Origin of the sequence: Klebsiella grimontii (genome assembly GCF_042137965.1) — a bacterium.
Lineage (GTDB): Bacteria > Pseudomonadota > Gammaproteobacteria > Enterobacterales > Enterobacteriaceae > Klebsiella > Klebsiella grimontii.
Genome location: NZ_CP169721.1, coordinates 1133526 through 1247788 on the forward strand (window position 1 = coordinate 1133526; position 114263 = coordinate 1247788).

Genomic DNA, 114263 nt, shown 5'->3' on the forward strand with positions numbered 1-114263 from the left:
AGGCTGGCAAAGAAAACCCAGCGCCAGCTCAGCGATTGCACCAGCGCTCCGCCGAGCGCCGGAGAGCACGCCGGCGCCAGCAGCCCAACCAGCATCACCGCGGCGGAAAGTTTCGCCCGTTCGTGAGGCTTGAACTGTTGCCAGGTTAACGCCTGTCCTAGTGGAATCAGCAGCCCGCCGCCCATCCCCTGCAGGGCGCGCCACATGACGAGGCTTATCAACGAGTCGGCCATCCCGGCAGCCAGCGCCCCGAGGCTAAACAAGCTAAGCGAAAGCAGGAATACCCGCCGGGCCCCAAACTGCTGGCTGAGCCAGGCGCTAAACGGCAGCACCAGGGTGAGCCCGGCAATATAGCCATTGCTGACCCACGCCAGCTCGCCCACCGACGCGTGTAGCGTCCGGCCCATCGCCGGAAAGGCGACGCTGGCGATAAACATATTGATTAAGTCGAGAAAGAAACCCAGCAGAAAAACGGTTGCGACCTTGCTGCGATACGTCATTGATGAAATCCCCCGTGAAGGCCGCTACTGTAAACCTCAGTATCAGGGCGAATAAACACGACATTCTGAGATATACTGTCGGAAATTTTTTGACAATGGGCGGCGCGATGCTGAACCTGCAACGGATGAACATGTTTGTGGCGGTAGTCGATAGCGGGAGTTTTACCGCAGCGGCGGCGGCTCTGGGGCAGACCAAGGCGGTGGTGAGTTTCAACGTCCGCCAGCTGGAGAACGAACTGGGGGTCACGCTGCTATTGCGATCGACCCGTCGCCTGACGCTTACCGAAGCTGGTTCGCTGTTCTATCATCGCGGGGTCGCGCTGCTGAAAGCGGCGGAAAACCTGCAGGACGACGTCCGGGGCAGCCACGTGGGGTTGAGCGGTGAGCTGCGGATCACGACGACGCCTGAATATGGCGCGCAGGTGATTATTCCGGCGCTGGCGGAGTTCAGCCTGCGGCATCCTGCGCTCCGCGTACGCCATGTTTCCTCTTCTCACCACGCGGATTTAATCTCCGAGCGGTTTGACGTGGCGATTCGTCTCGGCACGCTGGCGGATTCGCGCTACCGCGCGGCGCTGATATCACGCTTTGCCATCGTCCCGGTTGCAGCCCCGTCATGGCTGGCACAGCATCCTGTGAAGACGCTTGAAGATCTGGCGCAATCGGCGTGGATTATTCATGAACGTCTGACCGCGCCGCTCCGCTGGCAGCTTAGCGGGCCCCATGACGAGAGCATTGCCTTCGAGATTAAACCGGCGCCGCGGCTGTCGGCGGATAGCGCCAGCGCGCTGATGGCTTTTGCGCTGGCGGGCAGCGGCATCGCGCTGCTACCCGAGTGGCTGGTGGCCGCTGCGCTGGCGGATGGCGCACTGGCGAAGGTGATGCCGGAGTTTAGCTTTCCGCCCCAGGGGGTATACGCGGTTTACCCGGACGCGCAGCATATCCCTGCCAGAGTGCGGGCGTTTATTGATTTTTTACGCGAACGCGTGGGTTAACGCTGCTGTTCTTGCGCCATCAGCTTGTGGATGATTTGCGAAAACTGCTGGCGCTCCTCATCGCTCAGCCGACCTAAAAACTCTTCGTCGACGGCGTGACCCAGCGGCATTGAGCTTGCCAGTAGCGCTTCGCCTTCTGCGGTTAAATAGACAAACCGACGGCGTTTGTCCGCCGGGTCGTGTTCGCGACGAACCAGACCGCGGCTCTCCATTCGGCTCAGCATCTCCGCCAGCGTCGCTTTGGTGCTGACCGCCGCTTCCGTTAACGTCACCTGTTCAATGCCGGGATGCTCGGCAATGGAACGCATCACCGCATACTGCGGTTTGGTGAGGTCCGGCAGCTCAAGCTGCCAGCGGGCGGTGTGCTGCTGAAAAAGCTGGCGCAGCAGGTGGAACGCCTCGTTTTTTAACTCCATGACCACTCCATAAAAAAACCGTCGGTTCTATGATAGCCGTTCGGAGGGCGTTTGAGCATTTTTCCTGTTTTGATGAAAAATGCGGCCGTGTACGAACGAACTTGCAAGAAAAGCGTATCAAGCGTAGCTTTAATAAAAATGTTCGTACACGAACGATTTGTGAGGCGATGATGAAGCTAATAGTCGGGATGACCGGAGCGACGGGCGCTCCGCTGGGGGTTGCGCTACTGAAAGCGCTTCGTGAGATGCCGGAAGTGGAAACGCATCTGGTGATGTCAAAGTGGGCCAAAACCACCATTGAACTGGAAACGCCGTACAGCGCCCGTGACGTGGCGGCGCTGGCCGATTTCTCGCATAGCCCGGCGGATCAGGCCGCCATCATCTCATCAGGTTCATTTCGTACCGACGGCATGATCGTTATCCCCTGCAGTATGAAAACGCTGGCCGGTATCCGTGCCGGTTATGCCGAAGGGCTGGTTGGGCGGGCCGCGGACGTGGTGCTGAAAGAGGGGCGTAAGCTGGTGCTGGTACCGCGCGAAATGCCGTTGAGCACTATCCATCTGGAAAACATGCTGGCTCTGTCGCGCATGGGCGTGGCGATGGTGCCGCCCATGCCCGCCTATTACAACCATCCCAAAACCATTGAGGACGTCACTGACCACGTTGTCACGCGGGTGCTGGATCAGTTCGGTCTGGAGTATCACAAAGCGCGCCGCTGGAGCGGGTTACGGGCGGTAGAGAGTATTTCACAGGAGAATGAATAATGGCTTTTGATGATTTGCGCAGCTTTTTGCAGGCGCTGGACGACCAGGGGCAACTGCTGAAAATTAGCGAAGAAGTGAACGCGGAGCCGGATCTGGCCGCGGCGGCAAACGCCACCGGGCGCATCGGCGATGGCGCTCCCGCGCTGTGGTTTGACAATATTCGCGGTTTTACCGATGCGCGCGTGGCAATGAACACCATCGGCTCCTGGCAGAACCACGCTATCTCGCTGGGTCTGCCGCCGAATACGCCGGTGAAAAATCAGATCGACGAATTTATTCGTCGCTGGGATAAATTCCCGGTGACGCCGGAGCGGCGGGCAAACCCGGCGTGGGCGGAAAATACCGTCGACGGCGAGGCGATTAATCTGTTCGATATTCTGCCCCTGTTCCGTCTCAACGACGGCGACGGCGGCTTTTATCTCGACAAAGCCTGCGTGGTCTCTCGCGATCCTCTCGACCCGGACAATTTTGGCAAGCAAAACGTCGGCATTTACCGTATGGAGGTGAAGGGTAAACGTAAGCTCGGCCTGCAGCCGGTACCGATGCATGATATCGCTCTGCATCTGCACAAAGCGGAAGAGCGTGGTGAAGATCTGCCGATCGCCATTACCCTGGGAAACGATCCGATTATTACCCTGATGGGCGCTACGCCGCTGAAATACGATCAGTCGGAATATGAGATGGCCGGCGCGCTGCGCGAAAGTCCGTATCCTATCGCCACCGCGCCGCTGACCGGCTTTGACGTACCGTGGGGCTCAGAGGTGATCCTCGAAGGGGTGATTGAAAGCCGCAAGCGCGAAATCGAAGGCCCGTTCGGCGAATTTACCGGCCACTACTCCGGCGGCCGTAATATGACGGTGGTACGAATCGATAAAGTCTCTTACCGCAGCAAACCGATCTTCGAGTCTCTCTATCTCGGCATGCCGTGGACCGAGATCGACTATCTGATGGGCCCGGCCACCTGCGTGCCGCTGTATCAGCAGCTGAAGGCCGAGTTCCCCGAGGTACAGGCCGTCAACGCGATGTACACCCACGGCCTGTTGGCGATTATCTCCACCAAAAAACGCTACGGCGGCTTTGCCCGCGCGGTAGGCCTGCGGGCGATGACTACGCCGCATGGTCTGGGCTACGTGAAGATGGTGATCATGGTTGATGAGGACGTCGACCCGTTCAACCTGCCGCAGGTGATGTGGGCGCTGTCGTCGAAGGTCAACCCGGCCGGGGACCTGGTGCAGCTGCCGAATATGTCGGTACTGGAGCTCGATCCAGGCTCCAGCCCGGCGGGGATCACCGACAAACTGATTATCGACGCCACCACCCCGGTTGCGCCGGACCTTCGCGGCCACTACAGCCAGCCGGTACAGGATCTCCCTGAAACGAAAGCCTGGGCTGAAAAATTGACCGCCATGCTGGCTAACCGTAAATAAGGAGAAAAAGATGATTTGTCCACGCTGCGCCGATGAACATATTGAAGTGCTGGCAACATCGCCGGTAAAAGATGTCTGGACGGTATTTCAGTGCCAGCACTGTTTCTACACTTGGCGGAATACTGAACCGCTACGCCGCACCAGCCGCGAACATTATCCTGAAGCGTTCCGCATGACCCAGAAGGATATTGATGACGCACCGATGGTGCCGCATATTCCGCCGCTGCTGGCGGAGGATAAACGATAAAATAAACGGGCCCGCTCAGTCGGGCCTTTTTTATATTTAATGAATCAATGAGAAATCTGTAGCCATTAAATTTTTAAATATGAAAAAAGGTTAATAGAGCAGATACGTTTGCGAGCCAAATTCCAGTTTATAATAAAATCAACGGGTTTGATAAATTACCGATAAGCTTCGCGGCCGGGAAAATATAGAATAGCGGCGGGTGCTTGAGGCTATCTGGCTTTGAGCATTGACAAGGATTCAGATAGACGAAAGCCCCAGGAGATATTTCTATCAACTGAGGCTGACGAATGAACCTGAACAATTCAGATGTTAGTCTCTTCTTTGCAGGGAGGCAAGACATGCTAACAAAATATGCCCTTGTGGCAATCGTCGTACTGTGTATTACGGTACTGGGATTGACGCTTTTGGTGCGCAGCTCGCTATGCGAACTCAGTATTAAAGAGCGTAGTATGGAGTTTAAAGCTGTTCTCGCTTACGAATCGAAGAAATAGCATCAGCGCGGGGGCGACCCCGCGTATTGGTTGTCAGGATGCATTCTCTCGCACCCATTTTGCATTTGTTAAAACGGCAGCACCGCAGGGCGCTGCCGTTTTTCACGTTAAACGAGAACTACACCAGGCTCTTCAGGCGATAGATCCACTCCAGCGCCTGGCGCGGAGTCAGCGAATCCGGATCGAGATTCTCCAGCGCTTCAACCGCGGGCGAGGTCTCTTCCGGCGCGGAAAGCAGCGACATCTGGGTACCGTCCACCTGCGTGGCGGCAGCGCTCGGCGCGATGCTTTCCAGCTCGCGCAGCTTCTGCCGCGCGCGCTTGATCACCTCTTTCGGCACCCCGGCCAGCGCGGCAACGGCCAGGCCGTAGCTCTTACTGGCCGCGCCATCCTGCACGCTGTGCATAAAGGCGATGGTATCGCCGTGCTCCAGGGCATCAAGATGGACGTTGGCCACGCCTTCCATTTTCTCCGGCAGCTGGGTCAGCTCGAAGTAGTGGGTGGCAAACAGGGTCAGGGCTTTGATCTTATTCGCCAGATTTTCCGCGCAGGCCCACGCCAGCGACAGGCCATCGTAGGTCGAGGTGCCGCGGCCAATTTCATCCATCAGCACCAGGCTATGCTCGGTGGCGTTATGCAGAATATTAGCGGTTTCGGTCATCTCTACCATAAAGGTTGAGCGGCCGCTGGCCAGGTCATCCGCCGCGCCGACGCGGGTGAAAATACGATCGATAGGGCCGATGTCGACTTTTTCCGCCGGAACGTAGCTGCCGATATACGCCAGCAGGGCGATCAGCGCGGTTTGGCGCATATAGGTACTTTTACCGCCCATATTCGGACCGGTGATAATCAGCATTCTCCGCTGCGGGGCGAGATGCAGCGGGTTGGCGATAAACGGCTCTTTCAGCACCTGCTCAACCACCGGATGGCGGCCTTCGCTAATCCGAATGCCCGGCTTATCGCTAAAGGTCGGGCAGCAGTAGTTGAGGGTCTCCGCGCGCTCGGCGAGGTTCACCAGCACATCGAGCTCCGCCAGCGCGCTGGCGCTCTGCTGCAGGTCGCCAAGATGCGGCAGCAGCATATCGAAAAGCTCATCGTACAGCTGCTTTTCCAGCGCCAGCGCTTTCCCTTTGGAGGTCAGGACTTTGTCTTCATACTCCTTCAGCTCAGGAATAATATAGCGCTCGGCGTTTTTGAGGGTCTGGCGACGGACGTAGTGGATCGGCGCGTGCTGGCTCTGACCACGGCTAATCTGGATGTAGTAGCCGTGGACGGCGTTGTAGCCCACCTTCAGCGTATCCAGCCCCAGACGCTCGCGCTCGCGAACTTCCAGTCTGTCGAGGTAATCGGTAGCGCCATCGGCCAGGCCGCGCCACTCATCGAGTTCCGCGTGATAGCCGGGGGCGATAACCCCGCCGTCGCGAACCAATACCGGCGGCGCATCGATAATCGCCCGCTCCAGCAGTTCGCGCAGTTCGCTAAATTCCCCCATCTTTTCCCGGAGCCGCTGCACCGGCGCGCAGTCGACGTCGGCCAGCATGGCGCGCAGCGCCGGCAGCTGCTGGAAAGCGTGACGCATACGCGCTAAATCGCGAGGGCGGGCGGTGCGCAGCGCCAGGCGCGCCAGAATACGTTCGAGGTCGCCGACCTGACGCAGCACCGGCTGCAGCTCGGGGTAATGTTCCTGCAGCGCGCCGATGGTCTGCTGGCGCTCTACCAGCACGGTGGTGTCGCGCGCCGGCATATGCAGCCAGCGCTTCAGCATACGGCTGCCCATCGGGGTGACGGTGCAGTCGAGCACCGAGGCCAGCGTATTTTCAAAGCCGCCGGCCAGGTTCTGGGTTATCTCCAGATTGCGACGCGTGGCCGCATCCATAATGATGCTGTCCTGCTGGCGCTCCATCGTGATGGAGCGGATATGCGGCAATGACGTGCGCTGGGTGTCTTTGACGTACTGCAGCAGGCAGCCGGCGGCGCACAGGCCGCGCGGGGCGTTTTCAACGCCGAAACCAACCAAATCGCGCGTGCCGAATTGGAGATTGAGCTGCTGGCGCGCGGTGTCGATTTCAAATTCCCACAGCGGACGACGGCGCAGGCCGCGGCGCCCCTCAATAAGCGACGACTCGGCAAAATCCTCCGCATACAGCAGCTCGGCGGGGTTGGTGCGCTGGAGCTCGGCGGCCATCGTTTCGCGGTCGGCGGGCTCGCTCAGGCGAAAACGTCCGGAGCTGATATCAAGGGTGGCGTAGCCAAAACCTTTGCCGTCCTGCCAGATGGCGGCCAGCAGATTGTCCTGGCGTTCCTGCAGCAGCGCTTCATCGCTGATAGTGCCGGGCGTCACAATACGGACGACTTTGCGTTCAACCGGCCCTTTGGTGGTAGCCGGATCGCCAATCTGTTCGCAAATGGCCACCGACTCGCCCTGATTAACCAGTTTGGCCAGATAGTTCTCCACCGCGTGGTGCGGGATCCCGGCCATCGGAATCGGTTCGCCCGCGGAAGCGCCGCGCTTCGTCAGCGAGATATCCAGCAGCTGCGACGCGCGTTTCGCATCGTCGTAGAATAGTTCGTAGAAATCACCCATCCGGTAAAACAGCAGAATCTCCGGATGCTGGGCTTTCAGCTTGAGATACTGTTGCATCATGGGGGTGTGGGCGTCGAGATTCTCTAATGTACTCATCTGTTTTTGATGTCCATTTTCTTACGTTTTAACGCGTTAGCGGAGTTTATTGTTTTCATGACGTCGCGCTATTGCTCATCGGTTCCCGTGACATTGTGCATTTCTTTTCATTGACTCATAGGCCGCATGATAACGGAGTCTTCAGGTCAGGAAAACAAGAAGGCGCGACGGGCCCATGAATCGACTTCCCCCTCCTCTTAGCCGCTGCGTAATGTCCATTGCTCGGGCTGCTTTTGACTATCCTTATATCAGGAAAAGCTATTTGTTAATAAATTGTGATCTATGTTACAATTATTTTACTATGAATATCTGCCCACTATCATTTATTAATTACCTGACGCAATTTGTTTTTAGGATATATCTCAGTGATCTGCGAGTTAATTTCCTATGGTGGCATTGTTCGCGAGGTTAAATCTTTTTTTAATTCCTCTGTAAATGTATCTCTTTTTACCTAAAAAATGATTTGTTAGTATTTTTGTCGACCAGGGGATCTGGCTTTAATTAAATTATTAATATTAATTAATAGTCTAATTATTGAAACGGATTTTTCGGTGATGCGGAGGGCTGGAAATTGTTGGGTAAATAGACTTCGGCAATTTTATAGCTCCTTACTCTTTTAGGATAAAAATTTATAACGCAGGAATTTTCTATGAAACTGAATAAAGTTGCTATGGCTGTGGCATTAACTGCTGCTCTCGGCTCAATGTCTGCACTGGCTGATACCACGAATGGCCAGATTGAGCTTCAGGGTGAGCTGGTGAATACCGCTTGTGGTTTAGCTCCGTCGTCCAGCCCGGTAACCGTTGATTTTGGTCAGGTTCCAGTTTCCCTGCTGCAAGGCGGTGGTCAGGCAACTGAAACCAAAAACATCGAGCTGCAGTATTGCGATACCACTATTGCCAGCAGCGCCGTTGTTTCCTATACCCCGACTTCGGTTAACCCGAACGATCCTACTCTGGCTGCATTTACTTCTGGTACTGCATCCGGTGCAGGTATCGGCCTGAAAGACAGCGCTAGCCAGACTGTAACCTGGGGCGCGCAGACCACTCCGGTCACCCTGGTTGATGGTACTAACACCATTCCTTTCGTGGCGTTCCTGAAAGCGGAAGCGGCAGCGAGCGGTTCTACCACTACCGTAACCGCAGGTGCATTCCAGTCAACGATCAATTTCACCATCGATTATCAATAATCGATTTTGAATTATCGCTCGCGGGGAGAGATCTCTCTCCCCGCGATATTGGAGTAGGTGCCAGATAATATGGAATTCTGAGTATGGTTAAGGATACAGAGAAAAAGAGACTGATGGCGTTATTGGTATCGGGATTACTCTTTTCCGGACATGCTTCGAGTACTAGTTTTACGCCTGGCCAGCTGGCGCTTTCGGGGGAGCTAGTGGCTGCCGCATGCGATATTGACCCTAATTCGCGGGAGCTATGGGTAGATTTCGGTAACATTTCCGCTCGCGATATTAATAGCGATCAAGAAGGTAAGCTGATCCGGCCTTTTTTAGTACGCTTAATTGGCTGCACCTCTTTCGGCAGCGTAAATCAATCAACGCCAGGGGCTTATGCCACCATTACGTTTACCGGCAATGCTTCATCGCAGGACCCAACAGTATTAATTCCGGATGGTGAAGGAAAGGGATTTGGTATCCAGATTCGCGATCGCCATGGGGAAATTTTAACGTTTGGAGAACCTTCATCGGGATATCTCCTGAGTGATGAGAATAATACGCTGAAATTTACCGCTACGCTGGTGCCGGTTCAGCAGCATATTAAAGCCGGGGATTTTTACGCCGTCACTCGTTTTTTTATGGATTACAACTAGAAACAAGCCAGTGATTGCTGTTGGAGCTTGTTTGTCGCACACGATATTTTACTGAATGATTCGGGATGAATAGTCATGTCAGCAGAACAAAAAATAAAAATAATCCTCTCTCAGATGCTTTTTTTCTGCTGTACCTCTATGGCTTACGCCTCAACCGACGTGGAATTTAATACCGACGTACTGGATGCGGCCGATCGCGACAATATCGATTTAACCCGTTTCGCCACCGACAACTATGTCCCGCCGGGCGAGTACTTATTAGATATTAAAATAAATGGCCAGGCGGTCGGGCAGCAAAAGGTTCGCTATCTGGCTTCTAAAGACCAGAAGCATACCCAGGCCTGCATTAACGGCGAAATTCTTGCCAGATTGGCTTTGAAAGAGGACGCGCAGCAAAAGGTCGCACAGCCGTTTGCCGACTGCTATGACCTGCTGAGCCTTCCTGGCGCCACCCTCAGTAACTACGCCGGGGTGCTGGACATCACCGTCCCGCAGGCGTGGATGAAATACAACGATCCGAACTGGACGCCGCCGGAGCGCTGGGACCAGGGGATCGGCGGATTTTTGCTCGACTATAGCCTGACCGGGCAATATACCCGCCAGCTGGATATGCATGAAGATTACAGCACCCTGAGCGGATACGGTCAGACCGGGGTCAACCTCGGCGGCTGGCGCCTGCGCGGCGAATATCAGACCAGTTATTACAGCGCGACGCATCAATTTGATTTCGATATGAATCAGATCTACGCCTACCGCCCGCTGCCGATGATGGCGGCAAAGCTGACGGCGGGGGAGATCTATCTTGATTCTCAGGTCTTCGACACCGTGCGCTTTACCGGACTTAATCTCGCCAGCGATGAGCGTCAGCTGCCGCCAAACCTGCAGGGGTACGCGCCGGAAATTCGCGGTCTGGCCAAGACCAACGCCAAAGTGACGGTGAAGCAGAGCGGACGCATCATTTATGAAACGACGGTGCCCGCCGGACCGTTTAATATTCAGGATTTACGCAGCTCGGTGCGCGGTACGCTGGATGTGCAGGTGGAAGAGCAGGATGGCTCAATTTCGACTTTCCAGGTTAACACCGCCAATATTCCTTATCTTACGCGTCCCGGCTACGTGCGCTACAACGTGGCGATCGGCGCGCCGTCCCGCTATAGCCATAAAATTCAGGGACCCGGTTTCGCTTCCGGCGATTTCTCCTGGGGGATCACCAACGCCTGGTCGCTGTACGGCGGTTTACAAAGCGCAGGGGCCGAATATACCGCGGTCTCCGCCGGTATTGGCCGCGATCTCAGCGTACTTGGCGCCCTCTCGCTGGACGCTACGGAATCCTACAGTCAGCAGTCAAACCAGAAGCGGCTTAAAGGGACCTCGTTTAAGCTGAGCTATGCGAAAACGTTCGACGAATATAATAGTTCCATTACCTTCGCCGGATATCGCTTCTCGCAGGAGGACTTCCGCTCTTTCTCGCAATATCTCAACGAGCGCTATGAGGGTTACGACAGCCTTGGGCGTGAAAAAGAAGTTTATACCATCACCGGCAATAAAACGTTCTGGGCCGATGAGCCTGGTAAAGCGACCACGGTATTTTTGACCTACACCCATCAGAATTACTGGAACCGAAGCAGCCAGGATCGCTACGGCATCTCGCTAGGGCGCTCGTTTAACGTCGGTAATATTCGCGGGATCACCACCAATATTTCGGCCTACCGTTCGGATTACGAAGGGCGGAAAGACGACTCTATTGCTTTCTCGCTTTCCATTCCGGTTGGCGATAGTAAATGGAGCGGCCTCGACGTGCAGACCAATAACGGCAAAACCAGCCCGATGCTCTCCTATACCGACAGCAGCGACTACAACAACCTGTGGCGTCTGCGTGCCGGAGCGAGCCAGAGCGGCTATGCCAACGTCGACGGCTACTATCAGCGCCGCTCCCAGTACGCTGAAATCAACAGCAACGCCAGCTATCAGCAGGATCACTATCTCTCTCTGAGCAGCACCCTGCGCGGCGGCTTTACCGCGACCCGGCACGGGGCGGCGATCCACAACAGCGGCGCGACGCTCAATACGGCGCGCGTAATGGTGAACACCAACGGCATCGGCGACGTGCCGCTCAATGACGGTAAATCAAGAACCAATAATTTCGGCATCGCCGTTATTCCGGACATCGTGAGCTACAACAGCTTTGATACCCGGGTTGACGTTGATGCGATGTCGGAATCCATTGAACCGGCAAAAGCCATCAGCACCGCCACGCTGACCGAAGGCGCTATTGGTTATCAGACCTTTGGCATGGCGCAGGGCGAAAAAATGATGGGCATTATCCGCCTGGCTGACGGTACCTATCCGCCGTTCGGCGCCGAGGTTATCAACGGCGATGGCGTGAGCGTATCGATGATTATGGAAGGTGGGCAGGGATGGCTGGCAGGGGTGAATCCTCATGAGCTGCTAAGCGTAGTGTGGAGCGGGAAAAAGCAGTGTCAGATTGCCATCCCGCCGACCATAGAGCGTCGTTCGACAGCCGCGCTATTGCCGTGTAAATGACAGTGACAGTAATAAAAGGCCAAAAATGAGCATAACAAGCAACAAACTCTGCTGGATGGGCATTCTGATGCTGGCGGCGGTAAGCGGTACCGCGCAGGCGGGGGTTTCGCTGGATCGCACGCGTCTTATCATCACTGGTAAAGATAGCTCGGCGAGCGCCAATCTAACCAACACCAGCCCGGATATTCCGTTCCTGGCGCAATCGTGGGTGGAAGACAGCAAGGGCAACAAGATCACCTCTCCGCTGGTGGTTTTACCGCCTTTGCAGCGGATTAACGGCGGGCAAAAAGGGGTGGCGCGGGTCACAAAAACAGATGGTATCAACCAGCTGCCGCAGGACCGCGAAAGCCTGTTTTATTTAAGCGTGCGGGAAATTCCGCCTAAGCCAGATAAAGCGAACGTCCTGCAGCTGGCCATGCAGTCGCGGATTAAATTATTTTTCCGCCCGACCGCCATTATTCCCAAAAGCAAAAGCGAAATATGGCAGGACCAGGTCGTCTTTCAAAAGAGCGGCAATAAGATGACCGCGCAAAACCCGACGCCTTACTACATCACCATTATTAGCCTGTCCCGCGTTAAGGGTGAAAAAATCACTAAGTTCCCGGGAATTATGATTGCGCCGAAGTCCAGTCTGGAGTTCAGCGTGACCGATGGCGGCGTTAGAGAGTTTGCGATGATGTACGTGAATGATTATGGCGGACATCCAGAGCTGAAATACCGCTGTGAAGGAAACACCTGTAAAGCGCTGCCGCCATCGCAGCAAGGGTAATTAAAGAGGAACCTGATGATGAAAACGCGCCTATCGCTATTAGCACTGTTTGTATTCGGTATCAGTATGCCAGCGCTGGCCGACGCTGATATTCCTCTACAGCCGCAGCACTATAACCGGGATCATCAGGGGGAGGATGGCGGTAACGTGATATTCAATGGCTCTGTGTATGCCTCGCCTTGCGTGCTTGCCCCGCAAAGCCGCCTGCAGATTATTGAGATGGGCGAAATCAGCGCCCGGCGTTTTCACCAGGCGGGCGACCGTAGCCAGCCGGTGCTGGTTCGCGTTGAACTCAGGGATTGCCTGAAAGGCGCGTCGCAGGCGCGCGACAGCATCGCCTCACGGACGACGGGCAGCAGCAAGCATCTCTATACCACCGGCGAGCAGGCGGTTCAGCTCACCTTCATCGGCGAGTCGGATGAGCATAATCGCCAGCTGTTGCGCCTGACCGGCAGCATCTCAGGAGCCGGTATTCGCCTGCTGGATGTCAAAGAGCGGGCGCTGGATATTAATCAAACGCAGCCGCCGTTTATCGTGAAAACCGGCGACAGCAGCCTGACGTTTATTGCCGTGCTGGAATCGACCGGGCGAAACGTGACCGCAGGAAACTTTAGCGGCCTGCTGCGTTTAAAAATGGAGTATCTCTGATGGCGACGAGGGTTATCGGGCGGAAATCTTGTATCACGCTATTACTCTGCGGCGGCGTATTCACTCTCGACGCCAGCGCGGCGGTGGAAGGGGAAATTACGCCAGTTGGCGGACCTAAAATGTACAATATCGACGTCGCCAATCAGGATATTACCAACAATAGCATTGGGGCGACGATCCCTTATGTCTTTTCATTGGGCGGACAATATTCTGGTATCGCCAGCTGCACTATTCCTATGGAAAACGAGGCGATTTATTACTCTGCGACCGCTTCGCTGCTGCAGCAGGGAAGCACACCGGGGTATTTAAAACTTAATGATTATATGGATGTGAAAATTGAGATATATATCCGTGGCCAGCGCATGGAATATCTTCCGGTGCCTTTTAATAATGAGTCAAACCAGGCTCATCAAAATAAATGCGTACCGCCAACTACCCAGTTTAACAACTTTGAGTCCGGCGCTCAGGGGCGGGTAACGTTTATGATCACCAAGCCGATTGTCAACGGCGTTAACCTGCTGGGTACTGAAATTGCCAAGCTTTATGGTCGCCTTGGGAATTACAGCGCAGGGATGGGCAGCACTCCCATGTCGATTGTCTCGATTAATTCCGGGGTCATTACCGTTCCGGATAAATGTATTGTCAACTCAGGATCGCCGATCGTCGTTGATTTTAATACCATCCCCAGCGCGGGCTCGCTGCTTAACGGCAATAATTACAGCCAGTCCGTGCCGATTCAGGTGAAGTGCGAAGGGGGGAGTTTCGCCACCGGAAATTTAAATATTCGCCTGGGAATTCAGCAGGCCAATACCGCCAGTTTTAACAGCGACTATTTAGGCACCACCGGCGCCGTCGACCGCTCCAATCTTGGCATTATCCTGAAAGATTCCGGCGGCAATTTAGTCGCCGCGAATAAGTTTTATGACGTGCCGGGTTTTAATAACAATCAGGGAACCTGGAATTTGACCGCCGCGCCAATTGCCAATGCCGGAACTAACGTTCTCGAAGGGGATTTCCAGGCATCGGCCACCGTGGTCGCTGAGTTTCAGTAAGGGGACAGCATGCGTCAACTCATCGCATCAATGATACTCATAGGTTCGCTATCCGCAGCTGCTCCGGCGCATGCCATCGGAGAGCTGATCGGCGGCGATTTAAAATTCAAGGGAACCGTCATTTCCCACGGTTGCAGTATCGTGCCTTCGTCAAAAAACATCACCGTGGATTTTGGCCAGATTTCAACCCGCACGCTTTATGCGGAGGGAAAATCGCAGCCCAAAGCGTTTGTTATTGAACTCCAGGATTGCAGCACCGATGTTTTTAATTCCGTCACCGTGACCTTTAGCGGGACGGAAAATACCAATATGAGCGACCGTCTGGCGATTACGCCGGTCGCGCCTCAAACCGCCAGCGGTATTGGTATAGGTTTTGAAGAGAGTAACGGCACGGCGATTTTGCTCAATACGCCGACCACCGCCGTCGCTATTTCCGATGCCAACATGCAGTTAAATTTTAAAGCTTTTGTTGAAGGCGAACCGGACGCCTTGAGTAACAAAACCCTGGAAACCGGCGCCTTCCAGGCAACAGCGAATTATACCCTTAATTACCAGTAGAATAGATCAAGGATGATGATAAATGAGCCGTCGTTTCTTTCTCTACGATAAAAACATCTTTTTCGCGGAAGGCGTACGTTCAGTGGTTGACGATCTTGCCATGCATGAAGGTGACTGCGCGTTCACTAGGATCGACCATTTCTCTGAACTGATCAACACCCTGCGTCTGCCTAAACAGAAAGATGAACTGCGCTGGGTCCTCTGCGATGTCGACAGCTTGCCGGACGAGCGTTTTAACGCGCTTTACACCATTAAAGAGCACTACTGCCGGGAAAATCAGCAGCTGGTTATTTTATTAAGCGAGAATAATATTTCGTTATTCTTTGCGCTGCATTCACTTCTCCCGGAAGCAAGCTGGCTTTTGAAGAATGAGTCCCTGGATAACTTTTTTAAGTTCATCGAAGGTGCTGATTCTATGCCAGCGGAAAAAATATTTTTCAGTCGCTCTTTGATTAATTATACCCGGCAGAAATGGTTAGCCAGGGATTTTAATAATAGTATCTCCAGTGATGACTGGTGGTTAATGGAAGAAATATTCAAAGGGAAGTCATTATCACAAATTTCCTCTGAACAAAAAATAGATGTTCGTCGCCTGAGCCGCTGTAAACGGGGGCTAATGAAAAAGTTAAACGTTAAAAACAACGTAGAGCTGTTTAATATTTTCAAGTGCATCGTAGCTACCCCCTGCGTATAACAGCGGATAAATATGACATCAAAAGAATTACTGGCAGGTTACTTAGCCAGTAGGTAAGTGCAAGAAAAACATATTTCAATATAAATTGTTAAGGATCTAACAAATGCAAAAATTAAGTATGATTGAAGCATCAGCTATTATTGGCGGAACTTGCAAGGAAACTTGCACCAGCTCTTACGAGACCGTGGTGGTGGGCGGTGTTTCAACCTGTAAACAAGTGACTACCTGTACGGATAAGCACGGCAACTCAACCGTGACCATGAAAGATGCGTCCGACGGTATGTGCGTCGTGCCGAATCGCATCCGTCAGTAATTTCTGTTGTGGTATATGGAGGGGAAACCCTCCATATATTTCTCCGCCATATTCGCGAGCCTGGTATCAAATGAAGATAAAACCTATTACCGCTGTTGGCTATACGTTTCTGGTGGCGTTAATTTCGTCGCTGATTACCGTGCTGTGCTATCACGTTTTTGTATTTAATACGTTTGCATCGAACAGCAGCGAGCCTTCGGCCCTGCGGGAAATTGACAGCGCAATCGTTGCCAGTAGCCCAATAAAACATGACAGCAGCATTATTGAAGTGATGTCCTACGGCTGTCACTACTGCGCGTCGAACGAGGAAGATATCGAGAAATTCGCCGGCACATTGCCTGCGGAGAGTACCTTTGAAGTTATCCATATCACCGCCGAAAGAAACGGTCTGGCAATTTATGCGCCGGTTTTTGCCACCCTCGAAGTCATGGGGCTTGAGCGCCAGATGCGCGACCAGGCTTTCAACGCGGTAATGACCCGCGGTATCAATTTAGCCGACGATGAAGCGCTCAACGGCTGGCTGAAAAAGAACAATATTGATGTCGAAAAATACCATCAGGTACGCCAAAGCAAAGCCGTTACTGAACGCCTTGAATATATGGCGAAAATTACCGAACTCTATGACATAAACGCCACGCCGCTATTTATTGTGAATAAAAAATACGTGGTGGCGAAAGATCGCCAGTTTCCTGAATTTGCTGACTATATGCGCCAGCTGTTAACTCAGGACAAGGAGTAAGCGTGACGCGCTTTCTGATTGTCTGGAGCGTCTTCAGCGTAAGAAAATGGTCCGCGCAGCTGAGCTGGCGCAGTCGCCCGTTTACTGGCTACGGTCAAAAGGCGGTGCGTGGGATTATGCGTTTTACCCCTATGTCGCTGCTGTTGGCGGCGGCTCGGGCGTTGTGCCGGCTGCGGCTGTTGGGGCGACAATATCGCGGACGTACCGCCGTGGCGACGCAAAACTACCGCTGCCTGACGGGCGCCGATGGGCGAATTGACGCCGCATGGATAGCCATGCGCCGCCAGCTGCTGGAGATGGGCGCGACCTGGGGACAGCATCCGGCCACTTTGGCCCAGATGCAGGCGTGCACGCGAGCGCTTGATGCCGTAGTCGCTCCGCTGGCGGCGCAGAGAACGCCGGTTGTTCTCGCACCGCTGCACTGCGTGTCGGATATCCTTGCAGCGATGGTTGGAGCCAGGGTAACGCCGGGTAAAGCCAGCGTGGTGGTCTCTTCCAGCGCGGAAAGCTATACCGTCGCCAGCCGCAAAATGGGCGGCGTCGCGCTCTCTTATTGCTCCATCCATCAGGATAATACGTCGCTTGCCAGTGAGCTGATGGCGCTAATGAGCAACGTCTCGGAAGGGCGGGAAAATATGATTATTTTCCCCGATATTCCTGCCGACTATACCGTGCAGACCCATGAGGCGCAGTCCGGGAAAATAAGCTGTCGGCTATTTGGCCGCCCGGCGAAATTACATAGCGGCGTACAGCGTTTTTCCCGCATTGTCTCGGCAAAGGTGGTTTTTTATCACCTCTATTATCAGCAGGGGATCAAAATAAAAATCTTTTCCCCACTGACGCCAAAAGAGGTCGCGGCGAATCTGCCGTCGATGATTGAAAACACCCTGCGTGATTATCCGCAGGATTGGCTTTTATGGCATAGCCATTCGCTCTACTTTATTAATCACTGACGCATAATAATGAAAAAGATTATCCCTGATATGGTTTTCCAGGAAGAGACCAATGAGTGTGGCCTTTCCTGTATTGCGATGCTGGCGCAAACCCAGAATATTCAGTGTTCTCTTCCGGCATTGCGGGAAATTTTCCCGGCATCCGATCACGGGACTTCGTTAAGCGACTTATCTCTTATTCTGCAACAGATTGGCATCGCCACCGCGCCGGTGCTGTTCGATCACGAAGAACTCCATGCGCTGCCGTTTCCGTCCATTCTGCACTACGGCGCCAGCCACTATGTCCTGCTGGCCTGGCGCAAAGGGGATTACGTCTGCGTGATGAATCCGGCGATTGGCCAGCAGTGGCTGCCTTTCTCGGCGTTGAAAAAAGAGATTAGCGGCTACGCGCTGATCCTTGAAGAGTCTCCCGGCGTTATTGACCAGCAGGCGCCTGTTATTACCGGCGCACAGCAGGAGATGCCGCGGGCGATGAGCCTGAAGGAGACCGCGGCGGTGCCGGGCATTTATAAACTGATGCTCTTGACCTTCCTGGTGTCGCTCACGCTGTTTTTAATGCCGACGATGGTCAGCCGGGCGATCAATCAGGCTTTCTCTGACGTTCAGAATACGTCGTTTCCCTATTTGTGGTTCATCCTCGCTTTTGTCATTTCCACGCTGTTGGCGCTGGGCGTGAGGGTCATTAGCGAGCGTTTTATCCGCCGCTTTGTGCTGCTGAAGAGCGATATCGGTTTTTCCCGCTTGCTGAATAATCCGCTGCGTTTTTTTGAAAAACGCGCGCCGGGGGATGTGTTCAGCCGCTTTATCGCCTGGCAGGGCGGGATGCTGCAAAAAATCGAGCTTGATAACGGCCTCCGCTCGGACTGGATCATCTGCGTTATCGCTATCGGCATTATGTTCTGGATCTCACCGGTGCTGGCGCTGATTTCCGCCGTGGGCATTGTGGCGATGGGGCTGATTAGCGTCTGGGCCATCTTCCGCGACCGCTGGTATACGCAGCAGCTGCAGCTAAAAAGCGCGACGCTGAATGACTTTTTCATGGAAACCCTTCAGGGGGTATTAACCATTAAAACCGCCGGGCTGGAAACGCAGCGTAAAGCGCAGTTTGCCCGTTTGTCACACGACCTTTTCACCTGCCTTCAGCGGCAGAAAGTTTACCAGCAGGTAAAAGAAGGTCTGTATCAGCTCACCGGCAGCCTCGAGATGGTGGTCTTTATGCTGGTGGTGCTGCCGCTGGTGAGCGCAAAGCTTATCTCGCTGGGCGACTTTTTTGCCTATAGCTTTTTACGGCAGATTTTTACCTCCTACGTCACGCGGATATTCTATGCCGTGATCCGTAAATCGCAGCTGCACGTGATTGATACCCGCGCGCAGGGCCTGTTTACCCGTGAGGAACCTGCGACTCCTCAGTTATCTCCGCTGCGTGGGGAGGCGGTTCCACAGCTGGCGTTTGAGGCGGTGAGCTTTCATTATGCTCCGCAAAGCCCGGTGCTGAATGACGTTGATCTCCGGCTGGAACCCGGCGATCGGGTGGCGATTGTCGGCGATTCCGGCGCCGGAAAAAGTACCCTGCTACGGCTGATGACCGGGCTTTTTTCCGCACAGCATGGGCGCATTCTGCTGGACGGCGAAGAGGCGACCGCCCGACAGCTGGCCTCGCAGGTGTGGCTGCAGAGCCAGGAAGACATCCTGTTTAACGCCTCGGTGCTGCAAAACATCACCCTGTTTGATCCGTGGTATAGCGACAGCGATCGTGGGCGAGTAGAGGCGTTGGTCGATAAAATGGCGCTGGGGCCGGTGGTTCAGGCGCTGCCGGGAGGGATGGAAGCGCTGATCCGCGAGAGCCATTCGGCGCTCTCGTTAGGCCAGCGTCAGCGGCTGATGCTGGCGCGGGCGCTCTACAGTAACCGGCCTATTTTGCTCTGCGATGAACCGACTGCCAATCTTGATGACGAAACCGCGGAAACGGTGATCGCCGCGCTGTGCCAGCACTGTCGCGAACAAGGCAAAACGCTGATCGTGGTGACCCACAGTGCGCCCATTCTGCATCACTTCACGCGGGTATATCGTCTGGATGAAGGCGAGCTGCGCGATATCGCCCAAGGAGCGCTGGGCCAATGAGGCGACAATTTTTACGCCGCCGTAAAGCGTGGCTACTTGCGCTAGTCGCGATCCTGGCCACTATCGCCGCCGTTTTTTATCAGCGCTCGCTTCCGGCCCAGGCCGAGTCGCTCTACGCCGTTGCGCTCGAACGGGGGGATATCGAAAAAGTGGTGCTGGCGAGCGGGATTATTAAACCTGCCGTCCAGGTGAGCGTCGGCGCGCAGGTCAGCGGCCAGCTACGCAAGTTATACGTACGTCAGGGTGAGCGGGTGCGCAAAGGGCAGCTGCTCGCCGAAATCGACCCGACGCTGCAGCTTTCCGACTTACGCAACGCCACCGCGCAGCTGGCCAGCGCCAGAGCGCAAAAGCTGGCCTCCGAGGCCACCCTGGTGCAGTACCGCAAAGCGTTGGCGCGCGAGCGGGCGATGAATCGCGATGGCTCAGGGGTGAGCAGCGATCTTGAGCAGGCCCAGGCGCAGTATGCCGCACAGGTTCAGCAGATAGCGGTCAATGAGGCGCAGATAGTGCAGGCGGAAATGAGTGTGCAGTCCGCCAACGCCAACCTCGGCTATACCCGCATTCTCGCGCCCATGGATGGCGAAGTGCTGGGCATCGTCACCCGTGAAGGGCAAACCATCGTCTCCTCGCAAATCGCGCCGACCATTCTGGTGCTCGCCGATCTCGATAAAATGCAGGTCCAGACCCGCATTTCCGAAGCCGATATCCAGAAAATCCATCCGGGACAGCCGCTGTGGTTTTACGTTATTGCCGATCCGCAGACGCGTTACGAAGGGGAGCTTGGCTATGTCCAGCCCGCGCCGCAGGAGGCGCTGGAAGAGCAAAACGCCGGCGCTTCTGCCGGTAATCAGCAGAGTAGCGCCATTTACTATAACGGCACCTTTGAAGTGGATAACCGCCAGCGATTGCTGAAAACCTCGATGACCGCTCAGGTGTTTATCCGCATCGCGCAGGTAAAAGACGTGCTGCGCGTGCCGGTCGCCGCGCTGGGACGTTCGCTCGGCGATGAGCGTTACATTGTGATGGTACAAACGGCGAGCGGCAGCGAGGAGCGTACCGTCCGCATCGGGATTAACGATCGTCAGTATGCGCAGGTGCTGGAAGGATTGCGGCCCGGCGAGCGGGTGGTGATCCCCCAGGACGCGGGGTCTGTCTGATGGCTGAGCCGCTGATCGTGCTGCACAACGTCACGCGTCATTTTACCGCCGGGACGCAGATTATTCCGGTGCTGAAATCCGTCTCCCTGACCATTATGCCCGGCGAGATGGTGGCGATTATGGGCGCTTCCGGCTCGGGTAAATCGACGCTGATGAACATTATCGGCTGTCTGGATAAGCCCAGCAGCGGCGAGGTGTATATCAACGACATCGCCATTCATCAGGCTGATAGCGCGTCGCTGGCGGAGCTACGCAGCCGCTGGCTGGGGTTTATTTTTCAGCGCTACCACCTGATGCCTTATTTGACCGCGGAAGAGAATATTGCCATCCCCGCGCTCTATACCGCGATGCCCGCCGCTGAACGCCAGGCGCGCATTGCGCTGCTGGCAGAAAAGTTGGGCATTGATGGGCGCTTACAGCATAAACCCGCGCAGCTTTCCGGCGGCCAGCAGCAGCGGGTCAGCGTCTGTCGAGCGCTGATCAACGGCGCGCAAATTATTCTCGCCGATGAACCCACCGGAGCGCTGGATAGCGTCAGCGGCCGGGCGCTGATGGACGTTCTGCACCAGCTGAACGCCGACGGGCACACGGTGATCATCGTGACCCACGATCGCGAGGTGGCGCAGCAGGCGCAGCGGATCGTCGAGATCAGCGATGGGCAGGTAGTCGCCGACCACGCCTATAGCGCGCGGGATAATCGTGACGTCCAGCGGCTGCCCGCGGTAGAGGATAACGGCCGGGCTTCGCTATCGCGCAGTATCGGCGAGTCGGTGCGCATGGCCTGGCGCTCACTGCTGGGACATCGGATGCGCGCCTTTCTGTCGATGCTGGGGATCATCATCGGTATCTCGTCCGTGGTTTCTTCAATGGCGGTGGGGGAAGGCGCCCGGCAGAGCATCATGAACGAGATTGGTAAGCTCGGTAATACCACGTTGGAAATCCGCCCGGGTACCGGCTGGGGCAGCAAGCGTCCGGATATGGAGCGGGCGCTGTCGCTGGATGATATCGCCAGCCTCGGCAGGCAGCCCTGGGTACAGGGGGTATCGCCGATTGTTTCCAGCATGACCACCGCGGTACGTCAGGGCTTTGATTCCTCGATAATTCTCTCCGGCGTTTCCGCTGAGTACTTCTCACTGCAGGGGATGCGTTTTATTCAGGGCAACGGTTTTACCCACCGCGATGTCGAGGATCGCGAACCGGTGCTGGTACTGGATGAAACCAGCAGGGAGACGCTGTTTCCCGGCAATGAAGATCCGCTAGGCAAAATTGTGCAAATCGCCGGCGCGCCGTGGCGGGTAATCGGCATTGCCAGCAAGCCCGGGCCGAAGGTGGTCAGCGGATTTATGTCGGCGTGGATCCCCTATACCTCGCTACTGCAGCGGATTTCCGGCGATAAGCCGCTGGAGGCGCTGACGCTGCGCTTTCAGGAAACGCTGTCGCCGCAGGACGCGGCGCGCCGTGCGGAAAGGCACCTTATCCGCGAGCACGGCAAAAAAGATTTCTTTGTCCAGACCGATGAGCAGCTGGCCAAAGCGCTGCAAAAAACCTCCGACTCCATGTCGCTGCTGATCACCGCGATTGCCGCTATTTCATTGCTGGTCGGCGGCGTCGGGGTGATGAACATCATGCTGGTTTCGGTAACCGAACGTACCCATGAGATTGGCATCCGGCTTTCGGTCGGCGCGCGCCCCTCGGACATCATGCATCAGTTCTTAATTGAGGCGGTGATGATCTGCGCCCTCGGCGGACTAACGGGCGTTTTAGGATCCTGGGCCGCCGGTAACCTGTTCGCCCTGTTGACGCAGGAGTTTTCTATGGTCTTCACCTGGCTGCCGGTAGCGATGGCCTGCGGCTTTTCCGCCCTGATTGGCCTGACGTTTGGCTATTTCCCGGCGCGTCGTGCGGCGCGGCTAAACCCGACGGAGGCGCTGGCCCGCGAATGAGACCGCTGACTTTATTACCGTTCATTGTATTGCTAACGGGCTGCGGCAATTTGACCCGCAGCGACTATCAGCGCCCGCTGCTGTCGGTGCCGGAAAGCTGGCAGCGAACGGAGGGGCAAAGCAACGCGCTCGCGCCGGAGAACGCGCCGCGCTGGTGGGATCGTTTCGGCGACCAACGCCTGTCGCGGGTGGTGGGACAGGTGCTGGAAAGCAACAACGATCTGGCCGCTGCCGCCTTAACGCTTAAACAGGCGCGCCTTGCCGCCGGATTAACCCAGACCAATATCAGCCCCGACGCGACCCTGAGCGGCACCGGCAATAACTCAAAACCGCTAAACAGCGGCGGGTCGCAGGAGAGCTACAGCGCCTCACTGTCCCTGAGCTATGAGCTGGATCTGTGGGGCAAGCTGGCGCGGATCCGCGAACAGAGCGAATGGGAGGCGGTAGCCAGCGAACAGGATTACCGGGCGACGATCCTGTCGACGATTGATACCACCGCGCAGCTCTACTGGAACATTGCGCTGTTGAATCAGCAAATGGCTTACCAGGCAACGAGTCTCGATATCGCCAGGCAGACGCTGGCGCAGATTGAGTCCTGGCAGCGAGCGGGGAAAGTGGGCCTGCTCGATGTGCTGCAGGCGCGGCAGACGGTCATCAGCCGTCAGAATCAGCTGCTGAGCCTCAAGCAGCAGCGGGCTATCTCCCGCAACGCGCTGGCGCTGCTGCTCAACAGACCGCCAGCTCAGCACACCGATGAATCTGCCGCGCTGGATGTGCGTCAGCATATCGCCATTGCCAGCGCCACGCCGCTGGCCGCGCTCGCCAGCCGGCCGGACCTGCAGGCGGCGGAATCGCGGCTGCGCGCGGCGCTGGCGGGTTCCGATGCGGCGCGGCTGAGCTTCTATCCCACGCTGTCGCTGCAGGGAACGCTGAGCGCCGGGAGCCAGCTCTTTCACCAGTGGTTTAACGACCCGCTGCGCACCGTGGGCAGCAGCGTTTCCGCGCCCTTTATCCAGTGGAACACGGTACAGCTCACCGTGGAGCAGGCCAGCGTGAAGGTGCAGCAGGAGGCGGTTAACTTTCGCCGCACCGCCTATACCGCGCTGTCGGAGGTGGACAACGCGATGGAGAAGCGGCTTAACGCCGATGAGCAGCGCGAACGCCTGCTGCAATCGCTGCTGCTGGGCGAGCAGCGCCTGGCGCTCACCGAAAGCCGCTATCGGGCGGGCGCGGTGGACTACCAGACCCTGCTGAACGCGCAGGACGCGCTGCTCGACGTACAGAACAGCCTGGCGCAGAACCAGTACGACTATCTTTATGCCACTTTGCAGCTTTGGCTGGCGCAGGGAGGCAATAACCCGCAACAGAGGACTTCCCAGAATGAGTCACAGTAAACCCCCTTATCGCGTGGTGATAACCGGCTATGGCGCGGTGACTCCCCTTGGTGATAGCGCTGCCGAAAGCTGGCAGGCGATTATGGATTATCGACGCGGTTACCGCTATGTGGATCTCTCCGCTAACGGCATCCACACGCATTTTATCGGGCAGGTGGAGAATGAACCTAGCCTCAAGGGGGTGCCCGCCGCCATTCGTCGGCGTCTGCCGCGTCACGCTCGCCTGGCGCTGGCCGCCGCGCGGGAGGCGGTGGCGATGGCCTTTGCTGGCGAACCACCCAGCGATTCTCATGACCCGCTGAGGTGTGGCGCCATCATCGGCTCCGGCTGGGCAGGGTTGGATGAAAGCTATCTGGCGGTACCGGAATTTGAGAAAACGGGCGTCTCTTCGCCCTTCAGCTGCTTCTTTTCGATGCCGAACGTGACCACCGCGGCCTGTAGCCAGCTGTGGAATCTGCGCGGCTACCAGAACACTCCGGTCGCCGCCTGCGCCACCGGCACTATCGCCATTGGCGAGGCCTATGATGCGATTCGCTTTGGCCGCGCCAGCATGATGCTCGCCGGTGCCGGGGAGTCGTTAAACAGCGTTTGCGCTATCTGGAATATCGATGTGCTTGGCGCGCTGAGCCGGGAAACGTCATCGCCGGAGCGGGCCAGCTGCCCGTTCAGCCTGCAGCGCAGCGGATTTGTACTTTCAGAGGGCGGAGCGGTGCTGTGTCTGGAAGAGCGCGAGAGCGCCCTGGCGCGGGGCGCGACAATCCTCGCGGAGGTCACCGGCTACGCCAATTTTTCCGACGCGGTGGATTTTACCTCCCCGGCCGAAGACTGCGTGGCCCGCGAGCAAACTATCCGCTGGGCGCTGCGCGCCGCGGATCTCCAGCCCGCCGACCTCGACTATATCAACGCCCACGGTACCTCCACGCCGCTCAACGATATTAACGAAACGCGGTCGCTGAAAAAGGCGCTGGGCGACGAGGCGTATCGCATCCCGGTCTCCAGCACCAAAGCCTACTCCGGGCATCTGATCGCCGCCGCGGGGAGCTTCGAGACCATTGTTTGCCTGCAGGCGATGGCGGCGGGGATCATGCCGGCGACGGCGCATCTGACGCAGCCAGACCCGCAGTGCGATCTCGACTATATCGCCGAAGGGCATCGTCAGGGAGAGATCCGCCGGGCGCTAAATCTGAGTTTTGGTTTCGGCGGCGCGAACGCCGCGCTGGTACTGGAGAAGCACGGGTGAAGCGGCTGCGCTATACCCTTGCGGACGCCCGGCAGTGGGCGGCGTTTTCCGGCGACGATAACCCCATTCACTTCGACCTCGCGGCAGCGCGCGCGATGGGCGACGGCCGGCTGAGCGTCCACGGGATGCGCGCGCTGCTCGACGTGAAGCGCGACGTCCAGTCGCGGCTGACGAACCCGCTCACCGGTTCTGAACGCTACCTGAAATGCGTGGTTCGCCTGCGCAGGCCGCTATGGTGCGATAGCGACTGGCTGCTCACTCCCGGCGCCGCGAAAAATCGCGTCTTGTCCGCCGCGTCGGTCAGCAGCTCTCAGGATGATGAAGTCTGTTTGTCATGCCAGATGAGCCTCGCCGCCGGGCCGGAATCGCTAACGGGAAAACAGCCCAGCGAACTTGCACCAAAGACGCTGCTTGCGCTGCAATCCCATTTCAATAGCGCCTGGCCCGACCTGGCGCAGTGGCAGTTTCTTGACGCGCTGCTGTTCCGCCAGCTTATTAGCGATCCCGCGCTGCTGCGCCAGGCGAATATCGTGACTCTGCTCGGAGCGGGGGAAACCTCGTTGCAGCAAATTTTTACCCGCTATCCGGTGCTGCAAACCCACCAGGAGGTGGTGTTTGATGTTCATCTCGCGGGCAAAGCGACGCCGATCTGGCCCGAATCGCTATCGCTCTGGCTGCTGCCCTCGCTGGTGGTCGGCCAGGTTGAGCAGGGCGCGCTGGTGCGCATCGCGGCGGCGGCGCAGCTGGATAACCTGATAATGACCAATGTGGTCACGCTTAAAGTTGGCCCAATGACCAATTGATAATTAAGGATAATTTATGATTGCCTATGATGATGTTCTGCAAAAAGTATGTGAAATGATTTGCGACGCGAAAGACCTTGAGCCCGATGAGGTGGAGGAGAATACGCCGCTGGTTCGGCTGAAGTTGGATAGCCTCGACTACGTCGAACTGATGGTGCTGGCAAAGCGTGAATTCAACATTACCCTGGAAGCGGACTGGTTTATTCACAATCCAGGGATAACTCTTGGCGAACTCTGCCAGCACATCAGTAAAGAGTCAGGCAGCTAATATGGCACAAAAATGGATACTGATTACCGGAGGCAGCCGCGGCATCGGTCGGGCGCTGGTCACAGGTCTGGCGCAAAGCTGGAACGTGGTATTTACCGGACGCGATGAGGAGGCGATGAACGCCACCCTGGCGGAGTGTGAAAATTCAAGCTACCAAGTGCGGGGATACGCCTGCGACGGCAACGACGAATCGCGGGTGGCGCAGCTTGCGCAGACGCTGCTGGCCGAGCGGGGGGCGCCGGAAGCGATTATCCACAATGCCGGGATCGCTCGCGACGGCCTGCATATTCACCAGAACGCCGCGCTCTGGCGCGAGGTTTTGGACACCAATGTGATCTCAATGCTTAACTGGAACCGGGTGCTGCTGCCGGCGATGCTGATGCAGCGGCGCGGCTCCATCGTGATGATGTCGTCGGTCAGCGCGGTAAAGGGCAACGTCGGCCAGACGGCGTATGCCGCGAGTAAAGCGGCGATGAGCGGCATAGCGCGCTCGCTGGCGCTGGAGGTTGGGCGCTTCGGCATTCGCGTCAACTGCCTGGCGCCGGGCCTGATTCGCACGGAAATGCTCGAAGAGATACCCGCGCAAAAATTAAAAGAGATGCGCCAGGCGATACCGCTGCGCAGATTGGGCGAAACCCACGATGTGCTGCAGGCGGTGGCGTTTTTAATCGGTGAGGGGAGTCAATATATGACCGGGCAAACCCTGGTTCTGGACGGCGGATTGAGCGCCTGAGTCGTGCGATCAGGCCGGGTTAGCCTTTAAACAGAGTGAGTGAGTTGCGCAATGCGATTCACTAACTTTTTTATTTCGCCCGCGGTAGCACGGTGGATCTGAATAATCTGTGAAGAATATTGCGCAATCAGGGCCAGCATCAACGGGGGAATTTCCTTTCCCGGATTATTTTTAATTAACTGCGCCAGCGATTTCTCTTCCGCTTTTGGCCCATTGAGCGCATGGACCACCCGTCGGCTTACCGCGATAAGCATGGCTTCCGGTTGCAGAGTTTTATTATGCCATTGCGCCGACGCGGGATCATTTTGCATGACCAGCCACTCAGAAATATCATCAATACCTTCAATGGGATAAAAATAACGCTGGGCTTTATCCGATAAACCCACGCGCTTTGGCGGCGGGCTGTGATCCAGACAGGAAATATTATGCAGTAATCCGCCAATCTCTACTTTTAGCGCTTGCGTGGCGCTCATCTCCATTTTTGTTGCCAGATAACCGGCAATATGGCCGACGGCCGCGGAGTGCCAAGGCGTCTGCTGGCTGAACTGATCGATAATAAAAGAGACCAGCTCGGCAATGTCGCGAAGGTTGTGCAAAGAGAGTGTGTCGTTATGCACGCCGGAGATCGCTTTAATGTAATCGCGATAGTCGGTGGACGCCATGACCGACCAGAAATGGTCATCGGCGGAGAGGATTCGGAAGGCCTGAATATACTCTTGCTTATAGAGAATGGGGGCGCCGGCGGCGGCGATGTCGACCAGCTTTTTGCTTAATAATGGGATATGTTCGGTACGGTGCTGGCAATACAGAACATCCAGTCGGTCCGCAAAGAATAACAAATGGCTCTCTTCGGGCACCCGCTCGCCTTCACTATAATGCCCGAGACCGTTGCGCCAGTGGGTATGGTGATAGCGAACGATTTTGTTGAGCGGACGAAACAGCGGAATGCGGCTAAGTAATTCGCTGCCGATGAGCGCATGATGGTTATGTTCGTTATCAATATAGTTAAGCGGTTCAAGACGCGATTTTTCATTTAATCCTCCGACATCATGGATGAGCGCCGCCAGAATGGTTTTACGCCGCTGGGCCGCAGAAAAATTGACTAACTTAGCCAGATGCGATGCAATAAACGCCGTTCTGACATGGTGCAGATTGAGCCGGGGGTTAATCATATCAATGATATTCGCGATGCTGCCTAAGGTCGGTAGTAAATGTATCGTCATGATATCAGCATAATTAAAATTAATGAGATGAATCTCAATCAATGATTGTATTCTGACGCTGGCAACCATATTGTGGGAACGTTTGATTACCGAATAAAATAGTATCATCATTAACGTGATTGATATAGATGATTCGATCATTACTTTGGTTGCCAAAGAGATTTTGCCGGGCGATATTTTCAGGCGTATTGTCAGCGTGATGGCGAGTGATTTGCGAATCAATGATATAAAAGAGATGACTGGTCGCAGTGGTTCTTTTTAATGTGATAGCAATGGTGCGGGAGACAATGTATTTATCGCCATTGCTGGTGAGCAATCCCTCAAGACTGATTAAAAGACGGTTATTAGCAAGCTGAGCGGATAGCAAACCCTGTGAGCGGAGAATATTCTCATTTATATCCTCTGTGAGGTCGTACTGTGATTTACAGGAAAAGGTGTCATGGCTGCGGATATCTATATAGAGGAACGCAGCGACTACCAGCGTCAGGGCAGTGGCGAGGAATATTATAGCGTATTTACGCATTTTTTATTTCCTTATAGTAGTAACTGTGGCACTGCTGGTCCTTCATATCACATTTGAGGATGAATATATCCATATAAATACCTAAGCCTTGTGGCTGATTTAATTGTCGGTTGAAAAGGTAGATTTTCTTAGGCGTCGAACAATCAAGCCCAGAGGGGAACAGCTTTTTATTGCTGAGGATTTCGCGCGCGCGCTGAGCGCCAGAGCCATAAATAGTACATTTATCCTGGGTGAAAACTAACGTAGTAGGCTGTTTTTTATACATAAAAAAAGGTAAAAGCAGCAGCAAACCTATCAACGGCAGGATAAAAAAAATGGCCGCTTTGCGGTGCTGCCATAGTAAACTTCGCTGGGGAAGGTCGGCGGTAAGAACCGGCAGAGTGAAGGAGGATGAATAATCATTATCGCTGGTGATAATGACTTCCTCAGAAATCTTAAAGCCGATTCGCGGTACCGTAATAATCACATTTTTCTCAATGCCGAGATCGGCAAGACTACGCCGCAGCGTTGAGATGTATTGATTAAGATTGCTATTTGAGGGCCTGGCGCCATATTTTTCAAACACCGACTGAAAAATATCAACGCGAGAAATAATATCCCCTCGGTATTGTAACAGATTGGTTAGGAGGCGAGTGGAAGTCGCAGAGAGTTCAATACAATCACCGGTCAACAGATTGACCAGGGATGCTTCCTCAGTATCAAATGTAATAAATCCCTCTATATCGAACCGCATTTTTATCTCCGCACGGAATTAAAAATTCACTCTTTATATCAGGGTTTTTATCATAAAAAAAAGTGAATTTCAGATAAATGTACTGTTTAAGTTGAAATTTAAAGCTAATGTTGCCGTTTTCGTGGGGGCAATCCATACTGCCGGGTACTGAATGACAGAAGGAGCTGACTCATGAAGATTTCATTTTCATCCTGTACCCCACATTCAAATCAAAATTCTGTAACCGCAGTTGAGAGTTTGCGCTCATTGATGAGCTCAATGGGCATCAATAAATTCTCCGGGGTCGTCGTGCCAGAGCAGGAGTATATTCTTTATGTTTTAAAAGAACATGGACCTGAGGGGTTGCTTACTCGGGAATTAGCGGACAGGTGCGAAATGTCAATATATAAAGTCAGACATTTGCTACTGCCGTTGGAAAAGTATGGTCAGGTGAACAGAATAAAAGTTAATAAGCATCATAAATGGTATTTTTATAATAAAAATATTGACTAATAGTCATACTAACAAGAGGCTATGATGTTTGCAATAAATATAGATCTCTTAGGCGTTTTTTCTAATTTTTCATGAATTTTGAGAATTAATATCTCGCAAATAACAGAGAATATTCTTAATAATGAAAATTTCCCAGCTCTTAAAAAATCCCTTGCGCTATCCGTAGGGCGATAAGCAATTATCCATAATGACAGATAATTCTTATGCGATGTTTTTAAGCGGTGGCCAGCACCGGGGATAGCCGCTTTTGTTGAGTAAATGACCTTTTTTGTTAACTAGGTGTTAAATTTGCGGTATGCAATCTGCGACGGCGTACGTCGGGAGCGTACGGATAAGGCTGAGGGGTAAGCAACGGATGTGCAGAATAATCGCAGAGTGTGGTCATGAAATATTGACTTCGGCCGTACGACGCTATCCTGTTCATTTTTCGTCCCGGCATAAACGGCTTTTTTGCCATACGAACGAATACTGGCGGTAGAAGAAAAATAATGTGATCAACTTCAATAATATTTACCGTGAGTTAACGTTCTTCGCCAGCTTATATTGTGGTGAGGTTTAGCAATCTCATTAAATTTGCGGATGATGTCCAGTATGCTGGACAAACTTGATGACAACTGTGCGATGGGTTAATTAACTGCGATTGCGTGCAGGGCAATTAGGGCGTTATTTGATATTAAATAATAAAACGGCTACGTCAGTCACGTTACTGTAGGGCTAAATATTATGGTTATCAAACACTCAGATTGAGGGAAGCACGCATGGCTTACAGAATGATTTTAAACGAAACCTCTTATTTTGGCCCCGGCTCGATTAGCTGTATTGTCGATGAAGTCAAAAAACGCGGCTTCAAAAAAGCGCTGGTGGTCACTGATAAGGATCTGATCCGTTTTAACGTTGCGACAAAAGTCCTGGCTATTCTCGACGGAGCCGGGCTGCCTTACAGCATTTTTGATGACGTTGTTCCGAACCCCACCATTGAGGTTGTGCAGCAGGGCGTAGAGACGTTTAAGCAGTCGGGCGCCGATTACCTGATCGCCATCGGCGGCGGTTCACCGCAGGATACCTGTAAAGCGATAGGCATTATTATTAATAACCCCGAGTTCGCCGACGTTCGCAGTCTCGAAGGCGGGGCCGATACCAAAAACGCCGCCGTACCGATGATCGCGATCCCAACCACCGCCGGTACGGCGGCGGAAGTGACCATCAACTACGTGATTACCGATGTTCAGAACCGCCGCAAATTTGTTTGCTATGACCCGCACGATATCCCGCTGGTGGCGATTATTGACGCCGAAATGATGGCCAGCATGCCAGCCAGCCTGAAAGCGGCGACCGGCGTCGATGCGCTGACCCATGCGATCGAAGGTTACATAACCAAAGGCGCATGGGAACTCACCGATATGCTGCATCTGAAGGCCATTGAGGTGATTGGCCGCTCGCTGCGCGCTTCGGTACAGGGCGACGCGCAGGGCGCGGAAGGCATGGCGCTGGGGCAATATATTGCCGGGATGGGCTTCTCTAACGTTGGTCTGGGGCTGGTCCACGGTATGGCCCACCCGCTGGGCGCATTTTACGGTACGCCGCACGGCGTGGCTAACGCGGTGCTGTTGCCGCATATCATGGCCTATAACGCCGAATATACCGGCGAGAAGTATCGCGACATCGCGGTTGCGCTTGGTAACAAGTCGGCGGCAACGATGCCGATTGCCGAAGCGCGTCAGGCGGCGATAGAGGCGGTGGCGCAGCTGAATCGCGACGTTAATATTCCGGCGCGCCTGCGCGATGTCGGTATGAAAGAAGAGGATATTGACGCGCTTGCGGCGGCGGCGCTGGCGGACGTGTGCACCGGCGGCAACCCGCGTGATACCAATCTGGAGGAGATTAAAACGCTGTATCGGCAGATCTTCTAATTTAGCAATCGCAGCGAAGCCGGTAGCAATATCGGCTTCGCCGTTCAGAAAGTAACGTTTTGGTAGGCCACCGCCCGGCAGAATAATGTCATCGACTCACGGCGCCAGATAGACCTGCGGAACAGCCGTATCGGGATGTTCGCCCACGCTGACCTCCGCGCCGTACCAGCGGCTGACGATCGGCTGCTGAATCACCTCCTGCGGCGTGCCCTGCGCCACCAGTTTCCCCTGATGCAGCAGCAGAATCCGGTCTGCCCACAGCGCCGCGAGGTTCAGGTCGTGCAGTACGACGCAGACGTGCAGCCGGCTGCTGCGGGTCAGGCGTTTGAGCAGACGCAGCAGATGTTGCTGATAATAGAGATCCAGCGCCGAGGTAGGCTCATCGAGAAACAGCCAGCCCTCGGGCGCGCCATCGCGCCACAGCTGCGCCAGACAGCGGGCCAGCTGCACCCGCTGCTGTTCGCCGCCGGAGAGGGAAGGGTAGCGTCTCCCGGCCAGATGGTCGCAGCCGGTCTCCTTCATCACCCGGCGGATTATCTCCTCGTTTGGCGCGCCGCCCCACGGCGAGCGGCCCATGGCGATAACCGTTTCGATCGGCCAGTCGGCGTGCAGCTGGGTGCGCTGTAGCATCACCGCCCGGCGGCGGGAAAGCGCTTCTGCTGACCAGCTTTCCAGCGGGCGGCCTTCCACCAGTCGTTCGCCGGCGTCGGGGGTTAAAAAACCGGTCAACAGGCGCAGCAGGGTCGACTTACCGGCGCCGTTGGGGCCAATCAGCGCCGCCATCTCGCCGCCGCGGAGCTGGAGCGAGACATCGTTAACGATCTGCCGGTGACCCAGACGCAGCGTCAGCGAACGCGCGCTATAGCGATTATCCATGCGTCTCTTTCTCCTGACGAAAAATCAGCCACAGAAACCACGGCGCGCCAAGCACGCTGGTCAACAGCCCGACCGGCATCTCCGCGGGAGCGGCAACGGTGCGCGCCAGCGTGTCGGCCAGCAGCAGTAGAATCGCGCCGCACAGCAGCGAACCGGGAACCAGGCCGCGATGGTCCGGCCCCAGCCACATCCGCATCAAATGCGGCACGACCAGGCCGATAAAGCCGATAATGCCGCTGATGGCCACCGCCGACGCTACCAGCAATGCGCTGCACAGCAGCAGTAGACGCTGCAGGGCGCGAACGTTGACGCCGAGATAGTGCGCCTCTTCATCACCCAGTTGCAGCAGGTTAAGCCGCGAAGCCATCGCCCACACCACGAGGGAGGCCGGGATCATCAACGTGGCCGCCACCAGCAGCGTCGACCATTCCGCCTGCCCGAGGCTACCCATACCCCACAGCGAAAGCTGGCGCAGCTGAGTATCGTTGCTGATCCACGCCAGTACCCCGACCAGCGCGCCGCAGAGGGCGTTAATGGCGATGCCGACCAGCAGCAGGCGCGACAGCGAGGCGTCTCCCGCCCGGCTGAGGATAAAAATCACCACCATCACCGCCGTGCTGCCGATAAACGCCGCCAGCATCGGCGCGTACAGCGCCACGAGCGCCGGCAGCGACAGGGGCAGCACCAGCCAGCAGGCCACCGCCAGCGCCGCGCCGCCGCTGATCCCTAACAGTCCCGGATCGGCGAGGGGGTTGCGAAACAGCCCCTGCATCACGCAGCCGGAGAGCGCCAGCGCGGCGCCGACCAGCAGCGCCAGCAGCACTCGCGGCAGGCGAATGGTCAGCCAGATGTTCCTCAGGATCTCATCGCCGGCGGGCAGCAGGCTGGTCAACGGCAGGCGCATCGCGCCCAGGGTCGTGGCGAGCAGCGTCAGGACAATCAGCAGCAGCGTCATTAACCACAGATGACGGGCAGGGTAGGAGCGCATCAGGGCAACTGCTCCGCTTTTTGCCGCAGCGCGAGCACTTCCTGCGGGGTGCGCGGGCCAAAGCCGAGCAGGGCCATATCATCGATCACCAGTACCTGCTTATGGCGTCCCGCAGGCGTCTGCGCCAGCCCCGGCAGCTTCCAGAGCCCGGCTTCGCCGCCCATGCCTTTCAGCCCATCGGCGGAGATCACCACCAGGTCCGGTTTACTGGCGATAACGCCCTCCTGCGACATGCTGCGATAATGGTCGAAGCTCTGCATGGCATTCTGCAGCCCGGCCGCCCTGATTGCGCCATCCGCCGCGGTTTGTTTCCCGGCCACCATGGTATTCATGCCGCCGTGGCTGAGAATAAACAGCACCCGCTTGTTCACCGGCTGCGAAGGAATTTGCGCGATCTGCTGATGAACCTTCTGGCGCAGGGCGTTACCTTCGCTCTGCTTACCAAGGGCGTCGGCAATCACGGCAATTTTTGCCTCGATTGCCGGCAGGTCGTAGCCGCCCGGTACGTTGATCACCTTAACCTTATTCTCTTCAACCTTTTTCAGCACCAGCGAGGGCTGCGCCTGGGCGCTGGCCAGCACCAGCGTCGGGCGCAGGGAGAGGATCCCCTCGGCGTTCAGCTGGCGGATATAGCCCACATCCGGCAGGCTCTGCGCGGCGGCAGGCCAAGTGCTGGTGCTGTCTTTCGCCACCAGCTGCCGCTGGGCGTCGAGGGCGTAAATCACCTCCGTGACGTCGCCGCCGAGCGACACAATCCGCTCGGCGGCGGCGCTGGCCAACAGTGGAAACGCCGCAAGTAATATCAGCCAGCGCTTCATGCCAGTAGCCCTTCGGTGGTCAAACCATCGACCTGCGCACGCCACTGCGCCTGCTCCGGGTGGCCTTCGCTGCGTTGGCCGTACAGCTGTGCGATCTGCGTGCCGTCTTTGGCGAACAGCTCGACGCTGGTGACGTGGCCGTCGGAGGTCGGTTTGCGGGTCACCCAGATCTCATCCACGCTCTCCTCGCGCAGATGCAGGGTAAACGCGGCGTTGAAGATATTCAGCCAGCCGCGCATCGGGGCGACCTTTTCCAGCGCGCCAGTGAAGATCTGTACGCAGCCGCGGTTGCCAACGAAGATCATGATCTCGTTGCCATCCTGGCGGATGGTTTCCAGCAGCCCCGGCAGCGTCTGGGTGTCAATGCGGCAGGCGAGATCGTCGCTGACCAGGCGGAAAGCCTGCTGGCGCGACAGGTTATATTTTCTCAGCAGGCCGAAGAACTGGTGAACGTCGGTCATGGCGCGCCATTCGTTTTCCAGCGCCTCGCCGTCGGCGGCATCGGCATATTTCAGCGGATCGGCCGGGCGAATCGCCAGCGGGGCAGGCGATTGCTGCGTATGCGCGGCAATCAGCGCATCCCAGGCCGCCATGTCGGTATTTCCGGTGGTGTAAACCTTGAGCAGCGCGTCGCCGTGCGGATCGAAGAACTGAATGCTCTGGCGACCGTTGTCGCTCAGGTGAAAAGCGCTGGCCCACTGGCTGAGAAACAGGCGCAGGTCGAGGGCGCGCGGATTGAGCACCAGCCCGGCGTGGCCGCTCAGATGCTGATGGGTAAATTCGCCGACCTGCTCATGCACCGCATATTCGTTGCGGCAGATGCATTTGGTTTCCCCCACGGCTTCCAGCGCCGTCAGAATGGCGCGGGCGTCGTCCTGCAGACGTACGGCATCGTAGCCCTGGCGGGCTTCGGTCAGTTCGGCTTCGCTAATCCCCATTTCGGCGGCGATATCGCGGGCGTATTTCGCGGAAGATTGCGCTTTCGTGGCCAGATAGCGCTGCCACAGCGGGGTATGTTGCGGTTGGGTGTTGTGCATAATTCACATCCTTCTCTACGATGAGTTTCCCCGGCTCGCGGCCGGGGAGCAGGTTTCTTATTATTAGCCGGTCAGAAATCGACGTTAACGCCCAGCTGCCAGGTGCGGCCAGGCATCACCGCCAGCGCCCGGTCGTTGGCGTCCTGATTGGTGGACATTTCGATATTGCGGCTGCTCAGATAATCCCAGTATTTACGATCGGTAATGTTGTATACGCCGCCGTTGACGCGCACGTTCTTCGCGACCTGCCAGTACGCGGTCCAGTCCAGCATGCCGTAGCCCGGAACGCGCATATATTCGCTGGTCGAATCGGTAATCGCGGAGCCGGTATTGGTATAGCTTTCACGGCTGGTGGCGGTGGCGCGCTTGCCCTTAACAAAGGTGGCGGTCAGCGCGGTGCCGTACACTTTTGCCGGATCGTCCCACGCCACGCCGACGATGGCCTTCATTGGCGCGACGCTATCGAGGTCGACGTACTTATCGCCGCTGTAGCTCGATTTCGATTGCCCTTCGCTATAGCCGTAGGCGAGGGTGGCGCTCAGGCCGTTAACCTCTTCAAACCAGGTGCCAAAGTTGAATTTAGCGCTGATTTCGCCGCCGTAGATGTACGCTTTATCGCGGTTTTCCGCCTGGTAAATGGTGTAGATGTTCGACGGTACGTTAGTGAACTGCACCGGATTATTGGCGCGGGTGTAGCGGGTATAGGCGATAAAGTTTTTATAGGTGTTGTAGAACAGCGCGGTGCGCATAGTGATGCCTTCCGCCACTTCGCCCTTCATCCCCCACTCAACGTTATCGCTGGTTTCGGTTTTCAGATCGGTGTTGCCGATCAGCGCATACTGGGCGCGTCCGGCGTAGCTGGAGCCGAGGTTCCACGAACCGTACAGCTGGCTGGCGTTCGGGAACTGCGCGCCGCGCTGATACTGCAGATAAGTCATCAGGCGCGGGGTGATATCGTACTGCAAGACCAGCGACGGCAGCGCCTGGGTATCAGCGTTCTTACCGTACAGATTTGACACGTCGGAACCGGTCAGCACGCTGCTGTTGTTGGCCAGATCGGAGACGTTTTCCGGTTTGGTCGACTGATGCATCACGCGAATGCCCGGGATAACCGCAAAGTTATGCTCGTCGAGGTCGAAGTTAATTTTGTCCTGCAGGAAGCCGGCGACGATATAGCCGCGGCTGTCGGCGTCCGGCTGCATGATCTGGCTAAAGGCGCTCGGGGTTGGCGACTGGGTTAACGGGCGCTGGGTTTTCGTCGTGCTGGCGTTAAAACCGGCGCTCAAATCGTGGCGGCCTATTGATTTCGCCAGCGCGCTCTGAATGCCCCAGGTGTCGGTATCGTAGTCGGAGCTCACCGTTTGCATCGCGCGGGTGACGCTGTCCGGCATATATGTCCAATCATGGGCCTCGGTATGCTGGTAGTAGACCTTGGTCGATACGCTGTCGATATAGTCGTTCATCGGCGTCCAGTCGTCTTTCAGGCTCAGGCCCCAGCGGCGGGTCTGGCTGGTCTGGTTTGACGTGCCGATAACGCTGTTGCCGCTGGAGTCCCAGGCGTCATAATGCGTGTGGTTCGTTTTATGGTAATAATCGAAGGTGCTGGTGAGCTTATGTTCGTCATTCGGCTGCCAGATCCCCGAGGCCATAAAGGCGTTGGAGTGCCAGTTTGCCGGGTATGAATCAACGGTCCCGCTGTTGTTTTCCGTTTCCTGGCCGTCGCGACGGCTGTAGACGAAGATCCCGCGCAGGGTTTCATCGCCGCCGGCAACGGTGACGCCGTTGTGCCAGCTGCGATCGGATGAGTCGTAGCCGCTGCGGTAGCCGAAGGCGCTGGTTTTGCCCGGATGCAGGTAGTCATCCGCGGACTTCGGACGGAAAGAGACGTTGCCGCCGATGGCGCTGTTGGCGGTATCGGTTGAGGTCGCCCCGGACTGAATATCGATGCTGCCGTACATGTAGGGGTCAATGTAGTCGCGGCCCATACCGAACGTATTGAGGCCCGCGCGGCTGGCGTAGCTGCGCCCGGTGGCGTTCGGCTGGGCGATGCCGTCGACGTCGATCCCGACGCGGTTGCTCTCCATGCCGCGTATGTTGTAGCCGGTATAGCCGCCGCGGTCGAAGCCGCTTTTGCCGTTGCCGGAACCGCCGCTGGCGCCGGTGGCGCTAATGAGCGGCTCGTAGCGCATGATGGAGCCAAAGTCGTTGGCCCCTTTATCCTGCAGCTCCTGAGCGCTGATCGAATGTTCGCTGCCCGCTTTCAGCAACGGCGCCGGCGCGGTAACGGTCATCCGTTCCGAGCTGTCATCAGAAGATGCGCTGCTGGTGGTTTTCGCGGTGGTATCAGCCGCCCCGGCGGAAGTTTGATAAATTGCTGTAAGCAAAGAAGTCACCAGCAGGCTTTTCTTGAACCATGCTGTTGATTGAGTGGAGTTATACATAGTAGCCACGCCTTAATCATTATTAGTATTGGCTCACGCGTTACTTCCAGAGTGCAGGTGTGTCCGGTTATTCCGTTACTGGACGTTTTTTCTCCATGCTTATTGATTGCGAATGGTAATGATAGGTATTATCGTTTGCAACAAAATAATCATGTATTCCTCAATTAATCTGCAAGTTGTTTACAATTTGCCCTTTGACCGACAGCGAGACGCCGATGAGCCACAAAGCCGCGATTACCATTACCTACTGTTCGCAGTGCAACTGGATGCTGCGCGCCACGTGGATGGCCCAGGAACTGCTGCACAGCTTTAGCACCGACATCGCCTCGGTCACGCTGATTCCGGGAACCGGCGGGATCTTCGTGGTGGCCGTTGATGATGTGCAAATCTGGGAGCGCAAGCAGGATGGCGGTTTCCCCGACGCGGCGGAACTCAAGCGCCGGGTGCGCGACGTATGCTTCCCGGAAAAACCGCTGGGGCACGTGGATAAACCGGCATAATCCTCAGGGAGTATGGGGCTGCATCGCCCTCTATGAATGTGTATTATGAATGCATCTTTTCGGGGGGAACAGGCGATGGCGGGCAAACGTATTGCGCGGGAAAAAAAGACCATTAGCAGCATGATAACGCTCTACCAGCGCCGCTGCCCGGATGCCCGCGACGACGGCGAACACTATCAGGCGCTTAACGACTATGCCGACAAGCGGCTGGATAAATGCGTCTTTGGCGAAGAGAAGCCCGCCTGCAAGCAGTGCCCGGTGCACTGCTACCAGCCCGCGAAACGCGAAGAGATGAAGCGGATTATGCGCTGGGCGGGGCCGCGGATGCTCTGGCGGCACCCGATCCTGACGATTCGCCATCTGATCGATGACAAACGTCCGGTGCCGGAACTGCCGGAAAAGTACCGGCCCAAAAAATAGCGAATTTCCCCCGGAGGCGATGCTGCGCATCTGTCCGGGCTACGTCCTGGGGGAGAGGTAGCCCGGACAGGCGCAACGCGCCGCCTCCGGGAATAATGCCCGTCAAGGTAGCCCGGGTAAGGCGTCAGCCGCGACCCGGGGCCTCGCCGGAATGGGCTGTGGTTTGGCTATCGCGAACCGAGGTCCAGACAAACGCGATAACGAACAGAACGGTAAACAGCACCACGATGGTCGGCGCCGGGGCGCTGTCGAGATAAAACGACAGCCACACGCCGCCCAGCGAACAGCTTAACGCTATCGCCACCGCCAGCAGCAGGGCGCTGACAAAACGCCGCGTCAGCAGCAGCGCAATAGCCCCCGGCGCTATCAGCAGCGAAATCGACAAAATGATCCCCACCGCTTTCAGCGTCGCCACGATGGTCAGCGCAATCATGCACAGCAGCCCATAATGCAGCAGCCCGCAGCGCAATCCGCTGGCCTTCGCCTGCTGCGGGTCAAAGGCGTGCAGCAGAAAATCGCGCCACTTCAGGCCGATAATCAGCGCAATCGCCAGCGCGATCAGCGACGTTTGTACAATATCGCTGGCGGAAATACCCAGCATATCGCCAAACAGAATATGATCGAGATGCACCTCCGACTGAATCGACACGTACAGCACCAGGCCCGCGCCAAACATCCCGGAAAACACGATGCCCATGATCGTATCGCGCTTAATACGGCTGTTATCGTCGAGATAACCGGTGGCGATGGCGCAGAACAACCCGGCGATAAACGCGCCGATGGCGAAGGGGATACCGAGGATATACGCCACCACCACCCCCGGGAAAACCGCGTGGCTCATGGCGTCGCCCATCAGCGCCCAGCCTTTTAGCACCAAAAACACCGACAGCAGCGCGCAGGGGACGGCAACGATCGCCGCCACCAGCATGGCGTTGACCATAAAAGAGAACTGGAAAGGTTCAAGCAGCGCGCTCAGCATGAGGCCTCCCTGGCGCGACGACGGCTGGCGAGCAGGCCGTGCTTCGGCGCGAAAACGAACGCGGTTAAAAACAGTAGCGTCTGGGCGACGACGATAATTCCGCCGGTCGCCCCGTCCAGATAGTAGCTCAGCCAGGCGCCGAAAAAGCTGGTCAGGCTGCCAATCGCCACGGCGATGGCCAGCAGGCGCGGGAAGCGGTCGGTCAACAGCCAGGCGGTAGCGCCGGGCGTCACCACCAGGCAAATCACCAGAAACGCGCCGACGGTTTGCAGCGCCGCCACGGTACAGGCCGCCAGCAGGGTAAAGAACAGCAGCTTCAGCCCGCTGGTATTGAGGCCGATCGAGCGGGCGTGATTCTCATCGAAAAAGGTCACCATCAGGTCTTTCCACTTCAGCAGCAGAATCGCCATCGAAATAAAGCCAATGGCCGCCAGCTGGATAATATCCTCCGGGGCGATGGCCAGAATATTGCCGAGAATAATGGTCTGGATATTCACCGAGGTCGGGTTCAGCGACACCATAAACAGGCCGATACCGAAAAAAGAGGAGAAGATCAGGCCGATAATCGCGTCTTCCTTCAGCTTCGAACGCTGATTAAGAAACAGCATGCTGCCCGCCGCCAGCCCGCCGGAAAGAAACGCCCCCAGCGCGAAGGGCAGGCCGAGCATATAAGCGCCCGCCACGCCCGGCACGATAGAGTGGGAGAGGGCGTCGCCAATCAGCGACCAGCCCTTGAGCATCAGGTAGCAGGAGAGAAACGCGCACACTCCGCCCACCAGCGCCGACACCCACATCGCGTTCAGCATATATTGATAACCAAACGGCTCCAGCAGCCAGCTCATCTTTCGCCTCCCGCCGCCCGGCGGCTGATAAACGGCCGCTCATCGTCGGTAATAATCCGCTCTTCCGCGCCGCTCAGCACCACGTGGCGCAGCACGCCGCTAAACGCCAGTTCGAGGTTTTCGGCGGTAAAAGTGCTTTCCGTCGGGCCGCTGGCCAGCACGGTGCCTTTGACCATCACCGTGTAGTCGCAGAACTCGCTCACCGAGCCGAGGTTATGGGTGGAAACCAGCATGGTGCAGCCTTCGTCGCGCAGCTCCCGCAGCAGTTCGATGATGCGCGCTTCGGTCTGTACGTCGACGCCGGTGAAGGGCTCATCCAGCAGAATGACTTTCCCCTGCTGAGCGATAGCGCGGGCCAGAAACACGCGCTTTTTCTGCCCGCCGGAGAGTTCGCCGATCTGGCGCTGCCGGTACTCGCTCATGCCGACCCGCGCCAGGGCGGCATCGACAATCTCATGGTCGCGCGCTTTAGCCCGCCGCAGCCAGCCCATATGGCCGTAGCGCCCCATCATCACCACATCTTCCACCAGCACCGGGAAAGACCAGTCCACCTCTTCCGCCTGCGGAACGTAGGCGACAAGGTTCTGGCGCAGGGCGCGGTTAACCGGCTGGCCGAGGATCGCGATATCGCCCTTACCGACGCGCACAAAGCCCATCAGCGCTTTAAACAGCGTTGATTTGCCCGAACCGTTCACCCCAACCAGCGCGGCGATGGAACTGCGCGGCACGCGGAACGAGGCGTCGCGCAGGGCGGTATGACCGTTGCGATAGGTCACGCTGACGTTGTTGACCGCGAGGCCCGGCAGCTCGTTACTCATGCCTGTTTCCTTAGTCCGTCGTTGATGCCCTGGACGATGGTTTGGGTGGTGACGCGCAGCAGGTCGAGGTAGGTCGGCACCGGGCCATCGGCGGCGCTCAGGGAGTCGACGTACAGGACACCGCCGTAGTGGGCGCCTGCTTCTCTTGCCACCTGACGCGCCGGTTTATCGGAAATGGTGCTTTCGCTAAAGATAGTCGGGATATGCGCTTTCTTCATGGTGTCGATGGTTTTCCGCACCTGCTGCGGAGTGCCCTGCTGGTCGGCGTTGATCGGCCACAGATAGAGCTCCTGCAGGCCGTTATCGCGGGCCAGATAGGAGAACGCCCCCTCGCTGGTTACCAGCCAGCGCTTGTCCTGCGGCAGTTTCGCCAGTTCCGCCTTCAGCGGCGTCATGGTCTGGCGAATCTTCTCTTTGTAGGTCTCAGCGTTATGGCGATAGGCGTCGGCATTTTCAGGATCGTACTTCACCAGCGCGTCGCGAATGTTATCGACATAGATCAGCGCGTTGTCCGCCGACATCCACGCGTGCGGGTTGGGCTTACCGTTATACGGCCCCTCGCTGATGCCCATCGGCTGAATGCCGTTGCTGACCACCACTTCCGGCACGCCGTTCAGGTGCTGATAAAAGCGGGCGAACCACAGTTCAAGATTCAGTCCGTTGGCGAGGATCAGCTGCGCGCCCTGCGCGCGTTTGATATCGCCGGGCGTTGGCTGATATTCGTGGATCTCGGCTCCCGGTTTGGTGATGGAGCTGACGTCGGCGGCGTCGCCCGCGACGTTTTGCGCCATGTCGGCGATTACCGTGAAGGTGGTGATCACTTTAAATTTCTCTTTTGCCTGGACGGGGGCGACGGCCAACAGCGCCAGCGTGGCGGCAAACATCAGATGCTTCAGGGGTGGCAGGTGCAGCATAAGGTCCCTCACAACGTTGCGATTAATTAATCATCATTTATAGCCATTGCTATGTTATATAGCACACGCTATTTATAAATGAAAATAATTCTTATTTAGATGTGAGGCGAATGATTAGCGTGGGAACCAGCGGCGCGAGAGGAAAGGCCCGGCCACGCGGAAGGCCGGACGCTAGAATCAGGAGAGATCGGCCACCGACTGGCGCGGGATCAGGCGCCCCGCCAGCGTACGGCCTTCGGCGGAGAAGGTGGGGCGCTCGTCAATCAGGTTACGAATACGCTGCAGGCAGTTCTCCATCAGCTGCTCCAGCGGCCAGGAAATACAGGTGAGCGGCGGATTGAGCAGCGAGGCGAGGGGGGAATCCTCCAGGCTCAGCAGCGAGACCTCCTGCGGTACGGCAACGTTGAACTCGCGCAGCAGGCGCATCGCTTCGGCGGCGTAGCGGTCCCGTTTCACGATAATCACCGAGTATTTGCTGAAGCTGTTAATCAGCGTCAGCAGCGCCTGTTCAACGTTATCGTTGGCCGCCAGCATCAGCTGCCGGTTAAAAGGGATGGAGTAGTTTTGCAGAACGTTGCGATAGCCTTCGAGCATCTGGCGGCTGGCGTCATCGCTGTCGTTATCAACGAGCAGCGCGATATTGCGATGGCCCTTGCCGATCACGTAGCGGCAGGCGCTTTCGGTGGCGAAAGTGTAGTCGTAGCCCTGATTATTGACTCCGGCAATGCTGAAACGGTCAAAGGAGATCACGTTGCGCGGCGCCTCCGCCGGGACGGCGCCGAGCACCACCACCGCCACGCACTGGCGCTGTAAATCGTCAACCACCGCCGCCTGTTCCGCCGCATCCGTCACGTACTGAACAATCAGGTTTTTATTCAGCCCCTTTAGCGCTAATGAGAGCATCGGCAGCAGGCGCGCGCCGCTGCTGTCATCGTTCGCCGGGATCACCAGCCCCACGTGATTGGATGTCTGACTGGCGAGGTTTTGCGCGGCAAAGCTCGGGCGGTAGTTAAGTTCTTCTACCGCGCGCAGAACCGCTTCCCGGCTCTCTTCGCGCACGCCCCTGGTGCCGGTCAGCACGCGGGATACCGTCGCTCGGGAGACATTCGCTAATCTTGAAACATCATCAATGGTTGGCATGGCATTTTCTGTCTGAATATTTTCGCCTAGCTTAGCATACCTGCTGAAAAAAGTGTCTACCGCCGGCGGCCTTCAGCGCTGTCCAGAACCGGTAGCCAGGCCGCGCCGCGCACGCCGCTGGCGTCGCCGAAGCGGGCCTGTTTGATCTGCGTCCGGCAGCTATCGGAGAAGAGATACGGGACGATTGCCGACGGCAGCTGCTCATAGATTTGCCCGACGTTGGAGAGCCCGCCGCCCAGCACAATCACCTGCGGATCGAGGATATTGATTACCGACGCCAGGCTGCGGGCGAAAGCGTCGATAAAATGCCGCCAGTGGGCCAGCGCCTGGGGATCGCCGTTTTGCGCGGCGGCGATAATCGCCTCGGATCGCGCCTGCGCGCCGTAGCGGCGGGCAAAGCCGGTGCCGGAAATAAAGCTTTCGATGCAGTTCTCTTTTCCGCAGTAGCAGGGCTGCGCCGGGCCGTCGCGCTCGGGGCGGTAGCCCGGCAGGGGATTGTGTCCCCATTCGCCAGCGATGGCGTTAGGCCCGCTGAGCAGCCGTTGGTTCACCGCGACGCCGCCGCCGCAGCCTGTGCCGATGATGACGCCGAATACGGTCGTCGCCCCGGCGCCCGCGCCGTCCACCGCCTCAGAGAGGGTGAAGCAGTCGGCATCGTTCGCCATCCATACCGGTTGACCGAGCTCCCGCATCAGGTCGTGGCGTAGGTCGTGGCCGTTAAGCACCAGACAGTTACAGTTTTTAATCAGGCCGCTTTGCGGGTCGATAGCCCCCGGCAGGCCGATACCGAGGGTAAACGGACGCTCGCTCCAGGCGCGGACGCTCTCAATCAGTCCGAGCAGCTGCTGCATAAACGCGTCGTAGCTCTCTTTATGTGTCGGACGGCGCTGGCGATAGACGCATTCGCCCGCCGCGTTGAGCAGGACGGCTTCCATTTTGGTGCCGCCGATGTCTAAACCGAGATGTAGCATGGTTGTCCTTAATCGTGGTAGACGGTTTCCCGGGGCCAGCCGGTTTTCTCCGGGAGGATGCTACGCGTGCAGTCCAGGTAGCCCGGCTAAGCGCAGCGCGAGCCGGGAAGTCAGCCAGATGACATGAGAATTTACCGTTTTCCCGGGTCGCGGCGTAAACGCCTTACCCGGGCTACGTCATCTCCTCTCCCCTGGAGAGGAGGAACTCTACGCGTGCAGCGGTCGCGAGCGGTAAATGGCGATCAGTTCGCCGATCAGCTCTTTCGCCAGAATTGAGGTCATCAGATGATCCTGAGCGTGAACCATCACCAGGGTCATTTTGGTTTTACCCTCTCCCTCGTCGGCCTCAATCAGCTGGGTCTGCACCCGATGCGCCTCGCGGGCGAAATGCGCCGCTTCTTTCATTTTTTCGTCGGCGGCGGTGAAATCCCCCGCTTTAGCGCAGCTCAACGCTTCGTAGCACAGGCTACGCGACTGGCCGGCGTTGATGATGATACCCATCACCTGTTCTTCTAATTCCATGACAACCCTCTGAATAGTATGAATTATGCGGACTGCGGCGCGCTTTCGGCCTGGGCGGCCGCGTTAGCGTGCTCCTGCTCAAGCAGCTGTTTTTCGTAGGCTTTGAGGAACGGCAGGTACATCACCATCGCCGTCGCCATACAGATCAGGCACATGATCACCGGGCTAAAGCTCCAGTTCGCCGCCCATGAGGCGCCGATAGGGGCAGGCGTCGTCCACGGCGTCATCGACACCACGCGGCTCACCAGGTCCAGCTTCAGCGCAAAGTAGGCCAGGGTCGCGTTGATCATCGGCACCAGCACGAACGGCAGGAAGAATAGCGGGTTCATGATGATCGGCGCGCCAAACAGAATCGGCTCGTTGATGTTAAATACGCCCGGCACCACGCCCATCCGGCCAATCGTTCGCAGATGCACGGCCTTGCTGCGCAGCAGCATCAGCGCCAGCGGCAGGGTGGATCCGACGCCGCCGATCAGCAGGTAGTGATCCCAGAAGCCCTGGACGTAGATATGCGGGATCGCGGTGCCTGCGGCCATCGCCGCCTGGTTGATCGACAGGTTCGCCATCCAGAATGGATTCATGATCCCGGTGACGATCAGCGCCCCGTGGATCCCGGCAAACCACAGCACCTGGCACACCAGCACCGACAGCAGAATCGCCGGTAGGGTATCGGAAGCCGCCACCAGCGGTTTCACCAGCGACATGATCGCTTCCGGGATAATCATTCCCAGCTGCGCTTCGATAAACAGATTCAGCGGATGCAGCGTCAGCACGATCGCCAGCACCGGGATCAGAATTTCAAACGAGCGCGCTACGCCCGCCGGAACTTCAGGCGGCAGACGGATCGTAATGTTGTGCCGCTTGAGGAAGGCGTACAGTTCGGTGGAGTAAATTGCCACCAGAATCGCGGTAAAGATCCCCTGACCCGAGAAGTAGGCGGTGGAGATCTGGCCATCCTTCAGCGGCGCGGCCACCAGCAGAAACGACATCAGCGACAGCATCCCGGCGGTCAGCGAGTCCAGATTGTGGTGTTTCGCCAGGCTGGCGGCGATCCCGACGGCGATAAACAGCGTCATCACCCCCATGCTGAAGTTAAATGGCAGCATCAGCGCATCGCGATGATCGAGGGAAAATTGCAGCCAGGCGCGGGCAAAACCCCACGTCGTATCCGGAGAAAAAGGCGGGAAAATAAAGACCAGCAAAAACGAGCCGACGATCATAAAGGGCAGGGCGGTAATAAAACCGTCGCGGATGGAGGTAACGTATTTTTGCTGGCCGATCGCCCCCGCCATAGGGGTGATCTTCTGTTCAATCACGGCGATCAGCTTAGCGTACAGAGAGCTCATGATCTTTCCTTAGTTTTTGTTATCGATAAGGGAAAGCGCGAAATCCAGTACGGCGCCGCCTTTTTGCATGCCGTAATCCATCATGTTGATGGGTTCCACGCGGATCCCGTATTTATCCGCCTGTTTTTGCAGATCTTTCTGCATGTATTTCACCTGCGGCCCCAGCAGGACCACCTGGTAATGGCCGACCTGCCGATCGAATTCCGCGACGCCGAAGGCGTTGATCTCCACCGGTAGACCGCGCTGCTCGGCTTCGGCGATCATTTTTTTCACCAGCAGGCTGGTGGACATGCCCGCGGAACAGCACAACATTATCTTTTTCATATATCGCTCCTGATGAGATGGATGCGCCGACTATAGTCATAACGGATATAAAACGGAAAGCGCTTTCCAATTGTGGATTTATTTATTGTGACCACGATCACCTATGACGGGCTTTTACTTTACCCGGGAGTGCGCGATCATCCTGGCGACCAACCTATTCTGAAAGGCAGGATTATGAACATTCAGTTGATGAATGTTGCCGTCGACATCATCGAGCAGCGTCTGGCGCCGCTGGCCAACGTTCTGACACGCAATAACCACATCACGGCGATGCGTGACAGCTTTGCGCTGGCGATGCCGTTTGTGATTGTCGGAAGTTTGCTGGTGCCGATTTTGTTTCCGCCCGTTTCCATCGACGTCGCATCGTTTTTCGGCCAGTTCTATTTCCAGCTGCGTCCCATTCTGCTGCCGACTTTCGAACTGACCATCGGGCTGGTGGCGCTGATTGTGGCCTTCGGCGCCAGCGCCAGTCTTGCCAAGCAGTACCGGCTGCCGGAGCGGCTCTGCGGGCTGACCGGCTGCCTGGCGTTCTTGCTGCTTATCGGCTTTCGCGGCAACGGCGCGGCCAATCTTTATCTTGGCGGGATGGGGATTTTTACCGCGCTGATTTCAAGTACTTACTCCATTGAGATCGTGCGCTTCTTCTACAAAAAAGGCTGGTGCATCCGCCTGCCGGAAGAGGTGCCGGTGATGACCCGCAACGGCTTTCAACTGCTGATCCCGCTGCTGGTGGTGATGCTCTCCATCAGCGTCATCAACGCGCTGCTGTTGCAGAGCACCGGGCGCATTTTACCGGAGCTGATTAGCGAAGCGGTGCGGCCGCTGGTGGTGGCGTCCGACACCTTAACCGCGGTATTAATCTCTTTGTTTATCTGTAACCTGCTTTGGTTTGTCGGCATTCACGGGGCGCTGATTATCACCGGGATTATGAACCCATTCTGGATGACCTATCTGTTTGAAAACCAGCAGGCGCTGGCCGCCGGTTCCGCCACGCTGCCGCATATTTACCTGCAGGGATTCTGGGATTTTTACCTGCTGATCGGCGGCATCGGCTCCACCCTGCCGCTGGTGTTTATGGCGATGCGCAGCCGTTCGCGGCAGCTGAAAAGCGTGGGGAAAATTGGCTTGCTCCCCTCGCTGTTTAATATCAATGAGCCGATACTGTTTGGTTTTCCGATTATCATGAACCCGGTCTTTCTGCTGCCGTTTCTGTTTGTGCCGCTGATAAATGCCTGTATCGCCTGGTATTTAACCCAACTGGGGATTCTCGATCGGGCGGTGGCGATGCTGCCGTGGTCGATGCCGGCGCCGCTCGGCGCGGCGTGGTCAGCCAACGGCAGCTGGAAAAACTTATGCATGTGCCTGTTTGCCATTTTTAACGCCTGGATGCTCTATCGTCCGTTCTTCAAGGTCTACGAACGCCAGCTCGCCGACGCCGAACGCTAAGCTTTTCGCCTGCCTGCCACAGCCCGCCGCGCGCGGGCTTTTTTATTTCTGCCGGATTATGTGAACCTCATCACGAATATTCGCCCGCTCTCGTTAAAATTGTGAACTCATCCGGCAATTACGGAAAGCGCTTTCCGTTAATGGATGTGCATTTCCAATTTTGATCCGTAAATTTCCTCCCGTTCTCAGGCAGTGTTAATAAAAAAATAACCAAGGAATAAAAATGATCAGGCTAAATCATTCAATACCTCTGTCTTTACTCGCCCTCGCGGTGATGAGCGACTGCGCCATCGCCGATCCGAAGTACGATTTTATGCTCCACGGCTATATCCGTTCGGGGATCCTCGCCAACGCCGACGGCAACCGCGCCGACTCCGTTGGCCTGATGCCGGACGGCAAATGGCGTCTGGGCAACGAAGAGGATACCAAGATCGAACTGATCCCGACGGTGACGTTAACCTCGGACAGTGGCGTGGTGGCTAAAGTCCAGGCCAACATTACCCATCAGTCGAAATGCACCTCCGACTGGAACTGTCAGGATGACGACGGGCATGATGTGCAGTTCCGCGAAGGTTTCGCCGAACTGTCCAACCTCGACTTCGCGCCGGAAATGACCTTCTGGGCCGGTAAGCGCTACAGCAGCTCCAACACCTCCAGCCACCAGTTCGACTGGGAGTACATTCAGTACAACGGCACCGGCGGCGGCTTCGACAATATGGATCTTGGCTTCGCGCGCTTCGATGCCGGGGTTTACGCCTTCTCGCCAACCGACGAAACCAAAGCCTACCCGGTCGACAAAGGCGATCAGGGCTATCCGGATGACTACTCGCTCAACCTGTGGCTGAAAAAGATCGGCGGCACCGGCTTCGACCTTGAGCTGATTGGCCACCACATGAACCGCAATGAGAAGCACCCGACCTCGGCGGAAAAGGGCTACGGCGTGACCGGCGTCTACAACTTTGACGGTTTTTACGGCCTGACCGGCGGCTACTCTCGCGTGGTCTTCCAGTACGGGCGCGGCCTGGCGGCGGGGGACTCGCTGGGTAAAAACGGCTGGGGCTGGGCAAACCTCGACGATACCCAGTCCTGGCGCGTGGTGCTGGATAACATGGCCTCGCTCGGCGACTGGGAAATCTCCACGTTTGCCTACTATCAGAAAGACAAAAACTACCGCTGGTGGACGGAAGATGCCGACGGCTGGGGACGCACCAGCTGGGTGGCGGGGATCCGCCCGTACCAGCAGATCACCAAAAACTTCGCCATGCAGTACGAGCTGGGCTACGAATATCTCGACGATAAAAACTACAAAGGCGTGGACGGTAAAGGCAAAGGCGGCCTGACGAAAGTGACCATCGCGCCGACCCTGACATTTGATTCCGGCTTCTGGACCCGCCCGCAGCTGCGCTTCTTCGTCACTTACGCGAAGTGGGACAAAGGCGTGTCCGACGCGCTGGACGGCAACTATAACTGGGACACCAATACTATTTCCGCAGGCGGCTACTCGCGCAGCGGCGACACCGACACGCTGAACTTTGGCGTGCAGGCCGAAGTCTGGTTCTAAGGAGAGATAACGATGATTAAGCCGGTGACAAAACTGATGCTCGTCGCGCTGCTTTCGGCGCTGGGAAGCGCAGGCGCGATGGCCGCAGAGCGCTCGCACTTTGAACACTTTATTACCCGCGACGGCGCGACGCTAAAAGACGGCGACAAGGTTTTCCGCTTTGCGGGCATCCACGCGCCGGAGCTGCACCGTATCGAGGACGATGCGCGCGGTACCTGTAAGGCCGACACGCGCGGCTGGGGGCAATACTTCCGCTGGCCGACGGCGGAAGAGCAGGAAAACTGGATTAAGGCGATGGTGCAAACCGGCGCCAGGGCGCAGCGGGTATACGTGCTCTCGGTGCAGCAGACGTTTGACGAGGCCTGCGGTCGAGAAACCCATATTCTGGCCCCGGAAACCACCGACGGCATGCCGCGCCTGAACGAAAAGGCGATGCGGGTATACGACAACATGATCGCCGAGGCGGACAAACAGGGGCTGCGCCTGATCCTGCCGTTTATCGATCACTGGTGGTGGTGGGGCGGTCGCGAGCAGCTGGCGGCGTTCTACCACGAAAAGCCGGAGGATTTTTACCGTACCGACAGTAAAACCTTCAAGGCCTATCTTGACGTGATTCGCCAGGTTATCACCCGTACCAACAGCGTGACCGGTCGTCCTTATTTCGACGAAAAAGCGATTATGGCCTGGGAGACCGGCAACGAACTGGAAGACACCAACGCGGCGTTCCTTCAGCAGACCGCCGCGTGGATCAAAAAGTGGGCGCCGCATCAGCTGGTGGTCGATGGCACCTACAAGAAAATTAACGGGTTTGCGCTCAACGATCCTAATGTCGATATCGTCAGCAACCACTACTACACCAATGCCGATAACAACCATCCCGATCAGGTGAAAAAAGACCTGACGGCGGCAGCGGGTAAAAAAGTCTATATGGTGGGCGAATTCGGCCTGCTGGACGCGCAGCAGCTTAACGCCATTATGCAGTCGATCGTGCATAGCGAAGTCAACGGCGCGCAGGCGGCGGGCGGCTTGATTTGGGGCTTCCGCGGTCATCGTCACGATGGCGGTTTCTACTGGCATAAAGAGTCCACCGGCCACTACAGCTACCATCTGCCGGGCTTCCCGATGGAAGGTAAGGCCAATGAGGAAATGGAAGTGGTCGACCTGGTGCGGACCGCCGCGGCGCAGATGAACGGGCAGGAGAACGCGCCGCCGCTGCCGAAACCGGATGCGCCGACGCTGCGGGCGACGGATTCACCGTTTGCTATCAACTGGCTGGGGGCGGCGGTAGGGCGCGCTTATGATGTCGAGCGCGCTGATTCGGCATCCGGGCCGTGGAAAGTGGTGGGGCGCGATATTTCCGATGGCGTTAACGAGTGGAACCCGCAGACGATGGATCTGTTCCGCGATGACTATCGCAGTCTGCAACTGGGGAATACGTACTATTACCGCGTCATCGCTAAGAACGAGAGCGGCAGCTCAGCGCCTTCGAACGTGATTAGCGTGAAGCACACCCAGGCGAATCAGGCGCCGGTAGTCGCGCTGGCGGAGACGCTCACCACCAGCCAGGATCAGGGCGTGCAGCTGAGCGCGAGCTGGCGCGATGACGGGCTCCCGGACCGCGACGTAAAGGTGAACTGGAGCAACGGCGGCAGCGCGCAGGCTCATTTCTGCACGACGGATAAAGCCGAAACCCGCGCCTGGTTCAGCGCCCCCGGTGAATATGCGCTGACCTTTAGCGCCGATGACGGCCTGCTCAAAAGCAGCAAAACCGTAAAGGTCACGGTGACGGAAGCCGCCGGTAAAGTCCCCGCCGACTACTGCCGTTTTGGCGGTGGGGTATTGCACGTGACCGAGGGCAAGATTGAGGCGGCGAAAAGCGAGAAAGACGCGCTGACGATTGACGAAGACGGCTTCCTCGGGCCGTTCGCCAACGACGGCGATAAGGTGAGCTGGCAGGTTTCCGCGCCGTGGGCCGGCAAGTATCTGCTGCGGGTAACGTTCAGCGGCAAATGGGGCGGCAAGAAAAACTCGTTTATTGTCAACGGCGGCGCGCCAATCGCGGTTGAGTTCCCGCAGACCGATGAACAGGGCCAGCAGCAACTGGTGCCGGTCGAGCTGAAGGCCGGCGATAACCGCATCGACTTCGGTAAATTCGCCGGCGACTGGGGCTATATGTTTATCAAATCGATTGAAGTGGTTGCAGAGTAGTGCTTATTGGCTGCGCCCGTCGGGTGCGGCCTTTTTTAACTTACAGGAGGCGTTATGACCCGGTATCAGTTTCCGGAAGGCTTTTTTTGGGGCGCGGCGGCATCCGGTCCGCAAACGGAAGGCATCAGCAACAAGCCGCACCGTTCTATTTGGGACAGCTGGTTTGCCGAACAGCCGGAACGTTTTTATCAGCAGATTGGGCCGCAAACCGTTTGCGATACCTATCATCAGTATCCTCAGGACGTGGCGTTGATGAAGCGGACCGGATTCAACTCCTTTCGCACCTCGATTCAGTGGTCGCGGCTGATTGACGATTTCGAAACCGGCGCGCCCAATCCGGACGCGGTGCGTTTCTATCATGCCTACCTTGATGAGATGATCGAAAACGGCATTGAGCCGATGATTAACCTCTATCACTTTGATATGCCGGAAGCGCTGCAAAAGCAGTACGGCGGCTTTGAGTCGGCGCACGTGACGGATCTCTTCGCGCGTTTTGCCCGCACCGCCTTCGAGCTGTTTGGTCACAAAGTGAAATACTGGATCACCTTCAACGAGCCGATTGTGCCGGTTGAGGGCGGCTATCTGTACGACTTCCACTATCCCTGCAAGAAAGACGGCAGGCTGGCGGCGCAGGTGGCGTTTAACATTATGCTGGCCCACGCCAAAGCGGTGCGCGAGTTTCGCACGCTGGCGCTGGAGAGCGAGATTGGCGTGGTGCTGAACCTGACGCCCTCCTATACCCGTAACGACAGCGCTGAGGATAAAAAAGCGGCGTGGTATGCGGATCTGTTTTTCAACCGCAGCTTTCTCGATCCGCTGGTGAAGCATCAGTTCCCGAAAGAGCTGTGCGAAATTCTGGCCGCGCACGACTGCCTGCCGGAGGTGACAAAAGCCGACGTGGAGCTGATTAGCGGATCGCGCGTCGATTTTCTCGGCGTTAACTATTACGTTCCGCGGCGGGTCAAGGCACGCGAAAGCGACTATACGCTGGACTATTTCACCCCGGAGTTCTATTTCGAAAACTACGTGAATCCAGAAGGGCGCTTTAATCCTTATCGCGATAATAATGAGATTCTGCCGCAGGCGATTTATGACATTGCCGCCAATATTCGCGATAACTACGGCAATAAAAAGTGGTTCCTCGCGGAAATCGGCATCGCGATGGATATTGATTCGGAAGGCGAACCGGGCGAAGACGGGGTGATTGACGATTCGTTCCGCATCGGCCTGATGGAAGAGCATCTGGTGCAGCTGCATCGCGCGATAGCCGACGGCGCGAATTGTTTTGGCGTGCATCAGTGGACGTTTATCGATAACTGGTCGTGGATTAATTCGTTCAAGCGGCGCTACGGTTTTTGGCGGCTTAATCTGCAAACCGGAGAGCGGCAGATAAAGCGCAACGCGCTGTGGTTTGCCGAGCTGGCGACCAGCAACGGTTTTAGTTCTGATAAATAGCTCTGCAAAATCCCCCGGAGGCGGCGCTTGACGCGCCTGTCCGGGCTACCAAACCGCACGAACTTGTAGCCCGGACAGATGCGCAGCATCGCCTCCGGGAAGCCGTACCCACCGGTGCTACGAGGTCCCCGCCGTCTGCGGACAGGTAGCCCGGCTAAGGCGTCAGCCGCGAGCCGGGGATTATCGGCGCTATTTGTTCATTTCCGCCAGCGAAGCTATCCAGTTCATCGCCAGTTGCGGCCACTCGGCGGCGGGCAGGCCCCGGGTCCCGCGAATGCCAAATCCGTGTTTCCCCTCGGCGAACAGATGCAGCTCGGTCGGCACCTGATGCGCGCGCAGGGCGTTAAACATCACCAGCGCGTTATCCACCGGCACCGAAGGATCGTCTACCGCGTGGAAAATAAAGGTCGGCGGCGTCTGCGGCGTGACGTTCTGCTCCGGTGAATAACGATGCTGCCGCTCCGCCGTCGGCGTTTCGCCAATCAACGCCTTGCGCGATCCGGGATGGGCAATCGCCGGATCCATCGAAATCACCGGATAGCCGAGCACCGCGAAGTCCGGCCGCGCGCTCTGCTGGTCGATGGCATCCACGGCGGCGTAAGCCGGTTCGCTATAGCGGATCTCCAGGCTGGCCGCCACGTGCCCCCCGGCGGAAAAGCCCATAATGCCGATTTTATGCGGGTCGATATGCCACTCGGCGGCCCGCGCCCGCAGGGTACGCAGCGCGCGCTGCGCATCGGCCAGCGGCGCATCGCTGCCCTCCGCATGACCGTCCGCGGGCATCCGGTAGGTCATCACAAACAGGGTATAGCCCCGGGCGTTAAACACCGGGGCGAGATCGCTGCCCTCTTTATCCAGCACCACCCGCTGATAAGAGCCGCCCGGCGTCACCAGCAGCGCGATACCGTTGGGCTTCTCCGGCGCGTAAATGGTAATTGTCGGAGCGCGAACGCCGGTGACCGCGCGATCGGGCAGCGAGGGGTCTTTGCTGCGCTCCACCAGCGATTCACTCGCCGGGCTGTTTTTCGCGCCGGGCGCTTCACCGCCGGGCCAGACAGAAAAAGTGGGCAGAGAGGAAAATGCCGCCTGAGAAGAGAACAGCAAAGCGATGGCGGCGGCCAGAGGTAAACGCGTCATAAGCATCTCCATTAAGGAAAAGGCTTATTTATCATCGATGAGCGGCGGGTAACGCGAGTTGCTTCACAGAACGCTGTTTCATTAAAATCAAAATGAAACAGCGTTCTGAAGATACGCCTACTGCAGCTGGTCTTTATGAATGCCCAACCGTTTCATGCGCGAAAGCAAAGTGGTGCGCTTTAATCCCAGACGCTGGGCCGCGCCCTTCGGTCCGGCGACCACGCCGTTGCTCTCTTTCAGCACCCGGACAATCAGCTGGTATTCATCTTCGCCTTCCTCCGGCAGCACTTCTGCCGCCAGCGGCTGCGGCTCGATGTTCATTTCCGGCAAGGAGAGCTGCAGCACGCTGCCGCGGGTCAGCAGCACCGCGCGCTCAATGACGTTTTCCAGCTCACGCACGTTGCCCGGCCACTCCATGCGGCTGAGAAGGCGCAGCGTTTCCGCCGGAATGCTGTCGATATTGCGTCCCAGACGGCGGGCGATTTTAAAGGTGAAGGCCTTCACCAGCAGCGGAATATCGTCCGGCCGCTCGCGCAGCGGCGGCAGGTGGATCGGGAAGACGTTCAGCCGATAGTAGAGATCGCTGCGAAATTCGCGATCGGCGACCATCTGCTTAAGATCGCGGTTGGTCGCGGCGATCAGGCGCACGTCGGTGTGAATCAGCTTATTGCTGCCGAGACGCTCGAACTCCTGCTCCTGCAGGACGCGCAGCAGCTTCGGCTGCAGCTCCACCGGCATATCGCCCACTTCATCGAGAAACAGCGAGCTTTTGTCTGCCAGTTCGAAACGGCCGATACGCTGCGCGCTGGCGCCGGTGAAGGCGCCGCGCTCGTGGCCAAACAGGTCGCTTTCCAGCAGCCCGGCGGGCATCGCCGCGCAGTTCATTTTGACCATCCGCCGGCTATTGCGGCCGCTCAGATTATGAATAGCGCGGGCAATCAGCTCCTTACCGGTGCCGGTTTCGCCGAGGATCAGCACCGTGCTGTCGCTGTGCGCCACCATCTCCACCTGCTTGAGCACGCTGTTCATCGCCTCGCTGCGGCCAATGATTTCGCCAAACTCGCTCTCCACGTTGTTGAGCTGTTCGGTCAGGGCGAGGTTCTCATCGACCAGCCGCTCTTTCAGGCGCTGAATTTCGCGGTAGGCGAGAGCGTTGTCGATGGCGATCGAGACGCGCTCGGCGATTTGCCGCAGCAGCTTAAGATTGGTGGTGGTGAACACTTTCTCATCGCACTGCGCCAGCTTCAGCACCCCGAGCAGGGTATTGCCGGACATCAACGGCAGCAGGCACAGGGTCTGAATTTTGTTATCCCACATCTCGAAAAGCATTTTTTCGTACGGCGCCAGCGGGTCATGCTCGTGCAGATTGAGCAGCAGCATCTCTTTACTTTTGAAGACCCGCTCGGTCAGGGTGCCGGCTTCATCCACTTCGCTCTGGTCGTGCACCGGATGGCTGGCGTCGAGGTAGTGGGTGGAGTAGATGTTGAGCTTGCCTTTGCGGTTGCTGCGCAGCACTACGCTAATGGCATCGATGCGGAAGTAGCGGTGGATCTCTTTGGCCACTTCGCTGACCAGCTCGTCGATATCCAGCCGCGAGAGCACGGCGTTGGTGATCGCCACGAGGATGCGGAAGTTATCGCGCTCGTGGCACAGCAGGTCGTAATCGACGTTATTGCTGACCCGGCTCTGGATCTGCTCGGTCACCACGGCGACGATTTGCGTAAAAGTGTGCAGCCGCTGGTACTCTTTTTCAGTCCATGGCCGGTTGTCATCGCGGATGAATTCGCAGCCGCCGAAGATGCGGCCTTCCGCCGCCAGCGGCAGCAGGCAGTAATAGCCAAAGGTGGGATAGAGTCCGCTTCGGGCCAGCTGCGGCCAGGTCTCGGCAAAGGTGGCGCTATCGCAATGCAGCGCATCCGGTCGGGACAGCAGACGACGAACCGGGCCGTTGGCGAGGACGGTTTCATCTTCATAGCTCACCGGATGCCCGGCATCGTCGCAGGCGTGCCTTGTCGCGCGATGGTTGCCGGAATGCCACAGAATAATCGCCGCCCGGTCGGCGAGCGCGGACTGCTGCACCAGGCCGGTCAGCGTCTCGCTCAGCGCGGCCAGATCCGGCTGCTGTAATAAAATGCGGGTGATATCAAACAGACCCTGCTGCCCAAGATCGCCCATCGGTGTATACGACATTGCTTAAGTCCAAAAGCGCCGCAAAGCGGCGCAGAAGAAAGTGATGACACAAATAATAGTCTGTTTATAAAGCGGTTGTGACCGCCGTCCACCCATCCGCAGTTGCCCGCGGGTTTGGGCGGGATAATCATGCAGAGATCCTAATTTTTCCCCGGAGGCGATGCTGCGCATCTGTCCGGGCTACAGGTTCGTGCGATCCGGGTTAGGGTAGCCCGGACAGGCGCATCGCGCCGCCTCCGGGAAAGCTCCTGAATCTCGTTAACAAATTCTCGGCAGCGGCTCGGCGTGAGGAAGATCCAGCGTACGTTTGACGCCGTACAGGCCGATGGAGCGCACGCCCGCGCGCGCCACAACGTCGCCGATTATCGCCGCATCGCGGCCTAACGGATGAGACCGTAAATGCGCAAGTACGCTTTCCGCCGCTTCGCGGGCGACGGCGATCAACAGCTTGCCTTCGTTGGCAAAATTCAGCGCGTCCAGCCCCAGCAGCTCGCACACGCCGCGCACGGTCTCGTTCACCGGCAGCTTATTCTCATACAGCTCAATCCCGCAGCCGCTGGCGGCGGCGAACTCGTGGGCCACCGCGTTAACCCCGCCGCGGGTGGCATCGCGCAGGGCTTTCACGCCAGCGACGTCGCGCAGCGTCTGAATCAAGGGCGTCAGCACCGCGCAGTCGCTGGACAGCGCGCCGTCCAGCCCCATTTGCTCGCGCAGGTTGAGGATAGTCGCCCCGTGATCGCCAAGCGTACCGCTGACCAGCAGCACGTCGCCGGCGCTAATCTGCTGCGCCCCCCAGCGAATACCGGTGGGGATCACGCCGATCCCGGCGGTATTGATAAACAGCTTATCCGCCGCCCCGCGCGGCACCACTTTGGTATCGCCGGTGACAATGGCGATACCGGCCTCCCGGGCGGTCTGAGCCATGCTGTTCACCACCGCTTCGAGGGTGGCCATCTCCAGCCCCTCTTCGAGAATAAACCCGCAGGAGAGATAGCGCGGCAGCGCGCCGCTCACCGCCACATCGTTGGCCGTACCGCACACCGCCAGCTTGCCGATATTGCCGCCGGGAAAAAACAGCGGATCGATGACGTAGCTGTCGGTGGAGAAGGCGAGCCTGTCGCCCTGCGCGCTAAGCTGGGTGAGATCGAGACGCGCCTGATCCTCCTGCTCCGCCAGCCAGGGGTTGGCGAAAGCCTGCATAAACAGGTCGCCGATCAGCTGCTGCATCGCCTGACCGCCGCTACCGTGGGCTAACTGAACGCTTTTCATGCTTCGATTTCCTGACTGCGATATTGATACCAGGCGGCGCAGGCGCCTTCCGATGAGACCATCAGCGCGCCGAACGCGCTCTGCGGGTTGCAGGTCTTGCCGAACAGCGGGCACTGGTGCGGCTTACAGCGGCCGGTCAGCACCTCGCCGCAGCGGGCGCGCGGGTCGTCGCTGACCCGCTGCGGCGCCGGGCGGAAATGCGCCTCGGCGTCGAAACGCTGGTATGCCGCCGTCAGATGCACGCCGGAGTCGCTAATCACCCCCAGCCCGCGCCACTCGCTATCGCCGCTAAGGCAAAACACCTCGGCGATGGCCGACTGCGCCAGCGGATTGCCCTCATCGGGCACCACCCGGCGATACTGGTTCTCCACGTCGCTGTGCCGCGCTATTGTCTGCTCAACCAGCATCACCGCGCCTTGCAGTAGATCAAGCGGTTCGAATCCGGCCACCACTAAAGGACGATGATAGTCGCTGGCGATAAAGCCGTAGGCGTCGGTGCCAATCACCATGCTGACGTGACCGGGGGCGAGAAAAGCGTCGATACCGTTATCCGGCTGGTCGAGCAGGCTGCGCAGGGTCGGCAGCAGGGTGATGTGCTGGCAGAAAAAGTAGAAGTTGGCGACGCCGCGCTCGCGGGCCTGGCGCAGGGTCAGGGCGGTGGCGGGCATCGTCGTTTCAAAACCAAGGCCGAAGAACACCACTTCACGTTCGGGGTTCTGCTGCGCCAGCTTCAGGGCGTCCATCGGCGAATAGACGATGCGGACGTCGGCGCCGCGCGATTTCGCCTGCAGCAGCGAGCCGTTTTTTCCCGGCACGCGCATGGCGTCGCCAAAGGTGCAGAAAATCACCCCCGGACGGCTGGCGATATCGATACAGGCGTCGATGCGTCCCATCGGCAGCACGCACACCGGGCAGCCGGGGCCGTGAATAAACTCGATATTTTCCGGCAGCAGCTGGTCGAGGCCGAATTTAAAAATGGCGTGGGTATGGCCGCCGCACACTTCCATAATGCGCAGCGGACGGTCGGCGGTATGCGGCAGCAGGCGCGCCCGCTGCCGGAGATGCTCCACCAGCTGCATCACCTGTTCCGGCGCGCGGTATTCATCGACATAACGCATTTACCGCTCCTCGCCGTACAGCAGCGCGCCGACGTCCGGCTCGACTTCAAACATATTTTGCAGCGCTTCGAGGGTGTCGCGGGCTTCGGCTTCGTTGATTACGCTCATGGCGAAACCCACGTGGACCAGCACCCACTGGCCGAGACGCGGCTGACCGCGGTCGTCGACCGCGCCGACTAAGGTGAGATCGACTTCGCGCTGAATGCCGCACACTTCGACCTTCGCCAGATTGCCGTCAATGGCGCAGATTTGTCCGGGAATGCCTATGCACATTGCTGCGCCTCCAGCCAGCTGAGCCACTGGTCCATGCCTTCGCCGCTGGTGGCGGAGAGCAGGATGATGTCAATATCCGGGTTCACCTCGCGAGCGCAGGCCAGACATTTCTCCACGTCAAAGTTGAGATACGGCAGCAGGTCGACCTTGTTGAGCAGCATCAGGCTGGCGGCGGCGAACATATGCGGATACTTCAGCGGTTTGTCTTCGCCTTCGGTGACCGACAGCACCGCCACTTTATGGCGTTCGCCGAGGTCGAAGCTCGCCGGGCACACCAGGTTGCCGACGTTTTCGATAAACAGGATCCCGCGGTCATCCAGCGGCAGGCGCGGCGCGGCGTCGGCGATCATCTGCGCGTCGAGATGGCAGCCTTTACCGGTGTTGACCTGAATCGCCGGGGTGCCGGTGGCGCGGATGCGCGCGGCGTCGTTCACCGTTTGCTGATCGCCTTCAATCACCGCGCAGGCGGTTTTCGCTTTCAGCCGCAGCAGGGTTTCCGTCAGCAGGGTGGTTTTGCCGGAGCCCGGGCTGGAGACCAGGTTCAGCACCAGCTGGTTTTTAGCGGCGAAGCGCGCGCGGTTGCGGGCGGCCAGACGGTTGTTTTTATCCAGCACGTCGATTTCCACTTCCAGCATCCGCCGCTGGCTTTGGCCCGGCGCGTGGGTACCCGCCTCGCCGTGACCGTAGTGCAGGTCGCCCGCCGCCGAGTGGGTGGGGGAAAAGTTATCGGTTTTCACGCCGGTAATATTCATCATCTGGCGCGGGGCAGGCGCGAAGGGGGCGCTGCGAAACGCCGAATGCGGGTTATGCTCATCGCCTTCTATATAAAGGTTGCCTTCACCGCAGCCGCAGGTTGTACACATATGTCACTCCTGAGTTACTTCTATTCGCTGAATCTGTAAGCCGTCATCCGCCACAATTTGCAGCCGGTCGCTCTGACACTGCGGGCAGCGGCGCACGTGCTGCGAGATGAGATGCACGTACTGCTGGCAGGTTTCACACCAGCATTCAGCCTGTTGCTCGGCGATATGCAGCTCGCAGCCTTCCGCCAGCGTGCCGCGGCACACCAGCTCAAAGCAGAAGGTCAGCGCGCTGGCCTCCACGCAGGAAAACGCCCCGACCTTCAGCCACACGCCGGTGACCCGACGCGCGCCGGCCTGCTGCGCCTGCTGTTCGATAATTTCCAGCGCCCGCTGGCTAAGGGTGATTTCGTGCATGGTGCCTCCGTATCGCGATGGCCCTTTAATGCAATAACGATGCCAGGTCACAGGTAATGTCACGGAAATGTCGATGACGCGCGTCAGATATCGTCATCGACATGTCTTTCTGCCGTCCGGTATTTAATAAATTCATTTAAAATCAATAAATTAATTTTTGGCATGGAAAATGCTTAACCGGTGCATCTCATACAACGGGGGATCCGGGATGACTATTTGGGAATTAAGTGAAAAGGCGGACTACATCGCCGATCGTCACCGCCAGCATCAGGAGCAGTGGCACACCTATTGCAACTCCCTGGTACAGGGAATAACCCTGTCGAAAGCGCGTCTGCATCACGCCATGAGCTGCGCGCCGGATAAAGAACTGTGCTTCGTCCTGTTTGGCCATTTTCAGGTCTACGTCGCGCTGGCGGAAGGGTTTAACAGCCACACCATCGAGTATTACGTGGAAACCAAAAACGGCGACGACAGGCGTCTGATCGCCCAGGCCACGCTGGGCTCGGATGGCACTATCGATGGCCGGATCAGCAACCGCGACCGCGAGCAGGTTCTCGAGCACTATCTGGCGACTATCGCCAGCGTTTACGACCGTCTCTATGAGGCTATCGAACAAGACCAGCCGGTGGATTTAAGCCACCTGACGCTGGCCCGTTAATCGTCAGGTGTCGACAAGTGTCGAAGCTGACACCTGCGCAACCTGTTTTCGTCAAAAATGACTTTCACCCGAGGATGACCCGGTGAACCGTTTTGTAATTGCTGACTCCACCGTCTGTATCGGCTGTCGCACCTGCGAAGCCGCCTGCGCTGAGACTCACCGCCAGCATGGCCTGCAAGCCATGCCCCGGTTGCATTTAATGCGCAATGAAAAAGAATCCGCGCCGCAGATGTGCCACCACTGTGAAGATGCGCCCTGCGCCGCCGTCTGCCCGGTTAACGCCATTAATCGCGTTGATGGCGCGGTGCAGCTCAACGAGAGCCTGTGCGTAAGCTGCAAGCTGTGCGGCATCGCCTGTCCGTTCGGCGCCATTGAGTTTTCCGGCAGCCGTCCGCTGGATATACCGGCTAACGCCAATACCCCCATGGCCCCCGCCGCGCCGCCGGCGCCGGCCCGCGTCAGCACGCTGCTCGACTGGGTGCCGGGCGTGCGCGCTATCGCCGTTAAATGCGACCTGTGCCACTTCGACGAGCAGGGCCCGGCGTGCGTTCGTACCTGCCCGACTAACGCGCTGCTGCTGGTGGATATCCGCGATATCGCCCAGGCCAGCAAGCGTAAGCGGCAGCTGACTTTTAATACCGACCTCGGCGATCTGTCGCTGTTCCAGGCGCAACAAGGGGACGTGAAATGAGTGTGATTTCCTTAGTGAATCAGGCGGTGGCCTGGTACGCCGCCAGCGCGGTGCTGGCATTTCTGTTCGCCCTGCGCAAACCGCTGAGCGGGGCGATCGCCGGGATCGGCGGCGCGGTTGCCAGCGCGATGCTGGTGCTGGCGGGCGGAACGGCGCTGCTGATGCCGGAGCGCGTCAGCGGCGGTATGCTGCAGATGCTGCACCTGACCCTGCGCGTGGGCGGCGTCAACGCGCTGTGGCTGCTGGCGATCGGCCTGTCGGCGCTGCCGATTTCGCTGTTCAATATCGCCTGGCATCGCCACTCGCAGGTCAAAGCCAACGGCCTGCTGGTGAATCTGCTGCTGGCTGCCGCCGTCTGCGCGGTGGTGGTGACGAACTTCGGCGCGCTGGTGGTGATGGCGGAGATTATGGCCCTGTGCGCCGCGTTTCTTACCGGCTGCGCGCAGTCCGGCAAGCTGTGGTTTGCGCTAGGGCGTCTGGGTACGCTGCTGATGGCGTGGAGCTGCTGGCTGGTGTGGTCGTCCTACGGCACCCTTGAGCTGGCGCAGATTAACCAGCTGGCGCTGGCGGTACCGCAAAACGCGCTGCTGTGGCTGCCAGGCCTGATCGGCTTTGCGCTGCTGGCCGGGGTCATTCCGCTGCACGGCTGGGCACCGCAGGCTCACGCCGGCGCCAGCGCGCCGGCCGCCGCGCTGTTTTCCACGGTGGTGATGAAGGTCGGTCTCTACGGCATCCTGACGGTGTCGCTGGCCGGTAGCGTACCGCCGCTGTGGTGGGGCGTGATGCTGCTGGTGCTGGGGATGATCACCGCCTTCGTCGGCGGACTGTACGCCCTGATGGAGCACAATATTCAGCGCCTGCTGGCGTACCACACCCTGGAAAATATCGGCATTATCCTGCTCGGCCTCGGGGCGTTCGTCACCGGCGTGGCGACCCATAACCCGACCCTGATGGTGCTGGGTTTTATCGGCGGCATGTATCACCTGATCAACCACAGCCTGTTTAAAACCACCCTGTTCCTCGGCGCGGGGGCAGTGTGGTTCCGCACCGGCCATCGCGATATCGAAAAGCTCGGCGGCATCGGCAAGAAAATGCCGCTGATTTCGCTCTCCATGCTGGTGGGCCTGATGGCGATGGCCGCGCTGCCGCCGCTGAACGGTTTTGCCGGGGAGTGGGTGATCTATCAGTCCTTCTTCAAGCTGAGCACCGGCGACGCGTTTGTTGGCCGCCTGCTGGGGCCGCTGCTGGCGGTGGGCCTGGCGATTACCGGCGCCCTGGCGGTGATGTGTATGGCGAAAGTCTACGGCGTCACCTTCCTCGGCGCGCCGCGCAGTAAAGAGGCGGAAAACGCTACCTGCGCGCCGGGGCTGATGACTTTTAGCGTGGTGCTTTCTGCCGTTTGCTGCGTGATTGGCGGGGTTGCCGCGCCGTGGCTGCTGCCGCTGGTGAGCGGGGCGTTTCCGGTGCAGGCGGAGGTCTCCAGCGTGGTCTCCCAGCCGCTGATCGCCATTCTGCTGATTGCCTGCCCGCTGCTGCCGCTGCTGCTGATGATCCTCTTCAAGGGCGATCGCCTGCCAGCGCGCTCCCGCGGCGCGGCCTGGGTCTGCGGTTACGACCATGAAAAATCCATGGTGGTGACCGCCCACGGTTTCGCCATGCCGGTGAAAGAAGCCTTTGCGCCGATTCTCAAGCTGCGCCACTGGCTGAACCCGGTACGCCTGGTGCCCGGCTGGCAGAACGCTTCCGTGCCCGCGCTGTTTCGCGGCGTGGCGCTGGTGGAGCTGGCGGTACTGGTGGTGATTGTGATTTCCCGAGGAGCCTGAGAATGAGCGTATTAATTGCATTGTTGCAGGCGCTGGCGCTGTTCGCCGCCGCGCCGCTGTTGTCCGGGGTGACCCGCGTCGCCCGCGCGCGCCTGCATAACCGCCGCGGCCCGGGTGTGCTGCAGGAGTACCGGGATATCCTGAAGCTGCTGGGCCGTCAGAGCGTTGGCCCGGATGCTTCCGGCTGGGTCTTCCGCCTGACGCCGTACGTGATGGTCGGCGTGATGCTGACCATCGCCACCGCGCTGCCGGTGGTGACCGTTGACTCGCCGATGGCGGGGCTGGGGGACCTGATCACTCTGATCTACCTGTTCGCCATTGCCCGTTTCTTCTTCGCTATCTCCGGCCTTGATACCGGCAGTCCGTTTACCGCTATCGGGGCGAGCCGCGAAGCGATGCTCGGCGTGCTGGTCGAGCCTATCCTGCTGCTCGGCCTGTGGGTCGCGGCGCAGGTCGCCGGTTCCACCCATATCAGCAGCATCGCCGACACCATTTACCACTGGCCCACCGCCCGCACTCTTCCGCTGATTCTGGCGCTGTGCGCTTGCGCCTTCGCTACTTTTATCGAAATGGGCAAGCTGCCCTTCGACCTGGCGGAAGCGGAGCAGGAGCTTCAGGAAGGTCCGCTCTCGGAATACAGCGGCAGCGGCTTCGGCGTGCTGAAGTGGGGCATCAGCCTCAAGCAGTTGGTGGTCCTGCAGATGTTCGTCGGCGTATTTATCCCGTGGGGACAGATGACCAGCTTTAGCGTCGGCGGTCTGCTGCTGGCGCTGGTGGTTGCCGTCGTCAAGCTGGTGCTTGGCGTGCTGGTGATTGCGCTGTTCGAAAACAGCATGGCGCGTCTGCGCTTTTGCGCCACCTCCCGCGTCACCTGGGCCGGGTTTGGTTTTGCCTTTTTAGCCTTCGTCTCCTTGCTGGTGGCGTGATTTAAGAGAGTTTGAGCATGTCTGAAGAAAAAATCGGTCAACATTATCTCGCCGCGCTGCACCAAACCTTTCCGGGCGTGGTGCTGGATGAAGCCTGGCAGACCAAAGACCAGCTGACGGTCACGGTAAAGGTCAACTATCTGCCGGAAGTGGTCGAGTTCCTGTATTACAAGCAGGGCGGCTGGCTGTCGGTGCTGTTCGGCAATGACGAACGCAAGCTGAACGGTCATTACGCCGTCTATTACGTCTTGTCGATGGAGCAGGGCACGAAATGCTGGATCACCGTGCGCGTGGAGGTGGACGCCAACAAACCGGAATACCCGTCGGTGACGCCGCGCGTGCCTGCCGCCGTGTGGGGCGAGCGCGAAGTGCGCGATATGTACGGCCTGGTGCCGGTGGGGCTGCCGGACGAGCGCCGGCTGGTGCTGCCGGACGACTGGCCGGATGAACTCTATCCGCTGCGTAAAGACAGCATGGACTACCGCCAGCGTCCGGCGCCGACCACCGACGCCGAAACCTACGAGTTTATCAACGAGCTGGGGACTAAAAAGAACAACGTGGTGCCGATTGGCCCGCTGCACGTCACCTCCGACGAACCGGGCCACTTCCGCCTGTTCGTTGACGGCGAGAATATTATCGACGCCGACTATCGCCTGTTCTACGTCCACCGCGGGATGGAAAAGCTGGCGGAAACCCGCATGGGCTACAACGAAGTCACCTTCCTCTCGGACCGCGTGTGCGGCATCTGCGGCTTCGCCCACAGCACCGCCTATACCACCTCGGTGGAAAACGCGATGGGCATCGTGGTGCCGGAGCGCGCGCAGATGATCCGCGCCATTCTGCTGGAGGTGGAGCGCCTGCACTCGCACCTGCTGAACCTCGGCCTCGCCTGCCACTTCACCGGCTTCGACTCCGGGTTTATGCAGTTCTTCCGCGTGCGCGAAACCTCGATGAAGATGGCGGAAATTCTCACCGGGGCGCGTAAAACCTACGGCCTGAACCTGATTGGCGGCATTCGTCGCGATCTGCTGAAAGAGGACATGATCCAGACCCGCCAGCTGGCGCAGCAGATGCGCCGCGACGTGCAGGAGCTGGTGGACATGCTGCTCAGCACGCCGAATATGGAGCAGCGCACGGTCGGAATCGGTCGTCTCGACCCGCAAATCGCCCGCGACTTCAGCAACGTCGGCCCGATGGTGCGCGCCAGCGGCCACGCCCGCGATACCCGCGCCGATCACCCGTTTGTCGGCTACGGCCTGCTGCCGATGACCGTCCACAGCGAGCAGGGCTGCGACGTGATTTCGCGCCTCAAGGTGCGTATCAACGAAGTCTATACCGCGCTGAATATGATCGACTTCGGCCTTGATAACCTGCCGGGCGGCCCGCTGATGGTGGAGGGCTTCACCTATATTCCGCACCGCTTCGCGCTCGGCTTCTCGGAAGCGCCGCGCGGGGATGATATCCACTGGAGCATGACCGGCGACAACCAGAAGCTGTACCGCTGGCGCTGCCGGGCGGCGACCTACGCCAACTGGCCGACCCTGCGCTATATGCTGCGCGGCAATACCGTTTCCGACGCGCCGCTGATTATCGGCAGCCTCGACCCGTGCTACTCCTGTACCGACCGCATGACCGTGGTCGACGTGCGCAAGAAGAAAAGCAAAGTGGTGCCGTACAAAGAGCTGGAGCGCTACAGCATCGAGCGTAAGAACTCGCCGCTGAAATAAGGAATCGCCATGTTTACCTTTATTAAAAAAGTCATCAAAACCGGCACCGCGACGCACTCATACCCGCTGGAGCCGATGCCGGTGGATAAAAACTTCCGCGGCAAACCGGAGCATAATCCGCAGCAGTGCATCGGCTGCGCCGCCTGCGTTAACGCCTGCCCGTCGAACGCCCTGACGGTGGAGACCGATCTGGCCGCCAACCAACTGGGGTGGCAGTTCAACCTCGGGCGCTGCATCTTTTGCGGGCGCTGCGAAGAGGTCTGCCCGACGGCGGCGATTAGGCTCTCTCAGGAGTACGAGCTGGCGGTGTGGAAAAAAGAGGATTTCCTCCAGCAGTCGCGTTTTGCCATCTGCCACTGTCGGGTATGCGAACGGCCGTTCGCCGTACAGAAAGAGATCGACTACGCCATCGCGCTGCTCAAACACAACGGCGACAGCCGCGCCGAGCTGCATCGCGAAAGCTTTGAGACCTGCCCGGAGTGTAAACGCCAGAAGTGCCTGGTGCCGTCCGACCGTATTGAACTGACTCGCCATATGAGAGAGGCCAGCTGATGAGCAATTTATTAGGCCCGCGCGATGAAAACGGCATTCCGCTGCCGATGACGGTGGATGAATCCATCGCCAGCATGAAGGCCTCGCTGCTGAAAAAAATTAAGCGTTCCGCCTACGTCTATCGGGTGGACTGCGGCGGCTGCAACGGCTGCGAAATCGAGATTTTCGCTACCCTGTCGCCGCTGTTCGACGCCGAGCGTTTTGGTATCAAAGTGGTGCCGTCGCCGCGTCACGCCGATATTCTGCTGTTTACCGGGGCGGTGACCCGGGCGATGCGTTCTCCCGCGCTACGCGCGTGGCAGTCCGCGCCGGACCCGAAAATCTGTATCTCCTACGGCGCCTGCGGCAACAGCGGCGGCATCTTCCACGACCTCTACTGCGTGTGGGGCGGGACCGATAAAATCGTGCCGGTAGACGTCTATATTCCCGGCTGCCCGCCGACGCCTGCCGCGACGCTGTATGGCTTCGCGATGGCGCTGGGCCTGCTGGAGCAGAAAATCCACGCCCGTCTGCCGGGGGAACAGGATGCACGGCCGACCGAGCTTCTGCACCCGGATATGGTACAGCCGCTGCGGGTGCGCATTGACCGCGAAGCGCGTCGCCTGGCGGGCTATCGCTATGGTCGCCAGATTGCCGACGACTATATGCGCCTGCTGGCGCAGGGCGATAGCCAGGTGGTGCGCTGGCTGGAGGCGGAAAAAGATCCGCGTCTGACCGAGATCGTCACCCATCTGAACCAGGTGGTCGAGGGAGCGCGTATCCGATGAGCGAGACGGTGGTGTTCAGTCAACTGAGCCGTAAATTTATTGATGAGAACGACGCCACGCCCGACCAGGCGCAGCAGGTGGTCTATTACAGCCTGGCGATTGGCCACCACCTCGGCGTGATCGACTGCCTGGAGGCGGCGCTGAGCTGCCCGTGGCAGGCGTATCTGGCGTGGATTGCGACCCTCGAAGAGGGCAGCGTCGCGCGGCGCAAAATGGAAGGCGTGCCGAAGTACGGCGAGATCGTCATCGATAGCAATCATGTGGCGATGCTGGCCAACGCGTTTGATAAAGCGCAGGCCCGGCAGACCCCCGAGCAGCAGGCATGGAGCAAAACCCTGCTCAGCATGCTGCATGATATTCACCAGGAAAGCGCCATCTATCTGATGGTGAGGAGACTCCGTGACTGACGTTTTACTCTGTGTCGGCAACAGTATGATGGGCGACGACGGCGCCGGCCCGCTGCTGGCGGAGATGTGCGCGGCTAATCCCGTCGGCGAGTGGGTGGTGATTGACGGCGGCAGCGCGCCGGAAAACGACATCGTCGCCATTCGCGAGCTGCGCCCCGAGCGCCTGCTGATCGTCGATGCTACCGATATGGGCCTGAACCCCGGCGAGATCCGTATCGTCGACCCGGACGATATCGCCGAGATGTTTATGATGACCACCCACAATATGCCGCTCAACTATCTGATCGATCAGCTAAAAGAGGATGTCGGCGAGGTGATTTTCTTAGGCATTCAGCCGGATATCGTCGGCTTTTATTATCCGATGACCCAGCCGATCAAGGACGCGGTCGCGACGGTGTACGCGCGGCTTGATGGCTGGCAGGGGCAGGGCGGTTTCGCGGCGCTGGAAGCGGCAGAGGAGCCGGCGTTCCCCGGCTAAGCGCAGCGCGAGCCGGGAGTTCGGCCAGGAGGGAGCAAGTGTACTTTTTTCCCGGGTCGCGGCGTAAACGCCTTACCCGGGCTACGGCTACTTTTGTCACCCGTAGCGTTTATCATTCCCGGAGGCGATGCTGCGCATCTGTCCGGGCTACCGGTCCGCGGACGTTGATGAACCTGTAGCCCGGCTAAGCGCAGCGCGAGCCGGGAAAATTTCTACGCCAAATCTTCCCCGTTGCTGGCAATCACCTTCTTATACCACCAGAACGACTTCTTGCGCCTGCGCGCCAGCGTGCCGTGACCGGCATCGTCGCGGTCAACGTAGACAAAGCCGTAGCGCTTGCTCATCTCGCCGGTGGAGGCGGACACCAGATCGATACAGCCCCAGCTGGTATAGCCCATCACCGGGATGCCATCTTCGATGGCGTCGCCCATCGCCTGAATATGCTCGCGCAGATAGCTGATACGGTAGTCGTCGTTGATCTCGCCGTTAGCGTCAATCTCATCGCGCGCGCCGAGACCGTTCTCCACGAGGAACAGCGGTTTCTGGTAGCGGTCATACATCATATTCATGGTGATACGCAGGCCGAGCGGGTCGATGCCCCAGCCCCATTCGCTGGCTTTGATGTACGGGTTTTTCAGCGACTTAACGATATTGGCGGCGCTGGTGTTGCCGGCGTTCATCTCCGCCGACGCGCAGCGCGAAGCGTAGTAGCTGAAGGAGACGAAATCGACGGTATGGCGCAGGATTTCATCATCGCCCGCTTCTTTGGCGATGGTCACGCCTTTCTCGCGGAATACCCGCGCCGCCCACACCGGGTACGCGCCGCGCGCCTGGACATCGATAAAGAACAGGTTCTCGCGATCTTTCTCCAGCGCCATCCACACGTCTTCCGGCTTACAGGAGTAAGGGTAGAAATTGCCGCCCGCCAGCATACAGCCGACCTGATTTTGCGGATTCACCTCGTGGGCGATTTTGGTCGCTAAGGCGCTGGCGACCAGTTCATGATGGGCGGCCTGGTATTTCACCTGCTCCTGATTTTCCCCCTCTTCAAACACCAGACCGGCGCCGGAGAATGGGCTATGCAGCATGATGTTGATTTCATTGAAGGTAAGCCAGTATTTCACTAACCCATCAAAGGCTTCAAAACAGGTACGGGCGTAGCGGGTGAAAAATTCCACCATTTTACGATTGCGCCAGGAGCCGTACTCGGTGACCAGGTGCATCGGCACGTCGAAATGGCACAGCGTCACCAGCGGCTCGATATTATGCTTTTTACACTCCTCGAACAGCGAGCGGTAGAAGGCGATCCCTTCCGGGTTCGGCTCTTGTTCATCACCTTTTGGAAACAGGCGGCTCCAGGCGATAGAGGTGCGGAAAACGCTAAAGCCCATCTCGGCCATCAGGGCGATATCTTCTTTATAACGATGATAAAAATCGATCGCCTCGTGGCTCGGGTAGAACTCATCGTCGCGCGGCGCGAAGCGTTTCTCTTGCCCCAGCTTGACCGCCAGGCGGTGCGCGCCGTGGGGAATCATATCGACGGTGGTCGGCCCTTTGCCGCCCTCCAGCCAGGCCCCTTCGGACTGGTTGGCGGCCAGTGCGCCGCCCCATAAAAATCCCTGTGGAAAAGTCGCCATGCGTTACCTCGTTAATAAAATGGTGTTCAGGCGTGAGAAGCCTGGGCGCCGGCCTGACGCTGTCTGGCGTCGGCGGCGGCTTCTTCAACCGGTATATCTTCAAAGCCGAGCATCAGCGTCAGAACAAACGACAGCACGACCGCCAGCGCCATGACGCCAAAGACCCAGACGATGGTCATCGGATTGGCCGGGTCGAAAAACTGGACGCTGGTAAACAGGCCCGGCGCCGCCATCGAGTGGCTGGCGAGCCCGGCAATCCCGGCCACCGCGCCGCAGATAAAGCCGCTGATCAGGCTGGCGATAAGCGGTCGCTTCAGCCGCACCGCCACGCCGTACAGCGCCGGTTCGGAAATCCCCGCCAGAATCGCGGAAGCCGCGGCCGCCAGCGCCGTCTGGCGCAGCTCAGGGTTTTTGGTTTTCCATGCCACCGCCAGCGATGAGCCGCCCAGCGACAGGTTGGCGCCGATTTCCGACGGCATCACCATGCCCTCTTTGCCGGTTTCGGCGATGGTCTGAATGATAGTCGGCGTGAAGACGCGGTGCATCCCGGTCATCACCAGCAGCGGCCACAGGGCGCCCATAATCGCCACCGACAGCCAGCCGAGGTAGCTGTGGATCGTATAGACCAGCGCGGAAATGGCGCTACCGATCCAGATACCGAGCGGGCCAATCAGCAGAATCGACAGCGGGGCGGCAATCAGCACGATCAGCATCGGTTTAAGGAAGTTTTTCGTCACCGCCGGGGTGATGCGGTCGACCCAGCGTTCGATATAAGAGAGGCACCAGGTCATCACCAGCGCCGGGATCACGGTATAGGTATATTTCACCGCCGTCACCGGAATAAAGGCGAACTCCACGTGCTCGCCCTGGGCGGCTTTGGCCATCAGCTCGATAAAGCTCGGGTGCACCAGCACCCCGGCAATCGCAATCGCCAGCGACATATTGGTTTTAAATTTCACCGCCGCGGAGGCCGCGACCATCAGCGGCAGGAAGAAGAACGCGCCGTCGCCGATAACCGTCAGGATGGTCAGCGTTGGCGCGCCTTTCGGCAGCGCGCCGGTCATCTCTAAGATCATCGCCAGCAGCTTGACCATCGATCCGCCGATAATCGCCGGGATCAGCGGCGACATGGTGCCGATCAGCGCGTCGAGGATCCCGGCGCCGATGCGCTTCAGGGTGATCGGCGGTTTCCCCTGCGGTTCGACAGGGCGCAGATCCCCCGGCAGCAGGGCGACCACCTCGCGGTAGGCCTGGGAGACGGTATTGCCGATGATGACCTGACACTGGTTATCGCTACGCACGACGCCGAGTACGCCTTTCAGCCCTTTGAGGGTGGCGCTGTCGACCCGCTCGTTGTCTTTGACCACAAAACGCAGGCGGGTCATGCAGTGGGTGACGGCGGCCACGTTATCTGCGCCGCCAATTGCCGCCACAACCTGCTGCGCCAGAGCTGCATAATTTTTAGACATCGGATTTTATCCTGTTTATCAATGGGGTACTGGCTTGTCACCGCGCCGGAAAGCGGAGCGGCATGATGCATATATAGGAAACCGGTTCCACAAAATCATGATTAGTTTCATGAATGCATACAAGAAATAAAAAAATAAGATCTCGATTTTGTGATTTTGATCGCGGAGTGTGCGTCAGCGCGGGATACGCGCAAATGCTGAAAAAGCGCCGCGCGTGCAGTACACTGCGGGCAACATTGGCAACAGGAATAACCACATGGCAACAATGCTGGAGGTCGCGAAGCGCGCGGGGGTGTCGAAGGCCACCGTTTCGCGGGTGCTGTCGGGGAACGGCTATGTCAGCCAGGAGACCAAAGATCGCGTCTTCCAGGCGGTGGCCGAAAGCGGCTACCGGCCGAATCTGCTGGCGCGCAACCTGGCGACGAAAAAGACGCAGACCCTCGGGCTGGTGGTGACCAACACCCTTTATCACGGCGTCTATTTCAGCGAACTGCTTTACCACGTGGCGCGGATGACAGAAGACAAAGGGCGGCAGCTGATCCTCGCCGACGGCAAGCACAGCGCGGAGGAGGAGCGCGAGGCGATTCAGTATCTGCTCGATCTGCGCTGCGATGCGATTATTATCTATCCGCGCTTTCTCAGCGTTGATGAGATGGACGAGATTATCGAAAATCATGAGCGGCCGATCATGGTGCTCAACCGCCGCCTGCGCCGCAACGCCAGCCACTGCGTCTGGTCCGATCAAAAGGCCTCGGCGACGATGGCGGTGGAAAAGCTTATCGCGCTCGGCCATCGCGATATCGCGTTTATTACCGGTTCGCTGGATTCGCCAACCGGCGTTGAGCGGCTCTCGGGCTATAAAGACGCGCTGGCCCGCCACAGCATTGCGGTGAATAACGATCTGATCGTCGAAGGGCGCTGGACGCCGGAAACCGGCGCGGCGGGGGTCGAAACGCTGCGCCAGCGCCGCGTCGGCTACAGCGCGCTGGTGGCGAGCAACGACGATATGGCGGTTGGCGCGATGAAACAGCTGCATCAGCTCGGCGTTAAGGTGCCGGAGCAGGTCTCGGTGGTGGGTTTTGACGATATCGTGCTGGCGCCGTATATGGTGCCGGCCCTCTCCAGCGTCAAAGTGCCGGTGACGGAGATGATCAAAGAGAGCATCAACCGGCTGATCTTTATGCTCGACGGCGGCGATCTTAAATTTCAGCAAACCTTCCCCGGCGAGCTGATCGAACGCGACTCGATGGTCCCCGGCCCGCACGCCTGACGTCGACAGCTGTCATCGTCACAACTGACGATGACAGTCTCCCCCGTAATTATCCTCTTTAATATCAGTAAGATAAAAGTTGGAACGTATTATGCATACTCCGGCGCGTAACCTTCTTACAGCTGGAGAAATGGATGAACCGTTTCATTATCGCCGACGCGAGCAAATGCATCGGCTGCCGCACCTGTGAAGTGGCCTGCGTGGTCTCTCATCAGGAAAATCAGGACTGCGCCGCGCTGACGCCAAAAACCTTTTTACCGCGTATTCACGTGATCAAAGGCGTCAACGTGTCGACGGCCACCGCCTGTCGTCAGTGTGAGGACGCCCCGTGCGCCAACGTCTGCCCGAACGGCGCCATCAGCCGCGACCAGGGCTTCGTCCACGTGATGCAGGAGCGCTGCATCGGCTGCAAAACCTGCGTGGTGGCCTGCCCGTACGGCGCCATGGAAGTGGTGGTGCGCCCGGTTATTCGCCACAGCGGCGCGGGGCTGAACGTGATAGCGGAAAAAGCCGAAGCCAACAAATGCGACCTGTGCTATCACCGTGAGGAAGGCCCAGCCTGTATGGACGCCTGTCCGACCCACGCGCTGATTTGCGTCGACCGCAACAGGCTCGAACAGATGAATATCGAAAAACGCCGCCGCACCGCGCTGGCCTGGTAATCCGGCCGCGCAATGAACGGGGTGCAGATCCGCATTCGCGGTAAAGTGCAGGGGGTGGGATTCCGCCCCTTCGTCTGGCAGTTGGCGCAGCAGCTGGGAGTGCGCGGCGACGTGTGCAACGACGGCGACGGCGTGCTGGTGCGCCTTGTCGGCGATGATGCGGCCTTTCTCAGCGCGTTAACCCGCCGCTGCCCGCCGCTGGCGCGTATCGATAGCACCGAAACTCAGCCGTTTGTCTGGGCCGTCGCGCCGCTGGATTTCACCATCCGCCAGAGCGGGGCCGGGAGCATGCGCACGCAGATCGTGCCCGATGCCGCCACCTGCCCGGCATGCCTGGCGGAGATGAACAACCCGCAGGATCGCCGCTACCGCTATCCGTTTATCAACTGCACCCACTGCGGGCCGCGCTTTACCATTATTCGCGCCATGCCCTACGACCGCCCGCTGACCGCTATGTCGCCGTTTCCTCTTTGCCCCGCCTGCGCGGCGGAGTATCGCCATCCCGCCGATCGCCGCTTTCACGCGCAGCCGGTGGCCTGCGCCGAGTGCGGCCCGCGGCTGGAGTGGCGCGGCCCGAAGGGGCATTTATTTGGTGAGGCCGCTTTAGACGCGGCGATTGCTCGCCTGCGGGCGGGTGATATCGTGGCGGTGAAGGGGCTGGGCGGTTTTCATCTAGTGTGCGATGCCGGAAATCGCGCTGCCGTGGCGACGCTGCGGGCGCGTAAGCATCGCCCGGCGAAACCGCTGGCGGTGATGCTGGCGACGACGGCAGGGCTCAGCGGACCAGCGGTGACGCTGCTGACCTCTCCCGCCGCGCCGATCGTGCTGCTGGATAAAACGCAGATTGACGGCCTGTGCGATGAAATTGCGCCGGGGCTTGCGGAAGTAGGGGGGATGCTGCCGTCTAATCCATTGCAGCATTTACTTTCGCAGGCGCTGGCGCGCCCCTTGGTGATGACCTCCGGCAATCTTAGCGGCCGCCCGCCAGCGCTGACTAATGAAGACGCGCTGGCGGATTTAGCCGCGATTGCCGACGGTTTTCTGCTGCATAACCGCGAGATTGTGCAGCGGATGGATGATTCGGTGGTGCGGCAAAGCGGCGAGATGCTGCGCCGCGCCCGCGGCTACGTGCCGGACGCGCTGGCGCTGCCGCCGGGCTTTTGCGACGCGCCGCCGCTGCTGGCCCTCGGCGCGGAGATGAAAAATACCTTCTGCCTGCTGCGCGGCGATGAAGCGGTGCTCAGCCAGCATTTTGGCGATCTCGACGACGAGGGCGTCGAAGAGCAGTGGCGACAGGCGCTGCGTCTGATGCAGGAGATTTACGCTTTTACCCCGCAGCGGGTGGTGGCTGACGCCCATCCCGGCTACCGCGCTTCGCGGTGGGCGGCGTCGCTGGCGCTACCGGTGGAGCGCGTGTTGCATCATCATGCCCACGCTGCCGCCTGCCTGGCCGAGCATCGCTGGCCGCTGGACGGCGGCGACGTGATTGCCCTGACCCTCGACGGTATCGGGATGGGGGAGAACGGCGAGCTGTGGGGCGGCGAATGCCTGCGGGTCAACTATCGCGAGTGCGAGCGTCTTGGCGGGCTGCCGGCGGTGGCGCTGCCCGGCGGCGACCTCGCGGCGCGTCAGCCGTGGCGCAATCTGCTCGCCCACTGCCTGGCATTTGTCCCTGACTGGCAAGATTATCCTGCAACCGCCGCACTGCGTCAGCAAAACTGGCCGCTGCTGGCGCGAGCGATTGAGCGCGGCATAAATGCGCCCAAAGCGTCGTCGTGCGGACGGCTGTTTGATGCCGTCGCCTGCGCGCTGGGCTGCGCCCCGCTCACCCTGAGCTATGAGGGGGAAGCGGCGTGCCGTCTGGAAGCGCTGGCGGCGACCTGCGAAGGGGTTGATCATCCGGCGACGCTGCCGTGGCGCGATGGAAAACTGGATCTGGCGACGTTCTGGCAGCGGTGGCTGAGCTGGCAGGCGAGTCCGGCGCAAAAAGCCTGGGCCTTTCATGATGCGCTGGCCCGCGGGCTGGCGGCGATGATGCGCGATTACGCGAACGCGCGCAATATTCACACGCTCGCCTTCGGCGGTGGGGTACTGCACAACCGCCTGCTGACGGCGCGATTGACCTTTTATCTGGCCGATTTTACTCTGCTCTTTCCGCAGCAGCTGCCCGCAGGCGATGGCGCGATTGCCCTCGGCCAGGCGGTTATCGCTGCGGCCCGCCTGCAGGCTTAAAGGACACCGACATGATAGTGACGATTTTGCGTCAGCAGCCGCGCGCAGCGGCGCTGGTGCTGGCATTGATTGCCGCCAATTTGCTGGCCTGGGGCTGGGCGTTTGCGGCGTTCGGCGGCAGCGGCGCGCTGATGGCCGCCAGCCTGCTGGCCTGGGGTTACGGTCTGCGCCACGCGGTGGACGCCGACCATATCGCGGCGATCGACAACGTGACCCGCAAAATGATGCAGCAGGGGAAGCGGCCTTTTGCCGTTGGCGCGTGGTTCTCGCTGGGACATTCGTCGATTGTGGTGCTGGCGTCGGCGGCGATTGCCGCGACCGCCACCGCGTTTGGCCAGCAGATGAGCTGGTTTCACGAGACCGGCAGCGTTATCGGCACTGCCGTGTCGGCGCTGTTCCTGCTGGCTATGGCGTTTATCAATCTGGTCATTTTGCGCAGCGTCTGGCGCAGCTTTCGGGCGTGGAAGCAGGGCGAAAAGGTGAGCGATGAGGTCATGACCGGCGGCGGCATGATGAGCTGGGTGTTCGGGAAAACCTTCCGCCTGATTAACCGCAGCTGGCAGATGTATCTGGTGGGCTTTCTGTTTGGCCTCGGCTTTGATACGGCGACGGAAATCGGCGTGCTGGGGATTTCTGCGGCCAGCGCGTCGAGCGGGATGTCGATTTGGTCGATTATGGTTTTTCCGGCGCTGTTCGCCAGCGGGATGGCGCTGGTGGATACGCTTGATAACGTGCTGATGGTCGGCGCCTACGGCTGGGCGTTCAGTAAGCCGCAGCGTAAGCTCTATTACAATATGACCATTACCGGCACCTCGGTGGTGGTGGCGCTGTTTATCGGCGGCCTGGAAGCGCTGGGACTGGTGATGGATAAGTTTTCCCTCAGCGGCGGCGTCTGGCGCTGGATCGGCGCATTGAATGACCATCTCGGCGACGCCGGTTTTGTGGTGGTCGGGCTGTTCGTGGCCTGCTGGGTGCTGTCGGTACTCAACTACCGCTGGCGCGGATACGATAACCTGGCGCGGTAGGTTGGGCATTTCCCCGGCTCGCGCTGCGCTTAGCCGGGCTACAGGTTAATGGCCATCTGCTGGCCGGTAGCCCGGACAGATGCGCAAGCATCGCCTCCGGGAAATTATGCCACTCTGCGCGCTGCTCCCGGGGGCGGCGCAAAGCGCCTGCCCGGGCTACAGGACCGCAGGCTGCTGTGAATCTGTATGCGCGGCTGGGTAGCCCGGGTAAGGCGTTTACGCCGCGACCCGGGAATAACGTCAGTTCATACAGGCTAACTCACCAACTGCTTGAGCAGCGCAAAGGCGTCTTTCATACGATCCTCGCTGACCACAAAAGCGCGCAGCTGGTTTTCGGCGTCAACGCCTTTCGCGACCAGGCCGTCTTTGGCGGCAACGATATGCCACGTCAGATCCTCGCGCCGGGTATCGCCCGCCAGGTGCAGCGGTAAATCCGGCGTTTTAACCTTCACCAGCATCGGCGGCAGCTTCAGTTCTCCCTGCTGAGTCAGCAGATTTTTCCCCAGGCACATGGCGCTCAGCAGAATCGGCTGCAGGAACGGCAGGACCATGCCGTTGATTTCCGCGCAATCGCCGAGGGCGTAAATTGCCGGATGGCTGGTTTGTAGCTGGCTGTTCACCACCACGCCGCGGTGCGTCTGCAGACCCGCATGCCGCGCCAGCGCCGTTTCCGGGCGCAAACCGGCGGCGGCGACCACCGCATCCACCGTCAGCGTACGCTGGCGGTCAAGAGTGACGCGAATTCCGTCGGCGTTCTGCGCCAGGCTTTGCAGCTGCGACTTCAGCATCAGATCCACGCCCATGTCGGTCAGACGATGCTGCAGTCGGCTGCTGGCTTCCGGCGGCATCAGCGCCGACAGCATGCTGGCGGAGTTATCCACCACCGTCACCGCTTTGCCGGCGCGGCAGAAATCCATCGCCAGCTCGCAGCCAATCAGCCCGCCGCCGACGATCAGCACCCTTTTTGCATCGCGCAGCTGGCTTTGCGCCGCGCCGTATTCCCGCTGGCTGTTGAGGGTTAGCATCAGCTCGCGGCCCGGCACCGGCGGGATAAACGGCGTCGCGCCGGTGGCCAGCACCAGTTTGTCATAGCGCCACTCGCGGTCCTGGCTCTTCACAACCTGATTATCGGCGTCGATATCGCTGACCCAGGTATGCGGAAACAGGCGCAGATTGTACTGCTCGGCAAACTCGCCCGCCGTTTGCAGGGTCAGATCGTCGGCGTTCTGCCCGCGGCTGACCACATGGCTGAGATCCGGCTTGTTGTACTCATCCATGCTGTCGGCGGCGATCAGGGTCAGCGGGATGTTCGGGTCCTGCTTGCGAATATTTTTCACCAACTGACGGGCCGCGAAGCCCGAGCCGATGATGACGATGCCATCACTCATTTTGCCTCCGACGCCAGCACATCAAACACATCTTTACCCAGCGAACATTCAGGGCAGAGGAAGTTATCCGGGACTTCGCTCCAGGGTGTACCCGGCTGAACGTCCTGGTTCGGTTCGCCCTGTTCGGGGTCGTAAATCCACTGGCAAACGCTGCACTGCATTTTCGGGCCGAGATCGGCTACCGCGGGCGCGGCGCAGGGCGTTGCCTCAGGCGCGGCTGGTTGCGCCTCGCTCGCCGGCAGCGGGGAGAGGGCCCACTGGCGGGCGATCTGACGACCGTGTTCGCGGCACAATTCCAGCGCGTCAAGGTCCGGGCGCCATTTGGCCTTCAGGCTCAGGGACATTTCAAAGCCTGCATCCTGTAAACGCGTGGACAGGCGATCAACCGCGCCGCCGCTCCAACCGTGGGAGCCAAAGGCGCTGGCGCGCTTGTTACGAAAACGCAGGCCGGTCATCTCTTCCACCAGCCCTGCTATTTTCGGCATCATCACGTTGTTCATGGTGGAGGTGCCGACCAGCACGCCCTTCGAGCGGAACACGTTGGTCAGAATGTCGTTTTTATCGCTGCGGGCGACGTTGAAAATTTTCACCGCTACGCGGGGGTCCACGTCGGTAATGCCCTGGGCGATCGCGTCGGCCATCATGCGGGTGTTGTTGGACATGGTGTCGTAGAAAATGGTGATGCGGTCTTCCTGATAATCCGCCGCCCACTCGAGATATTTTTCGACGATCTGCGTCGGGTTATCGCGCCAGACCACGCCGTGGGAGGTGGCAATCATATCTACCGGCAGGTTGAAGCCGAGGATTTCACTAATTTTCGGCGTCACCAGGCGGCTGAACGGGGTCAGAATGTTGGCGTAGTAGCGCTGGCACTGTTCATAAAGCTCAACCTGGTCAACTTCATCATTAAACAGATGCTCATCGCAGTAGTGCTGGCCGAAGGCGTCGTTGCTGAACAGCACCGCGTCGCCGGTCATATAGGTCATCATGCTATCCGGCCAGTGCAGCATCGGGGTTTCGACGAAAATCAGCTGTTTGCCGTTGCCGATATCCAGGCTGTCGCCGGTTTTCACCACCTTAAAGTTCCACTCCGGGTGATGGTGGTGGCCGGTAATGGAGTCGATAGCGTTGGCGGTGCAGTAGATCGGGGTATCCGGGATTTGCGTCATCAGTTCGGTCAGCGCGCCGGCATGATCCTCTTCCGCATGGTTGATAATGATGTAATCGATATCGGCGAGGTCAATTTCACCGCGCAGGTTCTGCACGAATTCGCGACTGAATTTATGATCGACGGTATCGATCAGCACATTTTTTTCTTCCCGGATGAGATAGCTGTTGTAGCTGCTGCCGCGCAGCGTTTTGTATTCAGTCCCGTGGAAATCACGCACTTCCCAGTCGCGTTGGCCAACCCAATGAATGTTATTTTTAACCAGAATAGACATAGCAACCTCAATTAATTCAGCGTTGTTCAAAAAAGATATTTTGCTTATATCAAGATGCGTGCCATGTTTTTAATTTATTGAATTTAATGTGTTTTTTATTTTCCGATAAATCTGTTGATGTCAAAATGACAATGGTTAAAATAGTCGATATGACTATGTGGATTGTCAGAATGACTATGAGGCGACAATGAGTTTCTCCGTCGAGGCCCTGGCGAAAATCGCCATTGATTTACAAAGCGATCTCGGCCACGCCGACCGTTTTTCCCGGCTGATTACCACCCTGCGGCAGATACTCGGCTGCGATGCTTCGGCGCTGCTGCGTTACGAAGCGCACCAGTTTGTGCCGCTGGCGATTGATGGCCTGGCCCAGGACGTGCTTGGCCGGCGCTTTGCCCTTGAAGGCCACCCGCGGCTGGAGGCGATTGCCCGCGCGGGGGACGTGGTGCGTTTCCCGGCGGATAGCAGCCTGCCGGACCCCTATGATGGGCTGATCCCCGGTCAGGAGAGCCTGAAGGTGCACGCCTGCGTCGGCCTGCCGCTGTTTGCCGGGCAAACCCTGATCGGCGCGCTGACCCTCGACGGCATGGATGCGGACCGTTTTGACAGCTTCAGCGACGAGGAGCTGCGCTTGATTGCCGCGCTGGTGGCCGGGGCGCTGAATAACGCGCTGCTGATCGCCCGGCTGGAGAGCCAAAACGTGCTGCCGGAGCAGGCTATCGTATATCCGCCAGCCGAACGTCAGGAGATCATTGGCCTGTCGGCGCCGATGCTGCAGCTGAAGAAGGAGATCGACATCGTCGCGGCTTCCGACTTAAACGTGCTGATTAGCGGCGAGACCGGGACCGGCAAAGAGCTGGTGGCGAAAGCGGTCCATCAGGGATCGCCGCGGGCGGCCAATCCGCTGGTGTACCTTAACTGCGCGGCCCTGCCGGAGAGCGTGGCGGAGAGCGAGCTGTTTGGTCACGTTAAAGGGGCGTTTACCGGGGCGATCAGCAACCGCAGCGGTAAATTTGAAATGGCGGACAACGGGACGCTGTTCCTCGATGAAATCGGCGAGCTGTCGCTGGCGCTGCAGGCCAAGCTGCTGCGGGTGCTGCAGTATGGCGATATTCAGCGCGTCGGCGACGATCGCAGCCTGCGGGTTGATGTGCGGGTGCTGGCGGCCACCAACCGCGACCTGCGTCAGGAGGTGGTGGAGGGGCGTTTTCGCGCCGATCTGTATCATCGTCTGAGCGTGTTTCCGCTATCGGTTCCGGCGCTGCGCGAGCGGGAAAATGACGTGGTGCTGCTGGCCGGCTATTTCTGCGAACAGTGCCGTTTGCGCATGGGGCTGGCGCAGGTGATTTTAAGCGAGGCGACGCGGGCCAGACTGCTGGCCTGGCCGTGGCCGGGCAACGTGCGCGAGCTGGAGCACGCGATTCATCGGGCGGTGGTGCTGGCGCGGGCGACGCAGGCGGGTAATGACATCGTGCTGGAGCCGCAGCATTTTCAGCTGGCCGGGGAAGCGCCGGCCTTGCCGGGCGTCAGCCCGCAGCCGGCGGCGGAAGCGGTGAGCCTGCGTGAGGCGACGGAGGCGTTCCAGCGCGAAGCGATAGCCAGCGCGCTGGCGGCTAACGGCCGCAACTGGGCCGCCGCCGCCCGCGCGCTGGGGCTCGACGTCGCCAACCTGCACCGGCTGGCGAAGCGTCTGGGCCTTAAAGGATCCCGGCCTGATAAAAGTTCTGCAGGTTAATCGCGCCGACCAGCTGGCCGTTTTTATCCACCACCGGAGCGGCGCTGATTTTGTGCTTCATCAGGCGCTCTTTGGCTTCTATCGCGCGGCTTTCCGCCTGCAGGGTGACGCCGTTGCGGGTCATCGCCTGGCTGACGATATCCTGCAGGTTGCCGCCGCCCACCAGCCAGCGGCGCAGGTCGCCGTCGGTAAACACGCCCTGCACGTGATTGCGCTCATCGCAGACCGCCACCAGCCCCAGGCCGGTGCGGCTGAGTTCGAGCATCGCGTCCATCACGCTGGTGTCGACGTCTACGCGCGGCACGTCGCCGTCACGGCGCATCAGATGGTGAACCTTGTTCAGCAGCCGCGCGCCCAGCGCCCCAGCCGGGTGCGAACGGGCAAAATCTTCTTCGTTAAAGCCGCGGGCCTGCATCACCGCCATCGCCAGCGCGTCGCCGAGCATCAGGGTATTGACGGTGCTGGAGGTTGGGGCGAGGTGCATCGGGCAGGCTTCGCGTTCCACCGCGATATCGAGCACCGCTTTCGCCGCCAGCGCCAGCGGCGACGTGGATTTACCGGTCATCGCCAGCAGCGGAATCGACTTCTCCTCCAGGCGCGGGACGATAAGATCCAGCTCTTTGGCGCTGCCGGAGTAGGAGATAAACAGCATCACGTCGCGGCTGTCGAGCATCCCGAGATCGCCGTGCAGCGCTTCCGCCGGGTGGACGAAAAATGCCGGGGTGCCGGTACTGGCGAAGGTGGCGGCCAGCTTTTTACCAATATGGCCCGATTTGCCGATACCGGAGACCACCAGTTTGCCCTCGCAGTGGATGATGGTTTCCGCCGCGCGGATGAAGTCGTCGCCCAGGCGTTCAGGCAGGCGGCTCGCCTCCTGAAGCTCCAGCATTAGGGTCTGGCGTCCGGCTTCTAACAGAAAGTTACTCATGATGTTCTCCAGTAATAATGACTTCGATGCCTTTGTCTTCCAGCGCCTGCTTAAATTCCGGGCTGATATCGGCATCGGTAATCAGTTTGTCCACGCTCTCGAGGCCGCAGACGATATTGGGACTTTTACGGCCAAACTTTGACGAGTCGGCCATCAGGATAACTTCGCGGGCGGCATTGCACATCGCTTTGCTGACCGTATAAACCTCATTAAAGGTGGTGACGCCGGCGATTAAATCAATCCCGTCGGTGCCCATAAACAGGCGGTCGAAGCTGAATTGTTCGAAGGCGTTTTCCGCCAGCTGGCCGTGAAAAGAGGCCGATTTCTTGCGAAACGTGCCGCCCGGCATCAGGATGGTTTGCTCATTATCCAGTTCGGAGAGGGCGTTGACGATATGCAGGCTGTTGGTCATCACGGTGATGTTGTTGAAGCGGCTGAGCATCGGCACCATTTGCAGTACGGTGCTGCCGGCATCAAGAATGATCGAGTCGCCATCGTGAATAAAGCTGACCGCGGCTTCGGCAATCCGCTCTTTTTTATGGGTGTTGATCAGCGTTTTGTGGTCGATGGGCGGGTCGGCCTCGTCTTTATTTAACACCACGCCGCCGTAGGTGCGGATAACGGTACCGGCATTCTCAAGGATCACCAGATCCTTACGGATGGTCGTGCCGGTGGTGTCGAAGTGTTGCGCCAGCTCTTCGACCGAGCATTTGCCCTGCGATTGCAGGTGCTCGAGAATGGCTGCCTGGCGCTGACGTGGTTTCATAGGCGTTGTATCCTGCGTTTAAAGTTTCGAAATGATAATTTCGCAAGATATTAACGTTCACAACGAAATTATCCATGTTTCGGATTAAGCGCTAATGATAGTGCATTCTGACAGAGCGGATCATTGGGAAAGATCACATCAGGCTGCAATTCCTTAAGATGTTTGCCGTGGAGAGCGGGAATTTTTCGCGGCCTGGCGAAGACGGTGAGGCCTTTCATTAACAGCGTATCGCGGATGCGGTCGTCTTCGTCGACGGCGATGGCGACGACGGCCCGCGGCTTGAACCGCCCCGAGGAGCGGCCCACGCCGACGCGGCCCTGCTGGCACAGCCGATCGAACGCGCGATTGAACTGGCGGATTTGCCAGCCGCCAAAGGCAAGCTGGGTTATCCAGGCGATGGCGGCGACGGTGATGAGCGCGGTAACCATAAAATCTCCTTAAAGTGTGGGAAAATTCCCCCGGAGGCGGCGCGTTGCGCCTGTCCGGGCTACCAGAAAGCCGCATAATCGGTAGCCCGGACAGATGCGCAGCATCGCCTCCGGGAAAACAGTGCGCAACGTTTTAAAACATCACCTGCCCGCCGGTGACGTTAATGGACTGGCCGGTGCAGTAGGAAGCCTGCGGGCTGGCGTAAAACATCAACACGTTAAGTACGTCCTGGTAATCGCAGCCGCGCTTCAGCGGGACTTTGTCGATGTAATACTGCTCGACCTGCTCCTCCGGGATCCCCAGCTTGGTGGCGTACTGCGGCAGCAGAGACTGGAACATCGGCGACTTCAGCAGGTTGCCGAGCATCAGGGAGTGCACGGTAATCCCGTACTCCGCGAGGTCCAGCGCCAGCGACTGCGTCAGCCCCACGCCGCCGAACTTCGCCGCGCTATAGCCGGAGTTATGCTTGCTGCCCACTTTGCCGGATTTAGAGTTGATCTGAATGATGCGACCTTTAATGCCGTCGCGGATCATCAGGCGGGAAAACTCGCGGGCGCAAAGGAAGTAGCCCACCAGATTCACCTGCAGCGAGCGGTCGAAATCCCCCAGCGCGAAATCGCTGATAAACGCCGCTTTAGCGATCCCGGCGCTATAGACCAGCAGGTCGACGCGGGAAAAAATGTCGTCCACCCCGCGGGCGAGGGCGACGACGCTGGCTTCGCTGGTGGCGTCCGCGCCGAAGCCCCACGCCGTTCCTTCGCCATATTCCGCGTTAATCGACTGTGCGACGCGGGTCGCTTTATCGCTCTGAATATCGACCACCGCCACGCGATAGCCTTCTGCGGCAAGCCCGCGACACAGAAACTCCCCTAAGGTTTGTCCCCCACCAATGACAACAGCAACCTGATTCATACTTTTCTCCTTACAGCTTAAGCAACAAATTTCAGTACGCAGCCGGCGGCGATGCCTTCCGGCACCGGGCCCGCCACGTGTACGGTTCCGGGGAATTCCGCTTCGCGGTGACCGTCAAAGCGCAGCGTGATATGGCCCAGCTCGCGCAGGTTCTGCTCGGCGACGTCGCCGACGGCGGTGACCGGGTAGCGCAGCTCGCCAAGCTGGAGCTCAGCGCCCGGCACCAGCGCGCCGGAGAGCTCGCCGTGGTTGTGAATAAAGCAGTACTCTTCGATATCGGCCGGGGCGCCTTCGCGGAAGGTGATCAGCATCTGCTCGTCCAGCGCCATCGCCGCGCTGGCGCCGATATGGGTAATGGTGGTCTGGTAAATCACGGTCATCTTCAGGCACCTCTTATTGGTAAATAAATCCGGAAACGAACCAGGCGATCAGCACCGTTGGCGCGCCGGTCAGGAAGCGGCTCACCAGAACCGACGGTACGCCGACGCGCACGGTGTCCTGGCGCGCTTCCGCCAGCGACAGGCCAACCGGGATAAAATCGCAGGCGGCCTGGGCGTTGATGGCGAACAGCGCGGGCAGGGCGAGATGCGGCGGAATATTGCCAAGGCCAATCTGCACGCCAATCAGCACGCCGATAACCTGGGCGATGACCGCGCCGGGGCCGAGAAACGGCGACAGCAGCGGGAAGGAGCAGATCAGCGCCAGGGTGACGAGGCCCAGCGGATGGCTGGCGAGCGGCGCCAGACCGTGGGCAATCCAGTCGCCGATGCCGGAGGCCATGATGATGCCGATCAGCGCCGAGACGAAGGCCATAAACGGCAGAATGGTTTTTAGCACCGTATCGATGGTGTCGCGCCCGGCCTGGAACAGCACCGCCACGACGGAGCCCATTCCCATACCAACTTTGGCCAGCAGGCCGTCGCTCTGCTCGGTGATCTTTTTGCTGGTGTCATAGTCGCGGGCCGCCGGCTGGGCAGGCGCGGCCTGCGGGGCCGGGGAGTGCCCCTCTTCCAGGGCGAAAATGTTCTCCTCTTTGACGCCGGAAACGTAAATGTCTTCGACGATATACTGCGCCAGCGGACCCGATTTGCCGGTCGCGTGGATATTAATGGTCGGGATGCGGCGCTTCGGGTAGATACCGCAGCGCAGGGTGCCGCCGCAGTCGATAATCGCCACGCCGATTTCCGCTTCCGGCGGCTCGCCCTCTTTGAAGCCATCGACCGCCTGCCAGCCGGTGAGGCGGGCAATTTTATCGACGATCGCCGGGCGGGTGCCCGCGGTGATATAGACAATCTTTTTATCGGCAACGGCGTCGAGTTCGAGCGGGCCGCCCCAGCCGCCGGCGCCTTTTTCAATGCGAATACGGGTCATGATGTCGCTCCTGACAGATGCACTTTCTGCTCAAGCTGGATGGCCATTTTTTTCTCAAAAATCGACGTGGTCAGGTCGGTCACCCAGCCGCGGAAGAAGTTCGTCACCAGGCCCACCAGCAGATAGCTCACCGCCAGCGGCCCTAACGGCAGACCGAGGGTGGTGAGTCCATTGGCGATCCCCAGATAGACGAACAGTTCGCCGGGGTTGATGTGCGGAAACAGGCCGTTCATTGAGTGGCAGCTGTAGGAGGCCGCCGCGTAGTAGCTCGGTTTGTATTTCTCGGGCATAAAGCGCCCAAGGCTCAGGGTCATCGGGTTACAGAAAACGAAGGTGCCGATGCAGGGCAGCAGCAGGTAGCGGGAGATCGGATTACCGGCGCAGCGTTGCGCCAGCTTTTCGATCCGCTGCTGACCAATAAAGTTGATCAGCGCGTTCATGATCACCAGCAGACTGATCAGCAAAGGCAGGATCCCGGTGACCATACCGGTGAACACCTCGCCTCCCTTCTGAAACAGGCCGATAAACCATTCGGCGCCGTGGGTAACGACTTCAATCATTGTTCTCTCCTTCAGCGTGTTATTTTTCTTGCTAACTGGCAGCTGATTTTAATCATTTTAAAAGGTTTGAAATTGTTATATTGATCGCAAAATGAAAGATAAATATTTTATTTTGAAAGATTGTGGCTGAAATGAGCGAAGGATCCGGCGGGGTGGGAGGAAAAAGAGCGATAAAAAAGAATTTACATTGCCGCCGCTTCCTTGTGAGCGGGCGCATGCTTTACCATAATTACCCCTTGCCGATTTGTTAAATGGATGTCCCATGTTGAAGCGTCGTTCCCTGGCTTTACTCCCCCTGTGCGTTCTCCTCGCTGCCTGCAGCAGCAAACCTCAAACTCCTGCTGAAAAGGAAATGGCGGGCGGTACGGGCGGTTTTTTACTCGAGCCGCAGCATAATGTGATGGAGATGAGCGGCGATTTCGCCAATAACCCGGCGGCGGAACAGTTCATTGATAAAATGGTGAGCAAGCACGGCTTCGACCGACAGCAGTTGCATCAAATCCTCTCCCAGGCCAAACGCCTGGATTACGTGCTGCGTCTGATGGACCGTCAGGCGCCCACCGGGCTGCCGCCGTCAGGGCCAAACGGCGCCTGGCTGCGCTACAAAAAGCAGTTTATTACCCCGGATAACGTGCAGAACGGCGTGGCGTTCTGGAACCAGTATCAGGATGCGCTCAACCGCGCGTACCAGGTATACGGCGTGCCGCCGGAGATTGTCGTCGGGATTATTGGCGTCGAGACCCGCTGGGGCCGGGTGATGGGGAAAACCCGCATCCTTGATGCGCTGGCGACGCTGTCGTTTAACTATCCGCGCCGCGCTGAGTACTTCTCCAGCGAGCTGGAAACGTTCCTGCTGATGGCGCGCAGCGAACAGGACGACCCGCTCGATCTGAAAGGCTCCTTCGCCGGCGCGATGGGCTACGGTCAGTTTATGCCCTCTTCTTATAAGCAGTACGCCGTGGACTTTAACGGTGACGGGCATATCAACCTGTGGGATCCGGTCGATGCGATCGGCAGCGTGGCGAACTACTTCAAGCAGCACGGCTGGGTGAGCGGCGATCTCGTGGCGGTACAGGCGCTAGGCCAGGCGCCTGGGCTGAACAATGGGTTCAAAACCAAATACAGCGTCTCGCAGCTGGCGGCGGCAGGACTTACCCCGACTCAGCCGCTGGGTAACCATCAGCAGGCGAGCCTGCTGCGTCTGGACGTCGGCACTGGCTACCAGTACTGGTACGGCCTGCCGAACTTCTACACCATTACCCGCTATAACCACAGCACCCATTACGCGATGGCCGTCTGGCAGCTGGGTCTGGCGGTTTCTCAGGCCCGCATGCAGTAATCCCGCCTTCTGCGCTCCTCTCCGTCCGGAGAGGAGTCTGTAACATTTTGCAGCATTTCCTTTTGTTGACGCCAATTTACATTTCACGCCTCTTTTAATATTGTTATGTTATAACGTTTTATTGAGGCGTAAACATTGACTTCCTTATTGATGACTTCAGGCATCGCCCGGTTGGGGATGGCCTGCGTGCTGCTGGCCGCTCTGTGGCTGGCAACCTGGTGGGCGGTATCGCTGCCATGATTGAGCTCGATCACCTGGTGGCGGGCTATGAGGGCCTGGCGATTACGCCGTCGCTTAGCGGCACGCTTGCAACGGGGAGTATGACCGCGATCGTCGGCCTGAACGGCTGCGGGAAATCGACGCTGTTAAAGACGCTGGCCGGGTTTATTCCGCCGGTCAGCGGCCGCCTGAACTGGCGCGAGGGACGGCCGGTTATCGGCTGGCTGGCGCAGCGGCATGCGCTGGAGTCGCAGTTTCCGCTCACGGTGCAGGATGTCGTCAGCCAGGGGGCCTGGCCGCGCGTATCGCTGCTGCGCGGGCTCGGCGGAGAGGTGCGTCAGCGCATCGTCGCAGCCATAGAGCGGGTGGGGCTGTTAACGCTGGCGAAAACGCCGATTGAGGAGCTCTCCGGCGGCCAGTTTCAGCGCATGCTCTTCGCGCGGGTGATGGTGCAGCGCGCGCCGCTGGTGATGCTCGACGAACCGTTTACCGGCATCGATGAAGCCACCTGCCGCGAGCTGATGGCGCTGATCCTGGAAATGTATCAGCAGGGGCAGACGATTCTGGCGGTGCTGCACGATAACCAGCGGGTCGCCGACTATTTCCCGGAAACGATGCTGCTGACGCCGCAGCGCGCCCGCTGGGGCAGTACGCCTGATGTGCTTCCCGCCTTTCACGGCGCGAGGCTGGCATGATCTGGCATACGTTCATTCAGCCCTTTATCGAATTTGGCTTTATGCGCCGCGCGCTGCTGGTGTGCCTGGCGTTGTCCCTGAGCACCACCATGCTCGGCGTCTTCTTACTTTTACGCCGCATGAGCCTGATGGGCGATGCGCTCTCGCATGCAATTTTGCCCGGCGTGGCCGCGGGCTATCTGCTCAACGGGATGTCGCTGCTGGCGATGACCGTCGGCGGTTTTATCGCCGGCATCGCGGTCGCGCTGGTGGCGGGGTGGGTCAGCCGACGCACGCCTTTAAAAGAGGATGCCAGCTTTGCCGGATTTTATCTCGGCTCCCTGGCGCTGGGCGTCACGCTGGTCTCGCTGCGCGGCTCTAACGTCGACCTGCTGCATCTGCTGTTCGGCTCGATTCTGGCGGTGGACAGCGATTCGGCGGTGTTTGTGAGCGGCGTCGCCAGCCTGACGCTGATCGGCATCGCCCTGTTTTATCGCGGCCTGGTCAGCGAAGCCTTCGACAGCGTCTGGCTTCAGGTAAACGCGCGAAGATTGCCTGCGCTGCTGCACGGCCTGTTTCTCGCCCTGCTGGTGCTCAATCTGGTGGCCGGGTTTCAGGTGCTCGGCACGCTGATGGCGGTGGGGGTCATGATGCTGCCCGCGGTCGCGGCGCGCTGCTGGGCGCGGACGCTGCCGGGCATTCTGCTGCTGGCGGCGCTCATCGGCGGCTTTTGCGCATGGATGGGGCTGAGCCTGTCGTGGGCGGCAAACCTGCCAGCCGGGCCCGCTATTGTGCTGACCGCCAGCGGTATCTTTTTTATATCGGTGTTTTTTGGCACGCGCAGCCGGCTGGTTGTCGGCTGGCGTAAATTAATGGGGTAAGGAACATGATGAAACGTACCGGGATATGGCTGGCGCTGGCGTTGGGTCTGGCATCGCACGGGGTGATGGCGAAAACGCTAAACGTGGTGAGTAGTTTTTCCGTATTAGGCGATATGGCGCAGCAGATTGGCGGCGAACATGTGCATGTAGATACGCTGGTGGGGCCGGACGGCGACCCGCACACCTTTGAACCCTCGCCGAAAGACAGCGCGCTGCTGAGCAAAGCCGATGTGGTGGTGGTGAACGGCCTGGGACTGGAAGGCTGGCTGGACAGGCTGATTAAGGCATCGGGGTTTAAAGGCGAGCTGGTGGTGGCTTCCGGCGGCGTAAAAACCCATACGCTGGAAGAAGATGGCGCAACGGTAACCGATCCGCACGCGTGGAACAGCGCCGCGAACGGTGCGCTGTATGCGCAGAATATCCTCAACGGCCTGGTGAAAGCCGACCCGGAGGATAAGTCGGCGCTGGAGGCCTCCGGTCAGCGCTATATCAGCCAGCTCAATGAGATCGATCGCTGGGCAAAAGATCGGTTCAGCGCCATTCCGCAGGCAAAGCGTAAGGTGCTGACCAGCCATGACGCGTTCGGCTATTTTGGCCGCGCTTATGGCGTGACCTTCCTCGCGCCGCAGGGATTGTCTTCGGAAAGTGAAGCCAGCGCGGCGCAGGTGGCGGCCTTAATCAAGCAAATTAAAGCCGACGATGTGCATACCTGGTTTATGGAAAATCAGCTTGATCCAAGACTGGTTAAACAGATTGCCAGCGCAACGGGCGCGCAGCCGGGAGGAGAGCTCTACCCTGAAGCGCTCTCTAAACCGGGCGGCGTGGCGGACAGCTACGTGAAAATGCTGCGCCACAACGTGGAGCTGATTGCGGCGAGTATGAAATAAATGAAGCCGGCCCGCCGCGGGCCGGTTAACTGACCTTATTATTCTGCAAGTATCTGTTTGAATTTTTTTTAATTAATGTCAATCCACAGACAATACTGCTCACCCCCAGCAGGATCTGTACGCCTTGGTACAGCGAGTTAAATGAGCGGGTAAACATAGGCAGTAGCGCGGTAAACAGTGACACGACGCCGCAGATAAACAGACGCAGGCGTATTCACGTTCTGCTCGGAGGTCATCGCTGCTTTAGCCATTCCTGGTAACCTCGTATTTCACTCTTCCTTATACGTGCGATGAATTGTATACCGGCGCCCCCTGGCGGCTATCCGAAAATACGCCGTCGGGCGCGGTCGATGTTTTTCGGAAGCCGACTCGTAAATTCGTTACCTCATCCCCATATCTCTGCTGAAAGTGCTATCTTTGATGGCCTGGTTGTACAGCTTACGTGGGGCGACGAATGACAGATTCCGAATTAATGCAGCTGAGCGAGCAGGTGGGGCAGGCGCTGAAAGCGCGCGGCGCGACGGTGACCACGGCGGAGTCCTGCACCGGCGGCTGGGTCGCCAAAACCCTTACCGATATCGCCGGTAGTTCGGCATGGTTTGAGCGCGGTTTTGTGACCTACAGCAATGAAGCGAAATCGCAGATGATTGGCGTCAGCGAAGCGACGCTGCTTGAGCATGGCGCGGTGAGTGAACCGGTGGTCGTGGAGATGGCGATTGGCGCCCTGCGCGCGGCCCGCGCGGACTATGCGATTTCGGTCAGCGGCATTGCCGGACCGGATGGCGGCAGCGCGGAAAAGCCGGTGGGAACCGTCTGGTTTGGCGTCGCCAGCGCCAGCGGACAGGGCGTGACCCGGCGCGAATGCTTCGCTGGAGACCGCGAGTCGGTACGCCGCCAGGCCACGGCCTATGCGCTAAATCTCCTCTGGCAACAATTTCTACAAAATACTTGATACTGTATGACTATACAGTATAATTGCTTCAACAGAACAGAATTCACTACCCGGTTACACCCGGCATGAGAGGAGTAATAATGGCTATCGACGAAAACAAACAGAAAGCGTTGGCGGCAGCACTGGGCCAGATCGAAAAACAATTCGGTAAAGGCTCCATCATGCGCCTGGGTGAAGACCGTTCCATGGATGTGGAAACAATCTCCACCGGCTCGCTTTCCCTTGATATCGCCCTGGGCGCAGGCGGCCTGCCGATGGGCCGTATCGTCGAGATCTACGGACCTGAATCTTCCGGTAAAACCACGCTGACGCTGCAGGTTATCGCCGCCGCGCAGCGCGAAGGTAAAACCTGTGCGTTTATCGATGCGGAACACGCGCTGGACCCGGTTTACGCACGCAAGCTGGGCGTCGATATCGACAACCTGCTGTGCTCCCAGCCGGATACCGGCGAACAGGCTCTGGAAATCTGTGACGCGCTGGCGCGTTCCGGCGCGGTAGACGTTATCGTCGTCGACTCCGTTGCGGCGCTGACGCCGAAAGCGGAAATCGAAGGCGAAATCGGCGACTCTCATATGGGCCTCGCGGCGCGTATGATGAGCCAGGCGATGCGTAAACTGGCGGGCAACCTGAAGCAGTCCAACACGCTGCTGATCTTCATCAACCAGATTCGTATGAAAATTGGCGTGATGTTCGGTAACCCGGAAACCACCACCGGCGGTAACGCGCTGAAGTTCTACGCCTCCGTGCGTCTTGACATCCGTCGTATCGGCGCGGTGAAAGAGGGCGACAACGTCGTCGGCAGCGAAACCCGCGTTAAAGTGGTGAAAAACAAAATCGCCGCGCCGTTTAAACAGGCTGAATTCCAGATCCTCTACGGTGAAGGTATTAACTTCTACGGCGAGCTGGTCGATCTCGGCGTGAAAGAGAAGCTGATCGAGAAAGCCGGCGCCTGGTACAGCTACAACGGCGATAAAATTGGTCAGGGTAAAGCGAACGCAATCTCCTGGCTGAAAGAGAACCCGGCTGCGGCAAAAGAGATTGAGAAGAAAGTTCGTGAACTGCTGCTGAGCAATCAGGACGCCACGCCGGACTTCGCGGTTGATGGCAACAGCGAAGCGGAAACCGAACAGGATTTCTGATATCGTCTGAACAGACTAACAAGGGGCCGCTTACGCGGCCCTTTTGCTTTTTTGATTAGCGAGGCTGCCCGTGACTGAAACTTCATCCCGCCGCTCTGACTACGCCAGGCTGCTGGATCGCGCGATTCGCATTCTGGCAATGCGCGACCACAGCGAACAGGAGCTAAGGCGCAAACTGGCCGCGCCGGTTATGAGTAAAAACGGCCCGGAAGCGTTAAACGTGACGCCGGAAGAGGTCGATAACGTCGTTGAATGGTGTATTGAGAACCGCTATCTGGACGACGAACGCTTTGTTCGTCAGTTTATTGCCAGCCGCAGCCGCAAGGGATACGGCCCGGCGCGCGTCCGCCAGGAGCTAAAGCAGAAGGGGATTTCCCGCGAGACGATAGAGGCAGCCATGCGCGAGTGCGAAATCGACTGGGCGCAGCTTGCCAAAGAGCAGGCGCAGCGAAAATATGGCGAACCCCTGCCCACCGTATTTGCCGAAAAAGTCAAAATTCAGCGCTTTTTGCTCTATCGCGGTTATCTGATGGAAGATATTCAGGAAATCTGGCGAAATTTTGCAGATTGACCCATCCGGGATTTTACTTCCCCGTGAAGAAAACTTATCTTATTCCCACTTTATTTTCGTGAGTAGCCTGCCGGTCAATACTGGGTAGTGGCTGCCAGCGACATTTCGTTAGCTTGATTTCAGGATAATTATGAGCAAGAGCACCGCTGAGATCCGTCAGGCGTTTCTCGACTTTTTCCATAGTAAAGGACATCAGGTAGTTGCGAGCAGCTCCCTGGTGCCGCATAACGACCCGACCCTGCTGTTTACCAACGCCGGGATGAACCAGTTCAAGGATGTCTTCCTTGGTCTCGACAAACGTAATTATTCGCGCGCGACCACCGCGCAGCGTTGCGTTCGTGCGGGTGGTAAACACAACGATCTGGAAAACGTCGGCTACACCGCGCGTCACCACACCTTCTTTGAAATGCTGGGCAACTTTAGCTTCGGCGATTATTTCAAACAGGACGCCATCAAATACGCATGGGAACTGCTGACCGGTGAAAGCTGGTTCGCCCTGCCGAAAGAAAAACTGTGGGTGACCGTTTACGAAACCGACGATGAAGCGTTCGATATCTGGGCAAATGAAGTTGGCGTACCGCGCGAGCGTATTATCCGCATCGGCGACAACAAAGGCGCGCCGTTTGCTTCCGATAACTTCTGGCAGATGGGCGACACCGGGCCGTGCGGCCCCTGCACCGAAATCTTCTTCGACCATGGCGACCATATCTGGGGCGGCCCTCCGGGAACGCCGGAAGAAGACGGCGATCGCTATATTGAGATCTGGAATATCGTCTTCATGCAGTTCAACCGTCAGGCTGACGGAACCATGGAGCCGCTGCCGAAGCCGTCCGTAGATACCGGTATGGGCCTCGAGCGTATTGCCGCCGTGCTGCAGCACGTCAACTCCAACTACGATATCGATCTGTTCCGCGATCTGATTAAGAGCGTGGCGAAGGTTACCGGCGCGACCGATCTCTCTAACAAGTCGCTGCGCGTTATCGCTGACCACATTCGTTCCTGCGCGTTCCTGATAGCCGATGGCGTTATCCCGTCGAATGAAAACCGCGGCTACGTGCTGCGCCGCATCATTCGCCGCGCAATTCGCCATGGCAATATGCTGGGCGCGAAGGAGACCTTCTTCTGGAAACTGGTTGCCCCGCTGATTGACGTGATGGGTTCCGCCGGCGAAGAGCTGAAACAGCAGCAGGCTCAGGTTGAGCAGGTGCTGAAGACCGAAGAAGAGCAGTTTGCCCGTACTCTGGAGCGCGGACTGGCGCTGCTGGATGAAGAGCTGGCTAAACTGCAGGGCGACACGCTGGACGGCGAAACCGCTTTCCGCCTGTACGATACCTACGGCTTCCCGGTTGACCTGACCGCGGACGTTTGCCGCGAGCGCAACATCAAAGTTGATGAAGCGGGTTTTGAAGCGGCAATGGAAGAGCAGCGCCGTCGCGCGCGCGAATCCAGCGGCTTTGGCGCGGACTACAATGCGATGATCCGCGTCGACGGCGTCTCTGAGTTTAAGGGCTATGACAGCCTGGAGCTGAACGGCAAAGTCACCGCGCTGTTTATCGATGGCAAAGCGGTTGATGCGGTTAACGCGGGCCAGGAAGCGGTGGTCATTCTCGATCAGACGCCGTTCTACGCGGAATCTGGCGGCCAGGTGGGCGACAAAGGCGAACTTAAGGGCGCCGGTTTTTCCTTCCAGGTCAACGACGCGCAGAAATACGGTCAGGCCATTGGTCATATCGGTAAAGTCACCGGCGGCTCGCTGAAAGTCGGCGACGCCGTGCAGGCCGATGTTGATGAGGCTCGCCGTCAGCGCATCCGCCTCAACCACTCCGCAACGCACCTGATGCACGCGGCGCTGCGCCAGGTTCTTGGTACGCACGTTGCGCAGAAGGGTTCTCTGGTTAACGACAAAGCGCTGCGCTTTGACTTCTCGCATTTTGAAGCGATGAAGCCGGAGGAGATCCGCGCGGTAGAAGATCTGGTGAACGCGCAAATTCGCCGCAACCTGCCGATCGAAACCAATATCATGGATATTGACGCTGCGCGTGAATCCGGCGCGATGGCGCTGTTTGGCGAGAAGTATGACGATCGCGTTCGCGTGCTGAGCATGGGTGATTTCTCCACCGAGCTGTGCGGCGGTACGCACGCCTCGCGCACCGGTGATATCGGCCTGTTCCGCATTACCTCTGAATCCGGCACCGCCGCGGGCGTGCGCCGTATCGAAGCGGTCACCGGCGAAGGTGCGATGGCGATGCTGCATGCGCAAAGCGATCAGCTGAGCGATATCGCGCAGCTGCTGAAAGGGGACACCCACAGCCTCGGCGACAAAGTACGTGCCGCGTTAGAACGCAGCCGTCAGCTGGAAAAAGAGCTGCAGCAGTTGAAAGAGCAGGCTGCTGTGCAGGAGAGCGCAAATCTCTCCAGCAAAGCGGAAGAGATTAACGGCGTTAAGCTGCTGGTCAGCGAACTGGCTGGCGTTGAGCCGAAAATGCTGCGTACTATGGTTGACGATCTGAAAAATCAGCTGGGTTCAACGGTTGTTGTGTTGGCCACGGTCGCAGAGGGTAAGGTTTCTCTGATTGCAGGTGTGTCTAAGGATGTGACAGACCGCGTGAAGGCAGGGGAACTGATTGGTATGGTCGCCCAGCAGGTGGGCGGTAAAGGGGGCGGTCGTCCGGATATGGCGCAAGCCGGCGGTACCGATGCGTCTGCTCTCCCTGCTGCGTTGGCCAGTGTGAAAGGCTGGGTAAGCGCAAAACTGTAATAACTATAATTGCATAGATGCTGTGATTCTCGGATTACAGCATCTTGCGCGAGAAGCACTGATAACGATAAAGTCGGGTTGAAGTTGTGTATATCGGCTAAACTTAGGTTTAACAGAATGTGATGCCGTGACTGCTTACACCGTAGGGTGTTTGTCATCGCTTACTTTTTGGCGTTATATGATGGATAATGCCGGGATACGAGAGACCCGACTCTTTTAATCTTTCAAGGAGCAAAGAATGCTGATTCTGACTCGTCGAGTTGGTGAGACCCTCATGATTGGAGATGAGGTCACTGTGACAGTTTTAGGGGTGAAGGGTAACCAGGTACGTATTGGCGTTAATGCCCCTAAAGAAGTCTCCGTGCATCGTGAAGAGATCTACCAGCGTATCCAGGCTGAAAAATCCCAGCAGTCCAGTTACTAAGGTTTTCGCGCCTCGCTATTCGGTGAGGCGCTTCCTTCCATCCCCCGTTTTTGCCACTTTTCCTCTCCGATAGCCCCTCTTTTTTGTCTCTTTCTCCGCGTCCGCGACAATTATCTTTTGCGTTAGCAGCGGCGTAATCGCCAATTTCTTGTTGATAAAATACTCTTTTTGCCGTTTTCACAGGCTAATTGCGCGGGAAGTGTGCAAACGAAAAAAAGGTCTCGAAAAAAGGTTTGACTTATAAGTACCAGAAAGTAATATGTGCGCCATCGCAGCGACGAAGAGCAGAAACAAGTTCTTCGAAGCACTCGTAAGAGGCGTGTGGTGAGGTGGCCGAGAGGCTGAAGGCGCTCCCCTGCTAAGGGAGTATGCGGTCAAAAGCTGCATCCGGGGTTCGAATCCCCGCCTCACCGCCATTTTGCATCCGTAGCTCAGCTGGATAGAGTACTCGGCTACGAACCGAGCGGTCGGAGGTTCGAATCCTCCCGGATGCACCATCTTACTTGATACGGCTTTAGCAGCAGTATCAAAATCTGCAGTAAAGTAAGTTTCCCGATGCATCCGTAGCTCAGCTGGATAGAGTACTCGGCTACGAACCGAGCGGTCGGAGGTTCGAATCCTCCCGGATGCACCATATTCTCCGAGATAGCAGCCACGCTGTTGTTTCATGGTCTGCGAGATAATCGCCAGCACCAGGGAGGATAACGTTGCTTCAGCAACGGCCCGAAGGGCGAACCGAGTGAGTCATCCTCCCGGATGCACCATCTCTTACTTGATACGGCTTCAGCAGCGGTATCAATATCGGCAGTAAAGCAAGTTTCCCGATGCATCCGTAGCTCAGCTGGATAGAGTACTCGGCTACGAACCGAGCGGTCGGAGGTTCGAATCCTCCCGGATGCACCATATTCTCCGAGATAGCAGCCACGCTGTTGTTTCATGGTCTGCGAGATAATCGCCAGCACCAGGGAGGATAACGTTGCTTCAGCAACGGCCCGAAGGGCGAACCGAGTGAGTCATCCTCCCGGATGCACCATCTCTTACTTGATACGGCTTCAGCAGCGGTATCAATATCGGCAGTAAAGCAAGTTTCCCGATGCATCCGTAGCTCAGCTGGATAGAGTACTCGGCTACGAACCGAGCGGTCGGAGGTTCGAATCCTCCCGGATGCACCATATTCTCCGAGATAGCAGCCACGCTGTTGTTTCATGGTCTGCGAGATAATCTCCAGCCACTCTCTTTGTCTCAAAACCTCTTAAACGCAATAATTCACCTCGTCTTTCAGCACTTTTTTCATTGGCAACTCCCTCTTTCCACTATAATTTATTCCTGTTAACCGACCTGATCCTGGGTGGGATAAGTGCAAGGAGAGAAATCCATGAAATGGTTCAAAGCAATATCTGCGTGTTGCGCGACGCTTCTGGTCGCCGCCACGCTTGCGGGCTGCGCAGGTTCATCCACAAAGGAAAGTACCGGTGGGTATATTGACGATACTGTCGTGACCACCAAAGTCAAAACCGCGCTCTTCAATGACAAAGAGATTAAGTCTTCGGAAATTAGCGTCCAGACCTTTAAAGGTCGTGTACAGCTCAGCGGCTTTGTCTCATCCGTCGATAGCGCTAAACGAGCGGTAGAAGTGACGCGAAAAGTGCAGGGCGTTCGTATGGTTGAGAACGATTTAAGAATCAAATAAACGCACCACACTGCATCTGTATCAACAAGGGCGCCATCGAGCGCCCTTGTTGCATCTACCGCTGGCAGCGACAAAGCAGACCTTTTGCGTTACAGTAACTCCTCCTTAACCGGTTGGTGAGAAGACGATGTACGAACGTTACGCAGGACTGATTTTTGATATGGATGGCACGATCCTCGATACCGAGCCGACGCATCGTAAGGCATGGAACGAGGTTCTGGGACGTTACGGTATGCGTTTTGATATGCAGGCCATGGTCGCGCTTAACGGTTCTCCTACCTGGCGGATCGCTCAGGCCATTATCGAATTAAATCAGGCTGATTTAGATCCTCACTCTCTGGCGCAGGAAAAAACGGACGCCGTGAAAGCGATGCTGCTTGATAGCGTCCGCCCCTTACCGCTGATTGAGGTGGTTAAGGAGTGGCACGGTCGTCGTCCGATGTCGGTCGGTACCGGCAGCGAGAGCGCCGTTGCTGAAGCGCTGCTGGCCCATCTGGGCCTGCGTCACTACTTCTCGGCGGTAGTTGCCGCCGATCATGTCGCCAACCATAAACCCGCGCCTGATACTTTCTTACTCTGCGCTGAGCGCATGGGCGTTGCGGCGGAGAAATGCGTGGTCTTTGAAGATGCGGACTTTGGTCTGCAGGCGGCGAAGCGCGCCGGAATGGATGCCGTGGACGTGCGGTTGCTGTGAGCGACTCGCTGTCGCTGATATCGCTGTTTGCCAGCAGCTTTTTGAGCGCCACGCTGCTTCCCGGCAATTCGGAAGTGGTGTTGATTGCCATGCTGCTGGCGGGGGTGAGCCAGCCCTGGTTACTGGTTTTAATAGCAATAATCGGTAATAGCCTTGGAGGGGTAACTAACGTTATTCTGGGGCGCCTGTTTCCGCTGCGCAAAACATCGCGCTGGCAGGAGAAGGCGTCCGGCTGGCTGAGGCGCTACGGCGCGGCCGCGCTATTATTAAGCTGGGCGCCTGTTATAGGCGATTTGCTGTGTTTACTGGCGGGATGGATGCGCATTTCCTGGGGACCAGTGCTCTTTTTTTTATGCCTTGGCAAAGCAATACGCTATATCGTCGTTGCGGCGATAACGCTTCAGGGCATGACGTGGTGGCACTAATTGGACTGATTGTTCAACCATTACAATTATGCTAATTCAAACGATTTCGACAGGCGGGAGGTCAAATTGATCCCGGACGTATCACAGGCGCTGGCCTGGCTGGAAAAAAATCCGCAGGCGCTGCAGGGTATTCAACGTGGTCTTGAGCGCGAAACGCTGCGCGTCAATGCTGACGGCACGCTGGCCACTACCGGTCATCCGCAGGCACTGGGTTCAGCGCTGACTCATAAATGGATTACCACCGATTTTGCCGAAGCTTTGCTGGAATTTATTACGCCGGTTGATGGTGATATCCAGCATATGCTCACCTTTATGCGCGATGTTCATCGCTATACCGCACGTCATATTGGCGACGAGCGCATGTGGCCGCTGAGCATGCCTTGCTATATCGCGCCCGGCCAGGATATTGAACTGGCGCAGTACGGTACCTCTAATATTGGCCGCCTGAAAACGCTGTATCGCGAAGGGCTGAAAAATCGCTACGGCGCGCTGATGCAAACTATCTCCGGCGTGCACTATAACTTCTCGCTGCCGATGGCTTTCTGGCAGGCTAAGTGCGGCGTTGAGGATGCCGAAAGCGGTAAAGAAGCGATCTCAGCGGGCTATTTCCGCTCCATTCGCAACTACTACCGTTTTGGTTGGGTGATCCCATACCTGTTCGGCGCTTCCCCGGCGATCTGCTCGTCGTTCCTGCAGGGCAAACCGACGTCGCTGCCTTTTCAGGAAGCCAGCAACGGCATGTACTACCTGCCTTACGCGACCTCGTTGCGTCTGAGCGATCTGGGCTATACCAATAAATCGCAAAGCAATCTCGGAATTACGTTTAACGATCTCTACGAGTATGTGGCAGGATTGAAGCGGGCGATTAAAACGCCTTCCGAAGAGTATGAAAATATCGGGCTGGAGAAAGACGGGAAGCGTCTGCAAATCAACAGCAACGTGCTGCAGATCGAAAACGAGCTGTACGCGCCGATTCGCCCGAAACGCGTGACCCGCAGCGGCGAAACGCCTTCCGACGCGCTGCTGCGCGGCGGTATTGAATACATTGAAGTGCGCTCCCTGGATATCAATCCGTTCTCACCGATTGGCGTTGACGAGCAGCAGGTGCGTTTCCTCGATCTGTTTATGGTCTGGTGCGTGCTGGCCGATGCGCCGGAGATGAGCAGCGACGAGCTGCTGTGCACGCGCACCAACTGGAATCGGGTGATTCTGGAAGGCCGTAAGCCGGGCCTGACGCTCGGTATTGGCTGCGAAACCGCGCAGTACCCGCTGGCTCAGGTCGGTAAAGATCTGTTCCGCGATTTACGCCGCGTGGCGCAAACGCTGGATAGCATCCACGGATGCCAGGCCTATCAGCAGGCCTGCGATGAGCTGGTCGCCTGCTTCGACAATCCCGAATTAACCTTCTCGGCGCGCATTCTGCGTTCTATGCTTGAAGAGGGGATTGGCGGTACCGGCAGAGAGCTGGCCGATCGCTATCGGACGATGCTGCGCGAAGAGCCGCTGGAAATTTTAAGCGAGGCGGATTTTGTTGCCGAGCGTGAAGCATCGCTACAGCGTCAGAAGAAGGTGGAAGCGGCGGATAGCGAGCCGTTTGAAGCGCTGCTGGCAAGGCACGCGTAGCTTTCCGGGCCGTAAAAAAGAAAACGGCCACATCACTGTGGCCAAACTTTCATCTCTGATTCAGGGATGATGATGATAATAAATGCGCGTCTTTCATATACTCAGACTCGCTGCCTCAAAAAGAGTTCATTTTATTTTTAAAAAAATCACTATCGGAGGTGAAGAATGCCGTTGTTAGATAGTTTCACAGTCGACCATACCCGAATGGAAGCGCCTGCGGTGCGTGTCGCGAAGAAAATGAACACGCCTCAGGGCGATGAAATCACCGTTTTCGATCTGCGATTCTGCGTGCCAAACCAGGAAGTGATGCCGGAAAGAGGCATTCATACCCTCGAGCACCTGTTTGCCGGCTTCATGCGCGATCACCTGAACGGCAATGGTGTGGAAATTATCGATATCTCTCCGATGGGTTGCCGCACCGGGTTTTATATGAGCCTGATCGGTACGCCGGACGAGCAGCGCGTCGCGGATGCCTGGAAAGCGGCGATGGCCGACGTGCTGAAGGTGAAAGATCAGAACCAGATCCCGGAGCTGAACGTTTACCAGTGCGGAACCTACACCATGCACTCGCTGGAAGAAGCTCAGGAAATCGCTCGCCATATCATCGAGCGCGATGTCCGCGTCAATAGCAACGATGAGCTGGCGCTGCCGAAAGAAAAACTGCAAGAACTGCACATCTAGTGCTTCTGCCACGGCCCGGCGAACCCCGTCGGGCCGCTATTCCCTGACGCCGCGGCGATGTCGACGACTTTAACCTTCAATTTTCAACACCGTTCGCTGGTGCCTTTTGCCCATGATTACGCCCATGGCGATAGCGAACCCTGGCATCAGCACGATTGCGCCCAGCTGCTGCATATTCTCAGCGGCGTGGTGCGGGTGGAAACTGCGCATGGCTACTGGGTCGTGCCGCCGGGGCGAGGCGTCTGGCTGCCCGCCGGTACCCCGCATACCCTACGGGTTACCGGCGCTGCGGCTGCGCGAACCCTGTTTATCGATCCTCTCGCGCGCGCCGATCTTCCCGCTGCCTGCCAGATAGTGCAGGTGACTCCGCTGCTGCGTGAACTGATCGTCGCGTCGCTGACGCTGGCGGAATCCTACGCGCCGGGCAGCCGCGATGAACGCATTTACGAACTGATCCTCGATGAAATTCGCGGCATGGCGGTGCTGCCGTTTGGCCTGCCGGAGCCGCAAAGCGAAGCGCTGCGCCGTTTATGCCAGAAGGTAAGAGAAGCGCCCGGCGACTCGTGGAGCAGCGCCGTGGCGGCGAAAGAGAGCAGCATGAGCGAGCGCACGCTGAATCGTCATTTTCAGCAGCAGACCACGCTCACCTGGAGTGAATGGGTGCGCCGGGCGAAGCTGATGGAAGCGCTGGTTCGCCTGGCGCAGGGGCAGTCGGTACTGCGGGTGGCGCTGGATCTCGGCTACGGTAGCCACAGCGCTTTTAGCGCCATGTTTCGCCGGGTAACAGGCGTCGCCCCCAGCGACTACTTCCGTTCGCCGGAGTAATGGCCTGCGCTCACCGCATTGCACAGCGCCTGCAGCGAGGCGCGCGCCACGTCGTTATCAATTCCCACCCCCCAGCGGCTGTCGCCATTCGGGAAGACGCAGCGAATATAGGCGACTGAACGGCTGTCGCTACGTTCGCCGAGGGTATGCTCGTGATAATCCTTAATCACGAAGTTTTGCTTTAACAGGCCGCTCAGCCCGCTGGCGGCGGCGGACAGCAGGCCGTTGCCGCGGCTCTGCAAACGTCGCGTTTCGCCGGCGATGCGCAGGGAAGCCTGCAGAGAAAGCTGGCCGTCCTGCTGGCTATCGCTTTGGTAATCCAGCAGCGCCAGCGGCGGCTGGGGGACCAGCCCGTAGCGTGCGCGAAACAGTTGCCACAGCGCGTTGTGGGTCATCTCCTTACCATGCGTATCGGTTTCGCGCTGGACGTGCAGGCTAAAATCCTGCTGCAGCGCGCGCGGCAGCTTCAGGCCATGATTCTGTTCAATCAGCCACGCGCTGCCGCTTTTGCCGGACTGGCTGTTAACGCGGATCACCGCCTCGTAGCTACAGCCGATATCCTGCGGGTCGATAGGCAGGTAGGGCATTTCCCAGCGATCGCCGGGCCGGCGGGCGTCGAACCCTTTTTTGATCGCATCCTGATGCGAGCCGGAAAAGGCGGTATAGGCCAGGCTTCCCGCCCACGGGTGGCGCGGATGAACCGGGATCTGGTTGCAGCTTTCGACGATTTCGACCACCCGGTTCATCTCAGCGAACCTGAGCCGGGGATCGACGCCCTGGCTGTAGAGATTCATCGCCAGCGTCACCAGACAGACGTTACCGGTGCGCTCGCCGTTGCCGAACAGGCAGCCTTCGACGCGGTCGGCGCCGGCCATCACCGCCAGCTCCGCGCTGGCGACGCCGGTTCCCCGGTCGTTATGCGGATGAACGCTAATGCACACATCGGCGCGGCGCGAGAAGTGACGACAAAAATACTCAATTTGATCGGCATAAACGTTAGGCGTGTTCACTTCCACCGTCGCGGGCAGGTTGATAATCATCGGCCGTTCGGCGCAGGGCTGCCAGATTTCCGCCACCGCTTCGCAAATCTCCAGCGCGAATTCCGGCTCGGTAAAACAAAAAGTTTCCGGGGAGTACTCGTATTGCCAGCGGGTCTGCGGCTGCTGTTCGCACCGTTGGCGGATAAGCCGGGTAGCGCGGGTCGCCAGCTCGACGACCTGCGCTTTGTTCATTCCAAAAACCCGCTCGCGGAACAGCGGAGCGGTGGCGTTATAGAGGTGAACGGTGGCGCGGTGGGCGTCGCGCAGCGATTCGAAGGTCCTGAGGATTAAATCTTCCCGCGCCTGGGTCAGCACCTGAATCGTCACGTCCTGCGGGATGCGCCGTTCTTCAATAAGTTGACGCACAAAGTTGAAATCGGTTTGCGAAGCCGAGGGAAAGGCCACCTCGATCTCTTTAAATCCGCACTCTAGCAGCAAGTCCCAGAACTGCAGTTTGCGCGCGCTGTCCATCGGCTCGGCCAGCGCCTGGTTGCCGTCGCGCAGGTCGGTGGAGAGCCAGCGCGGGGCGCGGGTAATTTGCTGCTCCGGCCAGCGGCGGTCGGGCAGGGCAATCGGCGGATAGGGACGGTATTTTTCACCAGGTTGAGTCAGCATGATTTTCTCCTTCTAAGCGAGTCTTTATCGTGCATGACAAGGCGAAAAGGCATCTCCAGCGAACTGGACATAAACTAGCGCAAACTGGACAACCTGCGCGGCGGCCATAAAAAAAGGGATCCGCAGATCCCTTCAGGTCAAACCTTAGTGCGCGCCGCCACCGCCGCCGCCGGCGCTGAACGGCGGTCTGGCAAACCACACCAGCCCGAGCAGAAGGATAAATATCGCCGCCGAGAACCAGAAAATTTCGTTGGCGGAGATAATCAGCCCCTGGTTGGTTATCTGCTGCGCGATCCAGCCGGACGCCTGCTGCTGCGTCATCCCTAATCCCTGCAGCTGGTCGTACATCTGCTGGGCGTTGGGATTATACGGCGTCACCGACTCGGTAAGCTGAGCATGGTGCAGCGCCTCGCGGTTCGTCCACATGGTGGTGGTAATCGAGGTGCCGATGGAGCCCGCCAGGGTACGCGTAAAGTTCGACAGGCTCGATGCCGCCGCCAGCCTTTCCGGCGGCAGGCCGGAAAGCGTAATGGTCGTCAGCGGCATAAAGAAGCAGGCCACCGCAAAGCCCTGGATAAACTGCGGCCACGCCGAGGCGCCGAAGTCCATACCCGGTTCGAAGGTCCACGCGCGCCAGTAAAAACAGACCGCGTACATGATAAAGCTGAAGGTGACCAGCCGACGCATATCCAGCTTATGCGCGAAGCGGCCGATAATCGGCGACAGGATAACCGGGATCACCCCGACCGGCGCCGAGGCCAGACCGGCCCAGGTGGCGGTATAGCCGTATACCTCCTGCAATAGCTGCGGCAACAGCACGATAGCGCCAAAGTAGAGCATATAGGCGAGGCTGATACACAGGCAGCCGATGGTGAAGTTTCGCGACTTAAAGAGCGACAGGTCGACTATCGGGTTGTCGTCGGTTAGCTCCCAGACGATAAGGAAGCTTATCGCCACCACTGCGACAATGGTCAGGATGATGATCTCGTTCGAGGCGAACCAGTCCAGCTCTTTACCCCGGTCGAGCATCACCTGCAGGCTGCCGATACCGATGATCAGCAGCGCCAGGCCGACGCCGTCGATCCGCCGCTGCTCGGTGCGGGTTTCGCGGTTGCGCAGGGTCTGTAGCGTCATCACCACCACGGCGATACCAATCGGCACGTTGATAAAGAAGATCCAGCCCCAGTGGTAGTTGTCGCTGATATAGCCGCCGAGGATAGGGCCGCAAATCGGCGCGACGATCACCGTCATTGACCACAGCGCCAGCGCGATAGAGCGCTTGGCGGGCGGGTAGTTGCTGAGCAGCAGACTTTGCGACAGCGGGATCAGCGGACCGGCGACGATCCCCTGAATCACGCGGAAGAAAATCAGCATCGTCAGGCTGTTTGACATGCCGCAGGCCCAGGAGGCGATGGCGAACGCCACCGTCGACCAGAGGAACAGCTTCACTTCGCCAACGCGCTTTGCCAGCCAGCCGGTAATCGGAATGGAGATAGCGTTCGCTACCCCAAACGAGGTGATAACCCAGGTGCCCTGGCTCAACGATGAGCCAAGGTTACCGGCGATGGTGGGGATGGCCACGTTGGCGATGGTGGAGTCCAGCACCTGCATAAAGGTCGCGAGCGACAGCGCAATGGTCATAATGACCAGCTGCGCGCCTTCCAGCGGTTTTTGCTGTTGCATTACGCTCACCCCGAATTATCCGGCGTTGGCCTGGATGATGTCGTTTATCAGCTTATTGACCGGCTCGAGGCCGATTTCGCGGGCATTACTTTCGTAAACCGGGGAGCTACGCACCTGACTTGCCAGCATCTCGCCGCCGCGGTCGGTGGTGTTCACCTCAACGAGGGTCGACAGGCCGATGCGCAGCGGGTGCTCCGCCAGCTGTTTTTCATCCAGCTCAATACGTACCGGCAGGCGCTGAACCACTTTGATCCAGTTGCCGGTGGCGTTCTGCGCGGGCAGCAGCGAGAAGGCGCTACCGGTACCCATATCGAGGCCGACCACTTTACCGGTGTATTTCACATCGTCGCCGTAAATATCGCTGATCACGGTGGCCGGCTGACCGATACGCATATGCGCCAGCTGCGTTTCTTTAAAGTTGGCGTCAATCCACAGGTTGGTCGCCGGAACGACGGCCATCAGCGGCGTGGTGCTGCTGATTTGCGCGCCGGGCTGTACGGAGCGACGCGATACGTAGCCGCTAATCGGGCTGACGATTTTTGTCCGCTGCAGGGCCAGCCAGGCGTTACGCACTTCGGTGGCCGCCTGCAGCACAGCAGGCTGCTGTTCCAGCTTCGTACCCAGCACGATTGCCTGGTTGGCGTTGTACTGCTGAATCGCCACGTCCAGTTCGGCCTGGGCGCTGGCAACCGTGTCGCGGGCGTGCTGCAGCTCTTCGCGGCCAATCAGGTTGGCGGCCCCCAGCGGAATACGGCGGTTAAGGTCGGTCTGCGCCTGGGAAAGCGCGGTTTTTTTAACCTCAATGCTGGCCTGCAGCTGCTTGCTGTTGATCATCTGCTGGCGCGTTTGACGCACGCTGGCGGCCAGCTGGGTCTGCGCTTTTTCAAACGCCTGCTGGGCATCGGTCTGGTCGAGGGTGACCAGCGGATCGCCTTTTTGCACGTAGTCGGTGTTGTCGGCCCAGACTTTCGTCACGCTGCCGGACACCTGCGCCATAATTTGCACCTGATTCCCTGCCACGTACGCGTCATCGGTCTCTTCGAAGTGACGCAGTACTAAAAACCAATAAATCCCGTATGCCACGGCAACAATAATAAAGAGCAAGGTCAGCAGCAGCAGGGCGCCTTTACGCTTCCCTTTTTTGCTGCCCGGTTGCTGCGGGGTTTGGCTCTCCGCATTTGCGCTCATGTTATTCTCCACGATCTTATTATTTCACATCGGCTGAGCCGACCTGTTTATCAGAAAGGCCAGCAGAAGATCTGCTGGCCTGTTCGTTTCCTTGTCAATCCAGAAAAAGCGTTGAGCGGTTGGTTCCGCGCTTAGCGCAGAGACTCCGCAAGCACGCCATCCTCTTCCATTTGGTCGAGGCGACCAAGCAGTTTACGGGTGATGTGCTCGAGCTGATCTTTTTCGCTGGTGCTTAAAGAAGACCAGAGCTGATGCAGGCAGTTGTGCTGCGGCGGTAACACTTCGCGCAGGAACTGATGCCCCTTTTCGGTGAGCTGTAAATGCAGGCAGCGACGATCGTTATCGCTTTCGCGGCGCTCAATCCAGCCGCGTTTTTCCAGCTCGTCGGCAATGCGCGTGGCGTTGGTACGGGAAGAGCCCAGCGCGCAGCTCAGCTCAGAAGGCTGAATGCTGTGGTTTTCCTGAGACTCAAGCGTGATCAGCGCCATAAACAATGTCTCGTTAATCCCTTGCGCTTTCAGCATCTTGTTACGGTTTTCCAGCAGCTTTCCCTGCATATGCATGCAAAGGCGGGTGAGCAGAATTTCCTGAAAAGGAAAGTCTTCGTGACGGCTGGCGCGGAACTTGAGCATTTGCTCAATGGGAGTAAACGAACTATCCATTTTGGTTATGACCTCATTAATTACAGTCGATATAATAACTATTGTGACAAATAAATCAAATGAATTATTGACAAAAATTGATACTTTAGGCTTATAGCCATAGGCCGATTTTCCAGACAACACCGTAGGTTAGGGCGCTTAGAAGCGTAGGCAAAATAATGCTGCGCGTTTTCCAGAAGGCCAGGCCCAGCACGGCGAAGCCAGCCAGTGTAGGCAGCAGGCGGCGGGCGTCGTGGAGAATTTCCGGCACGCTGGAGACCACCAGCAGCGCGCAAATAGAGGCGATGCCGATGGTATCGAGCAGCACGCCGATCGGACCGCGACGCGTCGGACGCGCGTTGCCGGCGCGCAGGCGCAACGGCAGATAGCGAAACAGATAGTTTACGCAGCCGACCACAACGCCGATCGTCAGGACATCACTGTTCATCGGGCATCCCCTGTAGGCTGGCCTGTACCAGAGCGGTCAGGCAGCCGCAGACAATCCCGGCCAGGATGGCGGCGGGTATGGAAAACAGAATCATTCCCCCCAGCGCCCCTGCCAGCGCGGCGGTCACGCTAAGCGACTGCTTGCGCTGGAAAGAAGCCAGTAAAAAACTCATAAACAGCGCGGGAAGCATAAAGCCCAGCGCCGCCTCCACCGCCGGAAAATCGGTCAGCAGGCCGCTGCCTGAATACGCGCCGATCAGCGTGCCGAAGACCCACGACGCCCAGGACAGAAAAGCGATACCGATCATCCAGCTTTCGCTCCAGCGCCGACCGTCGCGTACCAGTTTAGCGGTGGCGGCGGCAAAGACCTCATCGGTCAGGCCGAACGCCCAGATCGCGGTTTTTTTGTTGCTCAGCGCGCGCGGGATGCGGCTGCGCAGGGAAGGGCCGTAGAGAACGTGACGAACGTCCATCGCCATGACGGTGAGCGCGGCGACCCACAGCGAGCTTCCCGCCGCCAGCATCGCGACGATCACGAACTGGCTGGCGCCCGCGTAAATAATGCAGGAGAAGAACAGGCTTTCCAGGGGAGTGAAGCCGAGCTTCGTGGCGTTGAGGCCGAAGGCGAAGGCCACGGGAATATAGCTAATGACGATAGGCAGGCTGTCTTTCAGGCCTTCAGCCAGCGTGGCCTCAGCGGCGGGAGGGGTATGCGTCAATGCGTCAGAATTTTCCATAGGAATTGCTTATTAATCACTCACGTGAAAATCACATGATTAAACAGGTAGATTTACCTTAGCAGAGAGCCGTGCGGCTTAACAGCCGCTAAGAGGCTGATGGTTAAAGTTATGCACATTTTTTGCATATAAACCCATCGGGCGGGAAAGGCGGGGCGATGATAGCGAAGGTGGAGTCTGTATGTTCTGATGGCCCGGAAAGGCGGGAGCCTTTCCGGGGAAACGCGATAAAAGCGGGAGATTATTTCTGCGCGGCCAGCGCTTCGTTCACCCAGCCGTCAAACTGCTGCTGGTGGGCTTTGATCCAGCCGTCGACGTGGCCCTGAATATCCGCTTCCGAACCATGCCCCTCGTGCATCATGGCATTCTCGGCGTTGATATCGGCAATCGGCAGCTTCATGATGCTAAACAGCTTCGCCGCCGCCGGGTTTTTCTCGGCCCAGGCTTTGTTGGCGACGATATGCATGGTGCTGACCGGGAAGCCGTAGTTGGCGCCATTAGAGAGCTTCGTGTCGATATTTTTTTGCACGCCCGGCAGGGAGGAGAACGGTACCTGCAGCCAGACGACGTCTTTACCCGGTTTCAGCACATCGCTGACCCAGTAAGGCGTCCAGGTGTAGTAGATGACCGGCTTGCCCTCTTTATAGCGGGCAATGGTGTCGGCCATCATGGCGGCATAGTTCCCCTGATTGTGGGTGACGGTGTTATTCAGACCATAGGCATCAAGCTGATGGTTAATTACCGCTTCACAGCCCCAGCCAGGCGTACAGCCGGTCAGGTCGGCTTTGCCGTCGCCGTTGGTGTCGAACAGTTTGGCGATTTTCGGATCTTTTAGCTGGTCGATAGATTTGATGTGGTACTGCTCGGCGGTTTTCTTATCAATCAGGTAGCCCTGCGCCGCGCCGTTCACAAATACGCCTTGGCGGTAGAACTTTTTATCGCCGCCGGCGGCAGCGTACATATCGTCGTGCAGCGGCTGCCAGTTGACGGCGGTAAAGGTGGCGTCGCCGGAGGCGAGCGAGGTATAGCCGACGTTGTAATCCACTTCGCTCGGCTTATCGACGGTATAACCGAGCTTCTCCAGCGCGCGGCTGACCAGCAGGGTCTGGAAGGTCTCTTCCGAAATAGTGCTCTGAATCGGCTTAACGGTAATGCCTTTGCCAGGCAGATCCGCCGCGAAGGCGGTGGTGGAAATGAGGGCGGTTAACGCTGTGGCAAGGATCGCTGTATGTCGCATCGTTGTTCCTTTTACTTATCAGAAGGGGAGTCTATCCCCCCGATTGCCGGGGGGATGGGCTCTTATTTACAGAAAGGGCGAGTTATCAGCCCCAGTGGGCCGGTTGCATACCAGCGGCGGTTGCCGCGACTGCGCGAGTCCCGTCCTACGGCCTGAGTCAGACGGTCAAGAATAATGGCGAGGATAACAATCCCGACGCCGCCAACGGTGGCCAGGCCCATATCAAGGCGACCGATGCCGCGCAGTACCATCTGGCCGAGACCGCCAACGGCAATCATCGAGGCGATGACCACCATCGACAGGGCCAGCATCAGCGTCTGGTTGACCCCGGCCATAATAGTCGGCATGGCCAGCGGTAGCTGAACCTTAAACAGCAGCTGACGCGGGCTGGCGCCGAAGGAGCGCGATGCTTCAATCAGATCCGCCGGCACCTGGTTAATCCCCAGAATGGTCAGGCGGACAATCGGCGGCAGGGCGAAGATAATGGTGACCACCACGCCCGGAACGTTGCCGATACCGAACAGCATCACGATGGGCACCAGGTAGACAAATGCCGGCGTGGTCTGCATCGCGTCGAGCAGCGGACGGATGATTTTCGCCGCCCGCGGGCTGCGCGCCAGCCATATCCCAAGCGGCAGGCCGATCAGCATACAAAACAGCAGTGCGGTCAGCACCAGCGCCAGGGTTACCATCGCCTGCGACCAGGCGCCGATAGCGCCGATGGCGATCAGCGAAATCAGCGTCGCCGCGCCCATGCCGACGCTGGAAATCTGCCAGGCAATCAGCGAGAAAATAATAATCGCCACCGGCGCCGGCATGCCCAGCAGCAGCTGCTGGAAGGCGCTCAGGATGTAATCCACCGGTACGCGTATTCCCTGGAATAGCGGACGGAAATGCATCACCACCCAGTCGATGCCGTGCGTGACCCAGCTATCGAGCGGGATCAGCGTGTTATGGAACGGGTCCATAATATTGAAGTGTTCCGGCTGCGGCGCGGGCGCGCTGCTCAGCCAGTCGGCGCCGCCGCCGTTGGTCGGCGCTGGCGTAGAGGTGCCCCAGGCATCGGCGGATTGCGCTGCGCTATCCGCCGCCGGCGCGGTGTCCCACGGGTTAGATTGATCAGCCATTGTTTGCCCCCTCGCGATCTAAAGCCTGCAGCAGCATGCGTTTGGAAATGATGCCGACGTACTGTTGCCCTTCATCGATAACCGGCACCGCACACGGTGCATGGCCGACGTGAGAGAGCAGCTCGCTGAGCGGCGTTTGCGCATCCACCGCCTGCGGGGAGTCGATTAACGCCGCATCGATTCCCTGGCCTTCGCTCAGCGCGGCTTTCAGAGAATCAATGGAGATAATGCCAACAAACTTATTCCCGCGTTCAATGACGTAGCCATATTCGCGGTCTTCATCCTGCAATAATTTCAGCGCGGAGCGCGGGCCGAAACCAGGCGTTTTACGAATCAGCCCCACCGGGCTGCGGCGGGCAATATCTTTAGCGCTGAACACCTGGCTAATATCGACGCCGCGGAAGAAGGTTCGGACATAATCATTGGCCGGATTATTGAGTATTTCATCCGGCGTGCCGACCTGAACCACTTCACCATTTTGCATAATGGCAATACGATCGCCAATCCGCATGGCTTCATCGAGATCGTGGGAAATAAATACCACGGTACGCTGATGCCGGGCCTGTAATTTAGTGAGCTCATCCTGCATTTCGGTACGAATTAATGGGTCGAGCGCTGAGAAGGCTTCATCCATTAACAGAATATCGGGGTTAATCGCCAGCGCGCGGGCGAGACCAACGCGCTGGCGCATGCCGCCGGAGAGTTCGTCCGGGTACGCATGAGCATAATTTTCCAGGCCGACCTGACGCAGCGCCTCCAGCGCTTTTTCCTGGCGTTCCTGAGTCGGCACGCCGGCCAGCTCCATGCCGAAACCGGCGTTGTCGAGCACGGTCATATGCGGCATAAGCGCAAAGGATTGAAAAACCATCGCAATCTTTTTTCTGCGCACCTCGCGGAGCTCGGCGTCAGAGATTTTAGCGATATCGACGCCGTCGATCAGGACCTGGCCGCGGGTGGGTTCAATCAGGCGATTGAGAAGGCGAACCATGGTGGATTTCCCCGAACCGGAGAGCCCCATGATGACGAATATCTCGCCTTCTTCAATGGTCAGACTGGCGTTCTTTACGCCAAGCGATAACCCCGTCTTTTCCAGTATTTGTTCTTTCGATAGTCCTTTGTCGATATATTTGAAAGCCCGCTGCGGGTGCTCGCCAAATATCTTATAGAGATTCTTGATTTCTAATTTAATTGCCATGCAAGAGAGTGTTTCCTGTTATTTATTAATATCGATATGGTACCCGGTAGTGATAATTGCTTTTTTACACCCTAACATACTGAGAATCTGTGACAACCCTTTATGTGGCGTTGCCAGGGGAATGCGCGGGAGAGAATTCCGGTACATCCCCCGTGATATAAGGGCTGAGCGCGAATGACTTGTGGTCGATATTTTTTAGTTATGTTGCCTTAATTTAGGTGAAAATCGAGGGCATGTTGTTGAATATGACACGGTGATGACCGAAAGATATTGAGTGAGGTGAAAACAAATAATGTGAAATAAATCACCAGGAAATATGCTGATATATTCCTGGTGAAAGTAAGGCTAAAAGTCCCAATCGGCGTCGACGGTTTCTTCCGCTTTTCCCATCACATACGATGAACCTGAACCAGAAAAGAAGTCGTGGTTTTCGTCGGCATTCGGCGAGAGCGCAGCGAGGATCGCCGGATTGACGGCGGCCATTTCCGCCGGGAACAGCGCGTCGTAGCCGAGGTTCATCAGCGCCTTGTTGGCGTTGTAGCAGAGAAAGGCGTTGACCTCCTCAATCCAGCCGCTATCGGCGTACAGTTCACGGGTGTAGGCCAGTTCGTTGTCATACAGATCCATCAGCAGGTCGAGGGCGAAGTTTTTCATCTCTTCGCGCTTCTCGGCGCTGACTATTTCCAGTCCTTTCTGGAATTTGTAGCCAATGTAATAACCGTGTACCGCTTCATCGCGGATAATCAGGCGAATCAGATCGGCGGTGTTGGTCATTTTCCCCCGGCTGGAGAAGTACATCGGCAGCCAGAAACCGGAGTAGAAGAGGAAGGATTCGAGAAAGACGCTGGCGATTTTTTTCTTCAACGGTTCATCTGCCTGATAGTACTCCAGCATCAGCTGCGCTTTGCGCTGCAGCGGCGCGTTTTGTTCGCTCCAGGCATAGGCGGCATCGACGTCTTTGGTCTGGCAGAGCGTCGAAAAGATTGAGCTGTAGGAGCGGGCGTGCACCGCCTCCATAAAGCTGACGTTCGACAGTACCGCTTCCTCGTGCGGGGTGAGGGCGTCGGCCATCAGCGCCGGCGCGCCGACGGTATTCTGGATGGTATCGAGCAGCGTCAGCCCGGTGAAGACGCGAATCGTCAGCTGCTGCTCCGCCGGGGTGAGGGTTTGCCAGGCGGGGATATCGTTGGACAGCGGCACCTTCTCCGGCAGCCAGAAGTTGCTGGTCAGCCGATTCCAGACCTCCAGATCCTTATCATCTTCAATCTTGTTCCAGTTGATGGCGCTGATGCGCGATAAATGGGTCATCCTGTTCTCCTTATAGCGCGCAGGACACGCAGCCTTCAATTTCGGTACCTTCCAGCGCCAGCTGGCGCAGACGGATGTAATACAGCGTTTTGATGCCCTTCTTCCACGCGTAGATTTGCGCTTTGTTGATGTCGCGCGTGGTGGCGGTATCGGGGAAGAACAGGGTTAGCGACAGCCCCTGATCGACGTGACGCGTCGCCTCGGCGTAGGTGTCGATGATCTTCTGCGGGCCGATTTCGTAAGCATCCTGATACAGCGCCAGGTTGTCGTTGGTCATAAACGGCGCCGGATAGTAAACCCGTCCGGTTTTCCCCTCCTTGCGGATCTCAATCTTCGACACGATCGGATGGATGCTGGAGGTCGCGTGGTTGATGTAGGAAATCGAGCCCGTCGGCGGCACCGCCTGCAGGTTGCGGTTATAAATACCGTAGCGCATCACGTCAT

General features: G+C 58.2%; 110 protein-coding genes and 5 tRNA genes (2 of these 115 cut by a window edge). 66 read left to right on the forward strand and 49 right to left on the reverse strand.

Annotated features, from left to right (window positions below; genetic code table 11):
• Window positions 1-500 carry the beginning of an MFS transporter gene (locus ACE3MN_RS05470; RefSeq protein ID WP_024358489.1) on the reverse strand. Its footprint begins 715 nt before the window's first position, so only the first 500 of its 1215 coding nucleotides appear in the window; the start codon lies at window positions 498-500; its stop codon lies beyond the left edge, outside the window.
• Between the two features lie 107 nt (window positions 501-607).
• Here ACE3MN_RS05470 and ACE3MN_RS05475 point away from each other — a divergent pair, with 107 nt between their 5' ends.
• Window positions 608-1495: a LysR family transcriptional regulator gene (locus tag ACE3MN_RS05475; protein ID WP_049132159.1), complete on the forward strand. Its 888-nt coding sequence runs from the start codon at window positions 608-610 to the stop codon at window positions 1493-1495.
• Here the strand turns inward: ACE3MN_RS05475 and ACE3MN_RS05480 are convergent.
• Window positions 1492-1911: a MarR family winged helix-turn-helix transcriptional regulator gene (locus tag ACE3MN_RS05480; RefSeq protein ID WP_004137348.1), complete on the reverse strand. Its 420-nt coding sequence runs from the start codon at window positions 1909-1911 to the stop codon at window positions 1492-1494. The two genes, ACE3MN_RS05475 and ACE3MN_RS05480, sit on opposite strands and share 4 nt — an antisense overlap.
• A gap of 170 nt (window positions 1912-2081) precedes the next feature.
• Here ACE3MN_RS05480 and ACE3MN_RS05485 point away from each other — a divergent pair, with 170 nt between their 5' ends.
• The 4 genes from ACE3MN_RS05485 (at window position 2082) to ACE3MN_RS05500 (ending at window position 4840) form a co-directional block, all read left to right on the forward strand.
• Entirely contained in the window at window positions 2082-2675 is a 594-nt protein-coding gene (locus ACE3MN_RS05485) for a non-oxidative hydroxyarylic acid decarboxylases subunit B (protein ID WP_024358487.1), read from the forward strand.
• Window positions 2675-4102 (forward strand): non-oxidative hydroxyarylic acid decarboxylases subunit C, encoded by a 1428-nt coding sequence (locus ACE3MN_RS05490; protein ID WP_004853598.1) that lies wholly within the window; start codon window positions 2675-2677, stop codon window positions 4100-4102. Before ACE3MN_RS05485 ends, ACE3MN_RS05490 begins: the two co-directional genes overlap by 1 nt.
• 10 nt (window positions 4103-4112) lie before the next feature.
• A complete protein-coding gene (locus tag ACE3MN_RS05495) occupies window positions 4113-4349 on the forward strand; it encodes a non-oxidative hydroxyarylic acid decarboxylases subunit D (protein WP_004853596.1) in 237 nt (78 codons plus the stop codon).
• A gap of 338 nt (window positions 4350-4687) precedes the next feature.
• Window positions 4688-4840 carry a Hok/Gef family protein gene (locus ACE3MN_RS05500; RefSeq protein WP_101867924.1) on the forward strand — a complete coding sequence of 51 codons (153 nt, stop codon included), beginning with the start codon at window positions 4688-4690 and terminating at the stop codon, window positions 4838-4840.
• 118 nt (window positions 4841-4958) lie between these two features.
• Here ACE3MN_RS05500 and mutS read toward each other — a convergent pair whose 3' ends face one another.
• Entirely contained in the window at window positions 4959-7520 is a 2562-nt protein-coding gene (gene mutS, locus ACE3MN_RS05505; protein WP_098066917.1) for a DNA mismatch repair protein MutS, read from the reverse strand.
• Between the two features lie 649 nt (window positions 7521-8169).
• Between mutS and ACE3MN_RS05510 the strand changes: the two genes are divergently transcribed.
• The 19 genes from ACE3MN_RS05510 to ACE3MN_RS05600 all read left to right on the forward strand — a co-directional run bounded on the left by ACE3MN_RS05510 (window position 8170) and on the right by ACE3MN_RS05600 (window position 27276).
• Window positions 8170-8709 (forward strand): fimbrial protein, encoded by a 540-nt coding sequence (locus ACE3MN_RS05510; RefSeq protein WP_004124241.1) that lies wholly within the window; start codon window positions 8170-8172, stop codon window positions 8707-8709.
• Window positions 8710-8792: 83 nt separating this feature from the next.
• A complete protein-coding gene (locus ACE3MN_RS05515; protein ID WP_024358484.1) occupies window positions 8793-9347 on the forward strand; it encodes a fimbrial protein in 555 nt (184 codons plus the stop codon).
• Between the two features lie 75 nt (window positions 9348-9422).
• The gene (locus tag ACE3MN_RS05520; RefSeq protein ID WP_024358483.1) at window positions 9423-11891 is read left to right on the forward strand and encodes a fimbria/pilus outer membrane usher protein; all 2469 of its coding nucleotides are present in this window, start codon (window positions 9423-9425) and stop codon (window positions 11889-11891) included.
• 25 nt (window positions 11892-11916) lie between these two features.
• Window positions 11917-12660 carry a molecular chaperone gene (locus ACE3MN_RS05525; protein WP_024358482.1) on the forward strand — a complete coding sequence of 248 codons (744 nt, stop codon included), beginning with the start codon at window positions 11917-11919 and terminating at the stop codon, window positions 12658-12660.
• 18 nt (window positions 12661-12678) lie between these two features.
• On the forward strand, window positions 12679-13308 hold the full coding sequence (locus ACE3MN_RS05530; RefSeq protein ID WP_004137363.1) for a fimbrial protein: 630 nt from the start codon (window positions 12679-12681) through the stop codon (window positions 13306-13308).
• A complete protein-coding gene (locus tag ACE3MN_RS05535) occupies window positions 13308-14360 on the forward strand; it encodes a fimbrial protein (RefSeq protein WP_098140293.1) in 1053 nt (350 codons plus the stop codon). Before ACE3MN_RS05530 ends, ACE3MN_RS05535 begins: the two co-directional genes overlap by 1 nt.
• Before the next feature lie 9 nt (window positions 14361-14369).
• The gene (locus tag ACE3MN_RS05540) at window positions 14370-14918 is read left to right on the forward strand and encodes a fimbrial protein (protein ID WP_024358480.1); all 549 of its coding nucleotides are present in this window, start codon (window positions 14370-14372) and stop codon (window positions 14916-14918) included.
• Window positions 14919-14940: 22 nt separating this feature from the next.
• Window positions 14941-15612 carry a transcriptional regulator gene (locus ACE3MN_RS05545; RefSeq protein ID WP_049132153.1) on the forward strand — a complete coding sequence of 224 codons (672 nt, stop codon included), beginning with the start codon at window positions 14941-14943 and terminating at the stop codon, window positions 15610-15612.
• A 103-nt stretch (window positions 15613-15715) separates the two neighbouring features.
• On the forward strand, window positions 15716-15925 hold the full coding sequence (locus ACE3MN_RS05550) for a DUF4762 family protein (protein ID WP_024358478.1): 210 nt from the start codon (window positions 15716-15718) through the stop codon (window positions 15923-15925).
• Between the two features lie 70 nt (window positions 15926-15995).
• Complete coding sequence (locus ACE3MN_RS05555; protein ID WP_024358477.1) at window positions 15996-16664, forward strand: DsbA family protein; 669 nt, start codon at window positions 15996-15998, stop codon at window positions 16662-16664.
• 2 nt (window positions 16665-16666) lie between these two features.
• Window positions 16667-17617: an ABC transporter gene (locus ACE3MN_RS05560; protein ID WP_049088660.1), complete on the forward strand. Its 951-nt coding sequence runs from the start codon at window positions 16667-16669 to the stop codon at window positions 17615-17617.
• Window positions 17618-17626: 9 nt separating this feature from the next.
• Window positions 17627-19738, forward strand: coding sequence for a peptidase domain-containing ABC transporter (locus ACE3MN_RS05565; protein WP_049088661.1), 2112 nt, complete (start codon window positions 17627-17629; stop codon window positions 19736-19738).
• Window positions 19735-20895 (forward strand): efflux RND transporter periplasmic adaptor subunit, encoded by a 1161-nt coding sequence (locus ACE3MN_RS05570; RefSeq protein ID WP_049088663.1) that lies wholly within the window; start codon window positions 19735-19737, stop codon window positions 20893-20895. Before ACE3MN_RS05565 ends, ACE3MN_RS05570 begins: the two co-directional genes overlap by 4 nt.
• The gene (locus ACE3MN_RS05575; RefSeq protein ID WP_024358474.1) at window positions 20895-22838 is read left to right on the forward strand and encodes a MacB family efflux pump subunit; all 1944 of its coding nucleotides are present in this window, start codon (window positions 20895-20897) and stop codon (window positions 22836-22838) included. The genes ACE3MN_RS05570 and ACE3MN_RS05575 overlap by 1 nt, the downstream gene beginning before the upstream one ends.
• Window positions 22835-24232: a TolC family protein gene (locus ACE3MN_RS05580; RefSeq protein ID WP_024358473.1), complete on the forward strand. Its 1398-nt coding sequence runs from the start codon at window positions 22835-22837 to the stop codon at window positions 24230-24232. Before ACE3MN_RS05575 ends, ACE3MN_RS05580 begins: the two co-directional genes overlap by 4 nt.
• On the forward strand, window positions 24219-25472 hold the full coding sequence (locus ACE3MN_RS05585) for a beta-ketoacyl-[acyl-carrier-protein] synthase family protein (RefSeq protein ID WP_064343137.1): 1254 nt from the start codon (window positions 24219-24221) through the stop codon (window positions 25470-25472). The genes ACE3MN_RS05580 and ACE3MN_RS05585 overlap by 14 nt, the downstream gene beginning before the upstream one ends.
• Window positions 25469-26275, forward strand: coding sequence for a MaoC family dehydratase (locus tag ACE3MN_RS05590; protein WP_049099302.1), 807 nt, complete (start codon window positions 25469-25471; stop codon window positions 26273-26275). The genes ACE3MN_RS05585 and ACE3MN_RS05590 overlap by 4 nt, the downstream gene beginning before the upstream one ends.
• A gap of 16 nt (window positions 26276-26291) precedes the next feature.
• A complete protein-coding gene (locus tag ACE3MN_RS05595) occupies window positions 26292-26543 on the forward strand; it encodes an acyl carrier protein (protein WP_004137379.1) in 252 nt (83 codons plus the stop codon).
• A 1-nt stretch (window position 26544) separates the two neighbouring features.
• Window positions 26545-27276, forward strand: coding sequence for an SDR family NAD(P)-dependent oxidoreductase (locus ACE3MN_RS05600; protein ID WP_049131741.1), 732 nt, complete (start codon window positions 26545-26547; stop codon window positions 27274-27276).
• 26 nt (window positions 27277-27302) lie between these two features.
• Here ACE3MN_RS05600 and ACE3MN_RS05605 read toward each other — a convergent pair whose 3' ends face one another.
• Genes ACE3MN_RS05605 through ACE3MN_RS05615 form a run of 3 tightly spaced genes read right to left on the reverse strand, consistent with a single transcriptional unit; the run spans window position 27303 to window position 29755 of the window.
• Window positions 27303-28568, reverse strand: coding sequence for an HD domain-containing protein (locus tag ACE3MN_RS05605; RefSeq protein WP_375364304.1), 1266 nt, complete (start codon window positions 28566-28568; stop codon window positions 27303-27305).
• The gene (locus tag ACE3MN_RS05610) at window positions 28534-29022 is read right to left on the reverse strand and encodes a FidL-like protein (RefSeq protein ID WP_004137386.1); all 489 of its coding nucleotides are present in this window, start codon (window positions 29020-29022) and stop codon (window positions 28534-28536) included. The genes ACE3MN_RS05605 and ACE3MN_RS05610 overlap by 35 nt, the downstream gene beginning before the upstream one ends.
• Window positions 29015-29755: a transcriptional regulator gene (locus ACE3MN_RS05615; RefSeq protein ID WP_098140289.1), complete on the reverse strand. Its 741-nt coding sequence runs from the start codon at window positions 29753-29755 to the stop codon at window positions 29015-29017. Before ACE3MN_RS05615 ends, ACE3MN_RS05610 begins: the two co-directional genes overlap by 8 nt.
• A 171-nt stretch (window positions 29756-29926) precedes the next feature.
• Between ACE3MN_RS05615 and ACE3MN_RS05620 the strand changes: the two genes are divergently transcribed.
• Both ACE3MN_RS05620 and fucO read left to right on the forward strand, forming a co-directional pair.
• On the forward strand, window positions 29927-30247 hold the full coding sequence (locus ACE3MN_RS05620) for a FaeA/PapI family transcriptional regulator (RefSeq protein ID WP_004137390.1): 321 nt from the start codon (window positions 29927-29929) through the stop codon (window positions 30245-30247).
• A gap of 758 nt (window positions 30248-31005) precedes the next feature.
• Window positions 31006-32157 (forward strand): lactaldehyde reductase, encoded by a 1152-nt coding sequence (gene fucO, locus ACE3MN_RS05625; RefSeq protein ID WP_004137392.1) that lies wholly within the window; start codon window positions 31006-31008, stop codon window positions 32155-32157.
• A 96-nt stretch (window positions 32158-32253) separates the two neighbouring features.
• On the opposite strand, the gene ACE3MN_RS05630 is transcribed toward fucO, so the two are convergent.
• The 5 genes from ACE3MN_RS05630 to ACE3MN_RS05650 form a co-directional block, all read right to left on the reverse strand.
• The gene (locus ACE3MN_RS05630; protein WP_064343135.1) at window positions 32254-33033 is read right to left on the reverse strand and encodes a heme ABC transporter ATP-binding protein; all 780 of its coding nucleotides are present in this window, start codon (window positions 33031-33033) and stop codon (window positions 32254-32256) included.
• Window positions 33026-34021: an iron ABC transporter permease gene (locus ACE3MN_RS05635; protein ID WP_219192546.1), complete on the reverse strand. Its 996-nt coding sequence runs from the start codon at window positions 34019-34021 to the stop codon at window positions 33026-33028. Before ACE3MN_RS05635 ends, ACE3MN_RS05630 begins: the two co-directional genes overlap by 8 nt.
• Window positions 34021-34839 (reverse strand): hemin ABC transporter substrate-binding protein, encoded by an 819-nt coding sequence (locus ACE3MN_RS05640; RefSeq protein ID WP_049088670.1) that lies wholly within the window; start codon window positions 34837-34839, stop codon window positions 34021-34023. Before ACE3MN_RS05640 ends, ACE3MN_RS05635 begins: the two co-directional genes overlap by 1 nt.
• Window positions 34836-35876, reverse strand: a complete 1041-nt coding sequence (locus ACE3MN_RS05645; protein ID WP_024358463.1) for a hemin-degrading factor — start codon at window positions 35874-35876, stop codon at window positions 34836-34838. The genes ACE3MN_RS05640 and ACE3MN_RS05645 overlap by 4 nt, the downstream gene beginning before the upstream one ends.
• Window positions 35877-35947: 71 nt before the next feature.
• Window positions 35948-38317: a TonB-dependent receptor domain-containing protein gene (locus ACE3MN_RS05650; protein ID WP_219192547.1), complete on the reverse strand. Its 2370-nt coding sequence runs from the start codon at window positions 38315-38317 to the stop codon at window positions 35948-35950.
• Window positions 38318-38532: 215 nt separating this feature from the next.
• Between ACE3MN_RS05650 and ACE3MN_RS05655 the strand changes: the two genes are divergently transcribed.
• Both ACE3MN_RS05655 and ACE3MN_RS05660 read left to right on the forward strand, forming a co-directional pair.
• Window positions 38533-38817, forward strand: a complete 285-nt coding sequence (locus tag ACE3MN_RS05655; RefSeq protein ID WP_004137407.1) for a SelT/SelW/SelH family protein — start codon at window positions 38533-38535, stop codon at window positions 38815-38817.
• A 75-nt stretch (window positions 38818-38892) separates the two neighbouring features.
• Entirely contained in the window at window positions 38893-39237 is a 345-nt protein-coding gene (locus tag ACE3MN_RS05660; protein ID WP_024358461.1) for a nitrous oxide-stimulated promoter family protein, read from the forward strand.
• A 124-nt stretch (window positions 39238-39361) separates the two neighbouring features.
• Here ACE3MN_RS05660 and sitD read toward each other — a convergent pair whose 3' ends face one another.
• The 9 genes from sitD to ACE3MN_RS05705 all read right to left on the reverse strand — a co-directional run bounded on the left by sitD (window position 39362) and on the right by ACE3MN_RS05705 (window position 47093).
• Window positions 39362-40216, reverse strand: a complete 855-nt coding sequence (sitD, locus tag ACE3MN_RS05665; protein WP_024358460.1) for an iron/manganese ABC transporter permease subunit SitD — start codon at window positions 40214-40216, stop codon at window positions 39362-39364.
• On the reverse strand, window positions 40210-41058 hold the full coding sequence (sitC, locus tag ACE3MN_RS05670; protein ID WP_004132182.1) for an iron/manganese ABC transporter permease subunit SitC: 849 nt from the start codon (window positions 41056-41058) through the stop codon (window positions 40210-40212). The genes sitD and sitC overlap by 7 nt, the downstream gene beginning before the upstream one ends.
• The gene (locus ACE3MN_RS05675; protein WP_004132184.1) at window positions 41055-41876 is read right to left on the reverse strand and encodes a manganese/iron ABC transporter ATP-binding protein; all 822 of its coding nucleotides are present in this window, start codon (window positions 41874-41876) and stop codon (window positions 41055-41057) included. The genes sitC and ACE3MN_RS05675 overlap by 4 nt, the downstream gene beginning before the upstream one ends.
• Window positions 41873-42790, reverse strand: a complete 918-nt coding sequence (locus ACE3MN_RS05680; RefSeq protein WP_004132186.1) for a metal ABC transporter substrate-binding protein — start codon at window positions 42788-42790, stop codon at window positions 41873-41875. The genes ACE3MN_RS05675 and ACE3MN_RS05680 overlap by 4 nt, the downstream gene beginning before the upstream one ends.
• Window positions 42791-42967: 177 nt before the next feature.
• Window positions 42968-43930 carry a LacI family DNA-binding transcriptional regulator gene (locus tag ACE3MN_RS05685; RefSeq protein WP_049085408.1) on the reverse strand — a complete coding sequence of 321 codons (963 nt, stop codon included), beginning with the start codon at window positions 43928-43930 and terminating at the stop codon, window positions 42968-42970.
• Window positions 43931-43986: 56 nt separating this feature from the next.
• On the reverse strand, window positions 43987-44901 hold the full coding sequence (locus tag ACE3MN_RS05690) for an ROK family protein (protein ID WP_049135026.1): 915 nt from the start codon (window positions 44899-44901) through the stop codon (window positions 43987-43989).
• A 207-nt stretch (window positions 44902-45108) separates the two neighbouring features.
• Window positions 45109-45423 (reverse strand): PTS lactose/cellobiose transporter subunit IIA, encoded by a 315-nt coding sequence (locus ACE3MN_RS05695; RefSeq protein ID WP_004134302.1) that lies wholly within the window; start codon window positions 45421-45423, stop codon window positions 45109-45111.
• A gap of 23 nt (window positions 45424-45446) precedes the next feature.
• Window positions 45447-46769, reverse strand: a complete 1323-nt coding sequence (locus tag ACE3MN_RS05700; protein WP_004134311.1) for a PTS cellobiose transporter subunit IIC — start codon at window positions 46767-46769, stop codon at window positions 45447-45449.
• Window positions 46770-46778: 9 nt separating this feature from the next.
• A complete protein-coding gene (locus ACE3MN_RS05705; protein WP_004134312.1) occupies window positions 46779-47093 on the reverse strand; it encodes a PTS sugar transporter subunit IIB in 315 nt (104 codons plus the stop codon).
• Between the two features lie 174 nt (window positions 47094-47267).
• On the opposite strand from ACE3MN_RS05705, the gene ACE3MN_RS05710 reads away from it, so the two are divergent.
• The 4 genes from ACE3MN_RS05710 to ACE3MN_RS05725 all read left to right on the forward strand — a co-directional run bounded on the left by ACE3MN_RS05710 (window position 47268) and on the right by ACE3MN_RS05725 (window position 53763).
• Window positions 47268-48539: a PTS sugar transporter subunit IIC gene (locus ACE3MN_RS05710; RefSeq protein ID WP_219192551.1), complete on the forward strand. Its 1272-nt coding sequence runs from the start codon at window positions 47268-47270 to the stop codon at window positions 48537-48539.
• Between the two features lie 223 nt (window positions 48540-48762).
• The gene (locus tag ACE3MN_RS05715; RefSeq protein ID WP_024358454.1) at window positions 48763-50100 is read left to right on the forward strand and encodes a carbohydrate porin; all 1338 of its coding nucleotides are present in this window, start codon (window positions 48763-48765) and stop codon (window positions 50098-50100) included.
• A gap of 12 nt (window positions 50101-50112) precedes the next feature.
• Window positions 50113-52308 (forward strand): CBM35 domain-containing protein, encoded by a 2196-nt coding sequence (locus tag ACE3MN_RS05720; protein ID WP_049088679.1) that lies wholly within the window; start codon window positions 50113-50115, stop codon window positions 52306-52308.
• A 54-nt stretch (window positions 52309-52362) separates the two neighbouring features.
• Complete coding sequence (locus tag ACE3MN_RS05725) at window positions 52363-53763, forward strand: glycoside hydrolase family 1 protein (RefSeq protein WP_064371626.1); 1401 nt, start codon at window positions 52363-52365, stop codon at window positions 53761-53763.
• 189 nt (window positions 53764-53952) lie between these two features.
• Here ACE3MN_RS05725 and ACE3MN_RS05730 read toward each other — a convergent pair whose 3' ends face one another.
• The 7 genes from ACE3MN_RS05730 to hypA all read right to left on the reverse strand — a co-directional run bounded on the left by ACE3MN_RS05730 (window position 53953) and on the right by hypA (window position 60967).
• On the reverse strand, window positions 53953-54900 hold the full coding sequence (locus ACE3MN_RS05730) for an alpha/beta hydrolase (protein ID WP_004134317.1): 948 nt from the start codon (window positions 54898-54900) through the stop codon (window positions 53953-53955).
• Window positions 54901-55017: 117 nt separating this feature from the next.
• Window positions 55018-57090: a formate hydrogenlyase transcriptional activator FlhA gene (gene flhA, locus ACE3MN_RS05735; protein WP_004134321.1), complete on the reverse strand. Its 2073-nt coding sequence runs from the start codon at window positions 57088-57090 to the stop codon at window positions 55018-55020.
• Window positions 57091-57348: 258 nt separating this feature from the next.
• On the reverse strand, window positions 57349-58359 hold the full coding sequence (gene hypE, locus ACE3MN_RS05740) for a hydrogenase expression/formation protein HypE (protein WP_004134322.1): 1011 nt from the start codon (window positions 58357-58359) through the stop codon (window positions 57349-57351).
• Window positions 58356-59477 carry a hydrogenase formation protein HypD gene (gene hypD, locus ACE3MN_RS05745; RefSeq protein ID WP_004134323.1) on the reverse strand — a complete coding sequence of 374 codons (1122 nt, stop codon included), beginning with the start codon at window positions 59475-59477 and terminating at the stop codon, window positions 58356-58358. The genes hypE and hypD overlap by 4 nt, the downstream gene beginning before the upstream one ends.
• Entirely contained in the window at window positions 59478-59750 is a 273-nt protein-coding gene (locus ACE3MN_RS05750) for a HypC/HybG/HupF family hydrogenase formation chaperone (protein ID WP_004104861.1), read from the reverse strand.
• Window positions 59741-60613 carry a hydrogenase nickel incorporation protein HypB gene (hypB, locus tag ACE3MN_RS05755; protein ID WP_049131980.1) on the reverse strand — a complete coding sequence of 291 codons (873 nt, stop codon included), beginning with the start codon at window positions 60611-60613 and terminating at the stop codon, window positions 59741-59743. Before hypB ends, ACE3MN_RS05750 begins: the two co-directional genes overlap by 10 nt.
• Window positions 60614-60616: 3 nt before the next feature.
• On the reverse strand, window positions 60617-60967 hold the full coding sequence (gene hypA / locus ACE3MN_RS05760; RefSeq protein ID WP_004134327.1) for a hydrogenase maturation nickel metallochaperone HypA: 351 nt from the start codon (window positions 60965-60967) through the stop codon (window positions 60617-60619).
• A 208-nt stretch (window positions 60968-61175) separates the two neighbouring features.
• Between hypA and hycA the strand changes: the two genes are divergently transcribed.
• The 9 genes from hycA to hycI all read left to right on the forward strand — a co-directional run bounded on the left by hycA (window position 61176) and on the right by hycI (window position 68996).
• Window positions 61176-61625 carry a formate hydrogenlyase regulator HycA gene (gene hycA, locus ACE3MN_RS05765; protein ID WP_004134329.1) on the forward strand — a complete coding sequence of 150 codons (450 nt, stop codon included), beginning with the start codon at window positions 61176-61178 and terminating at the stop codon, window positions 61623-61625.
• Between the two features lie 82 nt (window positions 61626-61707).
• A complete protein-coding gene (locus tag ACE3MN_RS05770; RefSeq protein WP_049088683.1) occupies window positions 61708-62316 on the forward strand; it encodes a 4Fe-4S dicluster domain-containing protein in 609 nt (202 codons plus the stop codon).
• Window positions 62313-64139 (forward strand): formate hydrogenlyase subunit 3, encoded by a 1827-nt coding sequence (gene hycC, locus ACE3MN_RS05775; RefSeq protein WP_189095210.1) that lies wholly within the window; start codon window positions 62313-62315, stop codon window positions 64137-64139. The genes ACE3MN_RS05770 and hycC overlap by 4 nt, the downstream gene beginning before the upstream one ends.
• A gap of 2 nt (window positions 64140-64141) precedes the next feature.
• Window positions 64142-65065, forward strand: a complete 924-nt coding sequence (locus ACE3MN_RS05780; RefSeq protein WP_049087235.1) for a respiratory chain complex I subunit 1 family protein — start codon at window positions 64142-64144, stop codon at window positions 65063-65065.
• Between the two features lie 17 nt (window positions 65066-65082).
• The gene (gene hycE / locus ACE3MN_RS05785; RefSeq protein ID WP_024358448.1) at window positions 65083-66792 is read left to right on the forward strand and encodes a formate hydrogenlyase subunit HycE; all 1710 of its coding nucleotides are present in this window, start codon (window positions 65083-65085) and stop codon (window positions 66790-66792) included.
• Window positions 66793-66801: 9 nt separating this feature from the next.
• Window positions 66802-67344: a formate hydrogenlyase complex iron-sulfur subunit gene (locus ACE3MN_RS05790; protein ID WP_004134341.1), complete on the forward strand. Its 543-nt coding sequence runs from the start codon at window positions 66802-66804 to the stop codon at window positions 67342-67344.
• A complete protein-coding gene (locus ACE3MN_RS05795) occupies window positions 67344-68111 on the forward strand; it encodes an NADH-quinone oxidoreductase subunit B family protein (RefSeq protein ID WP_004134342.1) in 768 nt (255 codons plus the stop codon). Before ACE3MN_RS05790 ends, ACE3MN_RS05795 begins: the two co-directional genes overlap by 1 nt.
• A complete protein-coding gene (locus ACE3MN_RS05800) occupies window positions 68108-68518 on the forward strand; it encodes a formate hydrogenlyase maturation HycH family protein (protein WP_004134344.1) in 411 nt (136 codons plus the stop codon). The genes ACE3MN_RS05795 and ACE3MN_RS05800 overlap by 4 nt, the downstream gene beginning before the upstream one ends.
• Entirely contained in the window at window positions 68511-68996 is a 486-nt protein-coding gene (gene hycI / locus ACE3MN_RS05805; RefSeq protein ID WP_024358446.1) for a hydrogenase maturation peptidase HycI, read from the forward strand. The genes ACE3MN_RS05800 and hycI overlap by 8 nt, the downstream gene beginning before the upstream one ends.
• Before the next feature lie 212 nt (window positions 68997-69208).
• Here hycI and ACE3MN_RS05810 read toward each other — a convergent pair whose 3' ends face one another.
• Together ACE3MN_RS05810 and ascF are read right to left on the reverse strand one after the other, a co-directional pair.
• Entirely contained in the window at window positions 69209-70633 is a 1425-nt protein-coding gene (locus ACE3MN_RS05810; RefSeq protein WP_024358445.1) for a 6-phospho-beta-glucosidase, read from the reverse strand.
• Window positions 70634-70659: 26 nt separating this feature from the next.
• Window positions 70660-72102: a PTS cellobiose/arbutin/salicin transporter subunit IIBC gene (ascF, locus tag ACE3MN_RS05815; RefSeq protein WP_004134349.1), complete on the reverse strand. Its 1443-nt coding sequence runs from the start codon at window positions 72100-72102 to the stop codon at window positions 70660-70662.
• Window positions 72103-72358: 256 nt separating this feature from the next.
• Here ascF and ACE3MN_RS05820 point away from each other — a divergent pair, with 256 nt between their 5' ends.
• From ACE3MN_RS05820 to ACE3MN_RS05835, 4 genes are all read left to right on the forward strand, one after another.
• Window positions 72359-73372 carry a LacI family DNA-binding transcriptional regulator gene (locus tag ACE3MN_RS05820; RefSeq protein WP_024358443.1) on the forward strand — a complete coding sequence of 338 codons (1014 nt, stop codon included), beginning with the start codon at window positions 72359-72361 and terminating at the stop codon, window positions 73370-73372.
• A 134-nt stretch (window positions 73373-73506) separates the two neighbouring features.
• On the forward strand, window positions 73507-74034 hold the full coding sequence (gene hydN / locus ACE3MN_RS05825) for an electron transport protein HydN (protein ID WP_004124065.1): 528 nt from the start codon (window positions 73507-73509) through the stop codon (window positions 74032-74034).
• 12 nt (window positions 74035-74046) lie between these two features.
• Window positions 74047-76266 (forward strand): carbamoyltransferase HypF, encoded by a 2220-nt coding sequence (gene hypF / locus ACE3MN_RS05830; RefSeq protein WP_375364306.1) that lies wholly within the window; start codon window positions 74047-74049, stop codon window positions 76264-76266.
• Between the two features lie 11 nt (window positions 76267-76277).
• Window positions 76278-77291 (forward strand): HoxN/HupN/NixA family nickel/cobalt transporter, encoded by a 1014-nt coding sequence (locus ACE3MN_RS05835; RefSeq protein ID WP_024358441.1) that lies wholly within the window; start codon window positions 76278-76280, stop codon window positions 77289-77291.
• A 254-nt stretch (window positions 77292-77545) separates the two neighbouring features.
• Here ACE3MN_RS05835 and norW read toward each other — a convergent pair whose 3' ends face one another.
• Window positions 77546-78679 carry an NADH:flavorubredoxin reductase NorW gene (gene norW, locus ACE3MN_RS05840; RefSeq protein ID WP_224251423.1) on the reverse strand — a complete coding sequence of 378 codons (1134 nt, stop codon included), beginning with the start codon at window positions 78677-78679 and terminating at the stop codon, window positions 77546-77548.
• On the reverse strand, window positions 78676-80121 hold the full coding sequence (gene norV / locus ACE3MN_RS05845; protein WP_049087231.1) for an anaerobic nitric oxide reductase flavorubredoxin: 1446 nt from the start codon (window positions 80119-80121) through the stop codon (window positions 78676-78678). Before norV ends, norW begins: the two co-directional genes overlap by 4 nt.
• Before the next feature lie 187 nt (window positions 80122-80308).
• Between norV and norR the strand changes: the two genes are divergently transcribed.
• Window positions 80309-81853, forward strand: a complete 1545-nt coding sequence (gene norR / locus ACE3MN_RS05850) for a nitric oxide reductase transcriptional regulator NorR (protein WP_375364307.1) — start codon at window positions 80309-80311, stop codon at window positions 81851-81853.
• Here the strand turns inward: norR and gutQ are convergent.
• The 7 genes from gutQ to srlA form a co-directional block, all read right to left on the reverse strand.
• Window positions 81816-82781: an arabinose-5-phosphate isomerase GutQ gene (gene gutQ, locus ACE3MN_RS05855; RefSeq protein WP_224251419.1), complete on the reverse strand. Its 966-nt coding sequence runs from the start codon at window positions 82779-82781 to the stop codon at window positions 81816-81818. The two genes, norR and gutQ, sit on opposite strands and share 38 nt — an antisense overlap.
• Window positions 82774-83547, reverse strand: coding sequence for a DNA-binding transcriptional repressor (locus tag ACE3MN_RS05860; protein ID WP_049088690.1), 774 nt, complete (start codon window positions 83545-83547; stop codon window positions 82774-82776). The genes gutQ and ACE3MN_RS05860 overlap by 8 nt, the downstream gene beginning before the upstream one ends.
• Window positions 83548-83615: 68 nt before the next feature.
• Complete coding sequence (gene gutM, locus ACE3MN_RS05865; protein WP_024358436.1) at window positions 83616-83975, reverse strand: transcriptional regulator GutM; 360 nt, start codon at window positions 83973-83975, stop codon at window positions 83616-83618.
• A 133-nt stretch (window positions 83976-84108) separates the two neighbouring features.
• A complete protein-coding gene (gene srlD, locus ACE3MN_RS05870; protein WP_004132228.1) occupies window positions 84109-84888 on the reverse strand; it encodes a sorbitol-6-phosphate dehydrogenase in 780 nt (259 codons plus the stop codon).
• Between the two features lie 17 nt (window positions 84889-84905).
• Window positions 84906-85268 carry a PTS glucitol/sorbitol transporter subunit IIA gene (srlB, locus tag ACE3MN_RS05875; RefSeq protein ID WP_004132227.1) on the reverse strand — a complete coding sequence of 121 codons (363 nt, stop codon included), beginning with the start codon at window positions 85266-85268 and terminating at the stop codon, window positions 84906-84908.
• A gap of 13 nt (window positions 85269-85281) precedes the next feature.
• On the reverse strand, window positions 85282-86259 hold the full coding sequence (locus ACE3MN_RS05880) for a PTS glucitol/sorbitol transporter subunit IIB (RefSeq protein ID WP_004132226.1): 978 nt from the start codon (window positions 86257-86259) through the stop codon (window positions 85282-85284).
• Entirely contained in the window at window positions 86256-86819 is a 564-nt protein-coding gene (srlA, locus tag ACE3MN_RS05885; RefSeq protein ID WP_004104818.1) for a PTS glucitol/sorbitol transporter subunit IIC, read from the reverse strand. The genes ACE3MN_RS05880 and srlA overlap by 4 nt, the downstream gene beginning before the upstream one ends.
• A 262-nt stretch (window positions 86820-87081) precedes the next feature.
• On the opposite strand from srlA, the gene mltB reads away from it, so the two are divergent.
• The 20 genes from mltB (at window position 87082) to ACE3MN_RS05985 (ending at window position 102601) form a co-directional block, all read left to right on the forward strand.
• The gene (gene mltB, locus ACE3MN_RS05890; protein ID WP_049099725.1) at window positions 87082-88158 is read left to right on the forward strand and encodes a lytic murein transglycosylase B; all 1077 of its coding nucleotides are present in this window, start codon (window positions 87082-87084) and stop codon (window positions 88156-88158) included.
• A gap of 203 nt (window positions 88159-88361) precedes the next feature.
• Window positions 88362-89072, forward strand: coding sequence for a metal ABC transporter ATP-binding protein (locus tag ACE3MN_RS05895; protein ID WP_165909807.1), 711 nt, complete (start codon window positions 88362-88364; stop codon window positions 89070-89072).
• Window positions 89069-89932 (forward strand): metal ABC transporter permease, encoded by an 864-nt coding sequence (locus ACE3MN_RS05900; protein WP_024358432.1) that lies wholly within the window; start codon window positions 89069-89071, stop codon window positions 89930-89932. The genes ACE3MN_RS05895 and ACE3MN_RS05900 overlap by 4 nt, the downstream gene beginning before the upstream one ends.
• An 8-nt stretch (window positions 89933-89940) precedes the next feature.
• Window positions 89941-90819, forward strand: coding sequence for a metal ABC transporter substrate-binding protein (locus tag ACE3MN_RS05905; RefSeq protein WP_004132219.1), 879 nt, complete (start codon window positions 89941-89943; stop codon window positions 90817-90819).
• Window positions 90820-91273: 454 nt separating this feature from the next.
• Complete coding sequence (gene pncC, locus ACE3MN_RS05910) at window positions 91274-91771, forward strand: nicotinamide-nucleotide amidase (protein WP_049087226.1); 498 nt, start codon at window positions 91274-91276, stop codon at window positions 91769-91771.
• Window positions 91772-91851: 80 nt separating this feature from the next.
• Complete coding sequence (recA, locus tag ACE3MN_RS05915; RefSeq protein ID WP_024358430.1) at window positions 91852-92910, forward strand: recombinase RecA; 1059 nt, start codon at window positions 91852-91854, stop codon at window positions 92908-92910.
• Between the two features lie 70 nt (window positions 92911-92980).
• Window positions 92981-93481, forward strand: a complete 501-nt coding sequence (recX, locus tag ACE3MN_RS05920; RefSeq protein WP_024358429.1) for a recombination regulator RecX — start codon at window positions 92981-92983, stop codon at window positions 93479-93481.
• 130 nt (window positions 93482-93611) lie between these two features.
• On the forward strand, window positions 93612-96239 hold the full coding sequence (alaS, locus tag ACE3MN_RS05925) for an alanine--tRNA ligase (protein ID WP_024358428.1): 2628 nt from the start codon (window positions 93612-93614) through the stop codon (window positions 96237-96239).
• 238 nt (window positions 96240-96477) lie between these two features.
• Complete coding sequence (csrA, locus tag ACE3MN_RS05930) at window positions 96478-96663, forward strand: carbon storage regulator CsrA (RefSeq protein WP_000906486.1); 186 nt, start codon at window positions 96478-96480, stop codon at window positions 96661-96663.
• Window positions 96664-96986: 323 nt separating this feature from the next.
• Window positions 96987-97079, forward strand: a tRNA-Ser gene (locus ACE3MN_RS05935).
• Between the two features lie 4 nt (window positions 97080-97083).
• A tRNA-Arg gene (locus ACE3MN_RS05940) sits at window positions 97084-97160 on the forward strand.
• A gap of 60 nt (window positions 97161-97220) precedes the next feature.
• Window positions 97221-97297 (forward strand) — tRNA-Arg (locus ACE3MN_RS05945).
• Between the two features lie 192 nt (window positions 97298-97489).
• Window positions 97490-97566 (forward strand) — tRNA-Arg (locus ACE3MN_RS05950).
• A gap of 192 nt (window positions 97567-97758) precedes the next feature.
• Window positions 97759-97835: transfer RNA gene (locus tag ACE3MN_RS05955), tRNA-Arg, on the forward strand.
• Window positions 97836-98038: 203 nt separating this feature from the next.
• Window positions 98039-98353, forward strand: a complete 315-nt coding sequence (locus ACE3MN_RS05960; protein ID WP_024358427.1) for a BON domain-containing protein — start codon at window positions 98039-98041, stop codon at window positions 98351-98353.
• A gap of 127 nt (window positions 98354-98480) precedes the next feature.
• Window positions 98481-99047 carry a fructose-1-phosphate/6-phosphogluconate phosphatase gene (gene yqaB / locus ACE3MN_RS05965; RefSeq protein ID WP_004123996.1) on the forward strand — a complete coding sequence of 189 codons (567 nt, stop codon included), beginning with the start codon at window positions 98481-98483 and terminating at the stop codon, window positions 99045-99047.
• On the forward strand, window positions 99044-99472 hold the full coding sequence (locus ACE3MN_RS05970; RefSeq protein WP_004123993.1) for a YqaA family protein: 429 nt from the start codon (window positions 99044-99046) through the stop codon (window positions 99470-99472). Before yqaB ends, ACE3MN_RS05970 begins: the two co-directional genes overlap by 4 nt.
• A 66-nt stretch (window positions 99473-99538) precedes the next feature.
• Window positions 99539-101095: a glutamate--cysteine ligase gene (gene gshA, locus ACE3MN_RS05975; protein ID WP_098363251.1), complete on the forward strand. Its 1557-nt coding sequence runs from the start codon at window positions 99539-99541 to the stop codon at window positions 101093-101095.
• Between the two features lie 165 nt (window positions 101096-101260).
• Window positions 101261-101776 (forward strand): S-ribosylhomocysteine lyase, encoded by a 516-nt coding sequence (gene luxS / locus ACE3MN_RS05980; protein WP_375364308.1) that lies wholly within the window; start codon window positions 101261-101263, stop codon window positions 101774-101776.
• A gap of 57 nt (window positions 101777-101833) precedes the next feature.
• Entirely contained in the window at window positions 101834-102601 is a 768-nt protein-coding gene (locus ACE3MN_RS05985) for an AraC family transcriptional regulator (RefSeq protein ID WP_024358424.1), read from the forward strand.
• Here the strand turns inward: ACE3MN_RS05985 and leuA are convergent.
• From leuA to nrdE, 11 genes are all read right to left on the reverse strand, one after another.
• Entirely contained in the window at window positions 102580-104256 is a 1677-nt protein-coding gene (leuA, locus tag ACE3MN_RS05990) for a 2-isopropylmalate synthase (RefSeq protein WP_154932866.1), read from the reverse strand. The genes ACE3MN_RS05985 and leuA overlap by 22 nt on opposite strands.
• A 144-nt stretch (window positions 104257-104400) precedes the next feature.
• Window positions 104401-105939 (reverse strand): multidrug efflux MFS transporter permease subunit EmrB, encoded by a 1539-nt coding sequence (emrB, locus tag ACE3MN_RS05995; RefSeq protein WP_004123984.1) that lies wholly within the window; start codon window positions 105937-105939, stop codon window positions 104401-104403.
• Between the two features lie 15 nt (window positions 105940-105954).
• Entirely contained in the window at window positions 105955-107127 is a 1173-nt protein-coding gene (gene emrA, locus ACE3MN_RS06000) for a multidrug efflux MFS transporter periplasmic adaptor subunit EmrA (RefSeq protein ID WP_004123983.1), read from the reverse strand.
• 131 nt (window positions 107128-107258) lie between these two features.
• Window positions 107259-107789, reverse strand: a complete 531-nt coding sequence (gene mprA / locus ACE3MN_RS06005) for a transcriptional repressor MprA (RefSeq protein WP_004104785.1) — start codon at window positions 107787-107789, stop codon at window positions 107259-107261.
• Between the two features lie 91 nt (window positions 107790-107880).
• Complete coding sequence (ygaH, locus tag ACE3MN_RS06010) at window positions 107881-108216, reverse strand: L-valine transporter subunit YgaH (RefSeq protein ID WP_024358422.1); 336 nt, start codon at window positions 108214-108216, stop codon at window positions 107881-107883.
• Window positions 108206-108952 (reverse strand): AzlC family ABC transporter permease, encoded by a 747-nt coding sequence (locus ACE3MN_RS06015; RefSeq protein ID WP_004132932.1) that lies wholly within the window; start codon window positions 108950-108952, stop codon window positions 108206-108208. The genes ygaH and ACE3MN_RS06015 overlap by 11 nt, the downstream gene beginning before the upstream one ends.
• 241 nt (window positions 108953-109193) lie before the next feature.
• Window positions 109194-110189: a glycine betaine/L-proline ABC transporter substrate-binding protein ProX gene (gene proX / locus ACE3MN_RS06020; protein ID WP_004132934.1), complete on the reverse strand. Its 996-nt coding sequence runs from the start codon at window positions 110187-110189 to the stop codon at window positions 109194-109196.
• Window positions 110190-110251: 62 nt separating this feature from the next.
• A complete protein-coding gene (gene proW / locus ACE3MN_RS06025) occupies window positions 110252-111316 on the reverse strand; it encodes a glycine betaine/L-proline ABC transporter permease ProW (protein ID WP_024358420.1) in 1065 nt (354 codons plus the stop codon).
• Complete coding sequence (gene proV / locus ACE3MN_RS06030) at window positions 111309-112511, reverse strand: glycine betaine/L-proline ABC transporter ATP-binding protein ProV (protein WP_024358419.1); 1203 nt, start codon at window positions 112509-112511, stop codon at window positions 111309-111311. Before proV ends, proW begins: the two co-directional genes overlap by 8 nt.
• Before the next feature lie 345 nt (window positions 112512-112856).
• Window positions 112857-113819 carry a class 1b ribonucleoside-diphosphate reductase subunit beta gene (gene nrdF, locus ACE3MN_RS06035; RefSeq protein WP_004132940.1) on the reverse strand — a complete coding sequence of 321 codons (963 nt, stop codon included), beginning with the start codon at window positions 113817-113819 and terminating at the stop codon, window positions 112857-112859.
• Window positions 113820-113829: 10 nt separating this feature from the next.
• Window positions 113830-114263, reverse strand: partial view of a class 1b ribonucleoside-diphosphate reductase subunit alpha gene (gene nrdE, locus ACE3MN_RS06040; protein WP_049130992.1) — the 3' end only. Its footprint extends 1711 nt past the window's final position; only the last 434 of its 2145 coding nucleotides appear in the window; its start codon lies off the right edge, out of view; it ends in the stop codon at window positions 113830-113832.

Coding starts and splice junctions, on each gene's coding strand:
- ACE3MN_RS05595 (WP_004137379.1), top strand. CDS start 26,292: ATGATTGCCTATGATGATGTTCTGCAAAAAGTATGTGAAATGATTTGC.
- ACE3MN_RS05485 (WP_024358487.1), top strand. CDS start 2,082: ATGAAGCTAATAGTCGGGATGACCGGAGCGACGGGCGCTCCGCTGGGG.
- ACE3MN_RS05660 (WP_024358461.1), top strand. CDS start 38,893: ATGGCGGGCAAACGTATTGCGCGGGAAAAAAAGACCATTAGCAGCATG.
- ACE3MN_RS05495 (WP_004853596.1), top strand. CDS start 4,113: ATGATTTGTCCACGCTGCGCCGATGAACATATTGAAGTGCTGGCAACA.
- hycA (WP_004134329.1), top strand. CDS start 61,176: ATGACTATTTGGGAATTAAGTGAAAAGGCGGACTACATCGCCGATCGT.
- hypB (WP_049131980.1), bottom strand. CDS start 60,613: ATGTGTACAACCTGCGGCTGCGGTGAAGGCAACCTTTATATAGAAGGC.
- emrB (WP_004123984.1), bottom strand. CDS start 105,939: ATGCAACAGCAAAAACCGCTGGAAGGCGCGCAGCTGGTCATTATGACC.
- leuA (WP_154932866.1), bottom strand. CDS start 104,256: ATGCTGACTCAACCTGGTGAAAAATACCGTCCCTATCCGCCGATTGCC.
- yqaB (WP_004123996.1), top strand. CDS start 98,481: ATGTACGAACGTTACGCAGGACTGATTTTTGATATGGATGGCACGATC.
- ACE3MN_RS05540 (WP_024358480.1), top strand. CDS start 14,370: ATGCGTCAACTCATCGCATCAATGATACTCATAGGTTCGCTATCCGCA.
- ACE3MN_RS05565 (WP_049088661.1), top strand. CDS start 17,627: ATGAAAAAGATTATCCCTGATATGGTTTTCCAGGAAGAGACCAATGAG.
- proW (WP_024358420.1), bottom strand. CDS start 111,316: ATGGCTGATCAATCTAACCCGTGGGACACCGCGCCGGCGGCGGATAGC.
- ACE3MN_RS05610 (WP_004137386.1), bottom strand. CDS start 29,022: ATGCGTAAATACGCTATAATATTCCTCGCCACTGCCCTGACGCTGGTA.
- ACE3MN_RS05570 (WP_049088663.1), top strand. CDS start 19,735: ATGAGGCGACAATTTTTACGCCGCCGTAAAGCGTGGCTACTTGCGCTA.
- ACE3MN_RS05480 (WP_004137348.1), bottom strand. CDS start 1,911: ATGGAGTTAAAAAACGAGGCGTTCCACCTGCTGCGCCAGCTTTTTCAG.
- proV (WP_024358419.1), bottom strand. CDS start 112,511: ATGGCAATTAAATTAGAAATCAAGAATCTCTATAAGATATTTGGCGAG.
- ACE3MN_RS05800 (WP_004134344.1), top strand. CDS start 68,108: ATGAGCGAGACGGTGGTGTTCAGTCAACTGAGCCGTAAATTTATTGAT.
- ACE3MN_RS05520 (WP_024358483.1), top strand. CDS start 9,423: ATGTCAGCAGAACAAAAAATAAAAATAATCCTCTCTCAGATGCTTTTT.
- recA (WP_024358430.1), top strand. CDS start 91,852: ATGGCTATCGACGAAAACAAACAGAAAGCGTTGGCGGCAGCACTGGGC.
- ACE3MN_RS05900 (WP_024358432.1), top strand. CDS start 89,069: ATGATCTGGCATACGTTCATTCAGCCCTTTATCGAATTTGGCTTTATG.
- ACE3MN_RS05680 (WP_004132186.1), bottom strand. CDS start 42,790: ATGCTGCACCTGCCACCCCTGAAGCATCTGATGTTTGCCGCCACGCTG.
- ACE3MN_RS05615 (WP_098140289.1), bottom strand. CDS start 29,755: ATGCGGTTCGATATAGAGGGATTTATTACATTTGATACTGAGGAAGCA.
- ACE3MN_RS05630 (WP_064343135.1), bottom strand. CDS start 33,033: ATGGATAATCGCTATAGCGCGCGTTCGCTGACGCTGCGTCTGGGTCAC.
- csrA (WP_000906486.1), top strand. CDS start 96,478: ATGCTGATTCTGACTCGTCGAGTTGGTGAGACCCTCATGATTGGAGAT.
- pncC (WP_049087226.1), top strand. CDS start 91,274: ATGACAGATTCCGAATTAATGCAGCTGAGCGAGCAGGTGGGGCAGGCG.
- ACE3MN_RS05555 (WP_024358477.1), top strand. CDS start 15,996: ATGAAGATAAAACCTATTACCGCTGTTGGCTATACGTTTCTGGTGGCG.
- ACE3MN_RS05790 (WP_004134341.1), top strand. CDS start 66,802: ATGTTTACCTTTATTAAAAAAGTCATCAAAACCGGCACCGCGACGCAC.
- norV (WP_049087231.1), bottom strand. CDS start 80,121: ATGTCTATTCTGGTTAAAAATAACATTCATTGGGTTGGCCAACGCGAC.
- mutS (WP_098066917.1), bottom strand. CDS start 7,520: ATGAGTACATTAGAGAATCTCGACGCCCACACCCCCATGATGCAACAG.
- flhA (WP_004134321.1), bottom strand. CDS start 57,090: ATGTCGTATACACCGATGGGCGATCTTGGGCAGCAGGGTCTGTTTGAT.
- ACE3MN_RS05695 (WP_004134302.1), bottom strand. CDS start 45,423: ATGGAATTAGAAGAACAGGTGATGGGTATCATCATCAACGCCGGCCAG.
- ACE3MN_RS05545 (WP_049132153.1), top strand. CDS start 14,941: ATGAGCCGTCGTTTCTTTCTCTACGATAAAAACATCTTTTTCGCGGAA.
- ACE3MN_RS05645 (WP_024358463.1), bottom strand. CDS start 35,876: ATGCACAACACCCAACCGCAACATACCCCGCTGTGGCAGCGCTATCTG.
- hypD (WP_004134323.1), bottom strand. CDS start 59,477: ATGCGTTATGTCGATGAATACCGCGCGCCGGAACAGGTGATGCAGCTG.
- ACE3MN_RS05880 (WP_004132226.1), bottom strand. CDS start 86,259: ATGACCCGTATTCGCATTGAAAAAGGCGCCGGCGGCTGGGGCGGCCCG.
- ACE3MN_RS05510 (WP_004124241.1), top strand. CDS start 8,170: ATGAAACTGAATAAAGTTGCTATGGCTGTGGCATTAACTGCTGCTCTC.
- ACE3MN_RS05835 (WP_024358441.1), top strand. CDS start 76,278: ATGATAGTGACGATTTTGCGTCAGCAGCCGCGCGCAGCGGCGCTGGTG.
- hycE (WP_024358448.1), top strand. CDS start 65,083: ATGTCTGAAGAAAAAATCGGTCAACATTATCTCGCCGCGCTGCACCAA.
- ACE3MN_RS05530 (WP_004137363.1), top strand. CDS start 12,679: ATGAAAACGCGCCTATCGCTATTAGCACTGTTTGTATTCGGTATCAGT.
- ACE3MN_RS05500 (WP_101867924.1), top strand. CDS start 4,688: ATGCTAACAAAATATGCCCTTGTGGCAATCGTCGTACTGTGTATTACG.
- ACE3MN_RS05575 (WP_024358474.1), top strand. CDS start 20,895: ATGGCTGAGCCGCTGATCGTGCTGCACAACGTCACGCGTCATTTTACC.
- hypF (WP_375364306.1), top strand. CDS start 74,047: ATGAACGGGGTGCAGATCCGCATTCGCGGTAAAGTGCAGGGGGTGGGA.
- luxS (WP_375364308.1), top strand. CDS start 101,261: ATGCCGTTGTTAGATAGTTTCACAGTCGACCATACCCGAATGGAAGCG.
- ACE3MN_RS05585 (WP_064343137.1), top strand. CDS start 24,219: ATGAGTCACAGTAAACCCCCTTATCGCGTGGTGATAACCGGCTATGGC.
- ACE3MN_RS05525 (WP_024358482.1), top strand. CDS start 11,917: ATGAGCATAACAAGCAACAAACTCTGCTGGATGGGCATTCTGATGCTG.
- norW (WP_224251423.1), bottom strand. CDS start 78,679: ATGAGTGATGGCATCGTCATCATCGGCTCGGGCTTCGCGGCCCGTCAG.
- ACE3MN_RS05535 (WP_098140293.1), top strand. CDS start 13,308: ATGGCGACGAGGGTTATCGGGCGGAAATCTTGTATCACGCTATTACTC.
- ACE3MN_RS05620 (WP_004137390.1), top strand. CDS start 29,927: ATGAAGATTTCATTTTCATCCTGTACCCCACATTCAAATCAAAATTCT.
- ACE3MN_RS06015 (WP_004132932.1), bottom strand. CDS start 108,952: ATGGAAAATTCTGACGCATTGACGCATACCCCTCCCGCCGCTGAGGCC.
- hypE (WP_004134322.1), bottom strand. CDS start 58,359: ATGAAAAGCGTTCAGTTAGCCCACGGTAGCGGCGGTCAGGCGATGCAG.
- ACE3MN_RS05960 (WP_024358427.1), top strand. CDS start 98,039: ATGAAATGGTTCAAAGCAATATCTGCGTGTTGCGCGACGCTTCTGGTC.
- hypA (WP_004134327.1), bottom strand. CDS start 60,967: ATGCACGAAATCACCCTTAGCCAGCGGGCGCTGGAAATTATCGAACAG.
- hycC (WP_189095210.1), top strand. CDS start 62,313: ATGAGTGTGATTTCCTTAGTGAATCAGGCGGTGGCCTGGTACGCCGCC.
- sitD (WP_024358460.1), bottom strand. CDS start 40,216: ATGCTGAGCGCGCTGCTTGAACCTTTCCAGTTCTCTTTTATGGTCAAC.
- gutM (WP_024358436.1), bottom strand. CDS start 83,975: ATGGTTACCGCGCTCATCACCGTCGCCGCCATCGCCTGGATAACCCAG.
- ACE3MN_RS05725 (WP_064371626.1), top strand. CDS start 52,363: ATGACCCGGTATCAGTTTCCGGAAGGCTTTTTTTGGGGCGCGGCGGCA.
- ACE3MN_RS05730 (WP_004134317.1), bottom strand. CDS start 54,900: ATGACGCGTTTACCTCTGGCCGCCGCCATCGCTTTGCTGTTCTCTTCT.
- srlB (WP_004132227.1), bottom strand. CDS start 85,268: ATGACCGTGATTTACCAGACCACCATTACCCATATCGGCGCCAGCGCG.
- ACE3MN_RS05675 (WP_004132184.1), bottom strand. CDS start 41,876: ATGAGTAACGAGCTGCCGGGCCTCGCGGTCAACAACGTCAGCGTGACC.
- ACE3MN_RS05655 (WP_004137407.1), top strand. CDS start 38,533: ATGAGCCACAAAGCCGCGATTACCATTACCTACTGTTCGCAGTGCAAC.
- ACE3MN_RS05650 (WP_219192547.1), bottom strand. CDS start 38,317: ATGTATAACTCCACTCAATCAACAGCATGGTTCAAGAAAAGCCTGCTG.
- mltB (WP_049099725.1), top strand. CDS start 87,082: ATGTTGAAGCGTCGTTCCCTGGCTTTACTCCCCCTGTGCGTTCTCCTC.
- ACE3MN_RS05985 (WP_024358424.1), top strand. CDS start 101,834: ATGTCGACGACTTTAACCTTCAATTTTCAACACCGTTCGCTGGTGCCT.
- ACE3MN_RS05820 (WP_024358443.1), top strand. CDS start 72,359: ATGGCAACAATGCTGGAGGTCGCGAAGCGCGCGGGGGTGTCGAAGGCC.
- ACE3MN_RS05580 (WP_024358473.1), top strand. CDS start 22,835: ATGAGACCGCTGACTTTATTACCGTTCATTGTATTGCTAACGGGCTGC.
- nrdF (WP_004132940.1), bottom strand. CDS start 113,819: ATGACCCATTTATCGCGCATCAGCGCCATCAACTGGAACAAGATTGAA.
- ACE3MN_RS05690 (WP_049135026.1), bottom strand. CDS start 44,901: ATGCTACATCTCGGTTTAGACATCGGCGGCACCAAAATGGAAGCCGTC.
- ACE3MN_RS05780 (WP_049087235.1), top strand. CDS start 64,142: ATGAGCGTATTAATTGCATTGTTGCAGGCGCTGGCGCTGTTCGCCGCC.
- ACE3MN_RS05795 (WP_004134342.1), top strand. CDS start 67,344: ATGAGCAATTTATTAGGCCCGCGCGATGAAAACGGCATTCCGCTGCCG.
- ACE3MN_RS05715 (WP_024358454.1), top strand. CDS start 48,763: ATGATCAGGCTAAATCATTCAATACCTCTGTCTTTACTCGCCCTCGCG.
- ACE3MN_RS05475 (WP_049132159.1), top strand. CDS start 608: ATGCTGAACCTGCAACGGATGAACATGTTTGTGGCGGTAGTCGATAGC.
- ACE3MN_RS05490 (WP_004853598.1), top strand. CDS start 2,675: ATGGCTTTTGATGATTTGCGCAGCTTTTTGCAGGCGCTGGACGACCAG.
- ACE3MN_RS05605 (WP_375364304.1), bottom strand. CDS start 28,568: ATGGTTGCCAGCGTCAGAATACAATCATTGATTGAGATTCATCTCATT.
- ACE3MN_RS05810 (WP_024358445.1), bottom strand. CDS start 70,633: ATGGCGACTTTTCCACAGGGATTTTTATGGGGCGGCGCACTGGCCGCC.
- gutQ (WP_224251419.1), bottom strand. CDS start 82,781: ATGAGTAACTTTCTGTTAGAAGCCGGACGCCAGACCCTAATGCTGGAG.
- ACE3MN_RS05750 (WP_004104861.1), bottom strand. CDS start 59,750: ATGTGCATAGGCATTCCCGGACAAATCTGCGCCATTGACGGCAATCTG.
- ACE3MN_RS05600 (WP_049131741.1), top strand. CDS start 26,545: ATGGCACAAAAATGGATACTGATTACCGGAGGCAGCCGCGGCATCGGT.
- norR (WP_375364307.1), top strand. CDS start 80,309: ATGAGTTTCTCCGTCGAGGCCCTGGCGAAAATCGCCATTGATTTACAA.
- ACE3MN_RS05640 (WP_049088670.1), bottom strand. CDS start 34,839: ATGAAGCGCTGGCTGATATTACTTGCGGCGTTTCCACTGTTGGCCAGC.
- sitC (WP_004132182.1), bottom strand. CDS start 41,058: ATGAGCTGGCTGCTGGAGCCGTTTGGTTATCAATATATGCTGAACGCG.
- ACE3MN_RS05700 (WP_004134311.1), bottom strand. CDS start 46,769: ATGAGCTCTCTGTACGCTAAGCTGATCGCCGTGATTGAACAGAAGATC.
- ascF (WP_004134349.1), bottom strand. CDS start 72,102: ATGTCTAAAAATTATGCAGCTCTGGCGCAGCAGGTTGTGGCGGCAATT.
- ACE3MN_RS05705 (WP_004134312.1), bottom strand. CDS start 47,093: ATGAAAAAGATAATGTTGTGCTGTTCCGCGGGCATGTCCACCAGCCTG.
- srlA (WP_004104818.1), bottom strand. CDS start 86,819: ATGATTGAAGTCGTTACCCACGGCGCCGAATGGTTTATCGGCCTGTTT.
- ACE3MN_RS05720 (WP_049088679.1), top strand. CDS start 50,113: ATGATTAAGCCGGTGACAAAACTGATGCTCGTCGCGCTGCTTTCGGCG.
- ACE3MN_RS05515 (WP_024358484.1), top strand. CDS start 8,793: ATGGTTAAGGATACAGAGAAAAAGAGACTGATGGCGTTATTGGTATCG.
- alaS (WP_024358428.1), top strand. CDS start 93,612: ATGAGCAAGAGCACCGCTGAGATCCGTCAGGCGTTTCTCGACTTTTTC.
- fucO (WP_004137392.1), top strand. CDS start 31,006: ATGGCTTACAGAATGATTTTAAACGAAACCTCTTATTTTGGCCCCGGC.
- ACE3MN_RS05710 (WP_219192551.1), top strand. CDS start 47,268: ATGAACATTCAGTTGATGAATGTTGCCGTCGACATCATCGAGCAGCGT.
- ACE3MN_RS05550 (WP_024358478.1), top strand. CDS start 15,716: ATGCAAAAATTAAGTATGATTGAAGCATCAGCTATTATTGGCGGAACT.
- ACE3MN_RS05635 (WP_219192546.1), bottom strand. CDS start 34,021: ATGCGCTCCTACCCTGCCCGTCATCTGTGGTTAATGACGCTGCTGCTG.
- mprA (WP_004104785.1), bottom strand. CDS start 107,789: ATGGATAGTTCGTTTACTCCCATTGAGCAAATGCTCAAGTTCCGCGCC.
- ACE3MN_RS05905 (WP_004132219.1), top strand. CDS start 89,941: ATGAAACGTACCGGGATATGGCTGGCGCTGGCGTTGGGTCTGGCATCG.
- srlD (WP_004132228.1), bottom strand. CDS start 84,888: ATGAATCAGGTTGCTGTTGTCATTGGTGGGGGACAAACCTTAGGGGAG.
- hydN (WP_004124065.1), top strand. CDS start 73,507: ATGAACCGTTTCATTATCGCCGACGCGAGCAAATGCATCGGCTGCCGC.
- ACE3MN_RS05685 (WP_049085408.1), bottom strand. CDS start 43,930: ATGCCAACCATTGATGATGTTTCAAGATTAGCGAATGTCTCCCGAGCG.
- emrA (WP_004123983.1), bottom strand. CDS start 107,127: ATGAGCGCAAATGCGGAGAGCCAAACCCCGCAGCAACCGGGCAGCAAA.
- ACE3MN_RS05860 (WP_049088690.1), bottom strand. CDS start 83,547: ATGAAACCACGTCAGCGCCAGGCAGCCATTCTCGAGCACCTGCAATCG.
- proX (WP_004132934.1), bottom strand. CDS start 110,189: ATGCGACATACAGCGATCCTTGCCACAGCGTTAACCGCCCTCATTTCC.
- ygaH (WP_024358422.1), bottom strand. CDS start 108,216: ATGAACAGTGATGTCCTGACGATCGGCGTTGTGGTCGGCTGCGTAAAC.